The organism is Algoriphagus aquimarinus (assembly GCF_900112005.1).
GTDB classification, from domain to species: Bacteria; Bacteroidota; Bacteroidia; order Cytophagales; family Cyclobacteriaceae; genus Algoriphagus; species Algoriphagus aquimarinus.
In genome coordinates, this window is sequence record NZ_FOKK01000003.1 from 1 (window position 1) to 115,343 (window position 115,343).

Below are 115,343 nucleotides of genomic sequence, written 5' to 3' on the forward strand. Positions count from 1 at the left end.
ACAGAAAGCTATGATCCATACCAAAATGCGGTGGCAGAAAGAGTCAACGGAATACTGAAACATGAATTTATTCTGGGGATCATAATCCATGATTTAGAACTGATGGACAAACTGATAAAAGAGTCTATTTATATTTACAATAATGAAAGACCACATTGGAGTTGTCGGATGGAAACACCAACCAAAATGCACCTGCAAGACAGCATAAAGATTAGAACCTACAAAAAGAAAAATAGCACCGTGTCGAAACCCGATGCTATCTAAATTATCCTTTAAAACTGTAACGCCTATTCAGGACTAGTCATTGACAAGGGATACCTAGGAAACTTGTATTTTAGACATCTATTCTTTTTATGAAAAGTCAATGACAATCATCGTTCTATCCAGCCTACTTATTATTGGCCTTGTTCTTTTACTCGCCGAGGTTCTATTTGTCCCTGGAACTACTGTAGTAGGAGTCTTTGGCCTTGCGGTGAGTTTGGCAGGCGTAGTCTATGCATTTTTGAGCTTTGACGCTGAAGTTGCTTGGTGGATTACATCTATTGCAGTTATTCTGAATCTTGTAGCAATAGTCTATGGTTTTAAATCGGGTCTTTGGAATCGTTTCTCTCTTAAGTCTTCCATGCAGGGTGGAGCTTTTGATGGACGTACTGATGCATTGCAAATAGGGATGCCAGGCAAAACTATTTCAGACCTAAAACCAATTGGAAAAGCTAGCTTTGGTGATGTAGTATATGAGGTGAAATCAGAAAATGGTTTTATTGCTGTGGAAACTGACGTCACTATTATCAAAATCGAAAACAATAAAATTTTAGTAAAATAATATGGAGAATTTAGATCCGAACAGTTCAATGTTCATCCTAGTGGCTGCGGTCGCAGGAATCGTCCTACTTTTCATCTTCTTGTACTTTGTTCCGGTCAACCTCTGGATCACGGCTCAATTTTCCAATGTGAAAGTTGGGATAGGAGAGCTCATCGGGATGAGAATTAGAAAAGTGCCACCAAGTATTATTGTTAATTCATTGATCACCGCTACAAAGGCTGGGGTAGAATTGACTACAAATGATTTGGAAACTCACTACATGGCTGGAGGTAACATTCCTAATGTGATCAGAGCGCTTATTTCTGCTGATAAAGCGAATATTAATCTGACCTTCAAACAAGCTACCGCGATTGATTTGGCTGGTAGAGATGTATTTGAAGCAGTACAGATTTCTGTAAATCCAAAAGTGATCAATACTCCTAATGTCGCTGCAGTGGCTGCGGATGGTATTCAGTTGATCGCTAAAGCTAGAGTAACTGTGCGAGCCAATATTGCTCAGTTGGTTGGTGGTGCTGGTGAAGAAACTATTCTTGCTAGAGTAGGTGAGGGCATCGTTACTTCCATCGGTTCGGCAGCTACTCATAAGAGTGTACTTGAAAACCCTGATAAAATCTCGAAGCTGGTTCTTCAAAGAGGTTTGGATGCTGGAACAGCATTTGAAATCTTATCTATTGATATCGCTGACATTGATGTGGGAACTAACATTGGTGCGAAACTACAAATCGATCAGGCTTCTGCAGATTTGAAAGTAGCTGAAGCAAGAGCTGAAGAAAGACGTGCAATGGCTGTCGCTCTTGAGCAGGAGATGAAAGCTAGAAATGTGGAAATGAGAGCTAAGGTTATTGAAGCTGAAGCAGAAATTCCAAAGGCTATTGCAGAAGCATTCAGAACAGGTAAGCTTGGTGTGATGGATTACTATAGAATGGAAAACATCCAATCCGATACTTCCATGCGAGAATCAATTGCTAATTCCGATTCAGACTCGAACGACTCGTCAAAGGGTAAAAACGAGAAAAAATAGAAAAAGGGGCTTAGGCCCCTTTTTTGTTTTTCTTTCCGGGTTCTTCACTGAGTTGAATCACCGTAGGTACATATTTATTTTTTGTAAAAATCTGCTCATTTGCCCAATCGACAAGGATTTTTTCGTAAGCCAAAGGAAGGATTACTTCTCCAGCTTCGTTGATTACGCCTGTAAGGCCATCCTTTTGTACGATCACAAAATTCTTTCTTTCTCTTCTTAGCTTTTCGAATTCTGCAGGAATAACTTCATTTGCCTCACTGTCGAGTAGTCCTGATTTACCTGACTTTTCTACCATGAAATATCCATCGGTGGTCCGGTAGATATTATCAAAGCCTTCGGTATTAAGAGCTGCTCCGAAGGTGTTTAAAAGGAAATATTTGCCATTCGCTTTCGCGATGGCTAAACCCTTCTGAAATGGCTTTATTTCCTCCCATGATGCATCAGAAACTAGCTCACCGGATGAGCGAATTAATCCCCAATTCTGAGTTGTTCTGTAAGCGGCCATTTTCTCTGAAAATAAGGTTGTCTCTGCATACTGAGGTTTGATCACCCAGGCTCCAGATGCATTTACAAAACCAAAAGCACCTTTCGATTTAGCAGGAAAAAGCCCTTCATTACCGAATTTTATTTCATCTACCTCAAGCATAGGTTTTACTAACCATCCTTTTTTGCCTAATAAGCCAATTCTCGCATCCCGAAAATGAACATTGTACAAGTCTTGGCCGATTTTGTTGACAGCCGTCATACCCACGTCATCAAGCAAAATACCATCGTCTTCCATCACGCGGCGAAGTTTGCCGTGGATGTATTCTAGCATGATATCATTCTCGAAAGTAATCTTGTGAAAAGAATTGTAGCGGATATTTGATTTGATATCATTACCCTCAATCAACAAATACTGATCTTGGTTGAATCCGTAGTAAAAATTGCCATGTGTGTGTTGCATCGTCTCGATAATGGGATCCATCACATAGTTGCCTTCTCTATTAATCAAGCCGAAACCTGATGCTTCCTTTGCTAAAACAAACTCACCATTGTTATCGGAAAGGAGCTCGAAAGTTTTGTCCGGATTTGGAGATAAAGGCATAGAATACTCGGTGCCTTTACGGATGATTATTAAACCAGTATTTGTGATTTTTGCTTCATCCAATTCACCCAAGTAGGTCGTTTTATTAAATCCTCTTTGGAACAGCCAGTATTCATTGCCTTTGCTTGCCAAAAGCATATTGAAATAGGTGTCGATTTTGTCATATTCTAAAGGCAATACCTGCTGTCCATATTCGTGAAACGCGCCTATTCCCTTTGGGCCTTTCACAATTATCCAAGGCTCTAGGTATTGATAAATTTCCGTACCCACTAGAGAAACCGCAGGTCTCAAATCACTTGACAATAATGAGAGTTCGTTTCCAGCCTTACCAATTCTCACGGTCTCACTTAGGAGATCAATCTCGTCGTAAATCAATCGTGACTGAAGTTGGATCTTAGTGTCATAAACTTCCCAAGATTGAGCTTGAGTAGTCTTAGTGATTAAGAATGTGAGAATGAGACTTACGAGTAGCGTAAAATTTTTATTCATTTAACTATTGGTTATGCGGGATGGTCTTAAAGGTAAAATGACCAAAGGTTTGATTCAATCCTTTGGTCATTTTTATTAGAGTTTGTAGTGCTTACTACTCTGTTTTTACTTTTTCCAGATCAAACAAGTCCGAAATGATTTGGATCATTTCCTCTGCTTGATCACGTTGGCAAGCTGCTCGAAGTTGTACCACTGGAACTTTGAGTATTTTTTGCATCATGCTCTTAGTGATTTTGTCGATCACCGCATATTCTTTTTTATCAGCATTTTTTGCAAATCGTGCCATTTCTTCCTGGCGGATTTGTTCCAAAGACTGCTTGAGTTTGTTTATAGTGGGGGAGGCAATCATTTCCTTTTTCCAATCGAAAAACTCTTTGATGCTTTCCTCTATTATTTCTTCCACCTTTGGGACAGACGCTAAACGCTTTTCTAATGTTTCAGAAGCTTTACTGCGAATGTTGTCTACGTTATAAAGAACGACACCAGGAACATCTTCAACTGAAGTTTCTATACTTCTAGGTACAGATAGATCAACAAGTAATTTATAGCTATTGATCTGGAATTTTTTCACCAATTCCTTCGTGATGAAAGGTTCAGAACGCTGAATAGAACAAACAATCACGTCTGCTTCTTCCATTGCTTCCAAGCAATTCTCAAACGGAACCACTTCAAAGCCCATTTCAGCAGCAATAGTGTCTGCTTTGCCTTGAGTTCTATTTGTGATTTTGACTTTTGCAGTAGGGAGGTGAACCATGTTCTTAGCTACATCCTCACCGATCTCGCCAACTCCTATCAGCAATATTCTAGGCTCGAATGTATTTGAAGTCAAGCTTTCAATCAATTCAATAGCTGCATAAGACAAGGAGGCTGCTCCATCTCTGAAGGCAGTTTCCTGCACGATTCGCTTATTGGTGAAAAAGACCGTGTGCATCAATCTATGTAAGAATGGCCCAGTCATATTCAAATCAGCAGACGCTTGATAAGCTCTTTTCACCTGGTTGGAGATTTGAATATCACCTACTACCTGAGCTTCCAATCCCATAGATACTCTGAACAAATGTCGGATTGCGGCTCTGTCATCATTGAAAATTTCAAAATACTCCAGATAATTAACGATATCCGTCAGTCCTTTTTCGAGACCAATCAACTTAATTATCTCCGTGCTAATGTCTTGATCGTGGCTGTAATATACCTCAGTTCTATTGCAGGTAGAAAGTATTAAGGCATCATTTAGGCTAAAAAAGTCTTTGATTTTCAGTAAGATACCATGTACAGCCTTCTCGTCCAGAGAAATAATTTCTCGGATTTGAACGGGGGCATTTTTATGTGATAAACTGAGTGCTCTAAATTTGACTTGCATCATGCTTAAGCTTGGACTGCAAATTTAACAGACAAAGACACGGGAAGTGCCATTTTGGGCAGGTATCTGTTAATTTGTAATCTTTCTAAATAACTATCTTCAATATTACTGCAATACTAGTGAGTATTGATTTCTGATTCTAATACTATTAACTTATGTCTTATAGATAGGGACTATCATTTTTTTTGAAATACTATGAGAGCTAGATTTTTTTATTGGCTGAAAATTTATCTGGGATTCTCCAGTAAAGAATCACGTGGATTTGTGTTGCTAATTCCTGTTTTGCTCCTTCTTATTACCTTCAAAGGTGTTTTGAAAGAAATCCGAAATGCAAAAGCTGAGAATTTTCATATTCAATACTTAGCAACAATAGACAGTCTTGAAGCTTCTGGGATTATTCTTGTGAATTCACCTTTTCCTGTGTTCAATCCTCAGGATACTATTGTAAAAAAGTCCAGCTCGAAGCAGCTCGAAAATCTCAACAGAATCCCCTTTTCTGAAGCAGATTTAGTCATATTACAAATAGTACCAGGGATTGGTCAAAGTACGGCAAGTAGGATCGTAAAGTTTAGAGAAAATCTTGGCGGGCTTCATCACAAAAGTCAGCTCACTGAAGTTTATGGATTGAAACCTGAGACTATAGATGCAATATGGGAATACTTCGATTTTTCTCCAGCCATTTTTAAAAAATTAAAAATCAATCAGATTGAAGCAGATGAATTGGCAAAGCATCCTTATATAACTTATGCGGAAGCAAAAGTTCTGATTGCCTATCGCAAGCAACATGGCTCATTTATGGCTCCAGATGATTTTATGAAAATCAGAATATTCAAACAGGAATGGATAGATAAAATTGCCCCTTACCTAGATTTTCAATAGGTGAAAGGAATCATTTTTACCAACTCCCCAATTTTCCCCATCTTTGACCTATGGATTCAAAGCTGGATCAAATCCAATTGCCTCAATTAAATCTTCCTCATTTCGAGCCCCAGCTTATGGAGAAGGAGGGGAAAATGTGGATATTTGATTCACTACGCAAAAAACAACTCGTATTGACACCCGAAGAATGGGTTCGTCAGCACTGGATCAACTTCCTGATCACTAAGCTTAAATTCCCAAAAGGGCTATTGGCATTGGAAAAAGGGTTAGTTTACAACAAACTGCTCAAACGCACTGATTTGGTAGTTTGGGACAAAAATGGGAATCCGTATTTACTTATTGAGTGCAAGGCTCCTAAAGTAAAATTGACTCAAAAGACGATAGAGCAAGCATGTATGTATCATAAGGAATTGAAAACTCCTTATTTGTTAATTAGCAATGGGTTACAGCATATTTGTCTAAGCTTTGACTCTGTTGCGGAGAAGTTTACTCAGGAGAAAAGTTTTCCCGAACCTCCTCTTTAAATCCAGTGTTGTAAATTTACATTTGTTAGCAACCTCAAAATAATTTGTTCGAGTATGTCTAAAACCTCTTCCATCCATCCTTGTGACCTTTGTACCAGTCGGAAATTTTCTATGTTTTCTGAACTTACAGAAGAGCAGGCATGCAATATTTCTGACAACAAGAACATGATTTCGCACCGAAAAGGGCAAATGCTTTATTATGAAGGAGCCAAGCCTCTTGGAGTTTTTTGTGTGAATTCTGGTGTTATAAAGGTGTTCAAAACTGCCTCAAATGGTAAGGAACAAATTATTCATTTGGAGTCAAAAGGTGGGTTATTGGGCTATACGGCCTTACTTGGTGAGGAGAATTACACTAATTCTGCAATGGTGATAGAGGATGCCAAAATCTGCTTTATTCCGAAAGAGTCATTTCTTAAAACCATAATTAGCAGTGGGCCATTTTTCAAAAAACTCACCAAAGCACTCAGTCATGAGATTGGAGTGATGGAAGAGAAGTTAGTAGATGCTTCGCAAAAGAGTATACGGGAGCGATTGGCGTATTTGCTTCTCCAACTTGCAAATTCTTATGGACTCGATGGTGCAGGTCATCAGCAGATTGACTTGGTACTAAGCAGGGAGGAGATTGCTAGCTTGATCGGAACTGCGACTGAATCTGTTATCCGATTGTTATCCGAATTCAAAAAAGATAAACTCATCGAACTGAAAGGCAAGAAAATCGTGATCTTGGATAAAGAAGGGCTAGTGAAGCTTTCAGATTTTTACGCCTAAGTTGAACATCGCAACTTGTATTTGGGTTAAAGCGATATGAAGTCTTACCTCTCTAAATACCTACTTGCGCTTTTACTAGTTCCTGTACTTTGCATTTTTTCTACTACTGTTAAGGCTCAATCAATTGCCTATAAAGTCTTACTCACCACGCTTTACGATTCTAAATTCCCTGTCTTAAAGCCCGCTCAAATAAGTGAGTTGAGTACTTATCAAGTGTTGGATACACGTGAAAAAGAGGAGTTTGAGGTTAGTCATCTCAAAGATGCCGCTTGGGTGGGATACGATACTTTTACTCTTCAAAATGTAGCTTCTCTGGATAAAAATAAACCCGTTCTCGTGTATTGTACGGTAGGAGCACGATCTCAGGAGATTGGTAAAAAACTAAAAGATGCGGGATTCAAGGAGGTTTATAATTTGTACGGTGGCTTGATTGAATGGGCAAACGAGGAAAAACCAATTTTTCATGGAGATTCTACTACGCAGAAAGTGCATACCTATTCAAAATCTTGGGGTATTTGGATGACTAAAGGAGAAAAAGTTTATTAAATCACTGTTTTTGGTCTTCTATCCGACCATTTCTCAATTCTCTACATCCTTATTTTGAATCGGATCGTAAATCATCCTAAACACATTCCCTATGAAAAATCTAAAAATCCATATTGCTCTTTTCTTCAGCATAATTCTTTTGAGCTGTCAAAGTTCAGTGCCTGGCATGGCTGAAACCACGCCGCCGAGTCACAAAACTTGGAATGAATTGCTCAAAGCAAATGTGAGTGCTGACGGAAAAGTGAATTACAAAGGTTTTATCAAAGAGAAGGCGAAGCTAGAAGCGTATGTGAAGAGCCTCAGTGAAAATGCCCCTGATCGTAAAACTTGGTCAAAGGACGAGCAACTTGCTTACTGGATTAATGCCTATAATGCCTTTACCGTAACATTGATCGTCAATAATTACCCTGTGGAAAGCATCAAGGATCTGGGGCCAAAATTGAAAATCCCGATGATTAAGGATGTGTGGCACTACAAATTTTTCAAAATAGGAGGTCAGGAGTCCAGTTTGGATGAGATCGAGCATTCGATTTTGCGAAAGGAATTTGAAGAACCTAGAATCCACTTTGCGATTAATTGCGCTTCTGTTTCCTGTCCACCATTGCTAAATGAAGCGTTCGAAGCCAAAACAATCGATTCCCAATTAGATAAGGTTGCTAAAAGTTTTATCAATTCTTCGAGAAATAAAATCTCCCCTGAGTCAGTTCAAATCTCTTCCATCTTCTCCTGGTTTAAAGGTGATTTTACTAAAAATGGGAGTTTGATTGACTTTTTGAATAAGTACAGCAAAGTCAAAATCAAGTCAGATGCTAAGGTTTCATTTATGGATTATGATTGGAATCTGAACGAATAGAACCAAGTTTTTGGTAAATTCCCAATTGTGCCCCCATCAAAACCAAATCCAATGAGTTCAAATCGCCATGTAGTCATCATCGGCAATGGAATAGCAGGAATTACCTGTGCCCGACAGCTTCGTAAGCTGGATGATACTGTTAAGATAACTGTGATTTCAGGTGAATCGACTTACTTTTTCTCTAGAACAGCCCTTATGTATGTATTCATGGGGCATATGAAATTCGAGCATACTCAGCCTTATGAGAATTGGTTTTGGGAGAAAAACAGAATAGAACTGAAGGAAGCTTGGGTGAAATCAATCAACTTTACATCCAAAAATCTTCTTTTCCAGTCTGGTGAAAACATGCTCTACGATGAGCTTGTGATTGCCACCGGTTCTAAACCAAATAAGTTTGGCTGGCCAGGTGAGGATCTTCAAGGTGTACAAGGATTGTATTCCAAACAGGATTTGGAGCTCATGGAGGAGAATACTGCGTCCGGAGTAAAGCGAGCAGTGATCGTAGGTGGAGGTTTGATTGGGATTGAGATGGCAGAAATGCTTGCTTATAAGAAGATTCCGGTAACCTTTCTGGTGCGAGAATCTGGCTTTTGGAGCAATGTACTACCGAAAGAAGAATCTGAATTAGTCAGTCGGCATATGCGAGAGCATCATATTGATCTTCGGTTGAATGAAGAATTAGATGAAATCATCTCTGATCCGAATGCCCGCGTAAAAGCTATCCGGACCAAATCCGGTGAAGAAATTGAATGTCAATTTGTAGGGCTTACTGCAGGAGTAACTCCTAGCATAGATTTTCTTAGAAATACAGAATTGGATATCAATCGAGGAGTAAAAGTTGATTTTGGTTTTCAGACCAATATCCCCAATGTTTATTCCATAGGTGATTGTGCGGAATTTCATGAAGTGCCAGCAGCCGACCGCAAGCCAGTGGAGCAAGTTTGGTACACAGGAAGAATGCACGGTGAAACCTTGGGATATATTCTGGCAGGCAAAAAAGTCACTTACAAACCGGGTATTTGGTTTAACTCAGCCAAGTTCTTGGATATAGAATATCAAACCTACGGTACTGTCCCCGCTAGATGGGATGCTGAAAAAGTCAAATCCTTTTATTGGGAGCATGCTGGAGGGAAAATCTCTTTCCGAATGCTAATGGATTTACAAGGGAAGATTTTAGGCGTGAATAATTTTGGTTTCCGTCTCAGACATGAGTTTTTCGATCAGGCAATCCGTGAAGCTTGGGATGGAGCTAAAGTCATTTCCAAACTTGATAAGGCCGATTTCGATCCTGAGTTTTTCGCGCCTTATTACATAGAAATACAAAAGGCTTTTAAAAGCCAATTCGGAGGAGACGTCAAAGTTTCCAAGAAGACATTTATCCAAAAACTATTCGGAGCAAGCGTATGAAATCGAACATGATGATTATGTCAAATGTAGGAATGATGAATAACCATGTGAGATTCCTCCCGATAGCTATCGGGATGTCCTATAAAAATCAAATTATATACACATGAAAATTATTCAAAGTATAGGTATTCTGCTCTTTTTGATAGGCTTGGCTGTTTTTACGGCAATGCCTTTTTTAGGCAATTACACACTTACCGAGGAATTGGTTTTATCCAGTACAAAGGATATTCACCAAGAGAAAATGGCTGAGGTTTTAGCACCAATGTATGGTGAGACTTACTCTTCCAATTTCTCATTTCTTTCTGCCTACAAAGTGAATTTCAATGAGTATAACGAAGCCCTTAAAGCAGAATCCAAGTGGGATGAAGTGATCTGGGACGATTATAGTTTACCGCTAGCGCAAACCTCTCTAAGCAGTCCCGTTCGCGATAGTCCATGGCTTTTCTTTGGTTTGTCTATTGGTCTGGCAGTTTTGGGAGGATTGATGTACAATCTGCCAAAATATCGTGGCGAACCAGAAGGAATCAAAAACAATGGGATTTTCCATTCTGCTATGAAAAATCGTGGCTGGATGGGGATGATCACTGGAGCGTATTTGATTCTTTTCTACATCATTTTGTATTGGTTTCCAGCCTATATCGTCAATCAAATATGGATGGTAACTCCCCTCAGTATGCTTCTGAGTGGCAATCCTGCAAGCCAGTGGTTTCTCTACGGGACGATTTACACACTTGCCATCACCGTGATGGGAGTGAGGATGTTTAGAAAATATAGAGGAAATAAATATCAGCAACTTCGCACGGCATCGGTGATGTTCTTCCAGACGGCTTTTGCATTTTTGATTCCAGAGATTTTGGTATTGCTGAATCAGCCTTACTTTGATTTCAAAAATATCTGGCCTCTGGATTACGATTTCTTCTACGATTACCAGATCGATACCTTCTTGAGTTCGGGCGGAGTAGGGATGTTTATGTTGATTTGGGGGATATTGCTCATTGTCATTGGCGTGCCGACTTTCACCTATTTCTTTGGGAAACGGTGGTACTGCTCTTGGGTTTGCGGGTGTGGTGGTTTGGCAGAAACGCTTGGAGATCCCTATCGTCAGCTTTCTGATAAGTCAGTGAAAGCATGGAAATACGAGCGAGTAATCATTCATAGCGTTTTGGTTTTGGCGGTGGTGATGACGGCTTTGACCATTGTTAATTATTTTTCTGGTTTTGCACTTTTGGGAAATGTCACGAACCAATTACATTCGATTTATGGTTTTGCGATTGGTTCGGTATTCGCAGGCGTGATCGGAACAGGTTTTTATCCATTCATGGGCAACCGTGTTTGGTGTAGATTTGGTTGTCCTTTGGCTGCTTATTTAGGCTTAGTTCAGCGTTTCAAATCACGATTCAGAATCACCACAAACGGCGGGCAATGTATTTCCTGTGGCAATTGCTCTACGCATTGCGAGATGGGAATTGACGTTCGCTGGTATGCTCAGCGTGGACAGGAAATTGTTCGATCTAGCTGTGTAGGGTGCGGAGTTTGTTCATCAGTTTGCCCACGTGGAGTATTGAAATTAGAAAATGGATCAACCGAAAATCGAATCAACGAAATGCCAATAATTATTGGAAATGATTCCATCAAGATAAATGCTTAAATGATTCTCTTATATATTTTGATAGGGATTTATGCCCTGGGAATGCTGTTTATTTTCCTTTACAGCCTTGCTCAAGGGCATTTACTTTTGAGCTTTCTTCGCTCAAAAAAGTACCTGGGAAAAGTGGCTCATCCTGTGCCAGAAAATTGGCCTAAGGTCACGATTCAGCTTCCTGTTTTCAATGAGTTGTATGTAGTGGATCGGTTGATAGCGGCTGTCGCCAAAATAAATTATCCTGCTGATTTGCTGGAAATCCAAGTGTTGGATGATAGTACTGATCAGACTGCTGAGTTGATTCAGAAGAAAATTCAGGAGTTTCCAGACATCAATTTCAAATACATTCATCGGACAGATCGAACTGGCTTTAAGGCTGGAGCTTTGAAGGAGGGACTTGCGAGAGTAAGCGGAGAATTTATAGCGATTTTCGATGCGGATTTTGTCCCTGATCCTGAATTTTTGCTTAAAACAATTCCTTATTTCTCTTCAGAAAAAGTCGGAATGGTGCAGACGCGATGGACACATTTGAATAAAAACTATTCCCTATTAACGCGCTTGCAGGCATTTGCTTTGGATGCACATTTTCTGATCGAGCAAATCGGTAGAAATAGCCAGCATGCATTTATCAATTTCAATGGGACTGGCGGCATTTGGCGCAAGTCCTGTATCATCGATGCGGGAGACTGGCAAGACGATACGCTTACAGAGGATTTGGATCTTAGTTATCGCGCGCAGCGCAAAGGATGGGAATTTGTCTACAGACCAGAAATTGAATCCCCAGCTGAGCTACCACCTATTATGTCGGCAGTAAAGTCTCAGCAGTTTCGCTGGACAAAAGGAGGTGCCGAGTGTGCTGGAAAGCACGCAAAAGCAGTTTTGGGCGAAGATTTGCCTTTCGGGATTAAGATCCACGCGATGGCTCATTTGTTCAATAGCAGCCTTTTCATTGCTATTCTTTTGGTGAGTTTAAGCAGTATTGGTGTGTGGTGGGCAGGAGTTCAAGGTTTGATTTCAGACAGTCTATTCAAAGTTGCTGGCCTGTTTATGATAGGTTTTGTGATCATCGCTGGAGTGTATTTGGTTGCCTATTTCTATGAAAAGCGAAGTTTCTGGAGAAGTCTATTTCAAGCGATTTATATGTTGCCTCTATTCCTTTCAGTTTCTATGGGCTTGGCGTTGCATAATGCGCAAGCAGTTTGGGAAGGCCTTTCAGGTAAAAAATCACCCTTTATCCGTACTCCGAAGTTTAATTTGGAAGGAGGTACAGGCTTGGAATCCAATAACTATATCAAATACAAAATCCCGGCTACAACTTGGATGGAAGGAATCTTGATGCTGGTTTTTTCAGGCATGGTAGGTCTTCATATTTATTGGGGCACGTTCGAGATGTTACCTTTTCACCTAATGCTCGCCGTAGGGTATGGTCTAGTTTTCTTTTCCTCTTTCAAAGCCTACAGTTTAGGTAAATAAGTTCTGATGCATAATCCTCCAATTATTGACGTAATCATCCCCGCATACAACGAGGAAAAGTCCATTCCGAAGGTGATCGGAGACGTTCCGGCAATTGTGAGGAATATCGTAGTTGCGAATAATAACTCTACTGATACCACTGGAAAAGTAGCAGAAGCAGCTGGTGCAAAAGTGGTTTTCGAGCCTCAGAAAGGCTATGGGAAAGCTTGTTTGACAGCGATGGATTGGATCAAAAAACAGGAAATTCAACCAGATATTGTAGTCTTTCTAGACGGTGATTACAGCGATTATCCAGAAGATTTACTTGATTTGATTCAGCCGATTTTGGATCAAAAAGCAGATATGGTCATAGGCTCCAGAGCATTGGGAGAGCGGGAATCTGGCTCGATGACTTTTCCGCAGGTATTTGGAAATTGGCTGGCAACCACGATGATGAAATACATGCAAGGCGCCAAATTCTCTGATTTGGGACCATTTCGGGCGATTATTTGGTCAAAGTTGCTTGACTTGAATATGATCGATCAGAACTTTGGCTGGACTATAGAGATGCAGATCAAAGCTCATAAAGCCGGACTCCGTTATACGGAAGTACCAGTAAATTACCGCAAGCGTATAGGAGTATCCAAAGTCAGTGGAACAGTAAAAGGAGTGTTTGGAGCTGGGTATAAGATTATCTATACGATTTTTAAGTATTGGTGAGATTAGACTTGAGAAGCGAGTATAAATTTGTTTAATGCAAGAATGGAAAATTTCAAAAAGACTGAGATAGTAATCATAGTAATTCTGTGGATAATCCTCATAACTACCTGTTTAATTTCCATTTTAAATGATTTTGTTATTTATACTTCCGATTATCTCGGTTTAATAGGATTGATAATAGTAACAGCCATTGCTTCATTAAGACCTGAAAAATCATTTAAAAGTGTGTTCGTACTATTACTTCTAGGACTATTTAATCTTGTGTCTTTTTCATTTTCCGTGAGAATGGTATTTAGATTTGGCTCTCAGGATTCGATGAATCTAGGGATTCAAATTATATCTTTTGTTTTGTTGACAGCTTTACTGGTTAGAAAACGTGAGAAGCTGCATAGATTCTACCAAGAGGTTTTTATGCAAACGGAGGAAGAAAAAGAACTATCAAGAAAGAATTTTCAGAACCAATTTACAGCAAAGTTTGAGCGATTGTCAGATAAGGAAATTGAAGCCAAACTCCAACAAGATTTAGTTCCAGAGGCGATTAAAGCTCTTGTGGAAATTAAAGAAGAAAGAAAAAGAAACACTGTGTCCTAAGACACTAGTCGTTTTTTTAGTTTATAAAACAGGTGAGTATTTGGCAATAGACCTTAGAAGGTATTTTAGTAATTTTAGACTTATGAAAAATTTATTCATTTTTGGATTGTTTTTACTCTTCATCTCATCCTGCAATTCCACAGGCAGAAAAGCCATCGACGAGAAGCAATTCGCTTCGCATTGGTATCAGGACAGAGCTGAGATCAATGTGTTTGAGCTGAAGCAAATGCGCTATGGCGAAGTACGTGAAGGAAAGGCTGTAATGATTTTTGTGACGGAGGATTTCTCTAAGCGCAAGCAAGTGAAGGTCGATGATCCTTCTGCTGCAGGAAAGGGAGCGATAAAGGTGATGAAGATGAATATGACACGTGATTTTGTTACGGGTGTATATCCTTATCACACGATGTTGTCAGTATTTACACCCGTGTATGAAGATCTGAATTCCCCGAAAATCACTGCTTCTATGACCGAATGGTGTGGTCAGTCTTTTGCGCAGCTCAACTGGAAAAACAATAAGTACCAAGCCAATCTGTTCTCCTATTTCGAGTCCGAAGGTGATCAGGAATTATCCATCAGTGCGATGGCTGAGGATGAGATTTTCAACTTGATCCGATTAAATCCTGACCTCGTGCCTACAGGTCACAAGAAATTAATCCCTAGTTTGATTTTTAACCGCTTCTCACACCTTCCTCTAGATGCTGAAAGCGCCGTGATTTCCAAAAGAAAGACGGGTTCGAATCAGGCGGAAGTTGAGGTGATCTATGAGGAAATCGGTAGAAAATTGTTGATTAAATATGTCGATGCTTTTCCATATGAAATCATGTCATGGCAAGAAACTCAAACCAAGAAAGATGGTACCGAGGAAGTGACTTCAGCAGTGCGAAAAAGTGTGCAAATGTTAGATTACTGGCGTAAAAAGGGACTTCAGGATGAGGCTATTCGCAAAAGTTTAGGGCTTTGAGCAAATCGCTTAAGCGGCTTTTAATTCCTGTAATCTGCCTGCTAATTGCAGTTGGGTTCTTCTGCTTGGCCTATTATATTCCGAGAGAAAATTTCTGGTTGACATTCATTGTCTACGCTTCTCTTTTTGGAGGTATGTTGGCTATTTATTTTTTAAGCAATCATCCAAAATGGAAGTGGGTCTTTATCGGAGGTTTGCTTATCCGGCTTTCCTTGTTGCTCTCCATCCCCAAATGGTCGGACGATTATCCACGATTTCTATGGGATGGTGAATTGGTGAAGATGGGCCAAAATCCCTATTTGGAAACTCCTCAAGATTGGCTTCAAAATCATCCAGAAAGCACAAGTCCTTATTTGGAGAATCTATTTGAGCTGATGAATTCACCCGCTTACTTTTCGGTTTATCCACCGTTGAATCAAGCGATATTCTATGTCGCTGCTTGGGGTGAAAATCTAGACACAAAGAGCGGGATCCTGATATTGCGAGTTATCCTGATTCTAGGAGAAATAGGTATTTTCTTTCTTTTATTGAAGCTCTTCGAGCATTTTCAGCTTTCCTCAAAGAAGCTTATTCTGTATTGGTTGAATCCACTGGTGATCATGGAAATCACCGGGAATCTTCATTTTGAAGGCTTGGTACTGCTATTTTTGCTAGCTTCTGTTTATGCGTTAAGTAAGAACAAAAACACACTTTCAGGAGGATTTTGGGGATTTTCAATTGGCATGAAGCTGCTGCCTTTGATGTTGATTCCTACTTTCTTTTCCTTTTTCAAAACCAGAAAATCCAAAGCTTTTTGGATAGGATCGGCCATTGCTATTATAGCGAGTTTTGCCTGGCTTTTGATAGATGATTCCTGGATCCATTTTCTCCAAAGCTTAAAACTTTACCAGGGGAAATTTGAATTCAACGCCTCGATTTATTACCTACTTCGGGAAGTTGGTTTTTGGGTGAAAGGGTATAATGTTATCGGGGAATTGACGCCGATTCTCAGCGGAATCAGCTTGATTGGAATTCTATATTTTTCATGGAAAAGGAAACCTCAAAATCTGTTACAGCTTATAGATCTTTGGGTGTTGATTTACTTATTCTATTTGATGTTACAGCCAGTAGTTCATCCATGGTATCTGATCCCAGCGTTTGGCTTAAGTTTATTTACTGATAAAAAAGCCTTCCTGATTTGGACTTTTGCAGTCATATTTTCGTACCAAGCCTATGGCGACCCTAATTATCAAGAAAGCTCAATTTTCCTTTTCTTAGAGTATTCCATGCTAGCTCTAGCTATTTACTGGGACTATTTTAGTACAAATTCAAATCCGCTTTTAGCCAAATGAACATTAAATCTCTACTCTCTTTTCTCCTATCTCTTTTATTTTTCTCATGCTCTCCAAGTCCAGAGAAGCAGGCTCAGGAACTCATCGAAAAGTCAATCGAAGCGCATCAGCTTTCTAAGAATTGGGATAAGGTTTCCAACATCAAATTCAAAAAGTGGACACGCTTGATGTATGAGAGTGGAGAGATCGAAAGCGAATCTGAGCAGTGGGTAGAATTTCGCTTGAAACCTTATTTCGAAGCAAAATTAACTTGGACAAAGGACAGTATTCTTCATGTTGTCAATTTCAACGGAAGTAGGACAAGCTATCAAATGGGCGAAAATACCATTGAGAATGAGGGCTTTTTGAAAGCGAAAAGAGCTGAAATTGAAGCTGCATATTTAGCTTTTGCACAGCCATGGAAACTAATCGAAGAGAATGTTGATTTGACTTATGAAGGCGAAATGACACTTGAAGATGGTAGATCAGTTGAGTCAATCCGTGTTAATTATGGTCCTGATACGGATGTTTGGTGGTTTTATTTGGATCCAAAATCCGCCAAAGTTGCCGCCAATGAACTCCATGCGAAGGATCATAAAAGCCTGATCGAAACTGTTTCTTATGACGAGTCAATGGGTTTGATTTTGGCAAAAGAGCGTAAGAGTTTTAGAATTGATGATGCAGGTAAACAGCTGTTTTTGCAGGCAGAATATTTATATTCTGATTATCAAGTGACATTTGAATAGATGGAGCCTAGCTTCAACATGATTAAACTTATTAAAACTTAGTATTTATGAGATTACAATACCTCTTCGTATTCCTATGTGGATTGACAGTTTTTGCTTCGTGTAACTCGCGAACTGAAGCCGAGAAAATCGTTGACAAAGCTATTGAGGCACATGGAGGTGATATTTATAATAATTCGAAAGTTGAATTTGACTTTAGAAAAATCCACTACACCATTTACAAAACAGCAGATCGCTTCGAGTACATTCGTGAATTTTCGGATTCCACAGGGAATGTAAAAGATCTACTGAATAATGAAGGTTTTGTGAGAACTGTGAATGGCGCGAAGATCGATACACTTTCAGAAGAATGGACTGGGAAATATTCCCGCTCGGTGAATTCTGTGGCTTATTTTGCTTTTCTCCCTTATGGACTAAATGACCCTTCAGTATTCAAGACTTCTTTAGGAGAAACGGAGATTAACGGTGAAAAATACGATTTGATCAAAGTGACTTTTGCTGAAGAGGGTGGTGGAGATGACTTTGATGACGTGTTTTTGTATTGGATAGGTGCCGACGATTCTATCATTGATTTTATGGCTTACAGTTATCATACTGATGGTGGAGGAGTGCGCATGCGTGAAGTGAGTGCTGTGCAGGAAGTCGGTGGAATCCGCTTTCAAAACTACCTAAATCTCAAACCAGCTGATGAATCTCTGCCTGTAGAAAAGATGCAGGAGCTTTACGAAGCTGGAGAATTAGAGTTACTTTCAGAGATAAACCTGGAGAATATCACCGTGAAATCATTGAATAAATAGCCCAACATGAATCCAAAACGACTGAAATTTAAAAATAGAAGTGGCTTGGAGCTTGCAGCGCATTTGTATCTGCCAGCGGATCAAAAGCCAAGTTTTTTCGCTCTGTTTGCGCATTGCTTCACTTGCTCCAAAAACTTCTCAGCTGTCACCCGTATTTGCACCGCTTTGTCGCAAAATGGTATTGCTGTTCTAAGTTTTGATTTTACAGGACTTGGGATGAGTGAGGGAGAATTTGCAGAGTCATCTTTCAGTGGTAACGTGAGTGATTTGTTGGATGCGGCAGATTTTCTAACGAAAGAATATCAGACTCCTAAAATGCTCATTGGTCATTCGCTAGGCGGTGCAGCCGTTTTATATGCGGCTGCTGAGATGAAGGAAGTGAAGGCTGTGGTGACGATTGGCGCTCCGGCATTTCCAGGTCACATTAGACATCTATTCACGGATAGTATAGATGAGATAGAGAAAAATGGTAGTGCTAAGGTTACCATCGGTGGGCGACCATTTAATATTAGTAAGAGTTTTGTAGATGATTTGGAGCAAAAACCTTTGGCAACTTTTTTGAAAAAGCTAAGGAAATCTCTCCTTATTATGCATTCTCCTCAGGATGAAATTGTGGGTGTTGAAAATGCAGCAGAGATTTACAATGCAGCTATGCATCCTAAAAGTTTTATTTCGCTTGATGGCGCAACCCATTTAGTTTCTAACCCTAAAGACAGCGAGTACATCGCTGAGGTGATCGGGAGCTGGAGTAAGCGCTATGTGGTAGTAGATGAAGAAAAGCCGGTGAATGACACGAGAGGAAATCAGGTTTTCGTGCGACTTTCTGGAGAAAAATACACCACAGAGGTGATGACGCCAAACCATCATTTGATCGCAGATGAACCAACCGAGGTAGGTGGCGCTGATCTTGGACCAAATCCATACGATTTGCTAATGGCTTCACTTGGAAGCTGTACAGCAATGACTCTGAAAATGTATGCCGAACGTAAGAAGTGGCCTTTAGAGCAAGTTTTTGTATATCTTAATCATGAGAAAGTGCATTTGGCGGATAGTGAAAATCCTGAGAATTCTTCTGCTAAAGTCAGCCAGTTTACTCGAATCATAGAAATCGAAGGAGATCTCGATGCTGAGCAAAGACAAAGGTTATTAGAGATTTCCAACAAGTGCCCAGTTCATAAAACACTCCAAGAAGAAATCGTAATTCAAACTATGTTGGCGAAATGAAAAAGGGCTGGTCTAGAAATTATTTGCTGAGTTCAGTGCTAGTACTTCTAGCGCTGAGTGTGTATGCAGTTTTTCCAATAGAACCAGACTTGGTCACCGCCACAGAGAAATGGAAAGGCGTATGCTGGGTGGGAAGTCGCTCGCCACTTTTGGGGCCAGAATTGGAAGCCTTGAAAGCTACTGGTGCTGATGCGCTTTCACAAACACCTTTTGGCTGGCAGACAGAGAAAAACAATCCTGAAATCCGCTGGGAAGTAAAAAATGACAGTAAGTGGTGGGGAGAATCCTCCAATGGGATCAAAGCTACTTTTGATTCTTCCGCCCGCCATGGCATCATGAATATGCTGAAGCCTCACCTCTGGGTTCGCGGGAGCTGGCCAGGAGAGATTGAGATGAAGACGGAGGAAGATTGGAAGACATGGTTTGATAATTATGAGGGCTTTATTTTGGCTTATGCTAAAATGGCCGAGGAGCATCAGATACCCATGCTTTGCGTGGGTACTGAGTTGGAATTGACCTCAAAGCGTGAGGATGATTGGAGAAATGTGATCGCAGAAGTGAGAAAAGTCTATTCTGGAAAATTGATCTATGCTGCTAATTTCACCGAATATGAGCATGTGAAGTTTTGGGACGCACTGGACTACATAGGAGTTCAGGCTTATTTTCCACTTTCGACCAAAGAAGATCCAAGTCTTTCTGATCTCAAATCTGGCTGGAAAAAGAACTTGGCGAACATTGAAAAGGTGGTGAGAAAGTACCAGAAGCCTGTTATGTTCACCGAGATTGGCTATTGTAATACGGTGGATGCTGCCGTGGAGCCTTGGGTTTGGCCAAATGAGCGTAAAGAGACTGAGCTTTCTGAGGAAATGCAAGCGCTTTGCTATGAGGCATTTTTTGAAACAGCTTGGCAAAAGAGCTGGATGGCTGGCGTATTTTTCTGGAAATGGTATCCGGATGGAAAACATAGGGATCCGGATTTTACCCCACAGGGAAAAATGGCTGAAGAGGTTATGCAGAAATATTTTTCGGCAGAATGAATTCTGCAAGCTAGAATCCATAACTTAAGACTATTCTAATCAGGTGATTATACACTGAAAACTCTAGTTTTTTGAATAAATGTCTGTTGAGTTGTGTATTGAAACTCATCAGATTTATTGGTTCCAAATTATTTAGCCTATGAAAACGATTCGAATTTTTATTGCTTCATCTAGTGAACTGAAAGAGGATAGAGAAAAGTTTAAGCTTTTTATTGGTCTTGAAAATGATCGATTGGTTGATAAAGGAATCTACTTAAAATTAGAGCAATGGGAATATTTTAAGGATTCGATTTCGACTACTCGTCTTCAGGATGAATACAATGAGGCCATTAGGCAAAGTGATATGGTTATCTGCCTGTTTTATACCAAAGTTGGAAAATACACAGCAGAGGAATTTTACACAGCGTATGAAATTTTTAAAGCTCAAGGTAAACCGCGCATTTGGACGTATTTCAAGAATGCAGACATTAAAGTAGGCTCTATTGTTAAGGAGGACATGGATTCCTTATTTGCTTTGAAAGAGAAACTTGGAAAACTAGGACATTTTTTTACCGAGTACACTTCCGCTGATGATCTGCTGTTGAAGTATGGGAGACAGTTGGATATGATTATGCCTGAATACGAAGCGAATTTAGAATCTGAGCTCGTTGGCAATTCAAAGGAAAGCAAGAGTGAACACGTGGCCGAAGTAATTGAGAACACTTTTAATGAGGAACTGACGAGTAGAGTACTCCTGGCCATAAGCAGTTATAATAAGAAAGCAGCAGGTTTTTTGGCGGCCAATAGTGACTGGGCTGAAAATGAAGATTTGGTAAAAACTGCCAAACGAATCATTATCAGCGAGTATGTTGGGGTAATTGGGAGTCAGATTCGAAAGTTGATGGCTATTGGTTCGCTGACTTTTTCTGAAAGCAAAATGATGCGTTATCTGGAGAATAGTCAAACCACAGCAAAAAGGGGATTGCAACTCATTTGCTATTCCTTGATTTCCGCGCTTTGGGATCATCAGGTAGTGAAAAAGGTTGAATTTTCCTCCTCTCAAAAAGAAGTGTTAATCAAGTTCTTTAGGAATGCTGCTGAAGAAGATGTACTAGGGTTTGCCGAATTACTCAAGCATTTATTAGAAATATATTCAGTGAATAAATTGGATTTTCTCATTTCTGAATCCTTGGAATTGCTTCCAAAACTTCAAGAAGGAAGCGAGTTTCTCACTGCTTGCTCACAATTGAATGACTTATCGACGCTGTTGAAAGGTTCTACTTTTCAACTCGAAGACTGCCAAACCGCTGAGAAAAATGTGGCTATTGTGTTAGAAAGTTTAAGTTTCTTGGCACAATACCGTATGATTTCTATCAATGAGATAGATTTTAATCAGCAGCGGAATGATCAGGAAGGTTTGTATTTGCACAATTACACCTTGCTAATAGGAGAAAGACTGGCCAACGACGATAGCCAAAGTAATGTGCGTAGAGAGTCCTCACCCGTTATTTCCCATGCGGTGATTATTTTCAAGGATAACTATCGAAAAAACATAAATCTGGATCCTTTTATCATTGATTTCAATGGTCTGAAGCTGGATGGTGGATCCAAAATATGTTTTTACTCTCACGCGAATACCTTTGATGATCAAAATCTTAACTATGATTTCATAGAAGATGGCAACAAACAGGTCATCTGTAAAACGTCAAATCCCAAGCCCGATGAATCCAGCTTAAATAGCCTTAACTCGTGGCTTTCTAAAAAAGCTAATCGAATAGATATGAATTTCGATAAGGTTTACAGCTTGTTTTATGAGGCTAAAAAGACCTTAACCGGTATTGAATACGAAGTCGAAGAAGATTCATTTTAATTTTTTGGTCTAAATAAATATTCCCTATGAAAAAGTATCCTTTCAAATTTCTTGATTCCTATCAGAGAGAAGATAGAGGTGTATTCTTTGGAAGAGACGAGGAGATCAACGCCTTGTATGAAATGGTGTTTCAGTCGGCAACTGTACTTGTTTACGGAGCGTCTGGGACAGGGAAAACCAGTTTGATCAATTGTGGGCTAGCAGGTAAGTTTCAGCAGCACGATTGGCACGATTTAATGATCCGAAGAGGTGCTGATATCAATACTTCCTTAGAGTTAGCATTGGAGAAAGCGGGTGGGAAGATTGAGAAAGGTTTTGATGAAACAAAGTATCAAGACGAGTGGGAAGTTGAATCCTATAAGGCAGACCAGGAATTAACACCAATAAGTAAATCCATCAGGGCTGTCTATCAGAAATCCTTCAGACCTGTTTATTTGATCTTTGACCAATTTGAAGAGCTTTTTATTCTTGGTTCTATTTCCGAGCAGCAGATTTTTATAGAAACTATCATAGGAATTCTTCAGTCAGGTCAGCCAGTCAAATTGATTTTTTCAATTCGTGAAGAATATTTGGGGTATTTAGCTGATTTTGAGCGAGCTATTCCACAGTTGCTTCGCAAAAAGCTGCGGGTAGAACCGATGAATCTTGAAAAAGTAAAGCAGGTTATTAAAGGAGCTGCCACATTGGAGAATTCACTTATTTCGATCAAGAAAGGCGAGGAGGATGCGGTGGCCGAAAGTATCTTTCACAAGATCAAAGGTGATAAGAAATCACTCACGATACAGTTGCCATTTTTGCAGGTATTTCTGGACAAGCTTTACCTGAATATCACGGGTGACAAAAAGCGTGAATCGCCTGCTGAGTTTACTTTGGACAACGTGAATGAAATGGGAGAGATTGGCGATATCCTGAGCAATTTTCTGGAAGAGCAGGTTGCTGATATTTCTAAAGAATTGAAAGGCAAATACCCTAGTCTAAAACCTGAGCTTACCTGGAAAATACTTTCGCCTTTTGCCACCTTGGAAGGAACGAAAGATCCGATCACTAAAAAAGAATTATATGATCGTCTGCCAGATTTAGATCAACAAATGGTAAACGATGTGGTAGAAGCTTTTTCCAATAACAGACTGCTGCGCTACAATGAAAATACGGATACGTTCGAGATCTCTCATGATTCCCTAGCCAAGCCGATTGCAGAAAAAAGGAGTGTAGAAGAAACTGCTTTGCTGGAAATCAAGCGCTTGGTCAAAAGTCAGGTAGGAGTAAAAGAGGAGGCAAGAGAGTTTTTTACAGAGAAGCAACTCATCTATATCGAGCCGTATTTATGTAAGTTTAAAACAAACCCTGAGGAGCAAAATTGGATTGAGAAAAGTGAAAAATTCATTCAAGAACAAAAGGAGTTAGCATTAAAGAATAAGCTTTTAGAATATTCTAAGAAGCGGCGCGAAAAAAGAAAATGGATAGCTATAATTATGTCTATTCTTCTGATTAGCGCTGCTTTTGTTCTTTTTAAATCTATAGAGTCCAAACAAAAAGAGATTAGTAGTTTGCAAGAGAAGCTTGATGATCAATTGAAGCTAGATAGGACCCAAGAATTGTTAAGGTTAGTAATGAAAGGAAGAGGAGAGAAATATGAAAATCTAAGTGATTCTGCTCTCAGCAAGATACTGTATAAAGAAAGGACCTTTCCTCTTGATAGTTTAATAGAGATTAAAGCTTCTTTCAGCCCATCCAATACTTATACCGATAATAAAAGGAATAATAATTTCACATTTTGGCTCGATGTCCCGTCTTTTAGAAAAGAAGAGATAATGGAAGTTCGTTATAATTTTTGTCAGGGTTTTTATGATCGTGTTAGAGTCTCTAAAGATCCTACATCCTCATTTTCAATTGGTTATCTGGGTTGGGGAGTTTGTCCAACTATGAAGATTGATGTGGTTTTACAGACTGGTGACACTATACCTATAAATTTTCCCTTTAAAAATTACATAGAAAACCTTCTTAATAATTCTTAGTGAATAATTGGAGTTAATCCAGCATTTTTCAAATGATCTTGCACTGTTAGCTTCCCGCTGAGATCCAGGTCAGGTACTTCACCTATATCATTTTGATGGAAGTGGTATACTAATATGGAAAGAACCTTAGTAGGGAGACTTTTATTTTTCAATTCAGCAGGAAGGGTGTCAAAGCTGTTTTTTAGAATTTGCTCTGCAAAACCTGCAGTCATCACATCATTGCTCATGGTGGCAGGCTTAGATGCGACGATGAATGCAAACATCCTAAATTCGGATTCCACCTTGAAAAACATGGACTTGAATATTTCATAGTATGAGAATTTCCCGTCACCACCGAGGTTTTCGGAGAAGCGACTGTCTGCAGAAACAGGGGAGCCATTGATATTGAATTTCTCCAAACTTGTGGTCACAGCAAATCCATCCATGTCATAATAGTAATGGAGCTGATCTTTGTATCCGGCATTGGTGAAACCAGTCCTTAGAAATGTATCTACCTGGCCTAGACTAGTCAAAGTAGATTTGTAATTTGTAATGATATGTTTTGCTGAGGCCAGTGGAGCTGGGTTTGGAAAGAAATGATTCTTAAGATCCGCAGGTGGCTGTTGAATCATTGCAATTGGAGAACTGATTGGTGCAATTCCATCCAAATCCTTATTTCGAGAAAACTTACTTGTTAACTCTCTGAATAGCTCATCAATGACCTTAGGGTTTAACTCTTCCCTGATGAATTTATCATCATCTTTTTTTACTCGACTCTTGAAATCGTCAAAGGAATCAAACAAAACTGTTTTACTGAAATTTCGAGGAACCCGAGTACTTCTTGATGCAAGCTGCTTTAACTGAATGTATCTAGAAAGAATATCCAAACGTGAACCGGTGATATATTCAAGCTTTATAAAATTGGGATCTCCAAAAGAAAAAGGGTGGAAATCTGGAGTGTTGTTTCGGATTTCCATACTTAGCGTCATATCATAAATTCCGGCAAAATAGGTTAGGGAATCCATGTAGAATCTATTTGCGTTTTTTGCCGCTAAAAAAATCCGCTGAAAATCAGGGTATATATCCTCGTTAAACAGAGAGTTGTACTCATTTTTTAGGCTCCTGATTTCAGTTTTCAACAGGAGATTTGATTCAGAATCAAATTTGATCATTTCATAGAGCTGATTCTTTTCATTATGAAAAGTTTGGTAATCATCAATTTTCGAGGAATTGTAATAGTTAATGGCTCGGCCCAGAATACTTTTCAATCTTCGTAATAAACCTCTGCTGATTTCACCTTTGTTGAGGTTTAAAAGCTTCGATTGATTTTGATAAAATAATGCATTTGTGAAATTGTAGAGCGTGGAATTTATACGGATAAAAGAGTCATCCTGAATTGATTTGATTTCGTCATTCTCGAAGGCGATGATTTTTTTTATTCTTTCTACAGGGATAGTGTCAAAGTAGGTTTCCGTTAAATACAGGTTCATGTAAGCTTGCGCTAATGTGATTGTATCATTTTTATTAGGTTTAGCATTTTCTTGGGCTACGGCAGCGCCACCAAATGCACTCATTAGAATGCTAAAAATGAGGGGTTTGAAAAACTTCATTTGACTTTATTAAATGAATGATGAGCGCTCTCACTATAATTTTAAAAAGGTGAGATGGCTTTCGCGAAACAATACTCTTCCATTAATATAAGATTTATATTGGTTAATGTCTATTTATCTAACTGGTAATCAATGTTGTGCAATAGTTGTTTTTGATTACTTCCGTAAGCTTTTCAGAATTAAACTTTACTGAGCGGGATTTACAGACAGTTAGAATCTTTAATAGATTATTTGATCTATGTCATATTATAAAGAATAGCAACGCCGTATTTTTGCAATGAAGAATCCAAACAGTCCTTCCTTAGAGTTTGCGGAAAAAACCCAATTCACTCTTAGTTTTTTGCTTAATATTTCGGTTACTGATTTGTAATCCTTGCACGTAACATAAAAGTAGGTAGTCCCAAATATTAGTTAGAGATAACCGAAGGCCAAAAGCTTTCGGTTTTTTCTTTGTAAGGTGACCATACTTCCTTTATTTTTTTATTAATTAGCTAAGTCAATAGAACAAAGTAATTTGAAATCATTCAAGACCTAATTCATACTTAATTAGTAGGAATATTCGTGATGCATGATTTCATATGACCCTTGAAAAACAATTAAGTATATGAAAAATAACCAGAGAAGAGAGTTCCTTAAATCCACCGGTTTGGTAGGATTGGGACTTTTTGGAGCGGGCAGTACCCTCGCCAATGAATTTGAGAATCGACCTTTACAAGCTAAAAAGGGTGTAAATCGAATCCAGTCTTTTAATATGAGTGGTTTTGCTGCTCCTAAAATTGATACTGTCCGTGTTGGTATCGTTGGACTTGGAATGAGAGGGCCAGGTGCTGTTGATCGATTGAGTAAAATTGAAAATGTAGAGATTAAGGCACTTTGTGATTTGCTACCTGAAAGAGTAGAAAAAGCAAAAGCCCAATTGAAAGACACTCCACATAAGCCAGATGTTTATTCTGGAAATGCATATTCTTGGAAAGAAATGATGGATCGTGATGATCTGGATTTGATTTATATCGCTACGCCATGGGAATGGCATACTCCTATGGCCGTTTATGCCATGGAAGCTGGCAAGCATGCTGCTTGTGAAGTTCCAATAGCTCGTACACTTGAAGAGTGTTGGCAATTGGTGGAGACTTCTGAGCGTACCAAAAAACACTGTATGCAATTGGAGAATTGCTGCTATGATTTCTTTGAGTTGATGACTTTGAAAATGGCTCGTGAAGGATACTTCGGAGAGGTTCTTCATGTGGAAGGCGCTTATATCCATGATTTGCTTGCTTTAAACTTCAAGAAAGATGGCGGTTACCAGGATATGTGGAGGCTCAAAGAAAATTATCGTGATGGTAATTTGTATGCTACTCACGGACTAGGGCCTATTTGTCAGATTTTGAATATTAACAGAGGTGACCAGATGGATTTCTTAACGTCTACGTCTACCAATGATTTCTCTATGCATGCTGAAGCTATGAAATTAGCTGAGAAAGATAATTTCTTTGCATCGTATGCGCAGAAAAACTTCCGTGGAAACATGAATACTTCTATGGTTAAGACGAAGAATGGTAAAACCATCATGATTCAGCATGATGTATCTTCACCTCGTCCATATTCCCGACTTCATGTAGTCAGTGGTACAGAAGGCTATGCACAGAAATATCCTGAAGCAAAAGTATCTAAAGGACATGGCTGGTTGAAAGATGAGGAGTTCAAGGATTTGGAAACTAAGTACACTCCAGAAATCATTCAGAAAGTAGGAGAGCTAGCTAAGAAAGTAGGAGGCCATGGTGGCATGGACTTTATGATGGATTGGAGATTGATCGATTGCCTGAGAAATGGGCTTCCTCTAGATCAGGATGTTTATGATGCAGCGCTTTGGAGCTGTGTTTCTCCACTTAGTGAATGGTCAGTAGCTAATAGATCTAATTCTATAGATGTACCTGATTTTACTGGTGGAAACTGGAAAACAAACGCCCCGGTGAACATTACCCTTGCTGGTGGTGGAAATACAGGAGTGAGAGTTTAATGCAAGAAGCAATTACTGCTAATTAGACTCGAATAAAAATATGAAAAGCCCGCTAATCGATTGATTGGCGGGCTTTCTTGTTAGTGTTTTTTTTTACTTGGAATGTGCAGGCTTGGCAGCTAAACCTTCCTTTACAACTTGCTCAAGTTTTTTCTGATCACCCAAATATTCGGTTAGATCAATCAAGCGAACAGTTCTGAAATCGATTGGATGGCTTTCACTTTGTAAGGAAATCCACCCGCCAGTTAGCATCTGACCATCCACTTTCACTTTTGGGTCTACTGGATCTACACTTCCGCCACCTATTTGAGCTTTAGAATAGCTCAAAACAGTGTCTTGTCCCACAAGATGATGCACATCTCCATTTCCTAGGACAATGAAATTGGCAGTCACCCACTGATCACCATGATAGGTTTCAGAGGTGGAGTTTACACAGTGAGGAGTAAATAGCTTTCCGTCCTTCTCCACGTTTGTGCCTGGAGTACATAGATTACAAGTACTTCTTTTGTCCTTTCCATTTCCTCCTAGGAATTGAGCTTCTATAGAAATTGGGAAATTTTGCTCTTTTAACATGGTCTTGGGGTCCTGAGAATGAAGCATCGCTCCAGAATTCCTCGTAGCCCATCCTTCACCACCGTTCGCTTGCTCACCGACAAATCTATATTCTACTTGAAGCAGGTAATTAGAAAAAGGCTTATTGTAGAAAATATGACCGTATTGCTGATCAAACTGATCATACCCATCATAGCGCACTTTCATCAGACCATCTTCTACGCGGAAAGTATTTGCGAAATTATCATTCAAGTCATGGGTACGGATCTTCACTGACCAATCATCGATGTTTTTACCGTTAAAAAGTGTTTGCCACTTCAGTTTTTTAGCATCCTCATTGGCATAGTTGAAGGCAAAACCTAAGCCTGCAAGGCATAGGATTCCTATTAGTACTGTCTTTTTCATCTGTTTATTTTTTGATTTTAAAGGTCATCCCGATAGCTATCGGGAGGAATCTAGCATGGTAAAAATCATACCACTTTATGGCATTGTTATCATGCTCGATTTCATTTCAATTTAGGGGTTTATTAATCGTAGTGTGACCAAAACTGGGTAATGATCTGAAAATGGAACATCAATTACTTGATAATTAACAAGCTCAAAACGTTCTGAGTCATACCAGACGTAATCTATTCGTTTTCCTTCTTCGGAAACATAGGTTGGAGAATCATCTTGCGCTACAAATCCTGCATCGCTCCATTTGGAACTTATACTTTTATATTCATCTGAGGTAGGATCAAAATTCAAATCACCAACCCAAAATGCCGGTTTTGGAAGAGAGTCCGCATAGGCGGTAATAGCTTGTAATTGTGCGAGTCTATTTTCAGGAAATTCGTGACAAAGATGCGTAGCACCAAAGTATAGTTCCTGTCTGTTTTTCAATTCTATTTTCACCCAAGCAGCAGCTCTTGGCTCACCACCAGCAGGTGTTGGTAAAGCCTGAGTAGTATAGTTTAATGCTTTTTTCACCAGTACTCCTTCGCCATATCCTCCTTCGGCGTAATCCATAGCCTTGGCAAAGTAACTTCTATAGCCAGTCTTTTTTCCTAGCTCAGCTATCCAATTTAACTTTTGCCCATATACAGATTCTAGGCGAGTAGTCATGCTATCCATTTCCTGCAGCGCTACTACTTCAGGCTGAAGAAGAATAATCAAATTTGCGATTTCCTCTAAGTTTGGTTTACAAATAGTGTCCGGGTGTTCACCATGGTAAACGTTATAGGTCAAAATCTTGAATTCTGGATTCTTTTCTTGAGCAAACACACTCCATGGTGAGCAGAGTAAAAAAGTGATAACTACTAAAGATGTGATTTTCATGTTGGGTCGATTACCTGATTGGGTTTTTTACTGCTTCTAAAATAAAATTGCTTGCTGGAGAAGTAAAACTATTGAATCAGATTGGAAGTTAATGATTTTAAAGATTCAGGAGAATGAAATTGAAGGTGCTCTATCCTCTTTTTATTTTTGTGGTGGATTTGAGCTGTCATAGGAATATCTAGTTGAGGTAATAGAAGAAACGATTTAATTGTGATTTATTTGTATCTTTTTGACATCAACCTATTTCATTTCACCCGTTAAATACACCTTAGCTTAAGTCATTAAGTTTTAATAAATAATAGCTTGAAAAAAATTCTCTGGGTTCTTGGAACTCTTATTCTGCTGAGCATAGTTTCGATATTTTTGCTTGAACAATGGCTTGTAAAAACCCTTCCCGAAAGAGTGAATGCCAATGAGGATCGAGCCTATGATATTATATTTAAAGATGTAGATGTAAGACTTTTCAGTGGAAGCATAGAATTGCAGGAGATTTCCCTAAATCCTTTGAAAGAGGGTATGGCCACCACCATTACGGGTACCATGAAATCGTTGAGGCTTGGAGGGGTAAATATGCTAGGCTTTATTTTTGGAAAAGTAGCGGAAGTAAATGAATTGAGATTGGATGATCCTAAATTCATTTTGATTAGAAATGACTCCATTTCCAAGCAGCCAGCAGATATGTCCAAAGCATTCCAGGGGCTATTTGGTGACTTAGTGTCGCGAGGTGTCATTCATAATTTTGTGCTAAATAATGGCTCAGGCGAATTTTACACGCAATTAGATACCGCGAGAAAGTTTGGAAGCTTTGAGCAATTTCACATTTCAGCTATTAATCTTGAAACGGATTCTATGCGAATGAATTATGCGATTCCATTCAAGTTAGAGAGTATTAAATCGAGCTTAAAAAATCTGCAAATTAATATTTCTAGTGATCAGACATTCACTCTTGGCTCGCTGGATTATGACTCAAAACAAGAAGCATTTGATTTCTTTGACCTTCATTTAAAATACGATGATTCAAACTTGGAAGCATCCAAGCGATCGAAAATCCAAAAGGATTTTATAGAAATCGATGTCAAGCATTTACGTATTGAGCAGATAAATGCTCAAAGTAATATCTATGGTAATTGGTCGGTCGTTGCAGGGTTATTGACGATAGATAGCTTGTATTTGCACGATGTGCGGAATAAAAATAAGCCTAGACCTAAGGATGAACCTGAGAAGCCAATGTTCGAAAGAATGGTGGAGCAAATTCCATTTCCCATTGAACTGGATACTATACGGATATTAAATTCCAAAATAACTTACTCTCAGATTTCTGAAGGAAAGTCCGCACCTGCGAGTTTGAATTTTGAAAAACTTTCTGCTTTGGTGACAAATGCTGTATCACTTGATTCCCTTCAATCTGGCGAAATGATAATTCATGGAGAAGCTATTCTTAATGGCTTTGCACCCATGCGTATGGACGTGAGAGTGCCTTATAGCAACGATACCATGAAGGAGAGATTTCATTTGGTGGCAAGTGTAGCACCTTTCAAATTACCATCATTGAATGGGATTCTGGGTGATTTGGTGTCTGTGAATATAAATTCTGGTACGATGGAAAAGTTAGAAATCACCATGGATGCTTCTCGGTATTCCTCATCGAATTTTATGAAATTCCACTACCAAGATCTAAAGTTGGAATTAAGGGACGAGGATGCAAAGAAATTGAAGCTCAAATCCACTCTTGCCAATATTCTGACATCTAGTAATAATCTACCAGAAAATAGAAATTATAAAACTGCCCAGTTTCAAACAGAGCGAAATATATACCGCGGCACTTTCAACCTAATCTGGGAATCGTTGAGAGAAGGTTTGTTAGAAATAGTACCAGGAGATTTGATGCAAGTATTGATGAAGGAACAAGATCCGTCGGATGGAGGGAAAAGAAGGTGATCATTACTTTATGAGTTTTCAGTCTTAGTCACCAGTAGCGAGGAGATTTGAAGCAACTCGCCAGTATCATTGCGATGCTTTCTTGCTAGATTGTGGAGTCTATAGAATAAAAAAAAGCTCTCCATAAATGGAGAGCCTCACTTAGAATCCAAGCGCCACGCCTATTCTATTAACGCTCTTCTTCTTTCAAATCCATAGTAAGTATGGACACTATTGATGAATTCATGTTGAGGTCCTACTGGCCAGTTGTCGTCATCAAAACCTGGAGCATTCTCTAGCTTTTCTTTTTCGACCTTTACGATGATTACATCACGTTGGTGACCGTGAAAATCAAAAGCCTCCCAAGGAAGAGCTAGTAGTTTATTTCCAAGATTTAGAAATCCTGTATCAACTGATAGAACAATGTAGGCTACTTCACCTGTTTCGGTGTCAAGCATAATGTCCTTAATAGTTCCTACTGATTCATCTCTTATTGTTTTTACGGTGCAATTTGAAGCTGTTGAGCTACTGATTGGAAAATGATATTCGGTATTCATGGTTAAGTTGGTTAAGTGTATTACAGTGTTGTTTTAATTATTAAACCAAGGCTATGCCATGCCCCAAAAAATGGGGTTTTAAGCGGTTAAGCTATTTTTTTAAGGTTTTTTATGTGTTGGGAAAGGACGATCTGGGTAATGAAATCCGCAGATGGATTTGCAGTTAGAGTAAGTTACTGGATGTTCTTTTAGCCACAGTGGCGCCGGGATTTCGCAGAGAACGCAAGTGTCTATTGGTGGTTAACTGGAAGTTGTGCCGTAGTGATATACTATGGGTAGAAGAAAATTATTAAGAGCAGCAGTGTCGTTAGGTACGACTCTTTAAATCAAAGAAAAAGCTATTTATCATTAAGAGGGATCTACTTTTGAAAAGATCCTGATGGTTCAAGCCTCGGGACTTAAGCCTATTTAAGGAATGTTTACCCACTCACTTTCTTTACAATCGAAAAGTCGAATTCCGAACAATGTCGAAGGGAAGGAGCTTTAGATTTTTACGAATCTGATCTATCTATCCTCATTTCTTTAGCTATTTCTTTATCAAAAGGGAATGTACTCTCCTCTAGCTTTTTCACAATATTCTGATGATTTGCCTCGTCTCGATTTTGCGAGAGCTTCCTGCTGCCATGCATATCAGTTATCAATATCTCAAAACCCACCAAGGCTTTTACTTGCTTGGATACATAGTCTGCACTCATCGTCTCCACGCTCACTCGGTTTGGACGTCCATCTTCATAGATGTTTACCAGTTTTTTCAAATGGTCCATAAGCTCTTCTCCTTCTATAAGGTTTACCTTTCCATAGACATGAACTGCTAGATAATTCCATGTGGGTACATTTTCGTGATTATACCAAGAAGAAGAAATGTACGCATGTGGGCCCTGGAAAATGACTAGTACTTCCTGATCATCCACCAGGTTTTTCCATTGTGGGTTTGCCTTCGCTATATGCCCAGAAAGGATTGCTTTTCCATCTTTATTCTGATCCAAGACAAAGGGCAAGTGTGTTGCCCAAGGCTTTTCGTCTAGTTGGGAAACTAGTGTTGCAAAAGCATTTTTTTGAAGAAAAGTGGCTATCTCAGCATCATCTTTCCAGCGGTTTAATGGATGGATATACATAGGAGTAGTTTGAGATTTTGGATTTATTAAATGAAATTAGAGATAGGAATAGAAAGTATAAGATTTCTAACTCCATTTTAATCATTTTTAAAAATAGTAGTTTCGCTGAATGGAAAATCAAAGTACTGATAAACTAGAGCTGGCCGCTAAGTTTGTCAACAATACCGGAGCACCGATTTTTTTGACTGGAAAAGCAGGAACAGGCAAGACCACTTTTCTGAAAAATCTGGCCTTGCAAACACATAAAAATCATGTGATTGTGGCGCCTACAGGCATAGCTGCGCTGAATGCTGGCGGAGTTACCATCCACTCACAGTTCTTGTTCCCGCTTGGATTTTTCCTACCTGTGAATGAGCCAGAGGGTAATTTCTCAGATCAATACGGTTGCTTTACGCAGCATACTTTGATCAGAAAACATCCGCTGAATGCACTCAGAAAGAATGTGTTGAAATCTATAGAGCTATTGGTGATCGATGAGGTCAGTATGCTTCGAGCTGATGTGCTGGATGCGATAGATTACAGGTTGCGAACGGTCAAGCGAAACTTTAATACACCATTTGGCGGAGTGCAGGTATTGATGATTGGTGATCTTTTCCAATTGCCTCCCATAGTACGTGATAATGAGTGGCAGGTGCTCAGCAAATTTTACCCAAGCATGCACTTTTTTGAAGCCCGGGTTTTGCAGGATTCAGGTTTAGTTTATCTGGAGCTGGATAAGATTTTCCGTCAGCAGGATGAAGACTTTATTCAAGTCCTTAATCACCTCCGAGAGAATGTGGTAACTGCCGACGATATTACGCTTTTGAATAAGCATTATAAAACCCAAGACGAGATCGCAGAAATCAAAGACTGCATCACGATCACGACTCACAACTACAAAGCTGATCAGATTAATCGGGATCGACTGATGGCGCTGAAAGGTGAATCGAAGTTTTACGAGGCGGACATAGAAAATGATTTTCCTGAGAACATCTACCCCTTACCCAAATCACTTGAGCTTCGGGTTGGAGCGCAGGTGATGTTTATCAAGAATGATAGCTCGGGAAATCAGGATTACTTCAATGGTAAACTGGCGACAGTAGAGGAGCTGGAAGAGGATCAAATCAAAGTATTGCTTGAAGGCAAGCGGTTTGTTTACCAGTTGAGAAAGGAGATTTGGGAGAATAAAAAGTACATCATCAATCCAGATACGAAGGAGCTAGAGGAGGAAGTGATAGGGACATTCAGTCAATATCCTATCAAAACTGCCTGGGCTGTGACAGTTCATAAAAGTCAGGGTTTGACTTTTGATCAAGCCATAATAGATGTGGGGAATGCTTTTGCTCCAGGTCAGGTCTATGTGGCGTTGAGCCGTCTTAGAAGTTTGGAGGGCTTGGTCTTGCGAACAAGAATTCAAAACAATGCACTTCAATCTGATTCACAGGTTCAGTCTTTCGTAGAGAGTGCCAAAAAGCATTCGAAATTGGATGAATTGCTAGGAGCTTATCAGCAGCGATACCTTTCGCTTTTGTCTGGAGAGACCTTCGATTTGGCAAGTTTGCTTCAGGAGATTACTAGTTTCCAGAGAAAGAATGATAGTACGCTTGAGTTTGAAGATCCAGAGATGCAAAAAGCAGTGGGCGAGATTGCGGCGTTGATAAAAAAAGAAGTAGGAACTGCAGCTAAATTTAGCAATCAACTTCGCTTTCTTTTGCAGCAGAATGACAAAGAAAAGCTGATGGAGCGATTGGATAAAGGGTCTTCTTACTTTAAGAATTTTTTGAAAGAAGCTTTAGAAAAAATACTGGTGCATAGAGCAGAGGTGGAACGCTTTTCCAGAACAAAAACCTATGCAAATAGCTTGGAAGAATTAGAAGTCAGCCTGCTTAGAAAGTATGGGGATATTAATAAAGTAAGCCAATTGATTTTGTCGATTTTAGATGGGGAGATTCCCGGCAAAATGAATGATCTGGAGCAGGATAAGATCAATCTTCGACTTCGGTTGGCAGAAGCTGCTAGACAGGCAGCTGCTGATAACCCAAAATTCGCCAGTAACAAGACAGGTAGGAAAAAGGCTGGTAAGGCAAATCTAAAACGGAAAGTTGGAGAGACTTATGAGACCACCTTTGGGATGATCAATGCAGGAAAAAGCATTGGTGATATAGTAGTCGCTAGAGGATTGGCAGAATCTACTATCAAAAGCCATCTGGCAAAGGGAATTGCAGAAGGAAGAATTGAGTTGGAAGACTGCTTACCTATGGAGGTTATCTCTGAGATCAGCGCTCAGATTGAAAACATCAGGAACTTGCAGGCGCTTCGTATACATTTCGAAGGAAAATATGATTACAACACTATCAAAATGGTGGTTGCTGGAAAGCAGGATTAATGAGTAGGATTTGAATGCCTGCAGTAAAAAGTCTAAAGTGCTTAGAGTCAATAATTAAGAGCAAAGAATCAAGATTTTTTCTTTAGCATGAAGAAATTAGTACTCTTTTGCTAGAAGTTTATCTTGACTCTTGGCTCTTAGAACTTACTGCTATTCTATGGCTTGATAAACCAGTTGACGCATTTTTTGCTCATAGAATCCGCTGAAAGGGGCTGTTTGAGTCATGAGGATCGAGATCAAATTTTCCTTGGGATCAATAAAGAAGTAAGTACAATAGGCGCCACTCCAATAGTATGTGCCTTCTGAACCCAAAGATTTTGCGTCTGCTAAGTCAGTCATCACTCCAAACCCGAATCCAAACCCATGACCAGCTTCTCTTTTGATGTCGCCAATCTGATTGATCGTCATGATTTCTACCGTTTTTGGACTCAAGTATCTTTTGCCATCCAATTCTCCTCCATTGCTCATCATCAGTGCAAATCTTGCGTAGTCTTGTGCAGTGCTGAATAGGCCATTTGCACCCGCAAAAATTTTATTTCCAGTTGTTGGAGTTTGTCGAGGAGCGACAATCAATTTCCCTGTTTCGTCATAGCTGTGTAGCGTTGCCATTCGACTAGCTTGCTCTTCATTCAGATTATACCTGGTGTCGGGCATTCCAAGTGGGTCTAATAGCCTTTTTTGTAAAAATTCTTCTACAGTCATTCCCGAAAACACTTCGATCAATCGAGCCAAAATATCAGGTGCCGCAGAATAATACCATCGCTCCCCTGGCTGCGCATAGAGAGGAAGACCTGCATAGGTCTTTACTCGGGACTCGATATCAGCATGAGCGGTGTAATAAATTCCCTTAATTACTTCCTTATCGACCTCAGACTGACCTAAGCCATGGGATAGTCCAGCAGTATGACTCATTAACTGATGAATTCTTATAGGGGAGGCTACTGGCTCCAAACCACCGGCTGTACCCAGTTTAGCATCTTTAGCCACCATCGCATCCTTAAATTCCGGAATGTATTTGGAAAGTGGATCATTCAATAGGAAATAACCTTCTTCGTATAGCATCATAAAAGCCGTCGTGATAATTGGCTTTGTCATTGATTGTATATAGAAAATCTGATCCAGCTTCATCGCTGACTTAGATTCAATATTTGAATATCCGATTGTTTTTTCGTGTGCTTTTTCCCCATTGCTAAAGATCAAACTCACCGCTCCTGCTATTCTTCCTTGATCTACTTCGTTTTGGAGGTAGGAATCGTACCGCTCTAATCGTTCTGTTGAAAGTTTAGTTTTTTCGTGATGCAGTGTTTGGGCTAAAGCCCCATTAGCAAGAAACAGGAATGCAATAAAAAGTAATCGTAATTGATTTTTAAACATGAGCTTGGATGGTTAATGTTGGAGTTTAACTTGGGTCTTTTTCTAAAATTAACATTTTCATATTCTAAAATTCAAGAAAAAGCCCTTTCAGAATTTTCCAAAAGGGCTTTCACTAGTACGAATTGATTAGCTATCAAAGTGTGATTTTTGTTCCCAATATTTTCAGGAACTCACGGATCCAAGCTGGATGGCCTGGCCAAGCGGGAGAGGTAACCAAGTTGCCGTCAACATAAGCGTCGGTAGCAGGAATGTTTTGGTAATCACCACCTGCGATGGTCACTTCTGGGCCTACAGCAGGGTAAGCCGTCAGTTTCCTGCCTTTCACTACTCCTGCTGCTGTTAGTATCTGTATTCCATGGCAAACTGCAGCTACTGGCTTGTTCGTGTCAAAGAAGTGCCTCACAATCTCCAGAAGTTTCTGGTTTAACCTAAGGTATTCTGGCGCGCGACCACCGGCAATTGCCAATCCTACGTAGTCGTCCACATCTATTTGGTCAAAAGAATAGCTCAGCATAAAGTTGTGACCTGGCTTTTCGGTGTAAGTGAGATCCCCTTCAAAATCATGAATGGCGGTTTTGATGGTTTCTCCTTTTTTCTTTCCAGGGCAAACTGAATGAACTTCATAGCCCACCATTTCCAGCATCTGTACTGGTACCATTGTTTCGTAATCTTCTGCAAAATCTCCTGTGAGAAATAATATCTTTTTCATGTGTTTATAATTTATTTTTCAAGGTAATATGGAATCTTGCATTGACTAATAATCAACTCAGAGTCTGACGGTGTCATGATGCTCAACTTCACATTCTTGAAATTAGTTGGTTTGAAAAATGAGTAGAAATCCTACCTTTTTTAACAAGACCAATTTATGAAAATGTGATCGCATTGATGTTAATAGTTCGTTAAGTTTTCCTAATGATATGAGCATTATGTCAGGATAAACTGCGATCTGTTTTTCAGCTTTCGATTTTCTGTGCAACTTATCATTTCAAACTCGAAAACGCATTCTCATGAATCATCTAGAAACTTCCTATAAAACTCATGATAACCAAGAGTTATACCTCCAAGCTTGGATGGTTGATTCGCCAAAGGCGTCGTTGCTCCTTGTTCATGGACTAGGAGAGCATAGTTCTAGGTATTTGCCTTTGGTAGAAAAGCTGAATGCTGCAGGTGTTTCTATTTTTACTTTTGATGGGAGGGGGCACGGGAAATCAGCAGCCGGTAAGCCAACTGCTTATTTTGAATCTTATGAAGATTACCTGAAAGATATTGATGCCTTATATGGGAAGGTGAAAAGCTACGTTCCTGGAGTTCCAGTGTTTATTTATGGGCATAGTATGGGTGGTGGATTAGTAGCTGCTTACGCATTGAAATATCAGCCAGAAACTGCAGGAATGATCATGAGTTCCCCCGCGATAAAACCAGCAGAAGGCACATCTATTCTTTTGATTGCAGTTTCTAGTCTTGTGAGTAAGTATTTTCCGAGATTGAAAGCATTACAACTTGATGCCCAAAAAATATCCAGAATTCCTGCTGAAGTGGAAAAATACCTGAATGATCCCTTAGTATACACGGAAGCTATTCCGGCAAGAACAGGATATGAGTTGCTTCAAATGATGCGTTTTATTCAAGAAAATGCTTCCAATTTTTCCCTTCCATTTTTGCTAATGCATGGGACTGATGATGGACTGACCAATCCCAAAGGATCTGAATTGCTTTTCGAGAAAGCTAAATCATCGGATAAAACCCTAAAGATTTTCCCAGGTGCCTACCATGAATTAATCAATGACTTGGATCGAGAAGAGGTGATGAACCTGATTGTGAATTGGATAGAAATGCGTATTCCTGAATCTTAAATTAATAGATTATATCTCTGCCATCAATCCATTGATGTCCAGTTGTCTGGTGTACATGTTAATGCTACCATCAGGATTTAATGGCCATTCTTCTTTAGGCCTATCCCAATATAGTTCGACTCCATTTTCATCTGGATCATCTAGGTACAAGGCTTCTGAAACCCCATGATCCGCAGCACCGGTCAAAGGGTAGTTGGCATCCATTAGTCTTTTCAATAGAACCGCTAGATCCCGTCTTGTGGGTAAAACTATAGCAGTATGAAACAGTCCTGCCGTATTCTTCGGTGCTGGTTTTCCTCCTTTGCTCTGCCAGGTATTCAGACCGATATGATGATGATATCCTCCTGCGGAAATAAATGCGGCATCTTGGCCGTACATGGTGACTAGTTCAAAGCCAAGCAACGTTTGATAGAAATCTAAGGACTTTTGAAGGTCTGTTACTTTCAAATGAATATGACCAATGCGCGTTTTTGCTGGGATTCTATAGTGAGGATCGGACATTCTGTATGAGGATTTGGATGGTGATTAAATGAGAAAAATGATGAATTTTCCAACGTTAAACAAAACAACTTAATATGAATATAAATCAAGTAGTTAAATTAATTGAGATGAATTTATAATTCATGCTTTTTTTCGGTAGAATTATTTTGTGTCAATGTAAAGTAGAAGGAAGTTATTCCGACAATTTTCGTCAATACTAAAATAATTTTGCTACGAAACTAAGATGCCTCCTTATCTTAGTTCCAATACTTTTTACCTATGGATCAGAAACCTTTCATCATTTACAAATCCTCTGCTGGCTCGGGCAAGACCTACACGCTGACGCTGGAGTATCTCAAACTTGCACTGCAAAGTCCTCATGCTTTTAAATCGATTTTGGCGGTAACCTTTACCAATAAAGCTACTCAAGAAATGAAGGAGCGGATTGTGGAGGAGCTGAAAAGGCTTCGAAATCAAGTGAATCCGGATGAAAAAATGGATTGCGAATTGATGAATTCGCTCGGTGTTGATGAAGCAGGTCTAAAACTATTGGCTCAGCAGACGCTCACTGCAATTCTTCATGATTATGGAAGATTCTCCGTCAGCACCATCGATAGTTTCTTCCAAAAAGTGGTGAGAGCTTTTGCGAGAGAGATAGATTTGAATGCCAAATTTGATGTGGAATTGGATCAATTGGCAGTGCTGGAGCGCGTAGTAGATCGGGTAGTGATGCTGGTAATGGAGGATGAATTTCTACACAAGTGGCTGGTGGATTATGCCTATGAGCAAATCCAAAATGGAAAATCCTGGGACATAAGACGCAATATCCGTGGTCTTGGTCAGCAGATTTTTCAGGAAGATTTTAAGAAATACTCTCCTGAAATTAAGGAGTTTCTGAAGGATAAGGAAAACATCACTTTACTACAATCTTTTGTCCGAGAGCGTAAAAATGAGATTGTCAAAATTTCAAAGGAACTAGGAAGCCAAGCTGATTCAATTCGCATTTCAAATGGGTTGGAATGGACAGACTTTAATAGAGGATTTATCAAAGTACTTGACAAGCTTGGAGATCGAACTAATCCACTTCCTGAGCTTACCCCGGCGACACTAGCCAAAATTGATAACCCCGAAAGCTGGCATACCAAAACGAGTAAGCAAACCGATGCTATTCTATCTGCTTACGATCAAGGCTTAAATCAAATCTTGCATCAGATTCTGGCATTGACAGGTAAGTGGAATACGCTGCAAGCCATTGCCAAAAATAGTTACGTTTATGGGGTTTTCAGGAATCTCCTAGACGAACTTACGCTGATCAAAGACGAGGAAAATATTCTACTTATCTCTGATGCGAATGAATTTCTAAAGGAAATCACCAAAGGAAATGATACACCTTTCATCTATGAAAAAGTAGGGAATCAATATAAAAACTACCTGATTGACGAGTTTCAAGATACCTCGGGGTTTCAATGGGATAGTTTCAAACCCTTGCTAGAAAACTCGCTTGGTCAAGGTCAGACCAACTTGCTGGTAGGCGATGTGAAGCAATCGATCTATCGCTGGCGCGGTGGAGAGATGAAATTGTTGCTTTCGCAGGTGGAGGATGAAATAGGAAAGAACAGCATACAATTGGAGAATTTGGACACAAATTTCCGTAGCCTTCCCAATATTATCAATTTCAACAACGCGGTTTTTAAAGCTCTGCCTCATGCAATGGAGCAGGTTTTAAGCTCAAGTTATGGTGTGGAAGATCCACGGATTCTAACCCAGGCTTATTCAGATTCCTTTCAGAAGATTTCCCCGAAAAAGGAAAAGTCCGCATTCAAGGGAAAGGTCAAACTGGAATTCATCGATCCTAAAGATGAAGAAGAGGAGGGTAATTTCGACGAGGTTGTTCTATCAAAATTGCCTGACTTGGTTATGGAATTGCAGGATCATGGATATGAGCTGGAGGATATCGCTTTTCTCGTTAGAAGGAAATCTGAGGGCGAGGCGATAGCGGATTGCATGATGAGCTATGCTGCGGAGCACCCAGAGAGCTCTTACAGCTTCGATGTGCTTTCGGATGAGTCTATGTATCTAAACAAGGCAGCTTCGGTGAAAGCGCTTGTTTCTGGCTTCAATTACTTGCACAATCCAGCCGATAAAGTTCAGTATAAAACCATGTGGTATTACCTGGCTGTGCTAATGGATGCTCCGGTTGATCACGAATTGTTTGCTTTGGATAAAATGCCAGCCTTTTTGGAGGAGCAGGTTAAGCAATTCAAAGAAAAGGAAATTTTGATGCTTCAGCTGCCTCTGATGGAGGCTTTGGAGGAGTTGATCAAAGTTCTTGGACTGATGGAGTTGGGACTTGAGAAGGCTTATATCTCAGGATTCAAAGAAGCAGTTTATGACTTCACTGCGAACAATCGGGCAGATCTGAGCGGTTTCTTGGAATGGTGGGAAATCAATCAGACGAAGCGAACTGTCAAAATTCCAGATGGTCATAATGCCATGCGGATTCTGACGATTCACAAGTCAAAAGGCCTGCAGTTTAAAGTGGTGGTGATGCCATTTCTGAAGTGGACTATCTTTGATATCAGCAAAGGCAATGTGGTTTGGTCTCCATTTGAAGACCGAGAGAAAGGGCTTTCTGCTATCATTCCGCTGACGCTAAGCGGGGATTTAGCCAATTCTGACTTCAGTGCAACTTATGCTGAGGAAGCGACCATGGCTTATCTAGACAGCTTAAATATGCTGTATGTGGCGCTGACAAGAGCTGAGGATGTCTTTTTTGGTTTTATTCCCTACAAGGAAAAAATCGGATCACAGAATACGATGGAAATTCAGCTTCAGAAATTGGTACAATCCCATAACGATCCAGAATCTAACTTGAGCTTGATTTCTCATTATGACTCAGAGTCAAAAGTATTTGAGTTTGGTGATTGGCCTGAAAGCCAGGTGAAAACCCTGCATCCTAAGAAATCTCCAGAACTTCGCTGGGCATATAAAAATTGGGCTGAAGTGCTCACACTCAAGAAATATGCAGTTGATTTTTCGATGGAAGGCATGGAGCAGCGGAAGAAGCAGAAGTTTGGCTTGATCGTGCATGAGATCTTGGAATTGTCTGCCGACAAAGCTTCTGCGCTACAGAATTTGCAGTCATTTTATTTTGAAGGAAGATTGAACGAGGAAGAAAAGCAGCTGGTAGAACGACAATTAGATCATCTATTCACAGATTCGCTTTTTGCTTCATGGTTCGGCAGCAAAGGCATTTTATTGGCTGAGCAGGGAATTCTTCTTCCTGGAGGAAAGCAGAAACGGCCAGATCGGATTATTCTAAATGAAGACGAAGCAGTAATCGTGGATTTTAAAACGGGTGAGGCTCAAAGTCGCTACGCGAATCAAGTGAGAGAATACATGTCATTGGTGGCAACACTATCTCAGAAGCAAACGAAAGGCTATTTATGTTATTTAGAAACAGGAGTAATCGAGGAAGTCTATGCATAGTTTTTTAAGAAATACAGCAAAAGAGATCCTCGAAAGCGGAGTTGATCTGCAAAAAGTTACCATCGTTTTGCCGAATAGGAGAGCGGGATTGTTTTTTACCCAGCATCTGGGAAGTTTGATCAGCGAACCGACTTGGATGCCCGAGGTGAAAACTATCGAAGAGATATTCTATGACCTGGCAGGAAATCGACCTGCTGATGATTTGACCTTGATATTTGAATTGTATCGAGTGTATCAGGACCTCAGCCCAGAGGCCGAGACTTTTGATCGTTATTATTTCTGGGGAGAAATGATCCTTAAAGATTTCAATGATGTGGATCAGTTCATGGCGAATGCAGGTAAACTTTACCATCATTTGTCTGAAATCAAGGAATTGGAGTCAGACTTGAGTTTTCTGACCGAGAGTCAGATCGCATTGATTCGGCAATTTTGGTCATCATTTGTGAATCAGGATAGGGATCATCAGGAGAAATTTTTGAAGTTCTGGCAATTGCTCAGTCCACTTTATACAAGTTTCCAAGCTTCACTTGCCGTATCTGGCTTGGCCTATTCTGGGATGCTGTATAGAAAAGTAGCAGAATCGCTGGATAATATTCCTCGTCCTGAGAAAGTGCATCATTTTGTTGGTTTCAATGCCTTCACGGGAACTGAGGAGGCTTTGATCAAGCATTACATTACCGTTTTTGGCGCTAAGATTTACTGGGATATTGATGGGTATTATTTAGACGATAAAGTGCAAGAGGCTGGTTTGTTTTTCCGTGATTATCAGAAAGACAAGATCTTTGGGCCCACTTTTCCAGAACATATTCCTACGCAGATTGATGATCGCAAGGCTCGCATCAAGACCTATGCAACACCTCTGAAGACCAATCAGGCGAATTTGGTAGGTTCTATTTTGGAGAAAATTCCAGCTGGTGAAGCTTGGGAGGAGACAGTTGTGATTTTGCCAGATGAACAGATGCTCTTTCCTGTGCTACATACACTACCGGAGCAAGTGGATAAGGTGAATGTGACCATGGGGTATCCAGTGAAAAATGCGCCTGTTTATTCCTTTTTGGAAGCAGTATTGGAGATGCAGCGATACATCAAAGAAGAAGATGGTAAGCTGTTGTTTTACCACACTGCGGTCAAGAACCTATTGAGTTCAATCTACCTAAAAAGCGTCAATCCAGGCTTTGCCGAGGAGTTGATGGCAGAAATGCAGCTTTTGAACCAGATTCATGTTTCCGCAGAAAAGCTACATAAAGGTGGTGAGCTGTATCAGTTGATCTTCCAGAAGTTGGAGAACGACTCCCTATTTTCCTATCTGGCTAAGCTGATGGAAGCTCTGGCTGAGCGATTGAAAGATGAGCCTCTGCAGCGTTCTTATTTGTATCAATGCTTCAAGCAGCTGACCAGATTGCGTGAGATTTTTGCAGGACAGGATATTCTTACGATTAATCGGGAGTTTTTCATCCGACTTTTCCGCCAAGTTTTCAGAGAAGTTAAATTGCCTTTTGAGGGCGAACCACTTCAAGGTTTGCAAATCATGGGTGTGCTGGAATCCCGAAATCTTGACTTCAAGCGAGTGATCATTTGCAATATGAATGAGGATAGTTTTCCGCCTTCCGCAGGGCTGAATTCCATGATTCCTTTCAATATTCGCAAAGCCTTTGGCCTGCCAGTGCAGGAGCAGAATGACTCTATCTATGCTTATACCTTCTATAGGTTGTTGCACAGTGCGGAGGAAGTTCACATGATTTATACTACGGCTTCGGATCAAGGAAAAGCAGGTGAAAAGAGCCGCTACATGCAGCAAATGGGAGTGGAGCTTGGAAGAGAGATGGAGGAGGAGGTGGTATTTATACCAATCGATCAGAAATCTCCCGAATCCATTACCATTCAAAAGGATGCAGAAGTTCTAGGCTTGTTGGATAAGTATCTGATCGATGAGCATGGTCAATCGAAGACTTCCTTTTCGCCTTCTGCCATAAGTGTATTCTTGGATTGTAGGTTGAAATTCTACCTTCAGTATCTCGCCAATATTCAGGAAAAGCAGGAGGTAAGCGAGGAAATCGATGCGGCTGTTTTTGGGAATCTTGCTCACTTGAGCATGGAAATTTTGTATCAGGATTTTGCGAAGCGTAAGAATAGAACTTTGCTGGAGAAGTCAGATTTCGAGGAGTTGAATAAGGCTTGGGTATTTCCGGCTATTGAAAAAGCCATCCGTCAGTTTTATCATTTGGAGGGTGAAGCCGACACTAAACTCAATGGACAAATGGCTATCGCGCGTGATGTGCTTCAGAAATACTTGCATCAAATTTTGAAAATCGATGAGGCTTCGGCTCCATTCAAGTTGATTTCTCTAGAGAAGGAGAGAAAATATACAGCAGGCTTGAAGATTGAAACTGCAGCTGGAGCTCAAACAGTGTCACTAAAGGGAATTATTGACCGAGTGGATGAGCACAATGGCTCGGTGAGGCTGATCGATTACAAATCAGGTCAGGACAATAAGACCTTTCCTGATGTGGAATCACTGTTTGATCGGGAGCATAAATCGAGGAATAAAGCCGCGATGCAAACCATGTTTTATGGTTTGATCTATCAGGCCACTGTTCCTGAAAATACCCTGCCTTTAAAACCTACAATCTTTAATCTTCGGGAGATGTTTGGCGATGATTTCAATCCTTACCTGCAAATCAAACTTCCCAGAGCAAAACAGGGTGTCGAAGTAAATGATTACAGGCAGTTTGAGGATGAATACAAGGTTGGATTAAAATCACTTTTGGAGGATATCTACAATCCAGAAATTCCTTTCGACCAAACCGATGATTTGAAAAAATGTGGGTATTGTCCTTATAAGGAGATTTGTGGGAGGTAAATAAATTTCAGGGTATACGTTCAGTAAGTTCTCCTCAAATTTGTTTAATGGCTTAGTGCAGGAGAATAAGAGTTAAAAAATAAGGCCTGCACGGAATACAAAGCTTCGAAACAGGTAGTTGTTTTCTGTTAAAGAATTATATCCAGGTGGGAGTAAATCCGTGGCGATTGGTTGTGATCCTGAGCGCGATAAAACCCCATAAAATTGAGAGAATTGTTGTCGTTTATAAGCGAAACTTAAGGAAAGCGCGGTTTTACCTTCCCTGGCAGGAAAGCTAAAACCCACAGATGGACTGAACATCAATTCGCCCTCATACCAACTTTTGCTCCATTCATTACTTACTTTTTTCTCTAGTATTGCTGAACCTCCTCCCAAATCCAGTCCTCCAAAAATTTTTGGTTTGCCCTCTTTCCCCAGAAATCCCCTCCATCCCAAAGCAATAGGGATGATGGAAATTTCATCGTATTGATCTAATCCCAGGGAAAAGCCTACAACTTGATTTTTGGTTATATGCGCTCCATTGAAAGTCATGAAACTGATATCAATACGCCTTTCATGGTTTCCGTCCCATTGATCGGCACCGCGTCCGTACAAAAAGCCGATTTCGGTTTGGCCAAAATATAGTTTTTTCTGAGCCATAGATGCGGCAGAGCAGAGCAAAAAGCCGAGTAGTAGGAGTTTAGTTTTTTGAGCTATCATCCTATCAATAAAATTTCACTGGGTTTTTGACTTGAATACAGCTGAGTTTTTTCAGTTTGGCTGGGTTGCTATAATCAAATTGGCAAACCCCATCAGGGCCGATTACAATCAGAGATTTGGGGCCAGGGATTAGGTCAACGGACTTTTCACTGGTCAAAAACTCGAGTTGGTTTTGATCAATATTCATCACATCAGAGACGTTGAAACTTTTCAGTCCATGATTACCTTCAGTGATATAAAGGAAGTCTCCGGCTAAGCCCAAACCATGTGGATTCAACATAGGATATGATTTTTTGAGCTTAGGTTGGTAGAGGTCTTTGATGTCGATGACCTGAAGCTGATTAGCTCCATTCCAGCAAGAAGTGCCATTCCTTAGCGTCACAAAAGCATAGTCAGAATTTACCACCACTGGATCGCAAGCTTGTACATGTTCATACACGGCCATACGGGTAGGAGAACTCGGTGTACTGGCATCGTAAATATGCATTCCAACATTGGATCCTATAAAAAGCTTGTCCTCAAAAGGGAAAATGGTTTCTATTCCCCAGCCTAAATCAATGGGTTTTAGGAAGGTAGGATCAGACGGATTTTCGACATCAAAAATTCGCATGGTAGACTCGTCCACAGCATACAAATGGAGATTTGCAAGTGTGAATCTGGCCATAGAACCGCCTGTCCCGTAACTTTGGGCAGCAGCTGAATAATTGGATGAAAAACTCATGCTTGAATTCATAAGCCATCCGCCACCATCCTCAAATCCCCAAGTAGGATTTTCGGTTGTGATTACGGTGTCACGGAAGGTTATAATCTCTCCAGTGGCGTGGGTGTACATATGTGTGAAGACATCTTCCACTCGTTTGACTAGCTTAATGTCGTTGATATTACTAAGGTCAAATGCCAGTAGGTCGACGTAATTATCAGCGTAGAGAATTCTGCCATTTACCGCCATATCCACGTTTCCAGCTATGGGAATGAAACTTAAATTGATTGGTTTAGCAGGATTCTCATTGTTCAGGATATGTATCCCTTTGGTGGGTTCATTGATGAAAAGATAATCTTCATAAATGTAGATTTTACCAGGATTGTCCAAGGGTTGGGCAGGCTCAGTGGTGATAATTCTAGCCCTGACGTCACTCATTTCCAAATAAATTGGCATCATAGTGTGATAAGTGTAGGAACTATTTACCTCATCTACACAGGAAGAAAATACTAAAACCGACAGCAAGAAAAGTAGGGAGGAGGCCGAGTAGAGGGGTTTCATATATTTCGAGTTTAAAGATATAAATGTATGTATTCTTCAGACGAAGCCGAACTATGATACGCTACAGATTGAGTTATAAAAATTTAATTTTGTGAGTGGTTTATGTTAAAAACAGCTTCTGATTAGTCTAGGGTTTACATGGAGTTCAATTAAATAAGTATGTTAAGGTCAGGAGAGAAGTCTGATGCTAGGTGGGTTTGAAACCAGTTAGGGAGTGTAAAAACTATGAAAATCTATGTGTCAATGTGGCGAAAAAAAAATGACCACATAGACACATAGAAAAACATAGAAATGTCCTCCGTTCATAACGGATTAATTCTCATTTCAAATCTTTATGCTCTTAGTTTATTTACGTGGGAAAAGGTGTTTACCACAAAAGTCACAAAGAGAACACAAGAAATGAAGTTCCTATTGTAGCGTCATCTTACCATATCAATGCTATGAAAATCTATGTGTCAATGTGGCGAAAAAAAAATGACCACATAGCAGCATAGAAAAACATAGAAATGTCCTCCGTTCACCACGGATTAATTCTCCTTTCAATTTTTATGCTCTTTGTTTCTTTAGGTTAAAAAAGGTGTTTACCACAAAAGTCACAAAGAGAACAAAGGAAATGAAGTTCCTATTGTAGCGACATCTTACCATTTCAATGCTATGAAAATCTATGCTTCTATGTGGCGAAAAAAAATGACCACATAGAAGCATAGAAAAACATAGAAATGTTCTCCTTTCACAACGGATTAATTCTCATTTTAATCTTTATGCTCTTTGTTTCTTTGTGTTGAAAAAGGTGTTTACCACAAAAGTCACAAAGAGAACAAAGGAAATGAAGTTCTTATTGAAGCGTCATCTTACCATTTCAATGCTATGAAAATCTATGATTCTATGTGGCGAAAAAAAAATGACCACATAGACACATAGAAAATCATAGAAATGACCTCCGTTCACCACGGATTAATTCTCATTTCAAATCTTTATGCTCTTTGTTTCTTTGTGTTGAAAAAGGTGTTACTAAGCAGGTTTGAACCAATTATTCTTGGCTTTTAATCATCTCCAAAGTCTCTTTTATAAAGTCGTTTTTCCCCAAAACATAAGCTCCACGGTCATTTCTAAACTTTGCTGCTAGCTCAACTTTCAGTGCTTCATACTCCTTAGCGCGGTCTTCATTTTCATTCAAATAGTCCCGAAATAGGAGTTGCTCCCACATGATATTCTCTAATGGGCACATATGGATATGGAAAATCTGCTCCTTTATCCCATCAAATCTATAGCCCTTTCCAAAAGACATGTAAGCAGGAATATGATCTCTTTTTGGCACCTTGAAGTAAGAATAACCCAGGGTTTCAAATTTTGCAATCAGGCCTTCATCAAAGAGTAATTCTGTAGGAATCTCTATAAGCATATCGATGTATGGCTTCGATTTGATACTTGGTATGGATGAACTCCCAAAGTGCTCAACTCTAAGTATTGCATCAGACCCTGCCGATGATAGAATAGCTTCTTTTTCCTTTTCAAAAACTGATTTCCAGCTGGGATTATGATCTACCATCTCAATTGGGAAAAGGCTATTCCAGTCTTCTTTTGTTAACTCGTAAAGTGTTTTGGTCATTGCTTACTAGGGATTATTTTTTCTAGACTTCCATTAGTTCATTTTCTCCAATACAAGCATCCGAACTTCTATAAATTCCGAACCTTTAATTTCTGAAGCTTTCATCGTTAGCGGATGATGTCCTTTGTCCAATTGAATTATGCCTATTTCCAAGGGTTTGTAATCTTTTTCATAAGACTCGTCTCTAGGAGAGCGATCATATTCCACAGCTAGGAAATCAGAGTCATGAGCTTCATTGATTCCAGTGCTAATTTCATTTTCCCCTTGTTTCAATACTAAGGTGGAACCTACAGCCGAAGCTTTGCTAGTGTAATAGACCGTCGCCTTGTATTTGCCCGAAGTCAGAATATCCGTATCCCAAGTGACACTATCCGAAGTGGAAGTCCAGTTGGTGAAAAAAGAGGAGTTTGGATGTATGCTAGATCGCTTAATACCTCCATGCGGAATACCATCTCTAGCCGGAAGTAGAGTGAATTTACTTCCTTCATAGCCCACCGGGAATATTTCTTCACGGTCACGGTCGAGTTCTGATAGCACATTTCTGATCCATTCATTTTTTGCTTTGGTCAATTCAGAAAGAATAGCTTCCGAAGGTTGTGCAATAGGCTGACGCTGTCCTGGATCTGAGTTTAGGTCAAATAGTTGGTTGTCACTGTCAAGCAGGTATTGTTGATTTCGGACACTGACCTTTCCATTCCAATGACTATAAACATATCGATCCTTCCAAGCTGGGTTTGTTTCTGTTAATAGAGGCTTCAAGCTAATACCGTCAACCGGTTTGTCAAATGCTGAGGTAATACCCACCAAATCCATCAGGGAAGGCAAAATATCAATTGCACTGGCAATCTGCGAGATGATTTGAGGTTTCAATTGATTCTTCCAATACAGGATAAAAGGAGAACGAACTCCGCCTTCATCTGTGCTTCCCTTGATCCCTTTAAGCCCGTCATTCCATCTCCAGCCATTCGGTCCATTGTCAGACATGTAGATTACTATCGTATTTTCCAGGAGTTTTAGGCTGTCCAATTTGTCCACCACTCTTCCAACATTCCAGTCTATATTTTCACACAAAGCATAGGCAGCTCGTGTCTTATCTATCTTTTCCTTACTGCCATTTTGATGTGTGGAATCGATGGAAGCATCCTTGTATTTGTCCCACCAGATATCAGGCACCTGCATAGGACTATGAGGGGTATTGTATGCCAGATAAACGAAGAAGGGTTTATCCGTGTTTTTTTCTATATAGTCTAGCGCATTATTGGTTAAATCGTCAATAATAAATCCATCACCTTTTACCACTTCTCCATTTCTCTCCAGCATAGGACTGAAATAATTTCCCCAATGTCCTGAAGCGAAGCCATAGAATTCATCGAATCCTCTGTTATTGGGATGGTAAGGAGGCTGCGAGCCATTGTGCCATTTGCCAAAGGCAGCAGTATTGTATCCATTTGATTGGAAGATTTCGGCAATTGTTTTTTCGTCAAGATCCAGACGTTCACCACCTCTTGAGGTAGAATATACTCCTCCCCGAGGGTGATACCTGCCAGTCAAAATCTCCGCCCGGGTAGGAGAGCAAACTGGATCCACATAAAACCTGCTGAATTGAACGCCTTTAATTGCCAATTGATCAATGTTGGGAGTATTCACTTGGGAATTTCCATTGATTCCTAGATCTCCCCATCCTTGGTCATCAGTCAGAATAAGGACAATGTTTGGCTTGCTTATTTCTTTCGATTCTGGTTTGCAGGATTGAAGACATAGTAATCCTATTCCCACTATTAGATAAAAAATTCTTTTCGGGTTTTGTGACATGATTCTGGTTATTTGGGAGGTGGTAAGTTACTCCCCGACAATTTATTAAAAATCAAGTTACCACGATGTTTCTGGAGTCCATGTAGTAAGGCTTCAAGAAAGTGGATTTTAGGACTCCAAGGAATTATTCAGGCAGTCCACCTTCAAGCTTCATTTTTTCTAACTCTACTTCGGGTTTTTCTATTAAAACTTTGAGAAAAAGAATTCAAAAGATTGCGACTGATTCCGATGCCTATTGGAAATGCCCACAGCATACTAGCTATACTTTCGCCCACTAGCGGACAAAAACGTCCGATAGGATTTTCTAAAATAGATTAAAACGTGGTGATTTACCTCATTTAAGGGCTTTTTGAATGGCATGGAAGTGGAAAGCTTTTCTAAGAAGCATAATAGAGAAATTGGTACGTCGATTGGCTAAGGTTCAATAAGAGAATTGAAACTAATGATATATCCGCTCTAGATAGACTCAACACACACATACAAACAACATCAATCACCCTTTGAAAAAATTAAGCTATGTGGAAAAACTATCTGAAAATTGCCATTCGTAATCTATCCAAAAACAAGTTACATACCGGTATCAACCTAGTCGGCCTTACTTTAGGCTTGGGTGTAAGTATTCTTATTTTCTTTTTTGTCCAGTTCGAAGTCAGCTTTGATGATTTTCATACTGAAAGCGATCAGATTTTCCGAGTCGAGCGCCATCAATTCGAAGATGGTGAGGATCAAACTTCCTTTTCTACACCAATAATAACTGCGCCGACTTTCGAAAGTGAATTTTCTCAAGTCGCTTACACAACCCGCATGATTGGTGGTTCAGCTCAGGCATATCTAGATGAAGAGACTACCCAAAATCAAAAATACCTGATGGTAGGCCCAGATTTTCTTGAGATTTTCAGTTTCAATCTTCTTCAGGGAACCAAAGAACAAGTTCTACAGGACAAGTTTGCAGTGGTGATCACGGAGGAAGTTTCCAAGAAATACTTTGGAGATGCCAATCCTATTGGGAAATCTATCCGGATGAAAATGGGAGATAACTACGAGGAATATCAGGTAACGGGCCTTTTGGAAAATCTCCCTGCTAATTCCAGTATGCAATTTGAAATTCTTATGAACGATCAAAATCTGGACTTTAGTATAACAGAGGAAGGTCAAAACAATTGGTTTCAAGTATACGGAGATACCTATGTCAAATTAAATTCACCATCCGATAAGGCATCCGTGGAAGCTGGAGTGGAAAGTATGATGAAGAAGGTGCTAGGTGAGAAATACAAAGAGGGAAATTATTTATTTACCCTTCAGCCTATTGCTGAGATGCACTTGACAGATAATCCAAATTCAGGAATGGTAGAATCCACCCGTCCTACGCTGCTTTGGATTTTGGCAGGCATTGCCTTTCTGATATTGTTGATTGCTTGTATCAATTTCACTACCATGGCTATCGGTCGATCCACTACTAGAGCCAAAGAAGTGGGCGTACGAAAAACCATGGGTGCAGAGTTTGGGCAATTGGTGTTTCAGTTTTTGACAGAGGCTTTTCTGACCACTATCTCAGCTTTGGTGTTGGGTTTAATTTTGGCTGAGGTTCTTGTCCCTACTTTTAATAACCTTTTCGAGAAGGAATTGGTGTTGATTTATGGTCCAATTCAAATCTTCATACTAGTTGGATTAGTGATTCTGATTACTGCTATGGCAGGGGCCTACCCAGCATTTTTTATGTCTAGCCTAAGGCCAATTCAGGTGCTCAAAGGCAATTTGTCAATACGATTTGGTAAGCAAGCGCTGAGGAAAGGATTGGTAGCATTTCAGTTTTTCATTTCGTTCCTTTTGATCGCCTCTACCTTGATAATGGTGAATCAGATGAAAGCAATTCGAACCTATGATCTCGGCTTTGATCAGGAAATGGTAGTGATCGTAGATGTGCCAGATGTGCCAAGTACAAGTTTCGTGAAATCTATCACAGAAAGTTTTCAGGAAGCTGAACTCTACAGACAGGCATTGCTAGGTCGATCTGAGGTGCAATCTGTCGGGATTTCTATTGCAACTTATGGTGATAATTCTTTTTGGGACGCAGGATTTCCTACTAATGATGATGAGCAGTTTAATTTTAGGGTAAATTTCGTTGGGGGTGATTATATCAAAGCCATGGGATTGGAGATGGCTGCAGGCAGGGACTTCAATCCTGACCCAGGATCAGATAGCAGTTCATTTATCATCAATGAGACCTTTGCCAAGGCTATGAAGTGGGATGATCCGCTGGGAGAAATGATGCCAAATACACGTTTTAATCCGCACCAGATAATAGGTGTGGTCAAAGACTTTCATCACAACTCCTTATATAAAGAAATTGAGCCAGTGGTTTTGGCAAAAAGTCCTGAGACATTCTTTAGCGGTATTAATATGCTGATGATTAGTTCTACCACCAATCCCAAAGTGTTGGTGAAGGGTAATGGAACTGACTTTGAGGCTTTCAGGAATATGCTTGAAAGTGAATGGGAGCGGGTTTATCCATTGGAAGCGTTTAGTTTCAGTTTTATGGACCAGACAGTTGAGGATCAATATAAGTCAGATGAGCGCTTAGGTAAAATGGTATTTATGGCTGCTGGAATTGCAATTCTTATTGCCGCGATGGGACTATTTGCTATGGCCGCTTTGAGCATAGCTGGTCGTACGAAGGAAATCGGGATACGCAAGGTGTTGGGTGCTTCCAGCTTCAGTATTTCCTGGATGTTTAATAAGGAATTCCTGATGATTACAGTCGCAGGAGTACTGGTCGGCTTGCCACTGAGTTTGTATTTGATGCAAACTTGGATTGCACAGTTTGCCATAAAATCCTGGCCTTCCTGGCTCAATTTCGCTGTTTTGGGAGTTGCTGGAATTGTATTCACTTTACTGATAGTGTCTGCTCAGTCTTATCGCGCTACGCAAATGAATCCTGTGAAAACGCTGAAGGATGAGTGATGCTGGATGCCCGATGTAGAGTCATTGCGAGGAAGGAAGCAATCTCTTATACGCAACAGATTGCTTCACTCATCCCTCGGTCGCAATGACGGATAGAATTATCTTCCAATCCGCCACGGCGGACAAGTACTTAAAATATTTCAATTTTTCAATTTGAATAAAATGCTAAAAAACTACTTCAAAATCGCCTGGAGAAACATCCTTAGAAATAAGATGCGTTCGTTTATTCATATTTTGGGTCTTTCTATAGGTGTGGCGATATGCTTTTTAATATTCAATGTGGTGACGCATTCTTACAGTTTTGATCAGTTTCATCCGGATAAGGAGAGAATTTATCGTATTAATACCCTCACGGATTGGGGAGATGGTGGAAGTTTTCCAAATTCTGGAACTCCAGGACCACTAGGTGAGGTGATTCAGGATGAGATCTCAGGAATCGAAGGAAAAGGCAGGCTTTATACTATGTATGAGACTTTGGTGGCTTTGCCCAATACCAACAAGGTGTTTGGTAGGTCTAATGAAGTCACTTTTGCTGATCCTGGTTTCTTTAAAATATTCCCTAGAAAATGGCTTGCCGGAAATCCGGAAACGGCCTTGATTCAGCCTGAATCACTGGTGATCTCTGAAGAAAGTTTACATAAGTACTTCCCAGGTTCAGAAGCTTCAGACGTGCTGGGGCAGGAATTGATGTTTGTGGATTCGGATTCTATCTATGCCAAAGTGACTGGAGTAGTGGCGGGATATACAGATAACACGGACTTTATCTTCAATGACTTTATATCCTACAGCACTATCCGAACAGAAGAGCAGATCGAGTGGTTTGGTCTGCACGATTGGACTTCGGTGAATTCTAGTAGCCAGCTTTTTGTCAAACTCGCTCAAGGAGTATCTCCTGAATCTGTGGATGAAGCATTCAAGCCATTGATTGCGAAAAATATGGAGGCTGAAGAAAATGGGGAGTATAATACAAGCTTTTTCGCCGAACCACTTTCAGAAATGCATTTCACACCAAACTATGGTAGTACCAGCGTTTCCAAAGTATTCTTGAAGGGCCTGATTTTTATAGGACTGATTATTCTGGTGCTTGCAGTATTGAATTTTGTCAACTTGGAAACTGCTCAGGCTATTGGTCGATCCAAGGAAGTTGGAATCAGAAAAACCATCGGTGGTACCCGTTTTCAATTGATCACTCAGTTTCTCGCAGAGACATTTTTGATCGTGATATTCAGCACTATTCTAGCTATGGCATTTGTAGAAGGTATCAAATTGCTGTTTGCTACCTATTTGCCAAAGAATTTTACTATTGATTATTTCTCTCCTTATAATATCCTTTTCTATGCAGGATTTCCTGTGTTGATCTCGATGATCTCAGGGATTTATCCAGCACTGATTCTTTCCAATTACGATCCTCAGCGTGCTTTGAAAGGAGAAATGATCAGAACTGGGAAATTCTCTGTGGGCGTATTTCTGCGAAAAAATCTTACAGTAATGCAACTGTCCTCTTCCATTGCTTTCATCATTTTAGTAATGGTGCTTAACTATCAGCTCAACTACGTGACTAGCCAGCCTTTGGGTTTTGATAAGGAAGCTGTGATGTTCGCTTCACTGCCTTTCATGTCAGATCCAGATAAAATGCTGCAACTTCAGGATCGCTTCAACCAAGAAGCAATGGTGAAAAGTGCCAGCCTGAGTGGTAGTCTGGTGTCAACCACGAGCCTTTGGACTTCAGATGTCATGGTGCCTGTGGACACGACGGAGAAGCAACTTTATATACAAGTGATGAATGTAGATTCCGCTTTTGTAAAAGTGAATGGCATCCCTCTATTGGCAGGTTCAGACGGTATAGATAGAGCAGATGAGATCTTGGTAAACGAGCAATTTGTGAAGGAAGCTGGCTTTTCTTCGATAGAGGAAGCGGTTGGGACGGAGGTTTCCTATAGCCAAGAGCAGGTAAGAATTATAGGAGTGGTTGCAGATTTTCACTCAAGAACGCTCCGGGAGAAAATTCGTCCATTGCTATTTACCTATAACCCAACCTATTTTCAGTCGGTGAATGTGAAGCTTAATTCCGATCAAAATTTGGCAGTAGCTAAGGAACGATTGGAGCAGATTTATCTGGACATTTACCCTTATGAAACGGCATCTTTTAACTTTCTGGATGCCCAAATTGACAAGTTTTATCGGGAAGACGTGAAAATTAAAAACGTGCTGGGCTTTGCTTGTGGGTTGGCGATTTTGATTTCCTGTTTGGGATTATTTGGACTTTCCAGTTTCACCATTGCTCAGCGAACTAAAGAGATCAGCATTAGAAAAGTCTTGGGAGCAACCTTACAGCAGATCCTATTTTTGATCTCTAGAGAGTACATGATTTTGGTGGGAGTTTCATTCCTGATCGCAGTATTTCCAGCGTACTACTTCCTCAATGACTGGCTCAATGGATTCAATACCCGAGTGGAAATGCCTTATTTAATATTTGCAGCAGCCGGTTTGGGAGTGATGGCGATTTGCTTGCTGATCGTGGGTATTCATTCCTATGTCGCTTCGCAAACAAATCCGGCTAAGGTGCTGAAGAGCGAGTAGGGGAGGATTCTCGCGGCGGCGCAACGGCGCAACGTTTAAAAAATCAATAGCATCAGAATAGCTCCCGCTCCCGATAGCTATCGGGAGGCTCAAAGGCGCAATGGAAATGATTAACCTTTGGGGTTTTGTTTGAACCCCGAAGGTTTTGAATATGCAATTCTCTCGCGGCGGCGCCATGGCGCAATGTTTTGAAACAAATTTTTTAAAGTAACGAGCACCGTCGGTGCGGATTATGTTATAGCCCCCGGTTTCAACCGGGGGGTAAATTGATAAGGCAAAGTTTTTGGGTTTTGGCCACGGGAATGTCAAGTGATGAGTTGCCAGTTCGCCAAAACGAGGGGAGTTAAAGATTTAAAATCTAAAGTCGAACGCTTAGAGATCCTGAAAGGATCAAACTTATGAATAGCCATGGGTGCAACCCATTGTAAAAGAGTACCCAAGTGACCCCTCGACCCAGAATGGGTCGAACTAATCAGAATCTGTATTGATCTACTGCTGATTAATTATTCACCAATTTGTAATTCGGTTTGTGTCTTCACGAATCGAGGAATGTAAGGGCGAATAATTATTCGCCCTTACCAATAAATCGTTTCTATCTTTTCCGAAAAAATCAATAAATAACCCTAGAAGTAAATAAAATTTTTAATTAAGTTTTTTATCCCAAAATTGACATGAAACGTTAAATTGCAGTCCAGTTTTAAGAATTAACCACATCAAACGTTTTAAGTATTGTCTTATGTCCAAATCAAATTCTGTTTTTCTTTTAGTACTTTTTGCTTTTTCAATGGGCTTATCCTCATGCGGTTCTCAAAAAAGTAATGCCGGTAAAGGCTTCGTAGCACTTTTCAATGGTGAAAACCTAGACGGCTGGGTAGGTAATAAGACTTCCTATAGAGCTGAGGACGGGATGATCGTCATTGACCCAAAAGGAACTGGTGGAGGAAATCTCTTCACTGAAAAGGAATATGGAGACTTTGCTCTTCGATTTGAGTTTCAATTGACTCCTGGAGCCAACAATGGTCTAGGTATCCATGCTCCACTGGAAGGTGATGCGGCCTATGTAGGTAAAGAGCTTCAAATCTTAGATAACACGGCGGATAAATTTGCAGACTTACAGGAGTATCAGTATCACGGTTCAGTTTATGGCGTGATTCCTGCAAAGCGTGGGTTTCTGAAGCCTGTGGGCGAGTGGAATACTCAGGAAGTGATCGTCAACCATCCGCACATCAAAATCATTCTAAATGGCGAGACTATCGTGGATGGAGACTACCTAGAAGCAAGTAAAAACGGTACATTAGATCACAAGGATCATCCAGGATTACAGCGTAGTTCTGGGCACATTGGCTTCTTGGGTCATGGTGATGTCGTCCGTTTTAAGAATATCAGCATCAAAGAATTAACAGCAACCAAGTAATAACTTCAATAAAAAATGAGTAAGAAAATAGAAAGTATTGATCGTAGAGACTTTGTCAAAAAGAGTGGTTTAGGAATTTTAGGTGCTGCTTTGGCTCCTTCTCTTTTAGCTAGATTGAAGGCTGGCGAACGCCTAAGAACAGCACATATCGGTCTTGGCGGTATGGGAATGGCTGATTTGGACGCGATTTCCTCTCATGCATCTGTAGACGTTACAGCGCTTTGTGACGTGGATAGTGTAAATTTGGCGAAAGCTAAAGCACTTCATCCAAATGCTAAAGTCTATGCTGATTATAGAGAATTGCTCAAAGAAATGGGCGATCAAATTGATGCTGTGGTAGTTTCTACACCAGATCATACGCATGCACCAGCATCGATCATGGCTATGGAAATGAACAAGCCAGTTTATTGCCAGAAGCCTTTGACTCACCATGTGAGTGAAGCTAGAGAAATGAGCCAATTGGCTGCGAAAAAGAATTTGGTAACTCAGATGGGTATCCAGGTTCACTCTTTCTATGATTACAAATTAGCTACCCTGCTTATTCAATCTGGAATCATCGGTAAAGTTCATACTGTTCGTGCTTGGTCTCCAAAAGACTGGGGTTATGATGGGCCTGAACCAGCTGGATCTGATCCGGTTCCTGCTACGCTAGACTGGAATTTATGGCAAGGAACTGCGCCTGAGCGTCCTTACAAAGAAGGTTTTTACCACCCAGGTAACTGGAGAAAAGTGATGGATTACGGTTGTGGTACCCTAGGAGATATGGGAGTGCATATTTTTGACACGCCATACAATGCTTTGGAACTTGACGTTCCTCGTACGATCATCAACGAGTGTCGTGAGCCTACGGGCTTTGGATTTCCTGCAAACAATGTAGTGACCTATGAATTTCCAGGCACAAAGCAGACTGCTGAATCATTGAAATGGGTATGGTATGATGGCATCGGAGCTCCAGAAGCGCATGAAGATTTGATGCTTCCAAATGGTGATAAGTTGCCAGATCAAGGAGCAATGTTTATGGGTGAAAAAGGCAGATTATTGTTGCCACACTTCCAGCAGTTACCACGCAAAATCGTGGATGGAAAATACGTGGAAATGGACATCGAATCATTCAACTTAGGCAAACCTGTGAAGGATTATGCAGCTGAAAGTAACAAGCATTACCACCAGTTTGTAGATGCCTGTCTAGGCAAAGGTGAAACAACAGCTCCTTTCTCTTACGCTTCTAGATTGACAGAAACTATCTTGCTTGGCGTGATCGCCGGTAGATTCCCTAACGAGACGCTACACTGGGATAGCAAAAAAGCCAAGTTTGCTGAGAAGAAAGCGAACAAATTCCTTAAAGGGAAGTATCGTAAGTTCTAGTATCAAGATTTAAGTAGCAAGACGTAAGAATCAAGACATAAGATTTTAGAATCAAGAGTTAAGAAACAAGATCCAAGAAATAAGAGTCTGATTATTGAAACTTGAATATTGATCACTGAGAATTGAGTATTGATTATTTATTTTGTGCGCTGGCGAACAAAAATGTTCGAGAAAGCAAACCTGATATATATGTGAAAATGCCTCTGGAGTTAATTCAGAGGCATTTTTTTATGGCATAAAAGTGGAAATGACTAAAGAAGAATTGAGAATGGAGATTAGAGATAAAGATTAAGTCGATCCGAAATTTTTCAATTTTCTAATATTTCAATCTTTTGCTCATGTGGAAAAACTACCTTAAAATATCCTTTCGAAATTTGCGCAAGCGCAAGTTGTACACTGGCATCAACCTGATTGGGTTGACGATAGCTATTGTGAGTTTTTTGGCGATTTGCCTGTATATACAGCATGAGTGGAGCTACGATAAAATGTATGCTGATTACGATAGGATTTACAAATTCAATCAGGAATTTGTTTCTCAGGGCGAAAGTCAGTTAGTCGCTTCCACACCATCCAGTTTGATCCCTACGCTGATCGAGGAAATTCCAGAAGTGGAGACTGGGACGTTGGTTTTTGATATTAGTATTTTCTCTTCTGTACTTATCGATGCTGGTGAGGGAAATCAAGAGGAGAAATCCTTTGCATATGCAGATGAAAACTATTTCAAAGTCTTTGATTTTGAGCTTTTGTCGGGTAGTCCTGCTCATGTTTTGGCGGAGCCAAATCAAATCGTACTAACCAGAAGTACTGCGGAACGCTATTTCGGTGATGCCGGATCAGCATCGGGGAAAATACTGAAAGTGGAAGGAACGGATTTTACTGTGTCAGGGGTGATGGAAGATTTCCCGAGCAATAGTCATATGGAATTTGACTTTTTGGCATCATTCAAGTCTCATAGACATGGAAAAAATCCTGAATGGTCACCTAGCAACTACTATACTTATGTGAAACTTAAGGCAGGGACGGATGTGAGTGCTTTTGAGTCAAAAGTGGAGCAGATCAAGGAAAAGTACCTTGGAAAGGAGCTAGCTGAATATGGTTATAAGACCTCTTTTCACTTGCAACCTGTCAGTAACATACATTTGGGTGATCAATCCCTCAGCAGTATCAAGCCTGGAACGGACATTCGATACCTATATATTTTCGGCATAGTAGCTTTGTTGCTTATCGCAATTGGTATCATCAATTATGTGAATTTGGCTACGGCAGAAGCCACCGAGCGCAATAAGGAAGTAGGGCTTCGCAAAGCAATGGGTGCTGGTCGAGGACAGTTATTTGGTCAATTCGTATCAGAATCCATGTTACTCACGTTTGGCGCTACTGTGTTGAGTGTGCTGTGTCTGTATTTGATTTTACCTAAATTCTCACAGATCGGTGGCGTACCATTAAGTACTAATTCTTTGATGAACCCCATCGGTATTGGTTTTATGGTGGGTCTGATTGCGATTGTAGGTTTGCTTGCCGGTATGTATCCTTCCTTGATTTTGTCAGGAATGGAGCCTATCAAAGCATTGGCAAATAAGACGAAAATGGGTGGGGGCGCATGGGTGAGAAAATCCTTGGTAGTTTTCCAGTTCTTTGTTTCCATAGGTTTGCTGATCGCTACTTTTATTGTGAAAAATCAACTGGATCACATGCAAAATGTAAGCTTGGGATACGACCGTGAGCAGGTAGTTGCGTTGACTTATCACTACAGCATGCGAAATGTGGCTGAGACCATGAAGTCTGAAATGCTTAGAAGCGGCGCGGCAAGTTCTATATCGCTGGCCGGAGATATGCCTATACATATCCAGGCAGGATATAAGATTTTTCCAGGTGGTGACAATCAGCGTGAGTTTATGATCACGGGATATTCTACAGATGAAGACATTGTAAAAACATTAAACCTAGCAATTCTTGCGGGTACTGATCTCAATGAAAATGATATTTCCAGAGCTGAGGCCAATGAAAGTAAAGCCATAATCCCTATCATTTTGAATGAGTCAGCAATCAAGGAAATGGGCTGGGAACCAGAAGAGGCGATAGGAAAAATTGTGAATTTCGGTTTCTCGGATGCGAGAATTAAAGCAGTGGTAGGCGATTTCTATTTCAACTCCATGCACGAGGATATTGGCCCGCTTGGGATATTTAGAGACCAGGGAAATGCTAACGTGATGTTAGTAAAAATACCTTCTGGAAACCCTAGTGCTACACTTGCTTCTTTGGAAGAAGTATGGAAAAAGTTTGTGCCAGAGCGACCATTTAATTACAGATTTATAGATCAGGAATATGCTCAGCTTTATCGCTCTGAAGAGCGAGTGGGGGTGATCTTTACGCTGTTTTCAGGCATAGCCGTCTTAATAGCCTGCATGGGGTTATTTGGATTGGTGTCCTACGTCGCGCTTCGCAGAACCCGTGAAATCAGTATTCGGAAAGTACTTGGAGCTACGCAAAAAGATGTAGTGTCTGTACTTGCTTCGGATTTCTTCAAGTTGCTCTTAGTAGCTTCTGTTTTGGCCATTGGATTCGGACTTTGGTTCTCTGATACTTGGCTTCAGTCCTTTGCTAATAAAGTTGAATTCTCGCCTATGCCTTATATTTTAGCAGTTATGCTGGTCTTATTATTAGCAGGTTTGACTATAGGATATAGAAGTTGGAAAGTGTTCAGACTGAATCCAGCGAAGACATTGAAGAGTGAATAGAATTTAAAATTTAGAATGAATAATTAGAAATGGATAGTATTCCAATTTTTCAATTTTCAAATATTTCAATTTAAAATGATAGAATTAAAAAACCTGGATAAATACATTGAATCACGATTTCAGCGTGTATTTATCCTCAAAGGAATAGATCTTACGATTAATGAAGGGGAATTCATCACGCTCATGGGGCCAAGCGGCGCAGGAAAGTCTACTCTCCTAAACATCCTTGGTTTACTGGATGAGGAGTATGATGGAAATTACCTCTTTGGTGACAGAAGCATTAAATCAATGAAAGATCGGGAGCGTTCGGCACTTCACAAAAGTGAGTTTGGATACATTTTCCAAGCTTACCATTTGATCGATGAGTTGACGGTATACGAGAATATCGAAACCCCACTTTTGTATAGAAAAGTATCTTCCAATGAGCGTAAAAGCATTATTGCTGATCTTCTTGATCGATTTAATATGGTTGCGAAAAAAGATCTTTTTCCAGCTCAACTTTCTGGGGGGCAGCAGCAGTTGGTAGGTATAGCAAGGGCTGTAGCGGGTAAGCCGCGCGTACTTCTAGCAGATGAGCCTACTGGGAATTTGCACTCTGGTCAGGCTAAGGAAATCATGGAAATTTTTCAGGAATTGCACCGCGAAGGAACTACAATTATTCAAGCTACCCATGCACGGGAAAATGCGGATTACGGCACTCGATTAATCGATATGCTGGATGGAAAAATAGAAAAAGATGAAGCGATTATACATGTATAAAAAGTTTATAACCCTATTTATCCCGATAGCTATCGGGACATTGCTGTTAACAGGTGCTGTTCAGGCTCAGGATACGGTGAGAATTAACTTTCGTCAAGCGGTGGATTTGGCTTTGGCATCCAATGTCGCTTACCAAATTCAGGCGAACACTATGGAAGTGCTAAAGCTGCAGAAGCAATCAGCTCTTCTTTCTCATCTGCCAAATGCAAATATCAACACCTCGTTTTCTCAGCAGTCCGGACAGCAGTTTCAGCAAATAGAAGGAGAAATAGTCGTGACTAATGTGACCAATGAGGTTGTCAATGCAGGGCTAAATATGAGTATGCCTATTTTCAATGCTGGCAGGAGAATTTTGGATACTCAGTCATCAAAGTTGGCATACGAAGCAGGAGGCAAAGGTTTGGATAGAGCAGCACAGCAAGTGATGTTTGATGTGGCCAGGAGATATCTCCAAGTGCTTTTGGATCAGGAGATAGTTAGAATTTCTAAGGAGAACCTGGAGAATCAGCAAGAGTTATTACGGCAAATCGAAGGTTTTTTGGAAGCGGGTTTGAGAACCATGTCGGATAAATACAACCAGCAATCTGAAGTCGCTAGATTGGAATCAGTGCTCGTAGATGCAGAGCTGCAATACCAAAATGATATCTGGGATTTGTCAGAGTATTTGCAACTGGAAGCAGGAGTAGTGCCCGTTTTGGAGGCTGTAGATCCTAGGTCTGATGAATCAAGATTTGAAGGAATGAGCATGCCGGAGTTGTATGACATAGCACAGGCGAACCGAGCTGATGGCACTCAGCAGCAACTTCTCGAGACATCTTACAAGAAGGATATGCAAGCGATTAAAGCCATGTATTACCCGAGAATTGGAGCTTTTTACAATTACAATACCTTCTTTACTTCTTTGGATGATAGAAATCTACAGGATCAACTGTGGAAGGTTTACCCTCAAAACACACTTGGACTTAGTTTAGCAATTCCAATTTTCAATAATTTTCAAAACAGACTGGATGTAAGTAGAAGTAGAGTGGCCTATAAAAATCAGATTTTGCAAAAGGAATCGGTCAACAGAAAAATCTACCAAGACGTGAAACTGGCTTATCTAAACTATATGGCCGCAGTGAAAAAGGAGGGAAACACAGGCATACAGGTAATGGCAGCTAAAGAAGCACAAAATGCAATCAGCGAGCGTTTCCGTCTAGGGATTTCCAATTTCGTTGACTTGGCTACATCCAATCAGCAACTGGTTAGCGCTCAGGCTGATCAAGCTCAGGCTATTTACACCTTGTTCTTCCAAGAAGTATTGATGCAGCATGCGTTGGGTACGTTGGAGGTGTTGGAGTAGATAGGAAAATTAAGACGTTAGACATTAGATTCAAGAAGCTAGATTCAAGGCAAAGCAGGATTAGAAGATTTCTTGTCTGAATCCACCAGTCGTTCCTACGGAACGAAAAGCACTAACTATTTATACATTTTCTACAGACCAGACCTTCCTACGGAAGGTTGAATTTACGCTGAAAACTTGCCCCATGGGGGCAATTGGTTTGTAGCTAGGAAGTCGCAATTCATTTAATCGTTCCTGCGGAACGAGTCGTGATTGTTCCGAAAATGTGAGAAAAAATATAGTCCAGCTTCTGGAGTAGCAGGACATAGTTTAGCGTTCTCTGCGAAAAACTCTGTGTCCACTGCGGTAAAAACATAAAAAAAGCAGGCTCTGGAGCCTGCTTTTCGGTTGTGGTGGTTAAAATAGTTGGTTGTTATTTGCTTATAGCATCGCGAAGAACATGTCCAAATCTGGGATCAAAACGATTCTTGTTCTTCTGTTGATAGCCATGTTTTCAGGAGTGTCATTGTCCACAAGTGGCATATAACTCGCTCTACCTGCAGCAATCATTTTCTCTGGTGCCACGTTATATTGCTCTTGAAGCTTTCTGATAATACTTGTTGCTCTTTTCACAGAAAGATCCCAGTTATCCTGAACTACTCCTGTTGAGATTGTTCTTGGATCTGTATGTCCTTCCACCATTACTTGAAGACTTGGTTCAGCATTGATCAGCTCTGCAAGCTTCTGTAGTAAAGGATCAGCTTTTGAATTTATTCTGTAGCTACCTGTATTAAAAAGTAATGCATCAGAAACCGAAATCATTACGACTGTCTGGTCTATACTGATATTGATTTCATCTTCTTGTCCTGCTTCAGTTGTAGAAGTAATATTTTTCTTAAGGTTGTATTCAACGGCAAGATTTACTGAATCTTCCAACGTCTGCGCTTGAGCCAATAAAGTTGGATCCACATTCGCTAAGGTTTGCTTCATTTTCTCCTTAGAGTTTTTGGACATTACCGTGGCGCCTTCTATACTTAGCATTCCGTCATTCTGCATGGTCAATGCATCATTGGTATCGCGAAGTGAGTTGATTCTAGAATTGTATTCTGCAACTCTATTCTCGATGATCTGCATTTTCTCCTCGAGCTCAGCTTTCTCTTGCTCAGTAGCGGCAAGTTGGGATTGAGTGCTGTAAAGATTGCCTTCTAATTCAGTGTATTTTTTTTTCGACACACATGATACCATTATAGTAGCACTCAGTAGTCCGGTTACAATAAGTGATTTTTTCATAGTTGATTTCTTTGTCTTTCCATCTACTATTTCAAAGCTATTGCCACAACTGAAAACCGATATTATTCTGCTTAAAATGAGTTCGAAACACGCATTTTGAGCCAATGGATGCATTTTGTACAAAAAAAAGAAGTCCCAATATCTATTTGGGACTTCTTAGAAAAACTGTGGAATACCTACACAGGTTGATTAATATATTACTCAGAAACAAGTAGACATCATTCCATGAGTCGGTTGATGACTTTAAATTCATTCATAACCCTATAGGCAGCCCGAGTGACGTCAGATTGAAAGTTTGGAGAATCTGAATCAAAGTTAGCAGCAGTGTATCCTTGCCAAATTGTATTTCCTCTTTTACTATCTATCACGTAGATCACGAGCATTCCTTGGTTTTGAGTATATCTTACTTGATTATAAGTCTCGTCTTTTTCCTGCTCCTTATCTAGTTCGCCACTTTCTTTCTCAGGTACCGTTCCTACGCGCTTCAGCCAATAGTCAAACTCCGGCTGTACATACCCACGATAGCGAATAGAATCCATGAAGATTTTATAACTCACCAATAAGTCTGGCTTATTATCTTGTTCTCTGAATCCTTGAGAACCTAATCTAGCACCTATAGTAGCGCTCAATACTGGAGATATCATGCTTGTGTCCTTTTCAGTAGGAACTACGAAGGCAAAGGTTTTATACTTTTTGAAAGAAGCTTGGTAATTGTAGTCGTAGTCGGTGACATAATCTTTGGAAGAAAAGCATCCCACACAGATAAAAATAAGGAGGGTGAAAAGTAAGTAAGTATTTTTCATGGCATTTGGGAATGAGTGGTTGAAAGATATTTTACTATGTACGAACTGGAGGGGTTAGGTGGATTTAACTAAAATTAACACCAACATGTTTAAATTAATGGATTGTAGTTCAGGAGAATAGCTTATTAATTTACCATAATTTCAGTATAAATAAGATTCTGATTTTTATTTCCTTCTTTTTTTCGTTCGAAAAGAGTATTAAATCACTAAAATGTCGGCTGATGGATAGTTTTGAGAAATTAATAACTGAAGCGAAGGCTTGTCGATTATGTGAATCATTCCTGCCGCTAGGCCCCCGTCCAGTATTTTCTATACGTCCTACAAGTAAGATTCTGGTGATAGGTCAAGCTCCCGGAACTAAGGTTCACAAAACAGGTATTCCATGGAATGACCCAAGCGGGGATGAATTGAGACGATGGTTAGGAGTAGATAGAGATGTGTTTTACGAGCCGGAGATTTTTGGGATTATGCCTATGGGTTTTTGCTATCCGGGTAGGGGAAAAGGGGGAGATATGCCGCCAAGGCCAGAGTGCGCTCCTACTTGGCATGAGAGAATGAGAGCTCAGATGCCTGTGGTTCAGTTGACCCTGTTGATTGGGCAATATGCCCAGAAGTACTATTTGGGAGCGACTAGAAAGAGGACACTTACAGAGACCGTCATGGCTTTTGAAGAGTATTCGCCAGTGTATATTCCTTTAGTTCATCCTTCTCCGCGCAATCGCATGTGGCAACGCAGAAATCCTTGGTTTGAGGAGGAAGTGGTCCCGACGCTCCGTGACCGTGTACATGAGTTGATTCGGGTATAGATTAAAATCTTTTAGTTGTGGTTTCTAGCTGAAAATTAGTTTGTAATCTACGACTCTGAAAATCGAGCAAGTGACTTTCTAAATGCTATGATTTGGAAAAAACAGGAAGTCATATGATGTGTCTTCATTCCTTTCAACAGAAATCTCCTTTCGGAAATAAATACCCAAGTAGTACCAGTCTATAATAAGCTCAGCTTTTCAGACAAACGCTCAGCCCTTCCTTCATCAAAGTAGGCTTGAGCCCATATTCTTTTTGGATCTTGGAAGAGTCAAAGCAATAGTCAGAATCCGACTGATAGCGAAGCTCAACGATTTCTTTCATCACAGACATGAAAATACCTAAGGTACTTACCAGCCAGGCGGGCATGACTTGTATTTTGAGCTTAGTGTTAAGTTGATTATTGACCATTTCTACGATTTCTTTTCCCGTAGGGTAAGAAGAATCAGTAGGGAGATTCCAAGTTTGATTCCATGCATCATCTTGTAGCGCCAGAAATGCTGTAGCTTTCCCAGCATCAGGAATGTAAATGAATGAATGCTTTTTGTCTCCTGAATAGAGCCATTGTGCACCTTTTCCTGATTTCATTCGCTTAATTACCAATTCGTTTAAAAAAGAATTGCTGGCTTCAGGACCGTAGAAGTCAGGTGCACGAGCGACCAAAGCTTTGAGCTTACCAGTTTTCACATTTACCCAAAGCATATCCAAAATCTGTTTTCTCACTTTCCCTTTTCGACTTTCTGGCTTCAAAGGAGTCTCCTCGGTGAGATGCCCGATATGGGTAGGATCACAAGCATACATGTTGTCAAAGAAAACCAAGTTGGCTCCATGGGCGATGCAGGCACCTAATGTGTTCTTCATGATCTTTGGCCAGTCTCGCTTCCAGGTTGAGGACTTATACTGTATGCCAGCCAATAAATAAACAACTTCAGATCCTTTTACGGCCTCGGACAAGGCGGCTGCATCCAACAAATCTCCAGAGAATAGTTCATCAGTTTCATTCACTTTTTGAGGTTTGCGACTGAACTGGCGAACTAGTACGTCTGACTTAGATAGCTCTGCAGAAACGATTTTGGCAATATTGCCATTGGCACCGAGAATGGTATGAAGGGGCATGTGTTAGAAGTTTTATTATAGGCTTGAATAAATCATAGTATTCAGAAAGTTGAATTCAGGAAATGTCAAAATCCTTACTCCCAAGATAAGTTATTCACGAGTAAATATTTGTCCAGACTTGTTGCCCTTGTATTATTCTTTTCTTGACAATCCAAAAACACATCTGACTATGAGGCTGATTTGCTTAGCTACATAGGAACTTCAACGGCAATTACAGACGTATTGCAAGCAAAAAAGAAGGCAATATCAGACCTTGTCTTTTCTCTGAATAACTCTCAGAGAGATTCGGTGAACCTTTGGGTTTAGCTTTTCTCTCATAAAGATTATGAGGAAATCTTCGATATCTCGACTATAGTAGATTAAATTCAAGACCAGCATTAAAGGTCTAAAGAAATAGATCAGTATGTAGTATGATTATAATTAGTAACAACTCAGTAGTATTATGATAAGTAGTTTTTTTCAAAAGTCCTGTTTTTTAGTTCTTTTCAGTATTCTAGGATGTCAGTTTAGTCAGGCACAATCGACAGATAAATCCTTGTATTTCAAAAAGCCAGCAGTCAACCATCTGGAATCATTACCCATTGGCAATGGGCATTTGGGGGGGATGATATTTGGGAACCCAAATCAAGACAGAATTATTCTAAACGAGAAAACACTTTGGTCAGGAGGGGTACAGGATGCAGATCGAGAAAACGCGCATCAGTACTTAAGTAAGATTCAAACGCTTCTGTTAAATGGGAATAATAAGGAGGCCGAGGCTTTACTTCAAGAGCATTTTGTCAGTAAAGGAGTGGGTTCGGGAGAAGGCATCGGAGCCAATGAGCACTATGGAAGTTATCAGACACTTGGAGATCTATTGATCAGCTGGGCGGATACACTTCAAGGATATGAGAATTACTCCAGAGTATTGGATTTGCAGGATGCTATTGCTACTACCACATGGAAGAGAAACGGTGTCACTTTTACACAGGAAGCCTTTTCCAGTATTGCTGATGATGTAATGGTCATCAAACTTTCTGCATCCAAGGCAGCACAATTGAGTTTTGCTATTGGATTGGATAGAAAGGAAAACGTAGCTTTTTCTTCAGCCGGAGATGATATTTTACTTATGACTGGGCAATTGCCAAATAAAGATCTTGCTGGGATGAAATATGCGGCTATGCTCAAGGTGGTTCAAGAAGGAGGGACTATCAAGAATACGGGGAAGCAGCTAGAAGTAGATGGGGCCGATGTTTGCTATTTGATTATTGCCGCTACGACGGATTATAACATTGATTCACCTGCTGAGCCTATAGGAGATCCAGTAAAGGAGGTTTCCAAAACGATTTCTGACTTTAAAATCGCTACAGCCAGAGCAAACCATATTCAATCCTATCAGGAATACTTTAATAGGAATAGCTTTCAATTGACAAGTCAAGACAAAGGAGTTTCTAAACTTTCTACTCCCGAGCGACTACAGCGATATGCGGAAGGAAATGAGGATGCGCAGCTTCCGGTGCTCTATTATAACTATGGGAAATATCTCCTGATCTCCTCTTCACAGCCGGGGCAGTTACCAGCAAATTTGCAAGGGATCTGGGCGCCAGAATATCAGGCTCCTTGGAATGGAGATTATCATTTGGATATCAATATTCAAATGAATTACTGGTTGGCCGAACCCTTAGGCTTAGGAGATTTAGCTGAGCCTATGCATCGATTTACTGCCAATTTGGTGGAGAGTGGTGAGAAGACAGCAAAAGCATATTATGATGCTCCTGGTTGGGTGGCTCATGTGATTAGTAATCCTTGGTATTATACCTCTCCAGGTGAAGGTGCGGGTTGGGGATCTACAATGTCTGGGGGATCCTGGATGACAGAGCATTTGTGGGAGCATTTTCGATTTACTCAGGACACAGCTTTCCTGAAGGCCTATTATCCAGTGTTGAAAGGAGCATCTGAGTTTTTATCATCTATACTCATTGAGGAGCCTGAGAACCATTATTTGGTGACAGCACCATCCAACTCACCCGAGAATTCTTATATCAAACCGGATGGTTACCGTGGGCATACCGCTATGGGGCCGACGATGGACATGCAGATAGGTAGGGAGCTTTTTGGAAATACTATTGAGGCAGCTGAGATTTTAGGGATTGATCAGGACTTCACAGCTATACTGGCAGAGAAAAGAGCGAGATTGGCTCCAAATAAGATCGGGGCAGCTGGAGATCTAAACGAATGGCTACATGACTGGAAGGAGACTGATCCGCATCACAGACATATTTCTCACTTGTACGGCCTACATCCTTATGATGAAATCACGCCATGGGCAACACCTGACTTGACATCTGCGGTGACAGAGACACTCAAGGATAGAGGAGACGATGCTACAGGTTGGAGTAGAGCTTGGAAGATTAATTTTTGGGCAAGACTAGGTGACGGTGATCATGCCTTATTGCTGTTGAAAAAATTACTTCAGCCAATTGGTGGAGACGGTTCTAAAATCGTTTGGGGAGATGGGGGAACCTATTCCAATTTATTTTGTGCGCATCCTCCATTTCAAATTGATGGGAATTTTGGTGGCACCGCAGGTATTGTAGAAATGCTATTTCAAAGCCATGGTCAAGATGAAGTCATCCGATTGATTCCAGCTCTTCCTAGCAGTGAAAGCTGGCAGAAGGGATCAGTAAAAGGAATGCACGCTAGAGGCGCATTTGTTGTTGATTTCAGTTGGGCAAAAGGCAGAATAGCTGCTGCGAATATTCATTCCTTAAAAGGTCTGGACTGTAAAGTGCTACTTCCAGCGGGGATGAAAATCTTGGATGCTAGCGGAACTCAATTGGGAGAAAATACTGGTAATGATGCCAAGGAAGTTGAATTTGAAACAAGAGCAGGGATGGATTACCAATTGGTGAAATGATCTGACTAGACTTCTGAATTGGATTGTGTTAGCAGACCTAGATAAAATACATTATTTTGAGAGGCGAACATCCGTACTGTCAAAATTCACTCACCCGAAATAAGTTATTCACTATGAAATTTTTATCCAGCCTAGTTGTCCTACTGTTATTATTCTCTTGCCAACCCCAAAAAAATGCTTCTGACTACGAAGCAGATCTGATTATTTACGGCGGAACTTCAGCGGCTATTACAGCGGCTGTGCAGGCAAAGAAAATGGGTAAAACAGTCATTATCGTTTCTCCGGATACCCATTTAGGAGGATTGTCTTCCGGTGGTTTGGGCTATACCGATACAGGGAATAAGTCTGTGATTGGAGGTTTGGCTCGTGAGTTTTATCATCGCGTATATATGCATTACCAGACGGACTCGGCTTGGAAATGGCAGAAAAAGGATGAGTATGGAAATAAGGGTCAAGGCACTCCAGCGATGGATGGGGAGAATAGAACCATGTGGATTTTTGAACCCCATGTGGCGGAGCAGGTTTTTGAGGGTTTTTCCAAAGAAAATGAGTTGGAAATTCACCGAAATGAATGGTTGGATAGAGAATCCGGTGTAACCAAAGAGAATGGCAAAATCACTCAGATCAAAACGCTATCAGGCAAAACCTATTCTGGAAAAGTATTTATAGATGCGACTTATGAAGGAGATCTGCTGGCTGCCGCTGGAGTAAGCTATCATGTGGGAAGGGAATCGAATGCGACCTACGGTGAAAAGTGGAACGGAGTGCAAGTGGGTGTCTTTCAGCACAAGCATTATTTCAATGTGAATATTAGCCCTTATGTGATCGCTGATGATCCTGCTAGCGGATTGCTTCCTGAGATATCGACTAATCCTCCTGGAGAGAATGGGGAAGGAGATAAGAGACTGCAGGCTTACAATTACAGAATGGCACTAAGTCGCCATCCTGATAATCGTGTGCCTTTTGCGAAGCCAGAGAACTACGACCCCGCTCGCTATGAACTTCTTGCTCGGGTCTATGCAGCTGGACGGGATGATACTTTTGAGAAATATGATCCTATTCCAAATCTCAAAACTGATACAAATAATCACGGACCTTTCTCGACGGATTACATAGGAAAGAACTATGCATACCCAGAAGCAAGCTATGAAGAGAGAAAGGATATCCTTCAAGAGCATATTGACTATCAAAAAGGTTTGATGTACTATTTAGCAAATGATCCTAAAGTGCCGGCTGAAGTTCGTGAAGAAATGGCGCAATGGGGATTGGCGAAGGATGAGTTTACAGACAATGGCAATTGGCCACATCAAATCTATGTGCGTGAAGCCAGACGAATGATCGGAGCTTATGTGATGACTGAGCACGATGTGCTTGGTGCCAAAACTGTTCCTGAGCCAGTTGGAATGGGTTCATATTCCTTGGATTCACATAATGCGCAGCGATTTGTGACTGCAGAAGGTTTTGTGCAGAATGAAGGTGATATCGGGGTTCACCCAGAGAATCCCTATTCAATTTCCTACGGTACGCTAGTGCCAAAGAAAGAAGAATGCACTAATCTGATTGTTCCTGTGTGCGTTTCCAGTTCACATACAGCTTTTGGCTCGATCCGAATGGAACCTGTTTTTATGATTTTGGGACAGTCAGCCGCTGCTGCAGCTTCCTTGGCAATTGATCAAGGGATTCCAGTTCAGGAGCTGAGTTATGCCGATTTGAAAGTAGTTTTGGATGAAGAGAAGCAGATTCTAACTCAGGAAAAGTAGTTCTTTTGAAAATTTTTAACCGCGGTGGACACGGAGGATTATGCAGATAGCGTAAAATAATTAGTATTGTTATCGTTCAAGTAAAACGAATGGTTGAGTAGGACTTAATGGTTGCACCCCTTCGGGGCTTGATTTTACTAATATTTTCTCTGCCCCCGGCTTTGCCGAGGGTTATGAATTGTTTCAATCCTTCGGATCTTCCTTGAAGAAAATATTTAAGCTTTTTATAAAGGAAAAGGGCTGAAAGCCCAAAATACCCTAGCCCAGTCCGATAGGGCTGGGTTGAAAAAGATTATTCAATTGTACAAGCTCTGAAGGAGCGAAATACTCCTACCCACCATGTTTTCTGATGACTCAATTCAGGTTTGAGATCTAAGTAAAAATTGCGTGCAATATTTTTATTCACATATCATCTACAAATATGAAAGTAATCTATTACATTTACTTTTGTAAATATAATAGAAGACGTTTATGAAGGGCTATAATTTAGGTGAATTGGAAGAGTTGATTCTACTGACTGTGGGGATCTTGGATCAGGAGGCTTACGGAGTCGCTATACTGGAAGAGATAAAAAACCAAACCGGCAGAAAAGTCAATATCTCAGCGATTCATACTGTTTTGAACCGACTGGAAGAAAAGGGCTTTTTGAAATCCTACATGGGAGGTGCGACTGAAGAAAGAGGAGGTAGACGAAAGCGCTTGTTCTCAATATCGGCTACGGGCAGAGCTGCTATAGAAGAAGTCAAGAATGTCAGAAATAAACTCTTCGACCAACTTCCTCCCTTGGCTTTAGATTTTTCTCATGGACACTAAACTCAAGCATCATCCACCCAAATGGCCAGATCGGTTTCTGGAATTCTACTGCAGTCCCAGTCGATTGGAGCAGATACAGGGAGATGCATATGAGCTTTTTTATATGAATTTGGAGGAGCGAGGCATACGCTACGCAAGATTCCGATTTCTCATCCATGTACTCAGTTTTTTCAGATGGGGCAATATCAGACGATCAAAACCTTCTTATCAGACCTATAACCAAGGAGCTATGTTTAAGAACTATATGAAAATTGGCTGGAGAAATCTTGTCAAGCAAAAAGGAACGACCTTCATCTCAATCTTTGGGTTAGCAGCTGCTGTGGGTTGCTGCTTGGTGGCTTATCTATTTATTGAGCAAGTTTGGTTCAAAGGCATGCATCAGGAGAATAAAGATGAGATTTACCAGATTACTTATACGGCCGAAGGTGAAAACGGAAAGACTACCTATGGCACTGTAGCCGAGCCGATTTCGGAATTGATTAGCGATGAATTGCCGAATATCAAAGCTCAAACGCGAATTCTGACTGATTTCCCTGTTCTTATTCACAAAAATGAGAGCTATTTCCAACGCGCTCAATATGTGGATCCAGGTTATATGGAGATGTTTACCTATTCCATGCTTTATGGTTACCCCGGCGCATTGAATGAACCGGAACAGGTTATTTTGACTGAGGAGCTTTCTACAAAGCTCTTTGGTAATACCCATCCTATTGGACAGGACATCGCGCTGATTACTAATGGGGAAGAAAAGCTCTACAAAGTGGGAGGGGTTTTCAAGTCATTCAATGATATGGAAATGTTCAACTTTGACTTGCTAGTGAACATGTCAACTCATTCAAATGAAAATCATGCTCTACCTCTAAAGGATGCCTGGGCGTCAGAATTATGGACATTCATTCAGCTGGAAAAAGATGTGGATGCTGGTAGTTTATCCACGGGACTTGCAGAAATTGTAAGTGCTCAGAATAAGATCAATCCTGAAAATCCATACCTGAGTCTTCAGCTTGAATCTTTCAACGACTTGGTGAAGAATTCTGAGAATGTAGAAAGAGGTGTGGTTAGTTTCTTGGCAGTTGCACCCCAGATTTTACTATCAGCAATCGGGATTTTTATTTTGATTTTGGCAGTGTTCAATTACATCAATATTTCTATTTTGATGGCTTCCAGACGTCTCAAAGAAATAGGTGTTCGTAAGGTGATTGGTAGCAATAAGGGGCAACTGATCGCTCAGTTTCTCAGTGAAAATCTCATGGTCTGCTTCATGGCTATCGTATTGGGACTCTTATTAGCCGCTTTTATTTTCCTTCCAGGCTTCAATGAAATAGCCTCGAAAAACATCAAAATTGATCTGCTAAATGATCATTTAGTCTGGATGTTTTTAGGTGCTATGCTGCTATTTATTACGTTAGTTTCTGGACTGTACCCAGCGATTTATATCACCTCATTTAAGCCAATCAATATCCTGAAAGGGAATCAGCAAATGGGGAGCAAAAGTGTCTTTACTAGTGTTTTGCTAACTTTCCAGTTTACGCTTGCTATCATCAGTATTGTAGCGGGAGTTGCTTTTGTGCAGACCAATCACATCAATGCAAATCGCGATTGGGGATATGATAGCTCAGATAAGATTATTGTAAATGTTCCAAGTTCTCAGGACTACTTGCCGCTTAAAAACAAATTGTCAGCACTGGCTTCTGTGATCGAAGTCAGTGGAAGTCAAGATTATGTGGGGAATTGGATACGTGAAGAAGAGCTTGTTTTTCATGAGGAAAAGTATGAAATCAGCCTTTTGAATGCAGAGGCTAATTATCCTGAATTATTGGATTTGAAACTGAAGCAAGGCAGAATGTTCAACACAGAACTGATCTCTGATACGCAGGAATCAGTTCTCGTAAATCAGACTTTCTTAGATGAACTAGGACTGATTTTTCCCCTAACTGAAAAAATTATCTTAGATAGTGCAAGCTATGACGTGGTAGGTGTGGTGGAGGATTTTCATACCATATTCTTCCAAAGTTTTATTGATCCTATGGTGATCCGGGCTTCTCCAGATACTACGTTCAACTACCTCACGCTGAAAATGACTTCTGGAACAGCTTATTCTTCTATGGAGTCAGTGAAGAAAATCTGGCATGAAGCTATTCCCAGAGGACTATTTGAGGGAAAATTACAAACTGAAGTATTTGACCGTGAATTCAGTGACGTGAACGGAGTAAGTAATATTCTGTTGTTTTCTGCGATACTAGCAGTGGTTCTGGCGGCTCTCGGACTCTTTGGATTGGTGTCTTTGAATATGAATTCCCGTATCAAAGATTTCTGCGTGAGAAAAGTGTTTGGCGCCGATGCGGGAGATCTGTCCATGAAGTTGGCGAAGAGATATTTGATTATTTGGGGAGTTGCTTCGGTGCTTGGTGGAGGAATATCGATAGTTCTTGTTTCAGCTTTTCTAAATACCTTCTTTGCTTTCCACTCAGGGGTAGGTTTGATTCCAATAGGCTTAGGTCTTTTGATTCTATTGCTTGTCGTCGCAGGGACGGTTGGATCTCAGATTTTGAAAATAGTGAAGGCAAATCCGGCTACGATTCTCAAAGCGGAATAAGAAAAGGGAAGGTAGGATACCCAAATCGCTACCTAAACACTTTATTCCACCTGAGGTTAATAGAAATATGGAGGTTAATTATTCTCAGGAAAAAGGGTTGATAAGCTATGTGATCAATGGGGAAATCACAGTCGATGATATGCGTCAATTGCAGGAGGCAAGAAATCAGCTTGCCACAATAAGCGCATTAAAAGTATTGGCGATTGTAACTTCTTTTAAAGGTTATAAAAGCTTCAAAGCCATGAAAGATGCGCTTTTGGGAGATTGGAGAATGCTTCCTAGGCTATCCAAATACGCAATGCTCACAGATAGCACTTGGCTGCGGGCTTTGATTTTTATCTTAAACCTTTTGGTTCTAAAAAGTGAGCTGAAAGCATTTCCCTTACGAGATCGCAAGTTAGCCGATAGGTGGTTGGAGTAGCTTTCAGCGCTTTTTAGTTACTTGGGTTACAATTATAACATAGATCGTCTCTTAGGTCATGCTAGCTTCTACAGGCTTACTTAACTGTTCGATTTCGCATTTGATTTTAGCGAACTGATCTGCCATTTTTTCAAGGATTGCACTGGAATCTACCTCTACTTTATCTATCAACTCTTGGTAGTATTCTACTCCTTGAATCAGGTTAATTCTGAATTTTTCCAAGTAAGCTTCCTTCTTGGCTACTTTCTCAGTGACTTTGGTGTCAAATTCCTTTTTCAAGTAAGTCACATATAGTTGCAATTCCTTCACAAAAACATGCGGTCTGTCTATATCCACTTTTAGCGAAAGCTTGCCATAGATATGATCTGCCATTTCTTTGAGTGAAAAAGTACCTTTGAAGTAAGCCAGATTCGGTCCAGGACAAATGGTAACTGCATTGAGATTACGTCGCGGAGTTTCACCTGCTGCCAAAATTGCGGGAGCGCTCAGTCCTTCGCAAAGGCAGTCTTTAGCTTCTACTTTTTCCATTTCTTCCGCTTCTATTTCTCCAGCCTCGAATTGCTTTGCTTTAAGGTCTTGATATTGTCTGGAAGCTGTGCAAATCGGCTTGTCTGTGAACTCGGTATTATTCATCAGAAACTTCTTGTAGCAAGGACTTCCAGCTCTGTTCTTCTCAATTCTTACTACTCGCTGTTCCTCGCCTGAGGAAGTTCGGAGATTGTTAAAAGGTACTCCGAGTGGAGAGGCATGGCTCAGGTAGAAGTCAGATTTTTTTGCTTGGAAGAGTCGGTCTAAAGTGTCGCCATCCACAGAGGTTGCTTCGGGCACTAGAAGAAAAGGACTTCCCCAACCAGTTCCGTCGAGTTCATAGTACTCGCGTAGAAAGCTATCCTCGCTTGCCGTTCCTATTCCACCTTGGTAGGTGATCTTGAAAGTTGGTGAGTTTGAAAGTTTGAATATTTCCTTGCCTTCCAAGGCACTTTGACAAGTGTCAAAAAGTGTTTGAAACAGCTCATTTCTGTTGTTTTTGAACTCTTCCAAAATCGGTCCGATCAGAAAGCCATCCGTTGCAAATGCATGGCCGCCACAGTTCAGACCAGATTCTATTCTGAATTCGGAAACCCAAAGTCCCTTCTTTGCCAAGAATTTCCCTTGGATCAAAGCAGATCTATAGTCACTTACTTTTAGGATGATTCCTTTCGAAATCTCTCCGAATTGATTTGGGTAAAATTCTGAAAATTGCTCTGCATATCCGTACAGAGCCGGGTTCATTCCTGCAGAAAATACTACCGATCCATTGGCTTTGCTCTTGGCAAAACCTCTCAATGCAGACAAGGCATCTGAGTATTCTCGTGGTAATTCATTGCCTGCTTTATCGATGTTTATCTTGTCCACCTTCGTCATGATATTCACGTCGACAGCGCCTATGCTCAGCTTGGATTTCAATTCTTCTTTGAGTTGAAATTTCTCAGAATCCGAAGCTGTTACCATCTTTGCCAGCAAGTCTAATAGCATAGTATTTTGAGGCAAAAGGTCCAAGTACTTTCTGAATTCGGTATTGGTTTGCCAGTCGGCATTGATTAATTTATTGAATTGCTCTTCCACGAGAGACTGAGTCAAATCCAGGTAGGCAGTGATTCGCTTTGCCCGATAATCCTCTTCAGTGTCTGAGATAGGAATGAATTCACGCACAAATTTCTTCGAGTAGATTTTTCGCATGTCTTCGAGCAGATGATCATCCATAATGGAGATCACACTTGAAATGCCATATTTGGCCACTTTGATCGGAGTGTCTACAGTATATCCTAATCCCATAACTGGGATGTGGAATGTGTGTGTTAATGATTGAGAATTCATATATACCTAAGATGAAATTTGCACTTATTTGAAAAAGTAAAATTAGGCCCAATGACAGCCCCTTTGCCTGCCAGGTCTCAGTGCTGGGTCTGACTTTCGTCATGTTTTGTGAATTCGGGTTTTTTACCGAAGCGTGCACCAGTGTTTAGCAAAAGGAGACATTGCGACAATTGTAAATCCCACTAGTCGTCAACTTGATAATTGCCCACTGAATCTGAACATTGATCATTAGCATTGAAAAACAAGCAACTAGCAACCGATAACTATTTGCATCTGTTTTCCCATTTTAAATTTTATGTATATCCGCTTTTCTACCAGTAAAGAGGGAAAAGCAATCTAGAATTTGTTCAAATTTATAATTGAGGTCACTTCGGTCTTCGGTCATCGGTCTTCCGACCAGATAAACAAAGAATCTAAGGCAACTGGCATCATTGCGGATAATCACATTAAATTTTAAATTCACCCATTTCTAATTGCCCTTTCAAAAATATTTCTCTTCCCCTGTAGCGTCTCGAGGAAGAACTCCGTCAGGGTAATAAAGAAAGATGAAGACACTTCTAAGGATCTATTTGGTTTTGATATTTGCGAGCAGCGCATTAAACGCGGGCCCAGAGAATGATTTGATCAACAAGGGATTCCCGATAGAAGCATCTAATTTTGCTGCAAATCCTCGCAATCCTCAGAATCTTGATGGAATTGCTGACTGCATGAGTTCCCCAGTTCAACTAGAGGAACGTGCAATAAACAAGGTAATTAAGGGGGGAAATTCAATAGTAATATCCTCTGAGGGACTGAGTAAATGAATAGCTGAGAAGTGAAATCGCGACTCCAAAAGGAATGTCGTTAATTATAGATTAATAGGTTTGAATTGAATTGGACTGACCAAGAGCTGATCGAAGGTTGCAAACGAAAATCGGCTAAGTACGAAGAGGTATTCTATAAAAAATACTATGGCTATGTCATGGGGATCAGTCTGTCTTATTCCAAAGATAAAGCTCTAGCCGATGAGATCACCAACGACTCATTTATGAAGTTTTTTGGTTCGATCAAGAAATTCGAAGACTTCCAGTCTGTAAAGGCTTGGCTTCGCCGCATCACTGTAAACACCGCGATAGACTATTTCCGTAAGCAGAAGAAGTTTCAAAATCAAACCGACGTGTCAGAGGAAACTGGCATATTCCATGAAGTGAATGCGCTGCAGGATCTAGCATTTCAGGATATAGTAAACCTAATCAATCTATTACAGGACGATCACAAAATGGTGTTCAATCTCTATGAGATCGAAGGCTATAGTCATAAAGAAGTTGGCGAAAAGCTGGGCCTGACGGAAAGCTCCTCCAGAGTTTATCTGGCTAGAGCAAAGTCTCAACTTCGCCAATTAGTATCATTACACTTGAAAGAATATGAAGGAAGATAAGCTAGATGAGGAAATCGCTGCTTCCCTTAAAAAGAAGTTAGTCGAAGCCTCCGTACCCTACGAACTGGGTGCATGGGAAGTGTTTCAGAAAAAACGCGCACAGCGCAAACGTAGGGCTATTGCCTATTGGGCATCTGGAATCGCTGCGTCTCTACTGCTCATCGCAGTGGGGCTTAATACTGTGGATACCCCTGAAAAGAATACGCCAAGTTCTCCTGAAAATCAGCTGACAGAAAATGCTGAGAAACCTTCTGAAAATGGAGTAGAGGAAATAATTACCAGGGAAACTGAAGCAGTTGCTGAAAATTCAGCTGTTGAAATTCAAGAAAGGCTAGCTCCAGAAACAAATGATTCGAGCTCTAAAGCATCGGAGGAAGCTCCGAAAGTCCAAAAGTCTGAGACAAATCCTACTGATACAAAAGCTTTAGCTACTGTTCCTCAGCCTGTAAAAAAGGCTATAGAAAAGCCCGTGAAAACGGAAAACGTGGTACCTACGGTACCAATAATTTCCAATGAAAAAGCTGTAGCTCAAGTACCTGAAAAACAAAGCTCACAACAGCAGACACTTATAACCAAAGTGGAGCAAGTGGAAAAGCTAGAAGAGTTGAAGGCTCCAGAGGAGACGTTGGCTTTGGCAAAAGTTGAAGAGCCCGTGAAAGCTGTAGAAAAGGAGAAGTTTGTAGCAGAAAATGACTTTCCTATAATTGAAAAAGATAAAGCATCGGTAGGGCTAGGGATGGGGCTTTCTCCAGGTTTCGGAGCGATCCAAAGCGATAATCAAGTAGCTACAGCTCAATCGATTGGATTGGGAATGCTGGTAAATATAGATCTTCCGGGCAAGCTTACCTTAGGCTCTGGTCTTGGTCTGAACTACCTCAACCAAAATAATGAACAGGAAAGCACGGTGATGTCTTTAGGCAATACCTATCCGCAGGTACAAAAACTGGAAGTACGTCAGATGCAGGTAGAAGTGCCTGTCTTCGTGAAATATCCTGTAACCAGAAATAACTCCGTTTCCATACAGGCTGGTTTTTCAAACTATTACGCATTAAATCAAACAGCTAGTCAAGAAAATACCACGGAGCGCCAATCTGCTTTTTATGCAAATGATGCATTGGGTAGTTCTTCGGTCTCCCTTCGTCAGCAATCAGTGACAGAAAGCTCTATGCTAGAATCTAACAGTGGTAAATTCTATCCTTTTGCCGCGCTGAATTTTGGAGTCAATCTACGAGTCTTGGAGACCAAAGGCGCCAACTATGTGGTTATGCCATTCTACAATTACCAGCTGAAGCAGGTCTCTGGCTATGGAGATACTTATGGTTTATTTGGCGCTAGCTTCAAGATGAATTTTGGAGGGAAGTAGGGGCGAAAATGTTCAGTTTTCAGTGATCAGTCGCAGTCACAGTGAGCAATAATTATCCTACAGATCCGAATAGAAGGGAAGGTATTACCTCGCTGTTTGAACCATTTCCTGAATATTAGTTAAGTTTTAATTACTCAAAAAGCCTTTCTGGATCTCGGGAAGGCTTTTTTGGTGTTGGGTATAGACAGAGAGTTGCCCAGATTCTTCAGAAACTGGACTTGTCTCGATAGACAGTAGTTCTAGAAAAAGTTCTGTGGTCTGTTGCCTATTTTCAGTCCTCGATTATCTGCATTTTTTTTAATTTGTAGACTGGTTTGGTTGCCGAAAATTATACGATACTAGGTTCTATACCATCCATTTTATCTACTTCAAAAGCCTATTTCTCTTTAATTACTATATTAGAAACTATGAAAATCTCAATAATAGTTGTCATTACCGCTTTGTGGGCTTCTAGCATTACAAAGTGTACTGTAAATGATGAGAATACTGTGTGGGTTGACCCTGCATATACTGCGACTGACAGCTTACAAACCATTGTCGTTTGGTTTGAAGATCAATATTTAGAGAATGCGGACTCTTTTCTGAAAAAAGCGGAAGAGTTCAACGATAGAAAGCGGGGAGAATTAAGGAAAGAAGTGATGCTATCATTGAAGACCTTGAGCAATTCATCTTTTGATAAAGTTAAGAATCAGTTAAACGCTCCAGAATATTCTGAACAGATATTGGCAGTAACACAGCATTGGATTATTAACGGCTTCACCTGTACTGTTACAACAGCAGGGTTCAATACTATTAAAACTTTAGAAGGGGTAGACAAAATATTTATCAAAAGACCTTCTTCCTATTCTAAAGGGGAAGATATGGGGCCTGAGTTTATAGAAACCAAACCTGCTTCTCGCTTTGATGTCAAAAGTGTAGAATCATATCCTTGGAATATTGAAAAAATCCGTGCTCCAGAAGTATGGAATGAGTTTGGGATCACAGGAAAAGGAACACTAAATGTGGTTCATGATTCTGGGTTTAAGTTAGATGTCCCAGCTTTGGCAGAGACTATTTATACGAACGATGGAGAGATTCCTGGTAATGGTTTGGATGATGATAATAATGGCTTCATAGATGATTATCATGGTTATAATTTTGATGCTGAGCTTGCCAATCTAAACGAACCTACTATTCGAAGAGGCACCAACATTCACGGTAATATGTGTGCTGCGCTGATTTCTGGGACCTTTGAAACAAATACTAAGCGGTCTGTGGGGATTTCTCCGGATTCTCAATGGGCGCCTGTAATTGGAAGTTCGAATTTTGAACAAGCGGTAGAGTGGGCGATAGAGCAAGGTGCTGATACTTATAGCATGAGTTTCTCTCAGCCAAATCTTGGTGAATTCCGAACGCATTGGAGAAAGGTACTAGAACAAGGCACTTTGTGTGGTGTTGTGTTTATTTCAGGTGCGGGAAATTTTGCAGCAGGGGAAAGTGAAGCTCCAATTCCTGTTCAGATGCGTACCCCAGAGGATATTCCAAATGTGGTTTTAGGAGTTGCAGGAGTGGGGCAGGATGGGAAACGGCCTATCTTCAGTAGTCAGGGGCCAGTGGAATGGAATACTGATTACTACAAAGATGGTACGGTAGAAAAGCCGGATTTTGCGACATTAAACTTCGAGATACCCTGTATAGATCCAGAGGGTAACTTAGCGAATTTTGCTAATGGGAATTCACTTTCTAGCCCACATATGGCTGGCATCGTGTCCTTAATGTTTTCGGCAAATCCAGATTTACTGCCATGGAAAATCAAAGAAATTCTGCTAGAGACAGCTGAAGATATAGGTGATAAGGGGTTTGATTACCAAAGTGGACATGGATTTGTAAATGCTTATGATGCAGTGAAAGCCGTTTTGGAGCTTTGAAAATTTCATCCTTTTATCTGTATTCAGTTAGTAAAAGGAATTAGTGTGTTACTATCATAATTGCGTCAGTTGTACAAATCGGTTTTAAAACCTTCAAGGAGATTCTTTGCGCCGGTGTAGCTAGCAATCTTCTGAAAGATTCTCTATACGCCGCTAAGTGAAGTCAAAAGCATCAAAAAAAATCCCGATCTAGATAGAGCGGGATTTTGAACTGTGGTACTTAGATTACTTAGTAATCTATATAGTTGGTCAATAATTGTAAATCAAGCTTTTTGGAAGTGTCAGTGGTCAGCTCATATCCTCTTAATACAAGAGTGTACACTCTGTTTCCTTTAAGTTCTAGGTTATTAGCAGAAGCAATAGTTTCTCCAGTGCTGGAAACTACTTTCAAATTATAAACTTTGGTAGCTAGGCTTTTAAACTCTGAATTTCCCTTAAATGTCAAATCAGAGAATAAAGCAGTTGCCACTTCGTCGATCATAAGAGATACAGTTCCTGAATCTGGCGAGAGGTTTACCATTCTAATTTGCGCTTCAGCAGCAGTTGGTTCCGACCAGTCATCATCTACCAAAACAGCATCCAGTGCTCCCGAATTCTCTACCATAAACAGAGAGTAAACGGAATCTACTTTGATCTCAAATTCCTTTTCTAAAAGGGAAGTCACAGAGTTTGCTTCTGAAAATTTGAAGAGTCTATCTCCTGGATAGAAGTTTTTGTACGGCAATACTTCTGAGTACCTCAATGGGGAATTGTTCACTTGATTTTGGTCGGCGTAGACAATTACTCCTGCATTACTCGGTGCGCCATTGTAAATAGATATGTAACCTGCGGCAGGATATTCAATGGGGTCATTGTCATCCATACAGCTTGTCAGGCCCATAGTACCTGCAAGTAAAGCTAGGGAAGCTAGAGATCTAAGATTCTTAGTCGCAAATGATTTTATACTCATCATATGTATTTGTTGGTTTTTGTTTTAAATCAGAACCAAGACGCATGATAAGTTTTATTCGCTACAGAAAGAATGAAGATTTAAATAAGCTGCTTATTTATAAAGGGTTAAGAATTTGTAACAGAAGTCTCTGTCCTCAAAGACCTACTTGTGGCGGCCTGTGAGGACACAGACCGCTTAAACCAAAGTTTTAATACTGCTCCCAGAAGTTTGGAGGAGTGATGCCTAAAGCGCGCAGATAGACAAAACCCTGTCCTCTGTGGTGAATTTCATTGTCAATGATGTAGAATAAGATGCTGTAACCTGTGCCATCATATTGTCCAAAGGCTTTGATCTGCTTCTGGAATTCTTCCATCGTAATATCCTTCCAAAACTGTTGTATTTCTTCTGTGGATTTATCCCAACTAGCCAAAAGTTCAGTTTTTGTAGTCAGTTCAGCTTTTTCCTCATCCAGGGCTTCCCAGGTAGAAGTAGCCAGACCTCTAGCTGTCGCACTATCCATAGCCAGCATTTCTTTCATCAGCTGCGCAAAAGTCCGCATTCCACCTATGCTGAATTCGAAAAGTTCTTTCTCAGGAAAAGCTTCCAGCGTTCTGCGGGTGACTTTGCGGTGTCCTAGCCAGTGGGTGAGCAATTGATCTTTGTTGATGAGTTGAGCGCCTGTTGATGATGTTGTCGTTTCCATTGTGGGTATGTTTTGTTTAAGAATACTCAAATAAACAACCGCATAGTGTCAGCCCTATGTCAGTAGGGTTATGGGATTTGAAAGGTTTTCTGACTTTTTTCCACTTTCTTTACTTTCAATCTGGATTATGCATTTTTTATGAACAGAATAGACCGACTCACAGCCATACTTACTCATCTCCAATCCAAGCGAACTGTGCGGGCCTCCGAACTTGCGGCTCGTTTTGAGGTGAGTTTGCGGACTATCTATAGAGATGTGAGATCTCTGGAAGAGTCGGGCGTTCCAATTATCGGAGAGGCAGGACAGGGATATTCTCTGATGGAAGGCTATAGACTTCCACCCATCATGTTTAGTAGGGAGGAGGCATTGGCTCTTTTAGTTGCTGAGAAGTTGGTGGAAAAATCTCTTGATGATCAAAGTAGTAAGTTTTTTAAGGAAGCGCTGATTAAGATTAAGGCTGTGCTGAAGTCCTCCGAAAAGGATTTATTGGCAGAAGTGCAGGATACGATCCAAGTTTTGAAGTCGAGTTCTTCGAAAATTATGAACAGATCCAGCAAGGCTTTTCAAGCCATTCTTCAGGCTATTTCGGAGAAAAAAGTACTGTCAACCACCTACGTCACTTTTGATCCAGAGCAGATGTCAGTAAGAGATCTTGAGCCAATAGGATTGTTTCATTCTTATGAACAATGGTATATGATGGCCTTTTGCCGCCTGAGAGGTGATTACCGTACCTTTCGACTGGATCGCTTTAGTAAACTTCAGGTGACAGATATTTCCTGTTCCACCTCTAAGCACCCTTCCTTGCAGTCTTATTTGGACAAAATAGCCAGCGAACAAAAACTACATCAAATCATTCTGGAAGTGCCTGATGGTTCTCTGAAATACCTCGTCAATTCGAAATACAATAATGGATTTGTGTCTGAGGAAAGAGTAGGGAACAAGACCGTGATGACTTTTATGAACTCTTCCATCGAGGGCTTTGTGCGCTGGATAATCGCACTGGGAGATATGGTGGTGGTCATGGAGCCAGATCTCCTTAGGAATCGTTTGGCTGAGCTAATAGGAGAAATTAAGGAAATGCAGCGGGACTGAATATTTCCTCAGGAGGTTTTTGAAATTATGAAGGTGTTGTTGTAGTCCTTTTTCCTAACCGTATTCCTCTGCAATGATCTGTTTCTTTCCGGATTACTCACCAAGCCATGGTGTCTACTTCGATGCCTTTCACAAACTGATCCGTCTACCTTCTATTCCACCTTCTTCTGTGAACTGATCGTATTCCGGGCCAGTGATCACAGTCCAGCCTAAGGATTCCAATACCTTATCGCTGAGTTTTTCTTGGTTGAATTCGGTAAGGTGGATGTTTCCATATTTGCAGATATTGAATCTTAGGTTCTCCGCTTCATCAAAAAAGAAAATATACTCAGGGTTATTTGGATCACACCGCACAGTCCAGAAGAAAATCTCTATCAAATCATCAAGCTCTTCCATGTTCACATGAAAAGCTTCTGAATAGGTATCCGCTCCCACTATTTTTTCCAGCTTCTCATAGGCCAGAGCCAAAGGCTTGTAATCATCTTTTTTATCCCCACAAAGTTCCAGTTTGATATGAGAAAGCACATAACAAGATGTTACTCCAGAAAACTCAAGAAGCACTTTGATTTGCTCTGTTAGCCTGTTAGTGTAACTATAAATGATCTTATGCTCAAATCCAATTATTTTGCTGTAGAAATCGTAGTTGATTACAGCAGCGTGTGCATGATCATACATCTCCAAGTAGATATCTTCCTCTCCATTCTCTTTATATTCCTCCAGCATTTCCTCATCGTAAAAAGCTTTTTGGAAGGCCGTGATTTCAGAAGAGATAATTGATTTGTTTTTGGTGACTTGTAATCGGGGTAGGAGCATATGGTTACGATCGCTTTTGGTGATAATTATATTCTGTTTGCTCGAAATATTTTTTTTAATTTCTATAAAATTGGGGGAAACAGAGAGTTTCTATTTACTTATTCTCAGCTGAATTTGGTGAAAGTTCTTTTGAGGAAAAATACATAATATGATTTGGAAGAATTATTGGTGAATCTCAATTTACAGGGGGAGCATTTCCCCATTTCAGGGAGATTAGGCACAATGCAATTTGTGGATTCAATCTTTTGCAATTTTTATTGTTCTTCAATTGCACTAATAGCTACTTAGGGCTCAGCTTAAGAAAAAGATGGATATCACCCAAAAGCTAGTTTCTAGACCTATCTAGATGCATTTTGAAAGGAAATCAATAGCAGTAAAAGGTGCATTCCATTCTGATATCAATAACTTTGTAGAAGCATTTTATTCTGAGTAGCGATGGAATGGCATTTGAGACTACTAATGAAAATCACAATCATCAAAAACTGAAAATTATGAATGTTAAAATATTAGGTACAGCTGCTGCGGCATTATTGATAGCGGTAAGTTGCCAACCAAAAAAAATAGAGAATGAAGAAGTAGCAGAGATGGAGATCGTTGCTCCGGCGGAGATTTCGATTGAGAAATTCACTGATTCTCCTGCCTATTTGACTTCAACTTTAACTTTAAAAAAACCAACTAGCACAACAATTGCGAAAGCAGGTGAAGTGGATTTCGCATTCGATGTGAAAGACTACAAGTTGGGAGAAGTGACTGAGCGTACGGGTATGGCTGAGAACTTGGCTAATTCTGACAAAGGTCAGCACATCCACTTTATCTTAGATAATGAGCCTTATTCTGCTCACTACGAGTCTGAATTCAAGCGTGAGATGCCAGAAGGAACACACTACTTGGTAGCGTTTCTTAGTAGATCATACCATGAGTCGGTGAAGAATGACAAATCTTTCATAGCCAAAAAAATAGTTGTTGGTAAGGCAAGCGACGATAAGAATGTAGATTTCTCAAAGCCTACTATGATCTATAGCCGTCCAAAAGGTGAGTATAGCGGAGCAGATACTGAGAACTTATTACTTGATTTCTTCTTGCTAAACACCACACTTTCTGAAACTGGAAATAAAGTAAGAGCAACCATCAACGGTCAGGAATTCATGATCGCAGAATGGGCTCCTTATGTAATCAAAGGCCTTGCAAAAGGTGAGGTGACTATCAAATTGGAATTGTTGGATGCAGACGGAACTTTGATCCCAGGTGGATTCAATGACGTAACTAGAACAGTAACTTTGAAAGACTAATCCATAAACGATTAAGTCTGATACTTAAAACTCCGTGTGATTGATTTCACACGGAGTTTTTTTATGATCTAATCTCTCGCAACGGCGCGGCGGCGCAACGTTTTGATAACCTTTGAGATTTTCAAAATCTCCATGGGTTTTCTACTGTTCTTAAATTCTTGGTTTAATTCCAATCAAACTTTGAGAACTTAATTACACTACAGGAAAATACTCAGGAACTAGGCCTTTGATTTTATCCAAAGTTTCAGGCATGGAGAGTGCACTCATTCCTCCAGATGCATTTGCGTGTCCACCTCCATCGAAATGATTCGCAGCCAAACCATTTACTGGATTATCTTTTCCTTTGGAACGGAAGGAAATCTTGATAATGCCATCCCGTTCCGAAAAGACCATGGCGGCTTTTATCCCTTTGATAGATAGCGCAAGGTTGGCTAGACTATCTGTATCTCCTTTTTTGTACTGATATTTTTCCAGTTCTTCCTTAGTAAGAGAAATGATAGCCACAGCGTTTTGCTCCATGATCTCCATTTTTTGGCTCATCGCAAATCCCTGAAGACGTAGACGCGATGCAGTATTCGTATCATTCAGTAATTCATGGATCAGGTGATGTTTTACTCCTGTAGCAAGCAATTTTGCTAGCACCTCGTGAGTTCTAGGCTTGACGGAGTTGAAGCGAAAACTTCCTGTATCAGTCAGAATTCCTAGGTATAAGGGATTCCCGATTTTTTCATCCAATAGAGCGACGTTTCCAGATTGCTCGATCAATTCTACGATCAATTCAGCCGTTGAGGATGCGGAGGTATCGGATACTGTAATGGAGGCGAAGTTCTGAGGATCTAGATGATGATCGATCATGATTTTGGTACAGGTTGCAGATTCCAGCAAGGGTTGCATTCCTTTTCCTACACGGTCTGTTGCATTATAATCTAGAGAAAAAATGAGATCCGCATTTTGAAATGCTGCCGTTACTTTCTCAGGTTCCTGATCCATCACGATGATGGAAGAGAGCTCAAGGAAATCCAAAAAATCTGGAGCTTTATCAGGATGACAGATGGTTGCCTTTTTTCCTAGCTTTTCTATAAAATGCAATAGCCCCAAAGAAGAACCGACAGAGTCACCATCGGCAGATTTGTGGGCAGTAATAAGGATGTTTGATGCTGCTAGAATTTCAGCTTCTATTTGTTTGAACCTATTCATGAATGGGAGTTGTACTGGGAAATTGAGCTTTGATAAGAACGAAGTGGGTGATGTACTTCTGAATGCAAAGGAACAAAAGTGAAGAGCAAAAACTGGCTTATTGGACTTTTAATTCCATCGCAGTTGGCTGTGTCCACACAAAATATTTTATCCTTTTACCTTATTCTTTATAAAAATCAAAGACAGCAACGCGACTAGCGTAGGAATAACAACGACCGAAGGGATCAGGGATGAAAGCCTAAATAGATCCGCTTGAGCGACAGACGAAGTTTTCATGTTCTCTAATGTTGCGGTAATCTCCTCTTGTGGGACATTTACTGCGGTCAGTTCTACCTCCTTCAAATTCAGCACTGCGCCAAACCAATCTGGATTGATGAAATGATGATAGGTATATAAAAAAGGATTGTAAATAAGGTAAGAGATTGCGCTGACGAAAATGGCAATTCCAATTCTTTGAATGATTGAAACCTGATAAGAGTTGGTTTCCTGTTTGATTGCCCAAAAGATCATAACTATAGGAAGTAGTATGATGGCCATGTCAACGTATTGCCCAATGCTCAGATAGGTGGTGTCTAATTTTGTCAACCACATTAAGGTCGTGTAAAGACAAAAGGCAAGGCCCATGATTATCCCTTGTTTAAGGGTTGATTTGAAAAAAGATGTCTTGTTCATTTAGGATTGCGTTGGTTTATTCTCGTTGGTAGTTCTTAAGATTTTTACTCTCTTAGCTCAGCCCGTTTTTCTTCTATCTCAGCTGCCAAAATCGCATTGATATCGGTTTTGGTGCCTAGAAGTAGTTGGATGACTGTGCCGAATTCTCTAGCATTGGCATCGGTGATAGTTCCTATTTCTTCTGATTTTTCGAAGAAGGATATTTCTCTTTCGCTGATACGGTCTGCGGAATCTCTGACAAGAATTACATTATTTATTTTACGACTTAGATCTATCCAATTGACATAGTCGGCATTCATCGTAAATGCTCGTAATCCCTTGGTTTTGGCGTAAAAGTTAATCGCTCCGGCCTGTCCGTAGTTGTCACAAATAATCACCGTGTACTCATCAGCAGGTGCTTTGGAATAGGCCAAATCCACTTTTCCTGCCAGCTCTTTCCAGCCTAGCATATCTGCAAAATCCTGAGGCAAGTCATGGATTTCACCATCTTCCCAGCGGTTTTCCATCAGATCAGGATGTCGGGATTGTACTCCTTTAAGGTATTCTGGATTACCTATCGGAAATGCTATAGGAATGGCTAGGATAAATAGGAATACAGGAATAATCATAGCCACTGGCTTCAGGTATTTTCCCCAGCTTTTGCGAAGCAAGTGAGAAAGATAAATCGCTCCAAATGCAAAGTGAATAGGGTAGAGGCCGATGGCGTAATAGCTTTTGGCTTTGAGGTAAGTGAAGATCGCCAAAGTGAAAAATGTCGTCCAAAAGAAAACTTGGTACTTGCGAAAAGAGGGATAAGTGAAATACGAAATCAGCGCTAGACAGAGAACGAAAAATGATCCGAAAAAGAAGAAAAACTGATCATTCAGAAAATCAAATCGGTTTACATTCACCAACTGATATTGGCTCAGCATGCGCATATGCCAGAGCACAGGGAAATCATTTTGCAACTGCCATATCAGGTTCGGTAGCGCAATAAAAAAAGCTAACCCAAATGCAGCATAGAAGTGTGGATTTTTGAAAATCTTCCGCTCTGAAGTCAGCAATAAAGCGGGCAATAATCCCAGTACTTGAAAGGCGATGTTGTACTTGTTCAAAAAGCCAAAACCTATACCGATTCCCAGCAAGTATAGCCATTTGTTTTTGCCAGTTTGGATAAAGTATAGCAAGGCGAAGAACACAAAAGTCCAAGCTAGAATATCAAAGGAATTGGGCTGGAATAAGATATTCAGCCGAGCCAAAGAAGAAAATATCAGACAAATTGCTGCCAAAGACTGAGCATATAAACTGCCACCAAGTCTTTCTGTTGCCTTCCAAACCAGCATAATAGTCAGTGCTCCAAAGAGCGCAGGGAAGAACTTGACCCAGAATTCTGTATAACCAAGAAGATATATCAGGTAAGAAAACCAGGAAGTCACAGGAGGAACTGAGATATATCCCCAAGCCAAATGATGAGCTTGGTCTAGATGCAGGTATTCGTCCCGATGGAGATCGTAACCCGAACCTATCAGCAGGTATTGAAGGATGAACTTGATCAGTATGAATCCGAATAAAAATAAGTTTCGCTGGTTCATGGAGTTATTAAGAAGATGGGGAAAATCTAAGTTCCGTGGTCTGTGTGTTCACAGACCACAATGCCAGGTCCTCAAGCTTTCTGAATTTTAAATTACCCGTTAAATATCAACTTAAACGTAGTCCCTTCACCCTGGATAGAGCGAACCTGAATATTGCCTTTGTGGCGACGCATGATCTGCTTAGAAAGACTTAAGCCGATTCCAGAGCCTTTGGATTTGGTGGTGAAGAATGGGATGAAAATCTTGGAGAGTGCTTCCTCTTCAATTCCTTTTCCGGTATCTGCCACTTCCAGAATTATTTTTCCAGCCTCATCGATAAATGCCTTTAGAATTATCCGTTTCACTTCAGAATCTTCTACCGCCTGAATGGCGTTTTGGGTAAGATTAATCATGACTTGCTCTATCTGAGTTTGGTCGCCAAATAGGATTAACTCTTTTGGATTGATCTCTTTGATCAGTTCGATCTGAAAGGTGTCCAGTTGGTTTTGTAGTAAAACTTCCAGCTGATGGAAAAGCTTTGCGATAGCAATACTGCTGAACTTTGGTGCTGGAATATGAGCCAAACTTCTGAAGTCAGACACAAAGCTGATCAGACCTTGACTACGCTTTTCAATCGTGCTTATTCCCATCAGATAGTCTTCCATTTCCGCAGGAGTGATTTGTTCCACGTTGTCTATTTTGCTTTCCATTTCCCCTTGGATCGTTCCTGCCAACGAAGAAATAGGCGCGATTGAATTCATAATTTCATGCGTAAGGATTTTGACAAGGTTCTGCCAAGCTTCCATTTCCTTTTCTTCCAATTCTGATTGAATGTTCTGAAGGGAAACGAGTTTAAACTTTTCCCCACGCATCAATAATTCAATCACATAGACAGAAATCTGCATGATCCCGTCAGGATGCGCGATCTTGATCAACTCAGATCCACCTGTTCGTAGGTTGTTGATTGCTAGGTGCAATTCCTTATTAATACCCTCGATTTCACCGATATTTTTCAGTTCATCTACATCGAGAATTCGCTTAGCAGCAGTATTCACAATCTGAATTCCTCCATTTTCACCGAAGGTGATCAGACCTATACTCAGGTGCTTAAAGACCGAACGGAAGTACTGGTAATTTGCTTCTTTCTCGGCTTGATCTTCCTTTAGTTTGGCTAGAATAGCATTGAATTCTATATGTAGATCATCCGTTTCTGTTCCGTCAAATTTGACAGGATAGAGTTGGGAGTATTTGTCCTGCTTGATGTTGTCCAGAAAAACGCGCACTTTATTAAATGAGCCTTCGGAATAGCGAAGCAAATAGATGATCTGAAATACGACTAAAATGAGAAAAAGGGAAATCATGAAAACTCCCCAACTATCGATAATAGCGTATGCAAGAAGAAAAAGAGAGGCCGCTAAAAAGGCGATTCTCCCAAGTAAACCAACTTTATAGTCCATATTTTTCCAGCCTTCTGTACAAGGAAGCTCGTGTCAATCCAAGCTCCTTCGCTGCTTTTGAGATGTTTCCTCCGTTTTTGTCTATTGCTCGTTGGATCGTAGTACGCTCCATATCATCGAGGTTAAGCGTCACTGAAACTGGCGCTTTGTCCGAAGCTGGTTTGGCAGAAAGAAAGAAGAAATCTCTGGAATCCAGTTCATCACCTTCAGCCATAATGATTGCACGCTCGATAGCATGCTGCAGCTCACGGATGTTTCCTGGCCAGCCATATCTCTGAAGCAATTCCATACCAGCAGAAGTGAATCCAGTGAAGGTTTTACGATATTTTTGACTATAGCTTTTTAGGAAGTGATTAGCTAAGGTTGGAATGTCATCCTGTCTTTCGCGAAGTGGTGGTAGGAAAATCTCCACCGTGTTGATTCTATATAGTAAATCTTGACGGAAGGTATTGTCAGCGATACTTTCATGCAATGGCATATTGGTAGCACAGATCAAACGTATATCTACTGGAATGGCTTTGTTGGTACCTATTCTGGTGACTTCTCTTCTTTGAAGAACAGTAAGGAGTTTTGACTGTAGTGGAAGGGACAGGTTTCCGATTTCATCCAGAAACAAGGAGCCTTTGTCAGCTATTTCAAACCTACCTGCACGATCATCTTTTGCATCGGTGAATGCACCTCTTTTATGTCCGAAAAGCTCAGATTCAAATAAACTTTCTGTAATAGAACCCATATCTACCCCAACAAAAATGTCATCTTTTCGAAGTGAGCGGTCATGAATCGCGCGCGCAATAAGTTCTTTTCCTGTTCCATTTTCACCCAAAATCAACACGTTAGCGTCGGTTTGAGCTACTTTATCGATGATAGAGAAAATGTTTTTCATAGAAGCAGACTGGCCGATAATGTCCGTGTACGGCTTCTTCATGTCCGTCTGCATCTGCTTTTGCTTCTTTTGCAGCTTATCGACTTCATTATAGCTTTCCTTCAGTTTGATAGCAGCGGAAAGTGTAGCGATCAACTTCTCATTTTGCCAAGGCTTCAGAATAAAATCAGTAGCACCTTCCTTTAATGCTTGCACAGCCATTTCCACATCACCGAATGCCGTGATCAGGATCACTACAGCTTTTGGGTCAATTTCTTTGATTTGCTTCAGCCAGTGAAAACCTTCCTTGCCTGAAGTGGTGTCCTCCCGGAAATTCATGTCTAGAAGGATTACATCGTAATTATTGTTATTAACCAGAAAAGGGATTCGTCGAGGATCCTTTTCTATCATGACTTCTTTAGCATGCTTTTTAAGAAGCATTTTGGCGGCAAAGAGTAAGTCTTCATTATCATCAATGATAAGAATCTTGCCTAAATCTTGAGTTTCCATGGTGAATTGTTTGGTGTTCTTAAGGGGAAAATGATGCCAACCCTAATATAAGCCCATATAATGGGTTTTAGAGATAAAAGTGTTCGGTATTGTACGGTTTTACTCTGAAATCGGACAATCGGGTTCGGTTTTCTACCCTAAGAGATTTTTGTACCTTTGTACTTTACTAAAACAAAAGACTATGCAAGCTAAAAAAGGAGATGCAGTTCAAGTGCATTATACCGGTAAATTAGAAGATGGAAGCGTATTTGATACTTCAGCAAATCGCGAACCGCTAGGATTTACCTTAGGCGACGGAAATATGATCAAGGGCTTCGATACAGCTGTTGATGGCATGACATTGGGTGACAAGGTTACCGTGACTATCCCTGCTGCGGAAGCGTACGGTGAGCGAAGAGATGACATGATGATTGAAGTGCCAAAGACGCAGGTACCTGCGGACATCAAACCTGAAGTTGGACTTGATCTGATGCTTCAAGGTGGAAATGGTCAGCCAATGCCTGTAAAGGTGGTAGCCATTGACGATGAGAAAGTCACTCTTGATGCAAACCATCAGTTGGCTGGTAAAGACTTGATCTTTGATATTGAGTTGGTGAAAGTCAATTAATATTCAATACTCTACTTAGAGTGAAGACAGTTCTGATTTTTCAGAACTGTTTTTTTTATGCCCAATATATTTTTCCAATTTGGAATAGTAGATAATCGGGGCTATGTTTGATGTTAATCTAAATGAAAGGGCAGTTAGTAACTGTTTTTAGATTGAGTAGAAATGATATTGAAAAGTTCACATATCGCCCTATTTATTTTTATTGCATCTCTTTTGGATGCTATCTGTAAGCTTGATTTTTCTGCGTTCAAGCATAAGCTATTGCTGAATATCCGTAAATCCCAGCTCATCTTTCTGTATTAATTAGCATTTGCGAGCATGCTAAAAAGATCCTTTAAATTTCATTAATTACTTGATGTGTAGAACTTTAAGTCTATACACTTGTGCTCGTGTATGAAATTTTCAGAAAAGAGGATTGTCGTTTTATATATTTCTAATTATAACTATAAAAAGGTATAAATATCATGGCAAGAGGTAAAGATTTAAAATCGCCAAGTGTTGACTTAAAAGCTAAAAAGCAGGAAAAAATCCAACAAAAACTAGAAGCTAAACAAACACGGAAAAGAAGATAGATTTAGAGATAGTTGCTCTATGTAATTTTCTAATATAACCTTGTATTTAAACAGGTGTAGCTATTAGCTTCACCTGTTTTTTTCTTTTGCACTAATACCTTCAGTAGTGTTTTTAATATGTTTTAAATCATATGTGAAGTAGCCTATTTTTCTTAAAACCAATTTCAAGCTTGAAAAAAGGTGATGAATTTAAAATTCACCACCTTATATTTTGCTTAAAGTTCTGGAGCAACAGGGAAATCAATTGCAAAACCAGCTAGATTGTGAATGTAATTGCTAATGATTTTGTCGCCAATCACCATGACAACATCTATGAGGTTTGCTTCGGTATAACCTGCATTAAAGAAATCAGCCTTTGCATCGTTGCTGGCTTGTCCTCTTTGTTCAACAACTATGGCTGTGAATTTTGCCAACGCGTCTATTTTGCTATCAAAGCTTGCTACTCCGCTTCTGATTTCTAACACTTGCTCCTCCGTGAATCCATTCATTTTGCCTAATACGGTATGTGCTGATTGGCAATAGCGACATCCATTGATTTGGCTGGTTACAAGATTAATTACTTCTCTTTCTTTTGCTTTTAATGTTGACTTTCTTCCTTGTAAAGCTAAATAGTCAGGGAGTGCGGTTTCATTTTTCGCATAGTAGGCGTATAGGTTTGGCACCATGCCCATTTGTTTTTTGAGTTGGTCAAAAATAGCTTGGTTGCTTTCGGAAACTTCGTCTCTTGTTGGTATGCTGAACTGTGCTGTTGTAGTACTCATTTTGTTCGTCTTTTATTGTTAGTATTAATTACAATACAAAGATGAGGGAAGTGGAGGGTGATGAGTTAGGCTGCAATTCCTTAGTACTTGGCAATATTTCCCGAACAGTCTTTTTGAGTGTGATTTCAGTGAAAAAATAGGATCAATGGACCATATCTCTATACTCTCTGGGTGAACATCCTTCATTGTTCTTGAAAAAACGGCTAAAGCTTTGAATGTCTTGAAAGCCCAGTTCATAGCCAATCTCAGAAACGTCCTTTTCAGTATAGTATATCATCCTTCGTGCTTCCAACAGTATCCGCTCTTGGATAAATTTTAAGGGTGATTTTTGCCCTATTTTCTTAAAAGTGTTAGTAATTGTTTTTGGAGATTTATAAAGCATATCGGCATATTCTGCCACGCTGTGTTTCTCTCGAAAATGAGATTCTACCAAGAAATTGAACTCCCTTACCAGATCATGTTGGGATTTGCTGAGTTCTTCGTGCTGAGGTTGGTTTTTATATATTCTGGCACAAAGGATAAGAATACGTTTCAGCATCATTTGAAGCATTTCCTGCTGTAGATTGTCTTCCATCTCAAATTCGAGGCTGGCCATCTTCCATGCTGTTTGAAGAACCTCAAGTTCCATCCCAAAAGCTGAGATAATAGGGAGTTTGGCAGCGCCATAATATAGAATACCCTTACAGCCTACTTCGCTATCATGATCTAGTATGCAATAAAATGGTCGGTTGAATCTTAGTAGATTAACGGTGTTGATATGCTCGTATTCTAGTTGATGAAACTGCGTGAGCGTTACTATGTCGTTCTTGTTGAAAGTATAGGGTATTCTGTCTATTTTGATTCGGTTGTGATCGGAGGTGAACCATAGAAGGCGCAAAGTTTCTGGCTGAGTTTCCTTCAAATGCAGGCAGTTGTGATCATTGATTTCTTGTGCCTCAAAGTATTCCCCTGTTTTCCCTGTGAATTTCATGACGCCTTCTTATTGTATGGTTTTTAGCCAGCTCGGTAGGTGATATAGACTAATTGTATCCTTGGAGACAATAGCAAGCCTTTCTTGTCCGATTTGAAGGTAAGAGGCTTCTGAGTTATCCAACTGAGCCAGAGTAAGAGTTTCATTGGTAGATAGAGATACAGCCATTAGCTTTCCCGCTTCTAACCATAGCAGATGGTCCTTGTAGTAGCATAATTTGTTGATTCCTATGACTGCTACTTTTCGCATTAGGTTACCTTGATTATCAAAAATGAAAATTCCTGTAGTAGGCACATTGATAAATAGCCTGTTTTTGAATTCACGGATTTCTGAGATATTTAGATCTTCGGATGCTAAAATTAAATTGAGCGGTTGAGATTGAATAATCAGATTTCGTAGGTAATCTAATGACTTCAAGTTCAGATCAGATTCATCCCAAACCCAGATGACATTATTATTTCCGAGTGTCGCAGCCTTGGCTAAATTGATTTCAGTTGGAGAAAATCCTTTTTCTGCCAAAGGATTCAGAAATCTATCTAGGATTCTATACTCTTGGAGGTCTGCCGAAAAGCTGAAAATATTCACTGTCCAGCTAGCTTCTAATTGATTTAATCTCCCTTGACGGGCTGGAGAAAATAGGTTGAGCTGCTTTCCTTCCTGGCTGTAAAGATAAATGTCACCAGAAGTATTGCTGGCGAATAATTGATCCTTGGTGTCAAAAGAAATCAGGTCAAGAGTTTCAAGTGATATTTCTGCAAGTGGGGCACCAAGCTTTGGCGGCGTTTGTGCAGAAGCTACAAGTGGCAGAAACAAATAAATAAGCAGCCCTAGCGATTTCATCCTTTGAAGGTAATGAGCTTTGTTCCGTGAGCATCAAATTCAAGGTAGGTGTTTTGAGAAACCCACTCTCCAAGGTTGTAATAGGTAGAGTTTGATCCAACTTCAAGTTCCAATGGCAGGTGTCTATGCCCGAAAATATAGTAATCGTGGTGTTTCTTTTCCTCCAATTCCTTGCAATACGTCCAAAGCCATTCGTCGTCGCCAAGAAAGTGGCTTTCATCTTTTTCGATATTGGTAATGCGGCTATGTCCTGACCAAGATTTGGCGAGTTTCATTCCTAGATCGGGATGAAACCAACGGAAAAGCCATTGAGCTATTGGGTTTGTAAACACTTTCTTCAGAAACTTATAAGAATTGTCTCCAGGACCTAGACCGTCTCCATGGCCAACTAATATTGATTTTCCTTCAACTTTCAGCTCTATTGGATGGGTGTATACTGGGATTCCGAGCTCAATGGTGAAGTAATCTTTCATCCATAAATCATGATTTCCAGTGAAAAAAATGATAGGAATACCACGATCTCTGAGTTGACTTATTTTAGAAATAAATAGAATAAAACCTTTTGGAATTACCTGACCATACTCAAACCAAAAGTCGAAGATATCACCAACCAAAAAGATGGCAGCGGCATCATCTGCAATTGAATCAAGCCACCGAATTATTCTTTTTTCACGGATCTTGCTTTCCACATCATTTGGCGCTCCAAGATGAAAGTCAGATGCGAAATAGAGTTTTTTTCCTTTCAGCGGAAAGTCCAAAGGGTTTGATTGCATGGCCAAAGATAAACTTGCGGATACTAAAACAAAAAAGCCCCGAGCTAGTCGGGGCTTTTATTATAAAATTCTATTATCAGAATTTGGCTCCGGAATCGGATCAATCAGTGGATCTGATGATTCAGGATTTTCATCTTCACCTTCTGAGGAAATCAAGTCAGGTACTTTAGGCTTATCCTTTTTATTGGTGAAAGCTTGGTAAGTAGTTTCCTTTTCAAAAGGTCTTTTACCAATCAAACGCTCCAAATCAGCTTGGAATAGGATCTCTTTTTCCAATAACTCTTTAGCTAATATTTCCAATTCTTTAATGCGGTGAGTCAGCAATTCTTTGGTTCTGTCATAAGCCGACTGAATCAGTTTTCTCACTTCCTCATCAATCACCTCAGCGGTAGATTCAGAGTAAGGTTTGGTCATTTTATACCCGTCCGCTTTAGAATCGTAGAATGAAACGTTACCAATTTTGTCGTTCATACCATAGACAGATACGATAGAGTAGGCAAGTTTTGTCACTCGCTCCAAATCGCTCAATGCTCCGGTAGAAATTTTCTTGAAGATGATTTCTTCAGCAGCACGACCACCTAGAGTCATACACATTTCGTCCATCAACTGCTCCGTTTGATACAAGAACTGCTCTTTTGGAAGGTATTGAGCATAGCCCAACGCTGCCACTCCACGAGGAACGATACTTACTTTGACCAAAGGGTCCGCATGCTCCAAGAACCAGCCAGCTACTGCGTGACCTGCTTCGTGGAATGCAACGATTTTCTTTTCCTCTGGAGAGATGATTTTATTTTTCTTTTCCAAACCACCGATTACTCTATCGACTGCGTCCTGGAAATCCTGCATATCTACTGCATTCTTATTTCTTCTAGCTGCGATCAAAGCGGCTTCATTACATACGTTTGCGATTTCAGCACCAGCGAAACCTGGAGTCTGAGCAGCACACTTCTTAGGATCTACATCATCAGCCGTTTTGATTGGCTTCAAGTGAACTTTGAAAATAGCCTCACGACCATTGATGTCTGGTTTGTCGATTGATATCTGTCTGTCAAAACGTCCCGGTCTTAGTAACGCGCTATCAAGCACATCAGGTCTGTTAGTTGCAGCAACTACAATTACACCTGTGTCAGTTCCGAATCCATCCATTTCTACCAATAGAGAGTTAAGCGTATTCTCTCTTTCGTCATTGGAACCTGGCATCTGGCCTTTACCTCTAGATCTACCGATTGCGTCTATCTCATCGATAAAGATGATACACGGCGCTTTCTCTTTGGCTTGCTTAAATAAGTCACGAACTCTAGCAGCACCTACACCTACGAACATCTCTACGAAATCAGAACCTGAAAGAGTAAAGAATGGAACGCCCGCTTCTCCTGCAACAGCTTTTGCAAGCAAGGTTTTACCTGTACCTGGAGGGCCTACGAGCAACGCACCTTTAGGTATTTTACCGCCTAGTTTGGTGAATTTCCCTGGGTTCTGTAGGAATTCAACGATTTCCTGAACTTCTTCTTTTGCTTCGTCAAGTCCAGCAACATTGTCAAAAGTGATTTTGACTTTGTTTTCAGCATCGAACAACTGAGCTTTAGATTTGCCCACATTGAATATCTGTCCACCTGGCCCAGATGGTCCAGACATTCTTCTCATCATAAACCAGAAAAGAACAAATAGTAAGATCAAGAAGCCAAAGCTGCTGAAGTAGCTACCCCAGTTTTCTTCCGTTGCAACCGATAATTCTATGCGATCCTCTTGTGGAACTTGTTCCTTCAAAGTATCGAAATCATTTGCAAATTTCTCAATAGAAGCTACCTGAAAAGAATAGTGAGGTCCTGCGGGATTGAAAAATGAAGAATTGGATTCCAATTCTGTCTTGTATTTATCAGTAGATAAAGCAGAAGATTTTAGTGTAATGTCCACTCGTTCCATGTTTTTGACCATGGTCACTTTAGAAACATCTCCCACCAAATACATGTCCTCAAATCTCTTTTGAGTGATGTCAACCACCGAGTTCCTGTTTTGGATATAAGTAAGTCCAAGTAGGACAGCTACTGCAGCAATAATCAGGTAAAGCTGAAAATTGGGCTTTTGAGGTGTCTTTGGGGTGAATTTTTTAGTTTTATTTTTTGTGTCGCTCATTTCTTGTTAGGGTAATTCTATAAACTTAAGGTAAAACGGAAGAGGGAGATGAAAGTTTGCAGGGATTAACCTACTTGGGTAACTTTAGCATCGCCCCATAGCTCTTCCAATCCATAAAATGCTCTCTTGTCTTTAAGGAAAATATGTGCTACAACGTTCACATAGTCAACCAAAATCCATTGTCGACTACTTTTTCCTTCACTTTTCCAGGGGTTTCCTTGACCGATTTTTATCACTTCTTCTTCAATAGAATCCGCGATAGCATCGAGTTGAGTGTCAGAGTTGCCTGAGCAAATAACAAAAAAATCTGTTACAGTATTTTTCACATCTCTAAGATCCATCAACACAATGTCAGAAGCTTTTTTCTCCTCCATTCCTTTGATGATTACTTTGCTCAGCTCTTCTGCTGTCATATTATTCATTTAATTTTACAATGCCGAAGATAAAAAACATACTTATTCGACCAACTCAAAATTTATGTATAAAATTCTTGCCAATACGATTTTTTTAGGGAAAGATGTTCATTTCCTGCCAGAGTGTCATTCGACTAATGACATCGCATTGAATTTGGTCAGGCAAAGGCAGGCTGATGAAGGTAGCGTAATAATTTGTGATCATCAGACCAAAGGGAAGGGGCAACGAGGCAATTTATGGCAATCTCATGCAGGGAAGAACTTAATTTTTTCGCTGGTGCTTCGGCCAGATTTCATGGATCTATCTGAGCAGTTTTATTTGAATATGGCTGTCTCGAATAGTATCCGGCGCTTGCTGCAGGACTATGTGCCACATTTAGAAGTGAAATGGCCGAATGATTTAATCGTGCCTGGGTTTGGAAAGGTTGGAGGGATCTTAATTGAAAATACTTTTTCAGGTAAAGAATGGGAATATGCCGTTGTTGGAATTGGGTTGAATATTAATCAGCGTGAATTTGAATCCGCAAATGCTGCCTCGATTAGCACTATTACAGGAAGTCAATTTGAACTCGAAGAGATATTTCGTCTATTAATCACTCAACTGGAGCAGGGCTATATTCAGTTGAAAAAAGGAAAGTGGAATGAGATAAAGGCAGAATACCTGATGCATTTATATAGAATGGATTCATGGGCAAATTATTCCGCCGAAGGGAAACAATTCTCAGGTAAAATAGTTGGAATAAATGCAGACGGGAAACTTCAGGTGGAATTGAAAGATGGTGAAATAGCCATTTTTGGATTAAAAGAGATCTCTTTTCTATAGTAGGCCTCTATTTTAGATTCCAAATTTTATGCGGTACCTTTGCAGAGGTTTTAGTGAAAAAATACGTTAACTATCAATATTATGTCAGAAACTACATCTGAAAAGTACGTTCAATACAAGGTAAAAGACATTTCCTTGGCAGAGTGGGGAAGAAAAGAAATTAAATTGGCGGAAGCTGAAATGCCAGGTTTGATGTCACTTCGTGAGGAATATGGAGATGCTCAGCCTTTGAAAGGAGCTAGAATCGCAGGTTGTCTTCACATGACTATCCAAACTGCAGTTTTGATTGAGACTTTGGTTGCTCTTGGAGCAGAGGTGACTTGGTCATCTTGTAATATTTTTTCTACGCAGGATCACGCTGCTGCTGCTATTGCTGCTGCCGGTATTTCTGTGTATGCATGGAAAGGTTTGAATGAGGAGGATTTTGACTGGTGTATTGAGCAGACATTGTTCTTCGGAGAAGATCGTCAGCCTCTAAACATGATCTTGGATGATGGTGGAGATTTGACTAACATGGTCTTGGATCAGTATCCTGAGCTTGTTGGAGCGATCAAAGGTCTTTCTGAAGAGACTACTACTGGTGTTCACAGACTTTATGAGAGAATGAAGAATGGTACACTTCCTATGCCAGCTATCAATGTAAATGACTCAGTAACGAAGTCAAAATTTGATAACAAGTATGGTTGCAAAGAATCATTAGTAGATGCGATCAGAAGAGCAACTGACGTGATGATGGCTGGTAAAGTAGCTGTTGTTGGCGGTTATGGTGATGTAGGGAAAGGTTCTGCAGCCTCTTTGAGCGGTGCTGGAGCAAGAGTAATCGTTACTGAAATCGACCCGATCTGTGCACTTCAAGCGGCAATGGACGGATATGCAGTAAAGAAAATGGTAGATGCTGTGAAAGAAGCTGATATCATAGTTACAGCAACTGGAAACAAGAACATTATCACTGAGGAGCATTTCAGACTGATGAGAGATAAGACTATCGTTTGTAACATCGGTCACTTCGATAATGAAATCGATATGGCTTGGTTGAACGGGACTTATGGTAATACTAAAATAGAGATTAAGCCTCAGGTCGATCTTTATAATGTAGACGGAAATGAAATCATCGTTTTGGCAGAAGGCCGTCTAGTAAACTTAGGTTGTGCTACAGGTCACCCATCATTCGTAATGTCCAACTCATTTACGAACCAGACTTTGGCACAATTAGAGCTTTGGAATAATACGGATCAGTATAAGCCAGGTGTTTATGTTCTGCCTAAGCATTTGGATGAAAAAGTAGCTGCTTTGCACCTTTCTAAATTAGGAGTTGTGCTTGAAGAGCTTTCTCAGGAGCAAGCGGAATATATCGGAGTAACTGTAGAAGGGCCATTCAAGCCTGACTATTACAGATATTAATAGACTAAAGAGTCAATATGAAGCCCCGATGGAAATCGGGGTTTTTTTTGTTATCTATTCGCTTGGATTAAGCAAGAGTTTTCTGCCATCTGGAAGAATAGCGAAAACACTGGTGGTGCAGGTAGCAGAAGTTTCGTAGCTCACTGAATAGGAAACTTTAGAATTATTGCCTCTTTCCACTGACCAAGTTTCTTGACCTGCAGAATGCTGCACAAGGTTTTGTTTAAAGCAGCTCATTTTTTGAACCTTGGGAGAAGTGATTTTGATGTCAAGTGTCCTTCCAACAGGGTTAATTCCTTCCATTTCACCGGTGGATTCGATTTGGGTAAGACTACCATTTTGCAAGGTAAGCACATGGATCATATCACCTGAAACTTGAGTGGTTATGTTATTATCTCCTGATCGGATGATTAATTCATTGAATGAGCCTAGTACATTGGTAGAATTGAATTGGGAGAAAAACATGGAGCCTTCTAAGTAATAAGCCCCGGATTTATAGTTGTTATAACTTAAAATCACATTGCTATCAGGAGAGCTCGAGAGCGCGTCATATTGCAGTTGAATTTCTCCAGTTCTTGCGTATTTCTTTGAAGATTCACAAGTTGTACTGGATAGGAAATTAAGAGTGACCAGCTTTAGATTTTTATTTATAGTGACTGTTGGGCAACCTGGTAATGCAAGTGAATCCAAGGTTTGATAATTGTTCCATCCAAATAGGGCGAAAACAGCACTTTCGCTTAGTGCGCTAGAAGTCTCGAACAATTGCTCAGCTTCTAAAGCAAGATCAGTTTGGATGACTTTTGATTCATCTTCCTCACAGCTCATCAGGATTGGTAATAGGACAATAAGTCCGAAAAGTATTTTTCTCATTGAATGAATTTTGAAAATATCAGAGATGGTTTAATTTTCCTGCTTCAATTACCAAGCCGAAATAACTATCTTCGAAATCGACGATAAACCACAAATTTATGATTTTAGCAGAAGGTATGCTCAAACCTGGAGCACTGAAAGGGAAAAACATCGTAATCACTGGAGGAGGAACAGGACTTGGGAAATCGATGGGAGAGTATTTTTTGGAGTTGGGAGCCAATTTGGTAATTACATCCAGAAAACTGGACGTACTTCAGGAAACTGCCAAGGAAATGATGGCTGCGAAGGGAGGGAAAGTAATTCCTCTTGCCTGCGACGTGCGTGAGATAGACCAAGTAGAAACTATGTGGAAAGATGCCACAGAGCAGTTGGGGCAAATCCACGTAGTTCTTAACAATGCTGCAGGGAATTTTATTAGCCCAACCGAACGACTATCGACAAATGCATTCAATACGGTTTTAGATATTGTGTTGAAAGGCACCTCACAAGTGACCCTCACTGCTGGTAAATACTGGATTGCAAATAAGCAGCCGGGCACTTTTCTTAATATCGTGACTACCTACGCTTGGACTGGCTCAGGGTATGTAGTTCCATCAGCTGCTGCCAAAGCCGGTGTGTTGGCAATGACACGTTCTTTAGCCGTAGAATGGGCTAAATATGATATTCGCTCGAATGCGATTGCACCTGGTCCATTTCCTACGGAAGGAGCATGGAGTCGATTATTACCAGGAGATTTGGTAAAGAAATTTGATCCTGCTAAGAAAGTTCCTGTAGGCAGAGTGGGGGAGCATCAGGAGCTTGCAAATTTGGCAGCTTACTTGGTGTCGGATTATTCTTCTTATGTGAATGGAGAGGTAATGACTATTGATGGAGGAGAATGGTTGAAAGGAGCAGGGGAATTTAATAATCTGGATCAAATACCAGATGAAATGTGGGACATGATGGAAGCTTCAAGGGGAAAAAAGTAATGAGCCCCAAAGTAATTTGGGGCTATCTAAAAGCTAAGTGGAAAATCAGAAATTTGTAAAGCAAAAATCGGAATTTTAAATAAATCCAATCTTACAAAGCTTATTAAGAGATTACATCCTCCATAGATTTGTTTTTGGATACTGATTCTTTGATGCTTTTCTTTAAAGATTGATCAAGAAGTTTAGTTTCTCTTTTGATGAGTTGTACCAGTCTTTTGGATTCATTGTTTTGAGGTTCGCTATCAAGAATCTCTAGAATTCCCAGAATATTTGCCACTCGTGCGCGAAGGGTGTGGGACTGCTCAAAAGCCAATTCCTTGAGGAAATAATGATGTTCCTTTAACCAGATTTCTTGTTTCTTTCTGTCGGAAATATCTAGAATACATCCCAATATTTTGGTAGGACGTCCGGTGCTTGACCATTCTATGGTTTTACCAAAGCCTAAAGCCCAAATGGTTTGATTGGTTTTTTGATTTATGCGAAATTCCTTTTTAAAAGGGATGTTTCCCGTAGTTTTAAAATGACTGCCAAGATCCCGAAGCAAGTTTGGGAAATCCTCCGGATGAATATGCTTCTGCCAAGAAATAGGGGTTGTTCCAGATAATTCATCTTGGGTATAACCTAACATGTGGCCTAGTCCCTGACTGATTTTGTCGCCTTTATTTGTGAGATCAAATTCCCAAAACCCAAGGAGTTTATCTTCTAATATACTGTCAATAATTTGCTTGCCTTCACTAGTTGTGCTGTCAAAAAAATCACCTAATCCTAAATTATAAGGCATTGGTTGTGAATATGGATGTCCTATTCCTAGGCATGTACCAAAGTCATCAGAGACAAAAAAGAATTCCCATTTGGTGTCTACTATTTCACCCTGAGGGTGTACTATTTTTTGAAGGTCTACGGTGAAGGATTGGTGAGAATTTCTCCAGGCTTTAATCCGCTGACTCTCGTATTTACCCCAATTAGAAGGCACAAAGCAATCCGAAAAATATATTGGTTTCTCTTTATTATCGAAAAAAGTAGGTATCGGACCTATGCCTGAGTCAGAAGAAATGACCTTGCCATTTTTGTCTAAGGTGACTTGCAAAAAATAATCGGATACAACCGCTAGATGACTTAGGGCCTGAATAGGATCGTAATTGTTCATAAAACAAATTTAAAGAATCCCGCGGTTAAATGCTTTAAAAAACATAATAAATAGTATGAAATGCATAATAATATATTTGAATAGGTATTAATAGGTCTTGATTGTCTTGGTGATGAGGATGAATGGCTTGCCATATTTAGAGCGCATAGCTTATGCACCATAAATACCTCAACTGTAGGAGCATTTGTTGATCAACTTCAAAAAGGCAAGGAGTAGGTGAACCAGGAGATGAAGCCTGTGAAAAATATAGTTGTGCTTTTTATTTTCCAGAGCAGATAGAGGGAAAATATTTTTAAAATCACACAATTAGGGAAAGTATAAATACGGCTTTTAAGCAAGCAAAAAAGGCCGCTAATGCGGCCTTTTTTTATTTAATGCTTGAGTTAAACTACTCTTCGTCTTGAGTCACTTCTGAAACAGGTCTGAAGTTTCCTTCTGGCAGTTGCTCAGCTACTTCGTCTCTTTCATATGGGAAAACTTCCACAATTGCGCTTTCTACAATATCAGGCACTCTGAAACTCACTAACATATTGCCTAAGCTCTCCTGAATTCTATCGTAAGCTTCTTTGACATCATTTGCTGTGACAATCATGTATTGGGTAACCTTTTTTTCCTTTCCGCTTTCTCCATCAGCAACCATATAGGAGATTTTGCACTTGTGCCATATATCAGCATCCTCGTAGAAAAATACATCTACAATATTACTCTTGCTGATTCCGGTCACTTGAAAATCTCCTCTTATCTGAGAAGCTAGCCTATCATAAAGGATTGCTTCTGATTCGGTAAAGGATACCGCATCCACTAGGTATTGCTCAGAAATATTCTTCAGCAATCCTTGTTCATTTTCTTTCGCGTACTTGACTTTGCACAAAAACCAGGTTCTCATATCTTTCTATTTGAATTTCGAAGGTAAAATTTATCCTTAGAAGGACAAGAGTATTTTCCTTCAAAGAATTACCTAATCTACTGTCATGGAGAGTAAGTGGCTGATAGTCAAGTTGATTTATTTGACCTTGAAAAAAGGTTAGAAATTGAACTGACTGAAAGCTACCCTAATTGTGGGGAGTAAAAGAAAAGCAGTAAATTATCGCAAAACCTTTTACATGCGGGATAAAATCTGGTACAGCTTTCCTGTACAATTATTTTTACTTCACCTACGAAAAAATTTAGGCCTTACACTTATTTGGGCGGTCCTGTTGGGCGTTATTTTAGAATACTTAGGTGTAATGTTAGGTATCCCATATCTTTTTCTTGATCCTGAATATTTGCATCAGGTTTCTTGGGTAAGTTTTTTCCTGATGGGGGTGGGCTTTGCTGTTTTGACTATGGGTTTTCATATGTCCACCTATATTATGGATGGTAGACATTTTCCCTTTTTAGCTATAGTCAATAAGCCATTTATTCATTATTGCGTGAATAATGGTCTCATTCCTCTGATTTTTTATTTAGTATATATTTTCAGATTTGTTAGTTTTCAATTGGGAAATGATCTCTCCAATGACTGGGTAGTATTGTATTATTTTCTCGGATTTTTGGGAGGAGGTATAATAACCTACTCGCTCATATTTGGGTATTTTGCTCTTACGAATAAGGATTTCTTTATCTTATTTGCGGGGACAGTAGATAAAAGATTGCGTAAAGTCAGATTGACCAGAGCGAATGTCCTCAGTCAATACAAAGATCTTAAAAACCAAAATTACAAGGTTTTATACTATCTAAATATCAATCTTAGGCCTGAGAAAGTGAGGCCAGATATTTCTAGGTTTGAAGGGACCAAGCTGCTGAGAGTCTTCGATCAGAATCACTTGAATCTGTTCATTATTCAAATAGCCCTGATTCTTTTCGTCTTGTTTCTAGGCTTTTTTAAAGAGAATCAATATCTCCAGTTGCCTGCAGCTATGAGTGCGACTTTATTGTTTGCGATACTGATCATGCTGGTGGGAGCGGTTAGTTTTTGGCTGAGAAGGTGGTCTACGTTTGCCGTATTTGCCTTTGTAATACTGGCTAATTATTTCAGCAATTTCAATTTTCTAAATCGTCCACACGAAGCTTATGGGTTAGATTATTCTGTGCCTCCAGTGACCTATAGTTTGGCTCATATGGATTCACTTTTGACTCCAGAGATTGTCAAAAAGGATCGAGATAATGTTCTGGAAATATTGAAAAATTGGAAGTCTAAGTTTCCTGAGGAGAGTAAACCAAAACTAGTGATGGTTGCCGCTAGTGGAGGAGGACAACGGGCAGCACTTTGGACAGTTAAAGTTCTGCAGAGTATTTATGAAATTGAGCAAGGAGAGGTGCTAAAACATACTGAACTTCTTACAGGTGCTTCAGGAGGAGTGCTGGGCGAAGCTTTTTTCAGGGAAGTTTACCTTAGGTCACTGACAGATTCTTCCGTAGACCCTATGGATCCGAAGTATCTAGATCAAATATCTGCTGATAATCTGAACCCTATTATTTTCACTTTGCTGGTGAATGATTTATTGATTCGCAATCAAAATTTCCAGTATAACGGACATAAATATCTTAAGGATAGAGGGTTTGCTTTTGAGGACCAGTTAAATAAGAACACAAATGGAATATTGGATAAGCCTATTTCTGCCTATAAAGAACCTGAATTCACTGGAAGTATACCTCTGCTGCCTGTGACTACTTTGATTACCAATGATGGTAGGAAGCTGGTGATTTCTCCTCACTCCATGTCATTTTTCGGAACCTCACTATTAGGAAAAATGGGGTCAGATGAGAAAAAACAAACAATAGACTTCCTAAGATTTTTCGAAGGTCATGACTCAAAAAATCTACGATTTCTCTCTGCATTGCGCATGAGTGCTACTTTTCCATTCATTACTCCTAATATCGAACTTCCTACGGAGCCAATCATGGAAACGATGGATACAGGATTGTCTGATAATTTTGGGATTCAGGATGCACTTCGGTTTATGTATGTATTCCAATCGTGGATAAACGAAAATACAAGCGGTGTGGTATTGATTACTATTCGGGATTCTGAGAAAATAACGGAAATCGCTCCAAGTTTTCCTCCGAGAATTTTCGAAAAGGTTTTTACCCCTCTTAAAAATATTTATGCGAATTGGGACAATGTGCAAACCATACAAAACGAAGTTCTTTTCAACTATATGGCAGAATCCATGCCCTTTGATCTGGAAAGAATAGAGTTTGAATACGCGCCTGAGAAAGTGCAAGCGGAGGAATTGACAGTCAGTCAAGAAACTATGCAGAGAGCGTCTCTAAATTGGCGTCTGACTGCCAGAGAGAAAAAGTCAATTCTTGAAAGTGTCTACACGCTTAAAAATCAAAGCTCACTGAAGCGTCTGGAGGATTTGTTTAGTAAAAATCAGCCGATTATTGAAGATAGCGTGCTAGTGACAAAAGATGATGCTCAATAAGAAAACCCCCACTTTTTATATATAAAGTGCATCAACCATGCAGGGCCTATTAGCAAAAATTGAAGATCTCTAAGAAATGTGGGTTTTTTGCCTTCAATCTTATGACCGTAAAACTGCATGAACCAAGCCAGTACAAATATACCAAGGCTAAACATCCACAGCTTTCCTGGGAAAGTCAAGTCTATATAATTAGCGACGGCAAGGCATAGGGAAGAAAAAAGAAACATCCCCAACGTAAGTGGAGTAGAGAGCATGAGGTAATAAATGAGTACCAATACCAAAGCTACGGTGGCCCAATTGGCGAAATTGGCGAGGAAGGGCATCAAATCGGGTAAGGGACCCACTGGAATACTAAAAAGCAAGCCCACGATACTGAAGAAAATTGCAGGCACACAAAACCAGTGTATGAGCTTATTTGTCATGTTTTGATGACTCAACCCGTATTCTTGGAATAAAGCATCAATTTTTCTCATGGTATTTTGGGATTATATCGTTTAGATTGAATTAAAATACTAAATCTATTTTAATTCCTTTTTCTAAAATTCGAAATGTTCAGCTATTGGGAGACAAAACACTTTTTTGAGTACGATCTTATCGTGGTAGGCTCAGGCTTCGTGGGCTTATCTACGGCAATTCATTACAAGGAAAAACACCCCAAGGCAAATGTGCTTGTGGTAGAGCGAGGAGTTTTTCCTACTGGAGCAAGTACCAAAAACGCTGGTTTTGCATGCTTTGGAAGTTTGACCGAGATTTTGGATGATTTCTGGAACATGACTCAAGATGAAGTGTTGGCCTTGGTTGAGCGCAGGTATAAAGGCTTGAAGTCGATTAGGAAGCAATTTGGAGATAAAAACCTGGGGTATGCGCATACCGATGGCTACGAACTTCTAGAGGAAAGCCAATTGAAAGCTGTGGATCAAATGACTGGAGTGAATAAACTTCTCAAGTCTGTTTTTAAAGAAGATGTTTTTTCTCAGGTAAAGAGTCCGGAGAAAATGGGATTCGCGGAACAGATTAAAGTGGTAGTGAAAAATAAATTCGAAGGGGAATTGGACCCTGGGAAGTACATGAATTCACTTTGGAGACTCGCTCAGAATGAAGGAGTCAGAATTTTAACAGGTGTTTCAGTTTGCGAAATAAGGAAAGATGAAGGACTAGTATTAGCTGAGGATGGTAACGGAGAAACAAATCTGGAATTCAAGGCGAAGAAAATTGCTATTTGCACCAATGCATTCACGAAGAAGCTATTGCCAGAATCAGATATTCAGCCAGGTCGAGGTTTGATTCTCCTATCTAAACCTTTGGAGTTCAAGGCACCATGGAAAGGAACTTTTCACATGGACAAAGGCTACGTTTATTTTCGACAGGTTGACGGAAGACTTCTACTAGGTGGAGCTAGGAATAAGGATTTTAAAGGTGAGGAAAGCACTGATTTTACAGTTAATCCAAAAATAAAATCACATTTAGACAAACTTGCACGAGAAGTGATCTTTCCTGGAAAAAGTATTGAGTGGGATACTGAATGGACTGGTATTATGGCTTTTGGCAAAATAAAATCTCCGCTAATACAGCAGGTGGGAGACAAAACAGTTGCTGCGGTACGTCTTGGCGGAATGGGTGTAGCTATAGGTTGGCAAGTTGGAAAGGAGCTTTCTACACTTTTGTCCAAGATGTAATTAATTTTTTTTCTTAGATTCAGATTCTTAACTCACCAAACCCCAATTAATGCAAGGTTTTACCCGCTCTCCAAAAGTTTTTGACGCACTGATTCCCCTGGTTTTTTTGATTGTCCTTTTGGTATTGAATATTCAAGTTTTTGGCACAGATGGGCTTTCGGGTTCTAACCAAATCGTACTTATCCTTTCTTCTATGGTTGCTGCTTTGGTAGCAATCTTTCGATTAGGTTTCAATTGGGAGACGCTCCAAGATGGAGTTATTAAAAGTATCAGTGCTGCGATGTCCAGTATTTTGATTCTGTTCCTTATTGGTGCGCTTGCTGGTACTTGGTTGCTTAGTGGTATTGTGCCAGCCATGATCTACTATGGTCTTCAGATTTTAAGCCCGGCTATATTCCTGGTTGCAGCATGTGTAGTTAGTGCTATCGTTTCCGTAGCTACAGGAAGTAGCTGGACTACAGTTGCCACAGTGGGCGTTGCTCTATTGGGTATAGGCAAAGCTTTAGGTTTTGAAGAAGGAATTATTGCCGGAGCGATCATTTCCGGAGCATATTTCGGAGATAAAATGTCACCATTATCAGATACGACTAATCTTGCTCCGGCCATGGCAGGAACAGATTTATTCACTCACATTCGGTACATGGCGAAGACTACTATTCCGTCCATCAGTATTACGCTTATTATCTTCATAGTGATTGGTTTGAATTATGAGACCAACGGCTCTGTGAATGACGTACAGGCTATTTCAGATGTGATTTTGCAGAAATTCAATGTGACGGGTTGGTTATTTATTGTGCCAATATTGGTCATAGTAATGATCGTTAAAAAAGTGCCTGCTATTCCTGCCTTGCTAACTGGAGCTCTTTTGGGAGGGCTGTTTGCCTTGATTTTCCAACCAGAAATCATTCGCCTGATTGCAAATGAAAATGCTTCTTATGCCTATCAGAGTTTCAAAGCAGTAATGATGTCTCTTTACGGAGAAATCAGCATTACTACAAGTAATGACGTCGTGAATGAATTGCTCATGACAAGCGGAATGGCCGGAATGATGTACACGATTTGGTTGATCATAGCTGCAATGGTATTCGGCGGAATCATGGAAGAAAGTGGAATGCTAAGAGTTCTGGCAGAAGCGATAATTCAGAAGGTTCACAGCGTAGGCTCCCTGATTGCATCCACTGTTGCAACTTGTGTGTTCTTCAATATCACTACTTCCGATCAGTATTTAGCCATCCTAGTTCCCGGTAGAATGTATGCAGATGTGTATAAGAAAAGAGGTTTAGCACCGGAAAATCTAAGTAGAACCTTGGAAGATTCAGGTACAGTAACTTCGGTGCTGGTGCCATGGAACACGTGTGGAGCAACACAGGCTTCGGTTTTGGGTGTAGCTACCTTGGCGTACGCACCTTATTGCTTTTTTAATATTATTAGTCCCTTTATGACCATTCTATATGGCTATTTCAAAATTGGGATCACTTATTACGATGACGTAGAAGAAGAAAAATTGGTATGATTCCATTTAAGATTACAAAAGATGAGGTAAACGCTCTTCCGCTGGGACAGTTTGAGGGCGAAATGTTTTTAATTGATAAACTTGAAGATGTAGAGGAGGTGGCTGAGTTTCTTGTGCAGCAGCGAGTGATCGGCTTTGATACGGAGACTAAACCCGCCTTTCAAAAGGGTGTGACCAATCAAGTTTCTTTACTGCAGCTTTCTACTTCTACCCAAGCATTTCTATTTAGATTGAATGAAATTGGTTTTCCTGATTCCATTCGGAACATCCTAGAAAAAGAGAGTATTGTGAAAGTTGGTGCAGCCGTTCATGATGATATCAAAGGATTGTCAAAGCTCACGGACTCTTTTTATGCAAATTCTTTCTTCGATCTAAATGACGAGCTGAAAAGAGTTGGTTTTATCAATATTGGTGTGCGAAACCTGTGTGCGATGGTTCTCGGAATGCGTATTTCTAAATCCGAGCAAGTTTCAAATTGGGAAGCAGAAAAGCTTACGATCAAGCAACAACGCTATGCCGCCACTGATGCTTGGGGATGTTTGGAAATATTCAAAAAGCTAAAAGCCGAAGGTTACCTAGACGAGTTGTTTAAATAACTGCTAATTCCAGTCCTTCAATTTCCTCAAGAGAGTTGACGATTAGCTCTTCCAATCCTTTTCTGAACTCCAAATTCATTTGGCAATCCAGCGTCATTTCCTGCGATAGGATATGCAGATCATGAGTTTTGATGAGTTTCATTACGTCGTTCATCACTGGATAAGGGAAGTGAATAGAAACGGATGTTTTCACCTGCTCTTCGATGATCTCATTCTCCTCGATAGCCAAAGCTGCGGAAGTTTTGTAGGCTTGAATCAATCCGCTCATTCCGAGCTTAGTTCCTCCGAAATAACGAACTACAACTATTAGGATGTCTGTAAGGTTATTTGATCTGATTTGTCCCAAAATCGGGTCTCCAGCAGAGTGATTGGGCTCTCCGTCATCATTGGCTCTAAAGTGATCTCCATCCTTTCCTAGCGTCCATGCAAAGCAATGGTGTCTTGCATCATAGTATTTTTTTCGAAGCTCAGCCAAGTGATTTTTGATTTCTTCTTCATTTTTTACTGGATAGGAAAAATAGAGAAACTTGCTGCTTCTGTCTTTATACAGGCCTTCGCTAGTTCCGGAAATCGTAAAAAATGTATCTTCGAATGCTGACTCGTCGCCGAAGTCTGACATGGATTTGCTAAAGTGGATGAGAAGCGAATTTAGAAAATTAACAAATGGGGAACGGTTTATCCGTTCGAATTATCTTAATTTTAGCTAGAGGAAATCTTAACCAATGCCTGAATCAATCACTGCGCAAGCACCTTATGTTTTTTCACTTCCTGGCAACTCCAGCGAAACTGGAAGTCTTCACTTTTGGGAGAATTTAGAACTCTTTCCTGATGGTATTCAGCGATGTTTTTGGATATCAGGTGTGAAGGAAGGTGAGACGAGAGGGAATCATGCGCATTGGCAAGAGTCACAAGTGATCGTAGCTGTAGCCGGAAGTGTTCAGCTAGAAATTCAGTCTGCACAAGGTGAGGTTTATTATTTTGACATAGATTCACCTGGGCAAGCAGTTTTTATTCCCCCTTTAAATTGGTTAGTCGCTAGATTTTCACCCAACTCAGTATTACTTGGGATGTCAGATCGCGCTTTTTCAGAAGATGATTACATCAGAGACCTAGATAATTTTGGAAAGCTTCAAGAAAGAAATAAGTGATCCCCACGAGCTTCGTGTGATATCGGCCTCGACGGAGGCAAAGGATTATTTTTTAAGCAACTTCCCAATTGATGGATGTCAGGAACACTTGGACTTTATCTGGGAGAAAAAACATAAAGCTAAGGCAATCATTACGTTTGCAATTTCTAATGATGCACAAGCAGTTTCACTTCCTCAATCACCTTTTGGTGGATTTTGGATACAGGACGGTTTGAGCTCGACTTCTTTGGAAGCTTTTATAATGGCTATTGAAGCGGAAATGAAGCTAAGAGGAATACGCTCTATTTCTCTGACGCAGTCACCCAAACCATACGAGCCACAGTCTGATTTGATCAATTACCTTTTATTTAAAAATGGATTTGAACAAGGGAAAGTATTAAGTCATCATTTTTTCATAGGTAAAAAGAAGATCAAAAAGTTAGCTCAAAAAGAGGTAGTAAAGCTTCAGTCTAAGAGTAAAATTGCTGGGTTGAGCGTCAGTCATTCACCTATTTCAAA

The 115,343-nt window shown here is 40.2% G+C and carries 92 protein-coding genes (1 of these 92 running past the window's edge); 55 read left to right on the forward strand and 37 right to left on the reverse strand.

Features of this window, described 5'->3' with window-relative positions; genetic code table 11:
* From BM291_RS04300 to floA, 3 genes are all read left to right on the forward strand, one after another.
* A partial coding sequence (locus BM291_RS04300) for an integrase core domain-containing protein (RefSeq protein ID WP_139229036.1) occupies positions 1-264 on the forward strand: 264 nt, incomplete at its 5' end.
* Between the two features lie 100 nt (positions 265-364).
* Positions 365-823, forward strand: a complete 459-nt coding sequence (locus tag BM291_RS04305; RefSeq protein ID WP_092894949.1) for an NfeD family protein — start codon at positions 365-367, stop codon at positions 821-823.
* A 1-nt stretch (position 824) separates the two neighbouring features.
* A complete protein-coding gene (gene floA, locus BM291_RS04310) occupies positions 825-1,844 on the forward strand; it encodes a flotillin-like protein FloA (RefSeq protein WP_175499641.1) in 1,020 nt (339 codons plus the stop codon).
* Between the two features lie 10 nt (positions 1,845-1,854).
* On the opposite strand, the gene BM291_RS04315 is transcribed toward floA, so the two are convergent.
* Positions 1,855-3,420 (reverse strand): WG repeat-containing protein, encoded by a 1,566-nt coding sequence (locus BM291_RS04315; RefSeq protein WP_092894950.1) that lies wholly within the window; start codon positions 3,418-3,420, stop codon positions 1,855-1,857.
* A 94-nt stretch (positions 3,421-3,514) separates the two neighbouring features.
* Positions 3,515-4,780 carry a glutamyl-tRNA reductase gene (gene hemA, locus BM291_RS04320; protein ID WP_092894951.1) on the reverse strand — a complete coding sequence of 422 codons (1,266 nt, stop codon included), beginning with the start codon at positions 4,778-4,780 and terminating at the stop codon, positions 3,515-3,517.
* Between the two features lie 195 nt (positions 4,781-4,975).
* Here hemA and BM291_RS04325 point away from each other — a divergent pair, with 195 nt between their 5' ends.
* From BM291_RS04325 to BM291_RS04410, 18 genes are all read left to right on the forward strand, one after another.
* Positions 4,976-5,659, forward strand: coding sequence for a ComEA family DNA-binding protein (locus BM291_RS04325; RefSeq protein ID WP_092894952.1), 684 nt, complete (start codon positions 4,976-4,978; stop codon positions 5,657-5,659).
* 50 nt (positions 5,660-5,709) lie between these two features.
* Positions 5,710-6,183: a type I restriction enzyme HsdR N-terminal domain-containing protein gene (locus BM291_RS04330; RefSeq protein ID WP_092894953.1), complete on the forward strand. Its 474-nt coding sequence runs from the start codon at positions 5,710-5,712 to the stop codon at positions 6,181-6,183.
* A gap of 111 nt (positions 6,184-6,294) precedes the next feature.
* A complete protein-coding gene (locus BM291_RS04335) occupies positions 6,295-6,951 on the forward strand; it encodes a Crp/Fnr family transcriptional regulator (protein ID WP_245786767.1) in 657 nt (218 codons plus the stop codon).
* Between the two features lie 36 nt (positions 6,952-6,987).
* Positions 6,988-7,497, forward strand: coding sequence for a rhodanese-like domain-containing protein (locus tag BM291_RS04340; protein WP_092894955.1), 510 nt, complete (start codon positions 6,988-6,990; stop codon positions 7,495-7,497).
* 91 nt (positions 7,498-7,588) lie between these two features.
* Complete coding sequence (locus tag BM291_RS04345; protein WP_092894956.1) at positions 7,589-8,350, forward strand: DUF547 domain-containing protein; 762 nt, start codon at positions 7,589-7,591, stop codon at positions 8,348-8,350.
* 51 nt (positions 8,351-8,401) lie between these two features.
* Positions 8,402-9,757 (forward strand): NAD(P)/FAD-dependent oxidoreductase, encoded by a 1,356-nt coding sequence (locus BM291_RS04350; protein ID WP_092894957.1) that lies wholly within the window; start codon positions 8,402-8,404, stop codon positions 9,755-9,757.
* A 103-nt stretch (positions 9,758-9,860) separates the two neighbouring features.
* Complete coding sequence (locus BM291_RS04355) at positions 9,861-11,405, forward strand: 4Fe-4S binding protein (protein ID WP_092894958.1); 1,545 nt, start codon at positions 9,861-9,863, stop codon at positions 11,403-11,405.
* On the forward strand, positions 11,406-12,872 hold the full coding sequence (locus BM291_RS04360; protein WP_092894959.1) for a glycosyltransferase: 1,467 nt from the start codon (positions 11,406-11,408) through the stop codon (positions 12,870-12,872). It abuts the gene before it with no gap.
* A gap of 6 nt (positions 12,873-12,878) precedes the next feature.
* Positions 12,879-13,571, forward strand: a complete 693-nt coding sequence (locus BM291_RS04365) for a glycosyltransferase family 2 protein (protein WP_092894960.1) — start codon at positions 12,879-12,881, stop codon at positions 13,569-13,571.
* Between the two features lie 42 nt (positions 13,572-13,613).
* A complete protein-coding gene (locus BM291_RS04370; protein WP_092894961.1) occupies positions 13,614-14,162 on the forward strand; it encodes a hypothetical protein in 549 nt (182 codons plus the stop codon).
* An 82-nt stretch (positions 14,163-14,244) separates the two neighbouring features.
* Positions 14,245-15,123, forward strand: coding sequence for a hypothetical protein (locus tag BM291_RS04375; RefSeq protein ID WP_092894962.1), 879 nt, complete (start codon positions 14,245-14,247; stop codon positions 15,121-15,123).
* Positions 15,120-16,454 carry an MptA/MptB family glycosyltransferase gene (locus BM291_RS04380; RefSeq protein ID WP_092894963.1) on the forward strand — a complete coding sequence of 445 codons (1,335 nt, stop codon included), beginning with the start codon at positions 15,120-15,122 and terminating at the stop codon, positions 16,452-16,454. Before BM291_RS04375 ends, BM291_RS04380 begins: the two co-directional genes overlap by 4 nt.
* On the forward strand, positions 16,451-17,179 hold the full coding sequence (locus BM291_RS04385) for a DUF6503 family protein (RefSeq protein ID WP_092894964.1): 729 nt from the start codon (positions 16,451-16,453) through the stop codon (positions 17,177-17,179). The genes BM291_RS04380 and BM291_RS04385 overlap by 4 nt, the downstream gene beginning before the upstream one ends.
* A 47-nt stretch (positions 17,180-17,226) precedes the next feature.
* Positions 17,227-17,976, forward strand: coding sequence for a DUF6503 family protein (locus BM291_RS04390; protein ID WP_092894965.1), 750 nt, complete (start codon positions 17,227-17,229; stop codon positions 17,974-17,976).
* 6 nt (positions 17,977-17,982) lie between these two features.
* Positions 17,983-19,200, forward strand: a complete 1,218-nt coding sequence (locus BM291_RS04395) for a bifunctional alpha/beta hydrolase/OsmC family protein (protein ID WP_092894966.1) — start codon at positions 17,983-17,985, stop codon at positions 19,198-19,200.
* Positions 19,197-20,237, forward strand: a complete 1,041-nt coding sequence (locus tag BM291_RS04400; protein WP_245786768.1) for a glycoside hydrolase family 113 — start codon at positions 19,197-19,199, stop codon at positions 20,235-20,237. Before BM291_RS04395 ends, BM291_RS04400 begins: the two co-directional genes overlap by 4 nt.
* A 139-nt stretch (positions 20,238-20,376) precedes the next feature.
* The gene (locus BM291_RS04405) at positions 20,377-22,086 is read left to right on the forward strand and encodes a hypothetical protein (RefSeq protein WP_092894967.1); all 1,710 of its coding nucleotides are present in this window, start codon (positions 20,377-20,379) and stop codon (positions 22,084-22,086) included.
* A 26-nt stretch (positions 22,087-22,112) separates the two neighbouring features.
* Positions 22,113-24,101, forward strand: a complete 1,989-nt coding sequence (locus BM291_RS04410; protein WP_092894968.1) for an ATP-binding protein — start codon at positions 22,113-22,115, stop codon at positions 24,099-24,101.
* Here BM291_RS04410 and BM291_RS04415 read toward each other — a convergent pair.
* On the reverse strand, positions 24,098-25,690 hold the full coding sequence (locus BM291_RS04415) for a hypothetical protein (RefSeq protein ID WP_139229037.1): 1,593 nt from the start codon (positions 25,688-25,690) through the stop codon (positions 24,098-24,100). The two genes, BM291_RS04410 and BM291_RS04415, sit on opposite strands and share 4 nt — an antisense overlap.
* Positions 25,691-26,294: 604 nt before the next feature.
* Here BM291_RS04415 and BM291_RS04420 point away from each other — a divergent pair.
* Positions 26,295-27,707 carry a Gfo/Idh/MocA family protein gene (locus tag BM291_RS04420; protein WP_092894970.1) on the forward strand — a complete coding sequence of 471 codons (1,413 nt, stop codon included), beginning with the start codon at positions 26,295-26,297 and terminating at the stop codon, positions 27,705-27,707.
* A gap of 93 nt (positions 27,708-27,800) precedes the next feature.
* Here the strand turns inward: BM291_RS04420 and BM291_RS04425 are convergent, their stop codons facing one another.
* Together BM291_RS04425 and BM291_RS04430 are read right to left on the reverse strand one after the other, a co-directional pair.
* On the reverse strand, positions 27,801-28,664 hold the full coding sequence (locus BM291_RS04425; RefSeq protein ID WP_092894971.1) for a 3-keto-disaccharide hydrolase: 864 nt from the start codon (positions 28,662-28,664) through the stop codon (positions 27,801-27,803).
* A 111-nt stretch (positions 28,665-28,775) separates the two neighbouring features.
* Positions 28,776-29,576: an endonuclease/exonuclease/phosphatase family protein gene (locus BM291_RS04430; protein ID WP_092894972.1), complete on the reverse strand. Its 801-nt coding sequence runs from the start codon at positions 29,574-29,576 to the stop codon at positions 28,776-28,778.
* Positions 29,577-29,879: 303 nt separating this feature from the next.
* Between BM291_RS04430 and BM291_RS04435 the strand changes: the two genes are divergently transcribed.
* Positions 29,880-31,514 (forward strand): AsmA family protein, encoded by a 1,635-nt coding sequence (locus BM291_RS04435; protein ID WP_092894973.1) that lies wholly within the window; start codon positions 29,880-29,882, stop codon positions 31,512-31,514.
* 161 nt (positions 31,515-31,675) lie between these two features.
* Here BM291_RS04435 and BM291_RS04440 read toward each other — a convergent pair whose 3' ends face one another.
* Positions 31,676-32,050: a PRC-barrel domain-containing protein gene (locus tag BM291_RS04440; RefSeq protein WP_092894974.1), complete on the reverse strand. Its 375-nt coding sequence runs from the start codon at positions 32,048-32,050 to the stop codon at positions 31,676-31,678.
* A 491-nt stretch (positions 32,051-32,541) separates the two neighbouring features.
* Positions 32,542-33,165 carry an FMN-binding negative transcriptional regulator gene (locus BM291_RS04445; protein WP_092894975.1) on the reverse strand — a complete coding sequence of 208 codons (624 nt, stop codon included), beginning with the start codon at positions 33,163-33,165 and terminating at the stop codon, positions 32,542-32,544.
* Between the two features lie 109 nt (positions 33,166-33,274).
* Here BM291_RS04445 and BM291_RS04450 point away from each other — a divergent pair, with 109 nt between their 5' ends.
* Positions 33,275-35,530, forward strand: a complete 2,256-nt coding sequence (locus BM291_RS04450; RefSeq protein ID WP_092894976.1) for a helix-turn-helix domain-containing protein — start codon at positions 33,275-33,277, stop codon at positions 35,528-35,530.
* A gap of 150 nt (positions 35,531-35,680) precedes the next feature.
* Here BM291_RS04450 and BM291_RS04455 read toward each other — a convergent pair whose 3' ends face one another.
* Together BM291_RS04455 and BM291_RS04460 are read right to left on the reverse strand one after the other, a co-directional pair.
* Positions 35,681-36,904 (reverse strand): serine hydrolase domain-containing protein, encoded by a 1,224-nt coding sequence (locus tag BM291_RS04455; RefSeq protein ID WP_092894977.1) that lies wholly within the window; start codon positions 36,902-36,904, stop codon positions 35,681-35,683.
* Positions 36,905-37,037: 133 nt separating this feature from the next.
* Complete coding sequence (locus BM291_RS04460) at positions 37,038-37,613, reverse strand: DJ-1/PfpI family protein (RefSeq protein ID WP_092894978.1); 576 nt, start codon at positions 37,611-37,613, stop codon at positions 37,038-37,040.
* Positions 37,614-37,911: 298 nt separating this feature from the next.
* On the opposite strand from BM291_RS04460, the gene BM291_RS04465 reads away from it, so the two are divergent.
* Complete coding sequence (locus BM291_RS04465; protein WP_092894979.1) at positions 37,912-38,757, forward strand: alpha/beta hydrolase; 846 nt, start codon at positions 37,912-37,914, stop codon at positions 38,755-38,757.
* A 9-nt stretch (positions 38,758-38,766) separates the two neighbouring features.
* Here the strand turns inward: BM291_RS04465 and BM291_RS04470 are convergent, their stop codons facing one another.
* On the reverse strand, positions 38,767-39,258 hold the full coding sequence (locus BM291_RS04470; protein WP_092894980.1) for a VOC family protein: 492 nt from the start codon (positions 39,256-39,258) through the stop codon (positions 38,767-38,769).
* A gap of 258 nt (positions 39,259-39,516) precedes the next feature.
* On the opposite strand from BM291_RS04470, the gene BM291_RS04475 reads away from it, so the two are divergent.
* Complete coding sequence (locus tag BM291_RS04475; protein ID WP_092894981.1) at positions 39,517-42,726, forward strand: UvrD-helicase domain-containing protein; 3,210 nt, start codon at positions 39,517-39,519, stop codon at positions 42,724-42,726.
* Complete coding sequence (locus tag BM291_RS04480) at positions 42,719-45,586, forward strand: PD-(D/E)XK nuclease family protein (RefSeq protein WP_092894982.1); 2,868 nt, start codon at positions 42,719-42,721, stop codon at positions 45,584-45,586. The genes BM291_RS04475 and BM291_RS04480 overlap by 8 nt, the downstream gene beginning before the upstream one ends.
* Positions 45,587-45,658: 72 nt before the next feature.
* Here BM291_RS04480 and BM291_RS04485 read toward each other — a convergent pair whose 3' ends face one another.
* The 4 genes from BM291_RS04485 to BM291_RS04500 all read right to left on the reverse strand — a co-directional run bounded on the left by BM291_RS04485 (position 45,659) and on the right by BM291_RS04500 (position 50,967).
* Positions 45,659-46,285, reverse strand: coding sequence for a hypothetical protein (locus BM291_RS04485; RefSeq protein WP_139229038.1), 627 nt, complete (start codon positions 46,283-46,285; stop codon positions 45,659-45,661).
* 4 nt (positions 46,286-46,289) lie between these two features.
* Complete coding sequence (locus tag BM291_RS04490; protein ID WP_175499642.1) at positions 46,290-47,546, reverse strand: LVIVD repeat-containing protein; 1,257 nt, start codon at positions 47,544-47,546, stop codon at positions 46,290-46,292.
* 1,030 nt (positions 47,547-48,576) lie between these two features.
* Positions 48,577-49,155 (reverse strand): GrpB family protein, encoded by a 579-nt coding sequence (locus BM291_RS04495; protein WP_092894984.1) that lies wholly within the window; start codon positions 49,153-49,155, stop codon positions 48,577-48,579.
* Positions 49,156-49,188: 33 nt separating this feature from the next.
* The gene (locus BM291_RS04500; RefSeq protein WP_092894985.1) at positions 49,189-50,967 is read right to left on the reverse strand and encodes an arylsulfatase; all 1,779 of its coding nucleotides are present in this window, start codon (positions 50,965-50,967) and stop codon (positions 49,189-49,191) included.
* A gap of 516 nt (positions 50,968-51,483) precedes the next feature.
* Between BM291_RS04500 and BM291_RS04505 the strand changes: the two genes are divergently transcribed.
* The 7 genes from BM291_RS04505 (at position 51,484) to BM291_RS04535 (ending at position 64,126) form a co-directional block, all read left to right on the forward strand.
* The gene (locus tag BM291_RS04505) at positions 51,484-53,928 is read left to right on the forward strand and encodes an ABC transporter permease (protein ID WP_092894986.1); all 2,445 of its coding nucleotides are present in this window, start codon (positions 51,484-51,486) and stop codon (positions 53,926-53,928) included.
* A 162-nt stretch (positions 53,929-54,090) separates the two neighbouring features.
* On the forward strand, positions 54,091-56,508 hold the full coding sequence (locus BM291_RS04510) for an ABC transporter permease (protein ID WP_092894987.1): 2,418 nt from the start codon (positions 54,091-54,093) through the stop codon (positions 56,506-56,508).
* A gap of 736 nt (positions 56,509-57,244) precedes the next feature.
* Positions 57,245-57,922, forward strand: coding sequence for a 3-keto-disaccharide hydrolase (locus BM291_RS04515; protein ID WP_092894988.1), 678 nt, complete (start codon positions 57,245-57,247; stop codon positions 57,920-57,922).
* A 15-nt stretch (positions 57,923-57,937) separates the two neighbouring features.
* A complete protein-coding gene (locus tag BM291_RS04520; protein WP_092894989.1) occupies positions 57,938-59,287 on the forward strand; it encodes a Gfo/Idh/MocA family protein in 1,350 nt (449 codons plus the stop codon).
* 338 nt (positions 59,288-59,625) lie between these two features.
* Positions 59,626-62,025 (forward strand): ABC transporter permease, encoded by a 2,400-nt coding sequence (locus BM291_RS04525; RefSeq protein ID WP_092894990.1) that lies wholly within the window; start codon positions 59,626-59,628, stop codon positions 62,023-62,025.
* A 75-nt stretch (positions 62,026-62,100) separates the two neighbouring features.
* Positions 62,101-62,784: an ABC transporter ATP-binding protein gene (locus BM291_RS04530; RefSeq protein ID WP_092894991.1), complete on the forward strand. Its 684-nt coding sequence runs from the start codon at positions 62,101-62,103 to the stop codon at positions 62,782-62,784.
* Positions 62,762-64,126 (forward strand): TolC family protein, encoded by a 1,365-nt coding sequence (locus tag BM291_RS04535; protein ID WP_245786769.1) that lies wholly within the window; start codon positions 62,762-62,764, stop codon positions 64,124-64,126. Before BM291_RS04530 ends, BM291_RS04535 begins: the two co-directional genes overlap by 23 nt.
* Positions 64,127-64,546: 420 nt before the next feature.
* On the opposite strand, the gene BM291_RS04540 is transcribed toward BM291_RS04535, so the two are convergent.
* Both BM291_RS04540 and BM291_RS04545 read right to left on the reverse strand, forming a co-directional pair.
* The gene (locus BM291_RS04540) at positions 64,547-65,395 is read right to left on the reverse strand and encodes an OmpA/MotB family protein (protein ID WP_092894993.1); all 849 of its coding nucleotides are present in this window, start codon (positions 65,393-65,395) and stop codon (positions 64,547-64,549) included.
* A gap of 218 nt (positions 65,396-65,613) precedes the next feature.
* Positions 65,614-66,198 (reverse strand): DUF4136 domain-containing protein, encoded by a 585-nt coding sequence (locus tag BM291_RS04545; RefSeq protein ID WP_092894994.1) that lies wholly within the window; start codon positions 66,196-66,198, stop codon positions 65,614-65,616.
* A 221-nt stretch (positions 66,199-66,419) separates the two neighbouring features.
* Between BM291_RS04545 and BM291_RS04550 the strand changes: the two genes are divergently transcribed.
* The gene (locus BM291_RS04550; RefSeq protein ID WP_092894995.1) at positions 66,420-67,004 is read left to right on the forward strand and encodes a uracil-DNA glycosylase family protein; all 585 of its coding nucleotides are present in this window, start codon (positions 66,420-66,422) and stop codon (positions 67,002-67,004) included.
* A gap of 190 nt (positions 67,005-67,194) precedes the next feature.
* Here BM291_RS04550 and BM291_RS04555 read toward each other — a convergent pair whose 3' ends face one another.
* Entirely contained in the window at positions 67,195-68,118 is a 924-nt protein-coding gene (locus tag BM291_RS04555; protein WP_092894996.1) for an NAD-dependent epimerase/dehydratase family protein, read from the reverse strand.
* A gap of 442 nt (positions 68,119-68,560) precedes the next feature.
* On the opposite strand from BM291_RS04555, the gene BM291_RS04560 reads away from it, so the two are divergent.
* From BM291_RS04560 to BM291_RS04580, 5 genes are all read left to right on the forward strand, one after another.
* Positions 68,561-71,014: a glycoside hydrolase family 95 protein gene (locus tag BM291_RS04560; protein WP_092894997.1), complete on the forward strand. Its 2,454-nt coding sequence runs from the start codon at positions 68,561-68,563 to the stop codon at positions 71,012-71,014.
* A gap of 113 nt (positions 71,015-71,127) precedes the next feature.
* Positions 71,128-72,774: an FAD-dependent oxidoreductase gene (locus BM291_RS04565; protein WP_092894998.1), complete on the forward strand. Its 1,647-nt coding sequence runs from the start codon at positions 71,128-71,130 to the stop codon at positions 72,772-72,774.
* A gap of 471 nt (positions 72,775-73,245) precedes the next feature.
* Entirely contained in the window at positions 73,246-73,587 is a 342-nt protein-coding gene (locus tag BM291_RS04570; protein WP_092894999.1) for a PadR family transcriptional regulator, read from the forward strand.
* Complete coding sequence (locus tag BM291_RS04575) at positions 73,577-76,183, forward strand: ABC transporter permease (RefSeq protein WP_092895000.1); 2,607 nt, start codon at positions 73,577-73,579, stop codon at positions 76,181-76,183. The genes BM291_RS04570 and BM291_RS04575 overlap by 11 nt, the downstream gene beginning before the upstream one ends.
* A gap of 67 nt (positions 76,184-76,250) precedes the next feature.
* Positions 76,251-76,604 carry a SpoIIAA family protein gene (locus BM291_RS04580; protein WP_092895001.1) on the forward strand — a complete coding sequence of 118 codons (354 nt, stop codon included), beginning with the start codon at positions 76,251-76,253 and terminating at the stop codon, positions 76,602-76,604.
* Positions 76,605-76,655: 51 nt separating this feature from the next.
* On the opposite strand, the gene BM291_RS04585 is transcribed toward BM291_RS04580, so the two are convergent.
* A complete protein-coding gene (locus BM291_RS04585; RefSeq protein ID WP_092895002.1) occupies positions 76,656-78,461 on the reverse strand; it encodes a hypothetical protein in 1,806 nt (601 codons plus the stop codon).
* An 868-nt stretch (positions 78,462-79,329) separates the two neighbouring features.
* Between BM291_RS04585 and BM291_RS04595 the strand changes: the two genes are divergently transcribed.
* The 3 genes from BM291_RS04595 (at position 79,330) to BM291_RS04605 (ending at position 83,148) form a co-directional block, all read left to right on the forward strand.
* On the forward strand, positions 79,330-79,878 hold the full coding sequence (locus BM291_RS04595) for an RNA polymerase sigma factor (protein ID WP_092895004.1): 549 nt from the start codon (positions 79,330-79,332) through the stop codon (positions 79,876-79,878).
* The gene (locus tag BM291_RS04600) at positions 79,865-81,241 is read left to right on the forward strand and encodes a porin family protein (protein ID WP_092895005.1); all 1,377 of its coding nucleotides are present in this window, start codon (positions 79,865-79,867) and stop codon (positions 81,239-81,241) included. The genes BM291_RS04595 and BM291_RS04600 overlap by 14 nt, the downstream gene beginning before the upstream one ends.
* A 407-nt stretch (positions 81,242-81,648) precedes the next feature.
* Positions 81,649-83,148, forward strand: a complete 1,500-nt coding sequence (locus BM291_RS04605; protein ID WP_092895006.1) for a S8 family peptidase — start codon at positions 81,649-81,651, stop codon at positions 83,146-83,148.
* Positions 83,149-83,377: 229 nt separating this feature from the next.
* Here the strand turns inward: BM291_RS04605 and BM291_RS04610 are convergent, their stop codons facing one another.
* Positions 83,378-84,100 carry a DUF4397 domain-containing protein gene (locus tag BM291_RS04610; protein ID WP_092895007.1) on the reverse strand — a complete coding sequence of 241 codons (723 nt, stop codon included), beginning with the start codon at positions 84,098-84,100 and terminating at the stop codon, positions 83,378-83,380.
* 187 nt (positions 84,101-84,287) lie between these two features.
* Complete coding sequence (locus BM291_RS04615) at positions 84,288-84,782, reverse strand: DinB family protein (protein WP_092895008.1); 495 nt, start codon at positions 84,780-84,782, stop codon at positions 84,288-84,290.
* 138 nt (positions 84,783-84,920) lie between these two features.
* Here BM291_RS04615 and BM291_RS04620 point away from each other — a divergent pair, with 138 nt between their 5' ends.
* Entirely contained in the window at positions 84,921-85,874 is a 954-nt protein-coding gene (locus BM291_RS04620) for a helix-turn-helix transcriptional regulator (RefSeq protein WP_092895009.1), read from the forward strand.
* A 129-nt stretch (positions 85,875-86,003) separates the two neighbouring features.
* Here BM291_RS04620 and BM291_RS04625 read toward each other — a convergent pair whose 3' ends face one another.
* The gene (locus BM291_RS04625; RefSeq protein ID WP_092895010.1) at positions 86,004-86,687 is read right to left on the reverse strand and encodes a hypothetical protein; all 684 of its coding nucleotides are present in this window, start codon (positions 86,685-86,687) and stop codon (positions 86,004-86,006) included.
* Positions 86,688-87,178: 491 nt separating this feature from the next.
* Between BM291_RS04625 and BM291_RS04630 the strand changes: the two genes are divergently transcribed.
* Entirely contained in the window at positions 87,179-87,976 is a 798-nt protein-coding gene (locus BM291_RS04630) for a hypothetical protein (protein WP_092895288.1), read from the forward strand.
* Between the two features lie 192 nt (positions 87,977-88,168).
* Here the strand turns inward: BM291_RS04630 and BM291_RS04635 are convergent, their stop codons facing one another.
* The 5 genes from BM291_RS04635 to BM291_RS04655 all read right to left on the reverse strand — a co-directional run bounded on the left by BM291_RS04635 (position 88,169) and on the right by BM291_RS04655 (position 94,224).
* Positions 88,169-89,173, reverse strand: a complete 1,005-nt coding sequence (locus tag BM291_RS04635) for a DHH family phosphoesterase (RefSeq protein WP_092895011.1) — start codon at positions 89,171-89,173, stop codon at positions 88,169-88,171.
* A 147-nt stretch (positions 89,174-89,320) separates the two neighbouring features.
* Complete coding sequence (locus tag BM291_RS04640) at positions 89,321-89,845, reverse strand: DUF4199 domain-containing protein (RefSeq protein ID WP_092895012.1); 525 nt, start codon at positions 89,843-89,845, stop codon at positions 89,321-89,323.
* 44 nt (positions 89,846-89,889) lie between these two features.
* The gene (locus tag BM291_RS04645) at positions 89,890-91,416 is read right to left on the reverse strand and encodes a glycosyltransferase family 39 protein (protein ID WP_092895013.1); all 1,527 of its coding nucleotides are present in this window, start codon (positions 91,414-91,416) and stop codon (positions 89,890-89,892) included.
* 92 nt (positions 91,417-91,508) lie between these two features.
* Positions 91,509-92,852 carry a sensor histidine kinase gene (locus tag BM291_RS04650; RefSeq protein ID WP_092895014.1) on the reverse strand — a complete coding sequence of 448 codons (1,344 nt, stop codon included), beginning with the start codon at positions 92,850-92,852 and terminating at the stop codon, positions 91,509-91,511.
* Positions 92,842-94,224: a sigma-54-dependent transcriptional regulator gene (locus tag BM291_RS04655; protein WP_092895015.1), complete on the reverse strand. Its 1,383-nt coding sequence runs from the start codon at positions 94,222-94,224 to the stop codon at positions 92,842-92,844. Before BM291_RS04655 ends, BM291_RS04650 begins: the two co-directional genes overlap by 11 nt.
* A gap of 181 nt (positions 94,225-94,405) precedes the next feature.
* On the opposite strand from BM291_RS04655, the gene BM291_RS04660 reads away from it, so the two are divergent.
* Positions 94,406-94,831, forward strand: coding sequence for an FKBP-type peptidyl-prolyl cis-trans isomerase (locus BM291_RS04660; RefSeq protein ID WP_092895016.1), 426 nt, complete (start codon positions 94,406-94,408; stop codon positions 94,829-94,831).
* Between the two features lie 787 nt (positions 94,832-95,618).
* On the opposite strand, the gene BM291_RS04665 is transcribed toward BM291_RS04660, so the two are convergent.
* From BM291_RS04665 to rsfS, 6 genes are all read right to left on the reverse strand, one after another.
* Positions 95,619-96,164, reverse strand: a complete 546-nt coding sequence (locus BM291_RS04665; RefSeq protein ID WP_092895017.1) for a carboxymuconolactone decarboxylase family protein — start codon at positions 96,162-96,164, stop codon at positions 95,619-95,621.
* 142 nt (positions 96,165-96,306) lie between these two features.
* Positions 96,307-97,134 carry a helix-turn-helix domain-containing protein gene (locus BM291_RS04670; protein WP_092895018.1) on the reverse strand — a complete coding sequence of 276 codons (828 nt, stop codon included), beginning with the start codon at positions 97,132-97,134 and terminating at the stop codon, positions 96,307-96,309.
* 9 nt (positions 97,135-97,143) lie between these two features.
* Positions 97,144-97,974: a hypothetical protein gene (locus BM291_RS04675; RefSeq protein ID WP_092895019.1), complete on the reverse strand. Its 831-nt coding sequence runs from the start codon at positions 97,972-97,974 to the stop codon at positions 97,144-97,146.
* The gene (locus BM291_RS04680; RefSeq protein ID WP_092895020.1) at positions 97,971-98,747 is read right to left on the reverse strand and encodes a UDP-2,3-diacylglucosamine diphosphatase; all 777 of its coding nucleotides are present in this window, start codon (positions 98,745-98,747) and stop codon (positions 97,971-97,973) included. The genes BM291_RS04675 and BM291_RS04680 overlap by 4 nt, the downstream gene beginning before the upstream one ends.
* A 60-nt stretch (positions 98,748-98,807) precedes the next feature.
* A complete protein-coding gene (gene ftsH, locus BM291_RS04685; RefSeq protein WP_092895021.1) occupies positions 98,808-100,880 on the reverse strand; it encodes an ATP-dependent zinc metalloprotease FtsH in 2,073 nt (690 codons plus the stop codon).
* A 65-nt stretch (positions 100,881-100,945) separates the two neighbouring features.
* Positions 100,946-101,293 (reverse strand): ribosome silencing factor, encoded by a 348-nt coding sequence (gene rsfS, locus BM291_RS04690; RefSeq protein ID WP_092895290.1) that lies wholly within the window; start codon positions 101,291-101,293, stop codon positions 100,946-100,948.
* A 64-nt stretch (positions 101,294-101,357) separates the two neighbouring features.
* Here rsfS and BM291_RS04695 point away from each other — a divergent pair, with 64 nt between their 5' ends.
* The gene (locus BM291_RS04695) at positions 101,358-102,116 is read left to right on the forward strand and encodes a biotin--[acetyl-CoA-carboxylase] ligase (protein ID WP_092895022.1); all 759 of its coding nucleotides are present in this window, start codon (positions 101,358-101,360) and stop codon (positions 102,114-102,116) included.
* Between the two features lie 81 nt (positions 102,117-102,197).
* The gene (ahcY, locus tag BM291_RS04700; RefSeq protein ID WP_092895023.1) at positions 102,198-103,517 is read left to right on the forward strand and encodes an adenosylhomocysteinase; all 1,320 of its coding nucleotides are present in this window, start codon (positions 102,198-102,200) and stop codon (positions 103,515-103,517) included.
* A gap of 54 nt (positions 103,518-103,571) precedes the next feature.
* On the opposite strand, the gene BM291_RS04705 is transcribed toward ahcY, so the two are convergent.
* Positions 103,572-104,387 carry a hypothetical protein gene (locus BM291_RS04705; protein ID WP_092895024.1) on the reverse strand — a complete coding sequence of 272 codons (816 nt, stop codon included), beginning with the start codon at positions 104,385-104,387 and terminating at the stop codon, positions 103,572-103,574.
* A gap of 98 nt (positions 104,388-104,485) precedes the next feature.
* Between BM291_RS04705 and BM291_RS04710 the strand changes: the two genes are divergently transcribed.
* Positions 104,486-105,355 (forward strand): SDR family oxidoreductase, encoded by an 870-nt coding sequence (locus BM291_RS04710; RefSeq protein WP_092895025.1) that lies wholly within the window; start codon positions 104,486-104,488, stop codon positions 105,353-105,355.
* A 103-nt stretch (positions 105,356-105,458) separates the two neighbouring features.
* On the opposite strand, the gene BM291_RS04715 is transcribed toward BM291_RS04710, so the two are convergent.
* Both BM291_RS04715 and BM291_RS04720 read right to left on the reverse strand, forming a co-directional pair.
* On the reverse strand, positions 105,459-106,502 hold the full coding sequence (locus BM291_RS04715; RefSeq protein ID WP_092895026.1) for a PAS domain-containing protein: 1,044 nt from the start codon (positions 106,500-106,502) through the stop codon (positions 105,459-105,461).
* 388 nt (positions 106,503-106,890) lie between these two features.
* On the reverse strand, positions 106,891-107,388 hold the full coding sequence (locus tag BM291_RS04720) for a DUF4494 domain-containing protein (RefSeq protein WP_092895027.1): 498 nt from the start codon (positions 107,386-107,388) through the stop codon (positions 106,891-106,893).
* 340 nt (positions 107,389-107,728) lie between these two features.
* Here BM291_RS04720 and BM291_RS04725 point away from each other — a divergent pair, with 340 nt between their 5' ends.
* Positions 107,729-109,912: a patatin-like phospholipase family protein gene (locus BM291_RS04725; protein WP_317045641.1), complete on the forward strand. Its 2,184-nt coding sequence runs from the start codon at positions 107,729-107,731 to the stop codon at positions 109,910-109,912.
* Here BM291_RS04725 and BM291_RS04730 read toward each other — a convergent pair.
* Entirely contained in the window at positions 109,906-110,385 is a 480-nt protein-coding gene (locus tag BM291_RS04730) for an Mpo1 family 2-hydroxy fatty acid dioxygenase (protein WP_092895029.1), read from the reverse strand. The two genes, BM291_RS04725 and BM291_RS04730, sit on opposite strands and share 7 nt — an antisense overlap.
* Positions 110,386-110,460: 75 nt before the next feature.
* Between BM291_RS04730 and BM291_RS04735 the strand changes: the two genes are divergently transcribed.
* The 3 genes from BM291_RS04735 to BM291_RS04745 are packed head-to-tail and all read left to right on the forward strand — an operon-like array spanning position 110,461 to position 113,697.
* A complete protein-coding gene (locus BM291_RS04735) occupies positions 110,461-111,588 on the forward strand; it encodes an NAD(P)/FAD-dependent oxidoreductase (protein WP_092895030.1) in 1,128 nt (375 codons plus the stop codon).
* A gap of 49 nt (positions 111,589-111,637) precedes the next feature.
* Complete coding sequence (nhaC, locus tag BM291_RS04740; protein ID WP_092895031.1) at positions 111,638-113,101, forward strand: Na+/H+ antiporter NhaC; 1,464 nt, start codon at positions 111,638-111,640, stop codon at positions 113,099-113,101.
* On the forward strand, positions 113,098-113,697 hold the full coding sequence (locus tag BM291_RS04745) for a 3'-5' exonuclease (protein ID WP_092895032.1): 600 nt from the start codon (positions 113,098-113,100) through the stop codon (positions 113,695-113,697). The genes nhaC and BM291_RS04745 overlap by 4 nt, the downstream gene beginning before the upstream one ends.
* Here the strand turns inward: BM291_RS04745 and BM291_RS04750 are convergent.
* Complete coding sequence (locus BM291_RS04750; protein WP_092895033.1) at positions 113,690-114,316, reverse strand: IMPACT family protein; 627 nt, start codon at positions 114,314-114,316, stop codon at positions 113,690-113,692. The genes BM291_RS04745 and BM291_RS04750 overlap by 8 nt on opposite strands.
* Positions 114,317-114,419: 103 nt before the next feature.
* On the opposite strand from BM291_RS04750, the gene BM291_RS04755 reads away from it, so the two are divergent.
* A complete protein-coding gene (locus tag BM291_RS04755) occupies positions 114,420-114,845 on the forward strand; it encodes a sugar 3,4-ketoisomerase (RefSeq protein ID WP_092895034.1) in 426 nt (141 codons plus the stop codon).
* Positions 114,817-115,343: the 5' portion of a hypothetical protein gene (locus BM291_RS04760; RefSeq protein WP_245786770.1), read on the forward strand. It continues 403 nt past the right edge of the window; 527 of the gene's 930 nt are visible here — the first part of the coding sequence; its start codon is at positions 114,817-114,819; the stop codon falls past the right edge of the window. The genes BM291_RS04755 and BM291_RS04760 overlap by 29 nt, the downstream gene beginning before the upstream one ends.

Bases quoted from the DNA above. Each gene is read 5' to 3' on its own strand.
- BM291_RS04305 (WP_092894949.1), top strand. From the start codon at position 365: ATGACAATCATCGTTCTATCCAGCCTACTTATTATTGGCCTTGTTCTT.
- floA (WP_175499641.1), top strand. From the start codon at position 825: ATGGAGAATTTAGATCCGAACAGTTCAATGTTCATCCTAGTGGCTGCG.
- BM291_RS04315 (WP_092894950.1), bottom strand. From the start codon at position 3,420: ATGAATAAAAATTTTACGCTACTCGTAAGTCTCATTCTCACATTCTTA.
- hemA (WP_092894951.1), bottom strand. From the start codon at position 4,780: ATGCAAGTCAAATTTAGAGCACTCAGTTTATCACATAAAAATGCCCCC.
- BM291_RS04325 (WP_092894952.1), top strand. From the start codon at position 4,976: ATGAGAGCTAGATTTTTTTATTGGCTGAAAATTTATCTGGGATTCTCC.
- BM291_RS04330 (WP_092894953.1), top strand. From the start codon at position 5,710: ATGGATTCAAAGCTGGATCAAATCCAATTGCCTCAATTAAATCTTCCT.
- BM291_RS04335 (WP_245786767.1), top strand. From the start codon at position 6,295: ATGTTTTCTGAACTTACAGAAGAGCAGGCATGCAATATTTCTGACAAC.
- BM291_RS04340 (WP_092894955.1), top strand. From the start codon at position 6,988: ATGAAGTCTTACCTCTCTAAATACCTACTTGCGCTTTTACTAGTTCCT.
- BM291_RS04345 (WP_092894956.1), top strand. From the start codon at position 7,589: ATGAAAAATCTAAAAATCCATATTGCTCTTTTCTTCAGCATAATTCTT.
- BM291_RS04350 (WP_092894957.1), top strand. From the start codon at position 8,402: ATGAGTTCAAATCGCCATGTAGTCATCATCGGCAATGGAATAGCAGGA.
- BM291_RS04355 (WP_092894958.1), top strand. From the start codon at position 9,861: ATGAAAATTATTCAAAGTATAGGTATTCTGCTCTTTTTGATAGGCTTG.
- BM291_RS04360 (WP_092894959.1), top strand. From the start codon at position 11,406: ATGATTCTCTTATATATTTTGATAGGGATTTATGCCCTGGGAATGCTG.
- BM291_RS04365 (WP_092894960.1), top strand. From the start codon at position 12,879: ATGCATAATCCTCCAATTATTGACGTAATCATCCCCGCATACAACGAG.
- BM291_RS04370 (WP_092894961.1), top strand. From the start codon at position 13,614: ATGGAAAATTTCAAAAAGACTGAGATAGTAATCATAGTAATTCTGTGG.
- BM291_RS04375 (WP_092894962.1), top strand. From the start codon at position 14,245: ATGAAAAATTTATTCATTTTTGGATTGTTTTTACTCTTCATCTCATCC.
- BM291_RS04385 (WP_092894964.1), top strand. From the start codon at position 16,451: ATGAACATTAAATCTCTACTCTCTTTTCTCCTATCTCTTTTATTTTTC.
- BM291_RS04390 (WP_092894965.1), top strand. From the start codon at position 17,227: ATGAGATTACAATACCTCTTCGTATTCCTATGTGGATTGACAGTTTTT.
- BM291_RS04395 (WP_092894966.1), top strand. From the start codon at position 17,983: ATGAATCCAAAACGACTGAAATTTAAAAATAGAAGTGGCTTGGAGCTT.
- BM291_RS04400 (WP_245786768.1), top strand. From the start codon at position 19,197: ATGAAAAAGGGCTGGTCTAGAAATTATTTGCTGAGTTCAGTGCTAGTA.
- BM291_RS04405 (WP_092894967.1), top strand. From the start codon at position 20,377: ATGAAAACGATTCGAATTTTTATTGCTTCATCTAGTGAACTGAAAGAG.
- BM291_RS04410 (WP_092894968.1), top strand. From the start codon at position 22,113: ATGAAAAAGTATCCTTTCAAATTTCTTGATTCCTATCAGAGAGAAGAT.
- BM291_RS04415 (WP_139229037.1), bottom strand. From the start codon at position 25,690: ATGAAGTTTTTCAAACCCCTCATTTTTAGCATTCTAATGAGTGCATTT.
- BM291_RS04420 (WP_092894970.1), top strand. From the start codon at position 26,295: ATGAAAAATAACCAGAGAAGAGAGTTCCTTAAATCCACCGGTTTGGTA.
- BM291_RS04425 (WP_092894971.1), bottom strand. From the start codon at position 28,664: ATGAAAAAGACAGTACTAATAGGAATCCTATGCCTTGCAGGCTTAGGT.
- BM291_RS04430 (WP_092894972.1), bottom strand. From the start codon at position 29,576: ATGAAAATCACATCTTTAGTAGTTATCACTTTTTTACTCTGCTCACCA.
- BM291_RS04440 (WP_092894974.1), bottom strand. From the start codon at position 32,050: ATGAATACCGAATATCATTTTCCAATCAGTAGCTCAACAGCTTCAAAT.
- BM291_RS04445 (WP_092894975.1), bottom strand. From the start codon at position 33,165: ATGTATATCCATCCATTAAACCGCTGGAAAGATGATGCTGAGATAGCC.
- BM291_RS04450 (WP_092894976.1), top strand. From the start codon at position 33,275: ATGGAAAATCAAAGTACTGATAAACTAGAGCTGGCCGCTAAGTTTGTC.
- BM291_RS04455 (WP_092894977.1), bottom strand. From the start codon at position 36,904: ATGTTTAAAAATCAATTACGATTACTTTTTATTGCATTCCTGTTTCTT.
- BM291_RS04460 (WP_092894978.1), bottom strand. From the start codon at position 37,613: ATGAAAAAGATATTATTTCTCACAGGAGATTTTGCAGAAGATTACGAA.
- BM291_RS04465 (WP_092894979.1), top strand. From the start codon at position 37,912: ATGAATCATCTAGAAACTTCCTATAAAACTCATGATAACCAAGAGTTA.
- BM291_RS04470 (WP_092894980.1), bottom strand. From the start codon at position 39,258: ATGTCCGATCCTCACTATAGAATCCCAGCAAAAACGCGCATTGGTCAT.
- BM291_RS04475 (WP_092894981.1), top strand. From the start codon at position 39,517: ATGGATCAGAAACCTTTCATCATTTACAAATCCTCTGCTGGCTCGGGC.
- BM291_RS04480 (WP_092894982.1), top strand. From the start codon at position 42,719: ATGCATAGTTTTTTAAGAAATACAGCAAAAGAGATCCTCGAAAGCGGA.
- BM291_RS04485 (WP_139229038.1), bottom strand. From the start codon at position 46,285: ATGATAGCTCAAAAAACTAAACTCCTACTACTCGGCTTTTTGCTCTGC.
- BM291_RS04490 (WP_175499642.1), bottom strand. From the start codon at position 47,546: ATGAAACCCCTCTACTCGGCCTCCTCCCTACTTTTCTTGCTGTCGGTT.
- BM291_RS04495 (WP_092894984.1), bottom strand. From the start codon at position 49,155: ATGACCAAAACACTTTACGAGTTAACAAAAGAAGACTGGAATAGCCTT.
- BM291_RS04500 (WP_092894985.1), bottom strand. From the start codon at position 50,967: ATGTCACAAAACCCGAAAAGAATTTTTTATCTAATAGTGGGAATAGGA.
- BM291_RS04505 (WP_092894986.1), top strand. From the start codon at position 51,484: ATGTGGAAAAACTATCTGAAAATTGCCATTCGTAATCTATCCAAAAAC.
- BM291_RS04510 (WP_092894987.1), top strand. From the start codon at position 54,091: ATGCTAAAAAACTACTTCAAAATCGCCTGGAGAAACATCCTTAGAAAT.
- BM291_RS04515 (WP_092894988.1), top strand. From the start codon at position 57,245: ATGTCCAAATCAAATTCTGTTTTTCTTTTAGTACTTTTTGCTTTTTCA.
- BM291_RS04520 (WP_092894989.1), top strand. From the start codon at position 57,938: ATGAGTAAGAAAATAGAAAGTATTGATCGTAGAGACTTTGTCAAAAAG.
- BM291_RS04525 (WP_092894990.1), top strand. From the start codon at position 59,626: ATGTGGAAAAACTACCTTAAAATATCCTTTCGAAATTTGCGCAAGCGC.
- BM291_RS04530 (WP_092894991.1), top strand. From the start codon at position 62,101: ATGATAGAATTAAAAAACCTGGATAAATACATTGAATCACGATTTCAG.
- BM291_RS04535 (WP_245786769.1), top strand. From the start codon at position 62,762: ATGAAGCGATTATACATGTATAAAAAGTTTATAACCCTATTTATCCCG.
- BM291_RS04540 (WP_092894993.1), bottom strand. From the start codon at position 65,395: ATGAAAAAATCACTTATTGTAACCGGACTACTGAGTGCTACTATAATG.
- BM291_RS04545 (WP_092894994.1), bottom strand. From the start codon at position 66,198: ATGAAAAATACTTACTTACTTTTCACCCTCCTTATTTTTATCTGTGTG.
- BM291_RS04550 (WP_092894995.1), top strand. From the start codon at position 66,420: ATGGATAGTTTTGAGAAATTAATAACTGAAGCGAAGGCTTGTCGATTA.
- BM291_RS04555 (WP_092894996.1), bottom strand. From the start codon at position 68,118: ATGCCCCTTCATACCATTCTCGGTGCCAATGGCAATATTGCCAAAATC.
- BM291_RS04560 (WP_092894997.1), top strand. From the start codon at position 68,561: ATGATAAGTAGTTTTTTTCAAAAGTCCTGTTTTTTAGTTCTTTTCAGT.
- BM291_RS04565 (WP_092894998.1), top strand. From the start codon at position 71,128: ATGAAATTTTTATCCAGCCTAGTTGTCCTACTGTTATTATTCTCTTGC.
- BM291_RS04570 (WP_092894999.1), top strand. From the start codon at position 73,246: ATGAAGGGCTATAATTTAGGTGAATTGGAAGAGTTGATTCTACTGACT.
- BM291_RS04575 (WP_092895000.1), top strand. From the start codon at position 73,577: ATGGACACTAAACTCAAGCATCATCCACCCAAATGGCCAGATCGGTTT.
- BM291_RS04580 (WP_092895001.1), top strand. From the start codon at position 76,251: ATGGAGGTTAATTATTCTCAGGAAAAAGGGTTGATAAGCTATGTGATC.
- BM291_RS04585 (WP_092895002.1), bottom strand. From the start codon at position 78,461: ATGAATTCTCAATCATTAACACACACATTCCACATCCCAGTTATGGGA.
- BM291_RS04600 (WP_092895005.1), top strand. From the start codon at position 79,865: ATGAAGGAAGATAAGCTAGATGAGGAAATCGCTGCTTCCCTTAAAAAG.
- BM291_RS04605 (WP_092895006.1), top strand. From the start codon at position 81,649: ATGAAAATCTCAATAATAGTTGTCATTACCGCTTTGTGGGCTTCTAGC.
- BM291_RS04610 (WP_092895007.1), bottom strand. From the start codon at position 84,100: ATGATGAGTATAAAATCATTTGCGACTAAGAATCTTAGATCTCTAGCT.
- BM291_RS04615 (WP_092895008.1), bottom strand. From the start codon at position 84,782: ATGGAAACGACAACATCATCAACAGGCGCTCAACTCATCAACAAAGAT.
- BM291_RS04620 (WP_092895009.1), top strand. From the start codon at position 84,921: ATGAACAGAATAGACCGACTCACAGCCATACTTACTCATCTCCAATCC.
- BM291_RS04625 (WP_092895010.1), bottom strand. From the start codon at position 86,687: ATGCTCCTACCCCGATTACAAGTCACCAAAAACAAATCAATTATCTCT.
- BM291_RS04630 (WP_092895288.1), top strand. From the start codon at position 87,179: ATGAATGTTAAAATATTAGGTACAGCTGCTGCGGCATTATTGATAGCG.
- BM291_RS04635 (WP_092895011.1), bottom strand. From the start codon at position 89,173: ATGAATAGGTTCAAACAAATAGAAGCTGAAATTCTAGCAGCATCAAAC.
- BM291_RS04640 (WP_092895012.1), bottom strand. From the start codon at position 89,845: ATGAACAAGACATCTTTTTTCAAATCAACCCTTAAACAAGGGATAATC.
- BM291_RS04645 (WP_092895013.1), bottom strand. From the start codon at position 91,416: ATGAACCAGCGAAACTTATTTTTATTCGGATTCATACTGATCAAGTTC.
- BM291_RS04650 (WP_092895014.1), bottom strand. From the start codon at position 92,852: ATGGACTATAAAGTTGGTTTACTTGGGAGAATCGCCTTTTTAGCGGCC.
- BM291_RS04655 (WP_092895015.1), bottom strand. From the start codon at position 94,224: ATGGAAACTCAAGATTTAGGCAAGATTCTTATCATTGATGATAATGAA.
- BM291_RS04660 (WP_092895016.1), top strand. From the start codon at position 94,406: ATGCAAGCTAAAAAAGGAGATGCAGTTCAAGTGCATTATACCGGTAAA.
- BM291_RS04665 (WP_092895017.1), bottom strand. From the start codon at position 96,164: ATGAGTACTACAACAGCACAGTTCAGCATACCAACAAGAGACGAAGTT.
- BM291_RS04670 (WP_092895018.1), bottom strand. From the start codon at position 97,134: ATGAAATTCACAGGGAAAACAGGGGAATACTTTGAGGCACAAGAAATC.
- BM291_RS04675 (WP_092895019.1), bottom strand. From the start codon at position 97,974: ATGAAATCGCTAGGGCTGCTTATTTATTTGTTTCTGCCACTTGTAGCT.
- BM291_RS04680 (WP_092895020.1), bottom strand. From the start codon at position 98,747: ATGCAATCAAACCCTTTGGACTTTCCGCTGAAAGGAAAAAAACTCTAT.
- ftsH (WP_092895021.1), bottom strand. From the start codon at position 100,880: ATGAGCGACACAAAAAATAAAACTAAAAAATTCACCCCAAAGACACCT.
- rsfS (WP_092895290.1), bottom strand. From the start codon at position 101,293: ATGACAGCAGAAGAGCTGAGCAAAGTAATCATCAAAGGAATGGAGGAG.
- BM291_RS04695 (WP_092895022.1), top strand. From the start codon at position 101,358: ATGTATAAAATTCTTGCCAATACGATTTTTTTAGGGAAAGATGTTCAT.
- ahcY (WP_092895023.1), top strand. From the start codon at position 102,198: ATGTCAGAAACTACATCTGAAAAGTACGTTCAATACAAGGTAAAAGAC.
- BM291_RS04705 (WP_092895024.1), bottom strand. From the start codon at position 104,387: ATGAGAAAAATACTTTTCGGACTTATTGTCCTATTACCAATCCTGATG.
- BM291_RS04710 (WP_092895025.1), top strand. From the start codon at position 104,486: ATGATTTTAGCAGAAGGTATGCTCAAACCTGGAGCACTGAAAGGGAAA.
- BM291_RS04715 (WP_092895026.1), bottom strand. From the start codon at position 106,502: ATGAACAATTACGATCCTATTCAGGCCCTAAGTCATCTAGCGGTTGTA.
- BM291_RS04720 (WP_092895027.1), bottom strand. From the start codon at position 107,388: ATGAGAACCTGGTTTTTGTGCAAAGTCAAGTACGCGAAAGAAAATGAA.
- BM291_RS04725 (WP_317045641.1), top strand. From the start codon at position 107,729: ATGTTAGGTATCCCATATCTTTTTCTTGATCCTGAATATTTGCATCAG.
- BM291_RS04730 (WP_092895029.1), bottom strand. From the start codon at position 110,385: ATGAGAAAAATTGATGCTTTATTCCAAGAATACGGGTTGAGTCATCAA.
- BM291_RS04735 (WP_092895030.1), top strand. From the start codon at position 110,461: ATGTTCAGCTATTGGGAGACAAAACACTTTTTTGAGTACGATCTTATC.
- nhaC (WP_092895031.1), top strand. From the start codon at position 111,638: ATGCAAGGTTTTACCCGCTCTCCAAAAGTTTTTGACGCACTGATTCCC.
- BM291_RS04745 (WP_092895032.1), top strand. From the start codon at position 113,098: ATGATTCCATTTAAGATTACAAAAGATGAGGTAAACGCTCTTCCGCTG.
- BM291_RS04750 (WP_092895033.1), bottom strand. From the start codon at position 114,316: ATGTCAGACTTCGGCGACGAGTCAGCATTCGAAGATACATTTTTTACG.
- BM291_RS04755 (WP_092895034.1), top strand. From the start codon at position 114,420: ATGCCTGAATCAATCACTGCGCAAGCACCTTATGTTTTTTCACTTCCT.